Origin of the sequence: Rhizobium sp. YAF28, from assembly GCF_052113285.1 — a bacterium.
Classification (GTDB): Bacteria; Pseudomonadota; Alphaproteobacteria; order Rhizobiales; family Rhizobiaceae; genus Rhizobium.
In genome coordinates this window covers 165,253-278,379 of the sequence record NZ_JBFRCX010000010.1, presented here as the reverse complement: position 1 = coordinate 278,379, position 113,127 = coordinate 165,253, and the positions used below count along the sequence as shown (strand labels likewise).

Annotated in this window: 106 protein-coding genes and 1 pseudogene (2 of these 107 cut by a window edge); 50 read left to right on the top strand and 57 right to left on the bottom strand. The window is 60.9% G+C overall.

Going from position 1 to position 113,127, the window contains the following annotated elements; genetic code table 11:
* A protein-coding gene (locus AB4Z13_RS23615; protein ID WP_113322712.1) for a LysR family transcriptional regulator crosses the window boundary here: on the bottom strand, nt 1–25 show its beginning. Its footprint begins 863 nt before the window's first position; 25 of the gene's 888 nt are visible here — the first part of the coding sequence; its start codon is at nt 23–25; its stop codon lies off the left edge, out of view.
* A gap of 78 nt (nt 26–103) precedes the next feature.
* Here AB4Z13_RS23615 and AB4Z13_RS23610 point away from each other — a divergent pair, with 78 nt between their 5' ends.
* From AB4Z13_RS23610 to AB4Z13_RS23595, 4 genes are all read left to right on the top strand, one after another.
* Complete coding sequence (locus AB4Z13_RS23610) at nt 104–886, top strand: MBL fold metallo-hydrolase (RefSeq protein WP_442206926.1); 783 nt, start codon at nt 104–106, stop codon at nt 884–886.
* A 48-nt stretch (nt 887–934) separates the two neighbouring features.
* Nucleotides 935–1,648 (top strand): SDR family oxidoreductase, encoded by a 714-nt coding sequence (locus AB4Z13_RS23605; RefSeq protein WP_113322708.1) that lies wholly within the window; start codon nt 935–937, stop codon nt 1,646–1,648.
* A 60-nt stretch (nt 1,649–1,708) separates the two neighbouring features.
* Nucleotides 1,709–1,954 carry a tautomerase family protein gene (locus tag AB4Z13_RS23600; RefSeq protein ID WP_113322707.1) on the top strand — a complete coding sequence of 82 codons (246 nt, stop codon included), beginning with the start codon at nt 1,709–1,711 and terminating at the stop codon, nt 1,952–1,954.
* 65 nt (nt 1,955–2,019) lie between these two features.
* A complete protein-coding gene (locus AB4Z13_RS23595; protein ID WP_113322705.1) occupies nt 2,020–3,075 on the top strand; it encodes an NAD(P)H-dependent flavin oxidoreductase in 1,056 nt (351 codons plus the stop codon).
* Nucleotides 3,076–3,102: 27 nt separating this feature from the next.
* Here the strand turns inward: AB4Z13_RS23595 and AB4Z13_RS23590 are convergent, their stop codons facing one another.
* A complete protein-coding gene (locus tag AB4Z13_RS23590) occupies nt 3,103–5,040 on the bottom strand; it encodes a mechanosensitive ion channel family protein (RefSeq protein ID WP_113322703.1) in 1,938 nt (645 codons plus the stop codon).
* Nucleotides 5,041–5,282: 242 nt separating this feature from the next.
* On the opposite strand from AB4Z13_RS23590, the gene AB4Z13_RS23585 reads away from it, so the two are divergent.
* The 3 genes from AB4Z13_RS23585 (at nt 5,283) to AB4Z13_RS23575 (ending at nt 8,483) form a co-directional block, all read left to right on the top strand.
* Entirely contained in the window at nt 5,283–5,582 is a 300-nt protein-coding gene (locus AB4Z13_RS23585) for a hypothetical protein (protein ID WP_113322702.1), read from the top strand.
* A 126-nt stretch (nt 5,583–5,708) separates the two neighbouring features.
* The gene (locus AB4Z13_RS23580) at nt 5,709–7,448 is read left to right on the top strand and encodes a hypothetical protein (RefSeq protein WP_113322700.1); all 1,740 of its coding nucleotides are present in this window, start codon (nt 5,709–5,711) and stop codon (nt 7,446–7,448) included.
* A 252-nt stretch (nt 7,449–7,700) separates the two neighbouring features.
* Nucleotides 7,701–8,483 carry a DUF481 domain-containing protein gene (locus AB4Z13_RS23575; RefSeq protein WP_113322699.1) on the top strand — a complete coding sequence of 261 codons (783 nt, stop codon included), beginning with the start codon at nt 7,701–7,703 and terminating at the stop codon, nt 8,481–8,483.
* Between the two features lie 45 nt (nt 8,484–8,528).
* Here AB4Z13_RS23575 and AB4Z13_RS23570 read toward each other — a convergent pair whose 3' ends face one another.
* Both AB4Z13_RS23570 and AB4Z13_RS23565 read right to left on the bottom strand, forming a co-directional pair.
* A complete protein-coding gene (locus AB4Z13_RS23570; RefSeq protein ID WP_113322697.1) occupies nt 8,529–9,545 on the bottom strand; it encodes an HAD family hydrolase in 1,017 nt (338 codons plus the stop codon).
* Nucleotides 9,520–10,524, bottom strand: coding sequence for a formylglycine-generating enzyme family protein (locus AB4Z13_RS23565; RefSeq protein ID WP_113322695.1), 1,005 nt, complete (start codon nt 10,522–10,524; stop codon nt 9,520–9,522). The genes AB4Z13_RS23570 and AB4Z13_RS23565 overlap by 26 nt, the downstream gene beginning before the upstream one ends.
* 231 nt (nt 10,525–10,755) lie before the next feature.
* On the opposite strand from AB4Z13_RS23565, the gene AB4Z13_RS23560 reads away from it, so the two are divergent.
* Nucleotides 10,756–11,511, top strand: coding sequence for a transporter (locus AB4Z13_RS23560; protein WP_405049746.1), 756 nt, complete (start codon nt 10,756–10,758; stop codon nt 11,509–11,511).
* Between the two features lie 15 nt (nt 11,512–11,526).
* Here the strand turns inward: AB4Z13_RS23560 and AB4Z13_RS23555 are convergent, their stop codons facing one another.
* The 10 genes from AB4Z13_RS23555 to AB4Z13_RS23510 form a co-directional block, all read right to left on the bottom strand.
* Entirely contained in the window at nt 11,527–12,825 is a 1,299-nt protein-coding gene (locus AB4Z13_RS23555) for a BatD family protein (RefSeq protein WP_113322691.1), read from the bottom strand.
* Nucleotides 12,822–14,378 carry a VWA domain-containing protein gene (locus AB4Z13_RS23550; RefSeq protein WP_442206925.1) on the bottom strand — a complete coding sequence of 519 codons (1,557 nt, stop codon included), beginning with the start codon at nt 14,376–14,378 and terminating at the stop codon, nt 12,822–12,824. Before AB4Z13_RS23550 ends, AB4Z13_RS23555 begins: the two co-directional genes overlap by 4 nt.
* Nucleotides 14,375–15,364 (bottom strand): vWA domain-containing protein, encoded by a 990-nt coding sequence (locus tag AB4Z13_RS23545; RefSeq protein ID WP_113322688.1) that lies wholly within the window; start codon nt 15,362–15,364, stop codon nt 14,375–14,377. The genes AB4Z13_RS23550 and AB4Z13_RS23545 overlap by 4 nt, the downstream gene beginning before the upstream one ends.
* Nucleotides 15,351–15,863, bottom strand: coding sequence for a DUF4381 domain-containing protein (locus tag AB4Z13_RS23540; protein WP_113322686.1), 513 nt, complete (start codon nt 15,861–15,863; stop codon nt 15,351–15,353). Before AB4Z13_RS23540 ends, AB4Z13_RS23545 begins: the two co-directional genes overlap by 14 nt.
* Nucleotides 15,863–16,816, bottom strand: coding sequence for a DUF58 domain-containing protein (locus AB4Z13_RS23535; RefSeq protein ID WP_113322685.1), 954 nt, complete (start codon nt 16,814–16,816; stop codon nt 15,863–15,865). The genes AB4Z13_RS23540 and AB4Z13_RS23535 overlap by 1 nt, the downstream gene beginning before the upstream one ends.
* Nucleotides 16,813–17,790: an AAA family ATPase gene (locus AB4Z13_RS23530; RefSeq protein WP_113322683.1), complete on the bottom strand. Its 978-nt coding sequence runs from the start codon at nt 17,788–17,790 to the stop codon at nt 16,813–16,815. Before AB4Z13_RS23530 ends, AB4Z13_RS23535 begins: the two co-directional genes overlap by 4 nt.
* Before the next feature lie 72 nt (nt 17,791–17,862).
* Nucleotides 17,863–19,488 (bottom strand): arylsulfatase, encoded by a 1,626-nt coding sequence (locus AB4Z13_RS23525; RefSeq protein ID WP_113322681.1) that lies wholly within the window; start codon nt 19,486–19,488, stop codon nt 17,863–17,865.
* Nucleotides 19,489–19,674: 186 nt separating this feature from the next.
* The gene (locus AB4Z13_RS23520; RefSeq protein WP_113322679.1) at nt 19,675–20,889 is read right to left on the bottom strand and encodes an alpha/beta hydrolase; all 1,215 of its coding nucleotides are present in this window, start codon (nt 20,887–20,889) and stop codon (nt 19,675–19,677) included.
* A 161-nt stretch (nt 20,890–21,050) separates the two neighbouring features.
* Nucleotides 21,051–22,154 (bottom strand): glycosyltransferase family 2 protein, encoded by a 1,104-nt coding sequence (locus tag AB4Z13_RS23515; RefSeq protein WP_113322678.1) that lies wholly within the window; start codon nt 22,152–22,154, stop codon nt 21,051–21,053.
* 69 nt (nt 22,155–22,223) lie between these two features.
* Nucleotides 22,224–23,135: a glycosyltransferase gene (locus tag AB4Z13_RS23510; RefSeq protein ID WP_037104230.1), complete on the bottom strand. Its 912-nt coding sequence runs from the start codon at nt 23,133–23,135 to the stop codon at nt 22,224–22,226.
* Between the two features lie 283 nt (nt 23,136–23,418).
* On the opposite strand from AB4Z13_RS23510, the gene AB4Z13_RS23505 reads away from it, so the two are divergent.
* Nucleotides 23,419–23,715 (top strand): hypothetical protein, encoded by a 297-nt coding sequence (locus tag AB4Z13_RS23505; protein WP_113181748.1) that lies wholly within the window; start codon nt 23,419–23,421, stop codon nt 23,713–23,715.
* A gap of 29 nt (nt 23,716–23,744) precedes the next feature.
* Here AB4Z13_RS23505 and AB4Z13_RS23500 read toward each other — a convergent pair whose 3' ends face one another.
* From AB4Z13_RS23500 to AB4Z13_RS23485, 4 genes are all read right to left on the bottom strand, one after another.
* Nucleotides 23,745–25,196 carry a hypothetical protein gene (locus AB4Z13_RS23500; RefSeq protein ID WP_113322672.1) on the bottom strand — a complete coding sequence of 484 codons (1,452 nt, stop codon included), beginning with the start codon at nt 25,194–25,196 and terminating at the stop codon, nt 23,745–23,747.
* Between the two features lie 133 nt (nt 25,197–25,329).
* Nucleotides 25,330–26,697 carry a polysaccharide biosynthesis/export family protein gene (locus tag AB4Z13_RS23495; protein WP_113322670.1) on the bottom strand — a complete coding sequence of 456 codons (1,368 nt, stop codon included), beginning with the start codon at nt 26,695–26,697 and terminating at the stop codon, nt 25,330–25,332.
* A gap of 8 nt (nt 26,698–26,705) precedes the next feature.
* A complete protein-coding gene (locus tag AB4Z13_RS23490) occupies nt 26,706–27,656 on the bottom strand; it encodes a glycosyltransferase (protein WP_113322669.1) in 951 nt (316 codons plus the stop codon).
* Nucleotides 27,653–29,317, bottom strand: a complete 1,665-nt coding sequence (locus AB4Z13_RS23485) for a Wzz/FepE/Etk N-terminal domain-containing protein (RefSeq protein WP_442206939.1) — start codon at nt 29,315–29,317, stop codon at nt 27,653–27,655. Before AB4Z13_RS23485 ends, AB4Z13_RS23490 begins: the two co-directional genes overlap by 4 nt.
* On the opposite strand from AB4Z13_RS23485, the gene AB4Z13_RS23480 reads away from it, so the two are divergent.
* A complete protein-coding gene (locus AB4Z13_RS23480; protein WP_310386069.1) occupies nt 29,271–29,393 on the top strand; it encodes a hypothetical protein in 123 nt (40 codons plus the stop codon). The genes AB4Z13_RS23485 and AB4Z13_RS23480 overlap by 47 nt on opposite strands.
* A gap of 100 nt (nt 29,394–29,493) precedes the next feature.
* Here AB4Z13_RS23480 and AB4Z13_RS23475 read toward each other — a convergent pair whose 3' ends face one another.
* A complete protein-coding gene (locus AB4Z13_RS23475) occupies nt 29,494–30,207 on the bottom strand; it encodes a sugar transferase (protein WP_113322667.1) in 714 nt (237 codons plus the stop codon).
* Between the two features lie 472 nt (nt 30,208–30,679).
* Between AB4Z13_RS23475 and AB4Z13_RS23470 the strand changes: the two genes are divergently transcribed.
* From AB4Z13_RS23470 to AB4Z13_RS23450, 5 genes are all read left to right on the top strand, one after another.
* Nucleotides 30,680–31,417, top strand: coding sequence for a Crp/Fnr family transcriptional regulator (locus tag AB4Z13_RS23470; protein WP_007820756.1), 738 nt, complete (start codon nt 30,680–30,682; stop codon nt 31,415–31,417).
* A gap of 119 nt (nt 31,418–31,536) precedes the next feature.
* Entirely contained in the window at nt 31,537–32,928 is a 1,392-nt protein-coding gene (locus AB4Z13_RS23465; RefSeq protein ID WP_442206924.1) for a glycosyltransferase family 4 protein, read from the top strand.
* A gap of 32 nt (nt 32,929–32,960) precedes the next feature.
* Nucleotides 32,961–34,169: a glycosyltransferase gene (locus AB4Z13_RS23460; protein WP_442206938.1), complete on the top strand. Its 1,209-nt coding sequence runs from the start codon at nt 32,961–32,963 to the stop codon at nt 34,167–34,169.
* 77 nt (nt 34,170–34,246) lie between these two features.
* The gene (locus AB4Z13_RS23455; RefSeq protein ID WP_439016398.1) at nt 34,247–35,728 is read left to right on the top strand and encodes a lipopolysaccharide biosynthesis protein; all 1,482 of its coding nucleotides are present in this window, start codon (nt 34,247–34,249) and stop codon (nt 35,726–35,728) included.
* A gap of 50 nt (nt 35,729–35,778) precedes the next feature.
* Nucleotides 35,779–36,609, top strand: coding sequence for a glycoside hydrolase family 16 protein (locus AB4Z13_RS23450; RefSeq protein ID WP_442206923.1), 831 nt, complete (start codon nt 35,779–35,781; stop codon nt 36,607–36,609).
* Here AB4Z13_RS23450 and AB4Z13_RS23445 read toward each other — a convergent pair.
* On the bottom strand, nt 36,606–37,487 hold the full coding sequence (locus AB4Z13_RS23445; protein ID WP_442206922.1) for a LysR family transcriptional regulator: 882 nt from the start codon (nt 37,485–37,487) through the stop codon (nt 36,606–36,608). The genes AB4Z13_RS23450 and AB4Z13_RS23445 overlap by 4 nt on opposite strands.
* 93 nt (nt 37,488–37,580) lie before the next feature.
* Here AB4Z13_RS23445 and AB4Z13_RS23440 point away from each other — a divergent pair, with 93 nt between their 5' ends.
* Genes AB4Z13_RS23440 through AB4Z13_RS23430 form a run of 3 tightly spaced genes read left to right on the top strand, consistent with a single transcriptional unit; the run spans nt 37,581 to nt 40,004 of the window.
* On the top strand, nt 37,581–38,366 hold the full coding sequence (locus AB4Z13_RS23440; RefSeq protein ID WP_162748009.1) for an SDR family oxidoreductase: 786 nt from the start codon (nt 37,581–37,583) through the stop codon (nt 38,364–38,366).
* Nucleotides 38,367–38,376: 10 nt separating this feature from the next.
* The gene (locus AB4Z13_RS23435) at nt 38,377–39,081 is read left to right on the top strand and encodes a ribonuclease activity regulator RraA (RefSeq protein WP_113322662.1); all 705 of its coding nucleotides are present in this window, start codon (nt 38,377–38,379) and stop codon (nt 39,079–39,081) included.
* Entirely contained in the window at nt 39,078–40,004 is a 927-nt protein-coding gene (locus AB4Z13_RS23430; protein WP_113322661.1) for a dihydrodipicolinate synthase family protein, read from the top strand. Before AB4Z13_RS23435 ends, AB4Z13_RS23430 begins: the two co-directional genes overlap by 4 nt.
* Nucleotides 40,005–40,115: 111 nt before the next feature.
* On the opposite strand, the gene AB4Z13_RS23425 is transcribed toward AB4Z13_RS23430, so the two are convergent.
* From AB4Z13_RS23425 to AB4Z13_RS23415, 3 genes are all read right to left on the bottom strand, one after another.
* Nucleotides 40,116–41,087, bottom strand: coding sequence for a D-2-hydroxyacid dehydrogenase family protein (locus tag AB4Z13_RS23425; protein ID WP_113322660.1), 972 nt, complete (start codon nt 41,085–41,087; stop codon nt 40,116–40,118).
* A gap of 107 nt (nt 41,088–41,194) precedes the next feature.
* Nucleotides 41,195–42,391, bottom strand: a complete 1,197-nt coding sequence (locus AB4Z13_RS23420; protein WP_113319496.1) for a LysR family transcriptional regulator — start codon at nt 42,389–42,391, stop codon at nt 41,195–41,197.
* Between the two features lie 31 nt (nt 42,392–42,422).
* A complete protein-coding gene (locus AB4Z13_RS23415; RefSeq protein ID WP_113319497.1) occupies nt 42,423–43,343 on the bottom strand; it encodes a methylenetetrahydrofolate reductase in 921 nt (306 codons plus the stop codon).
* 508 nt (nt 43,344–43,851) lie between these two features.
* Here AB4Z13_RS23415 and AB4Z13_RS23410 point away from each other — a divergent pair.
* From AB4Z13_RS23410 to AB4Z13_RS23390, 5 genes are all read left to right on the top strand, one after another.
* On the top strand, nt 43,852–44,811 hold the full coding sequence (locus AB4Z13_RS23410; protein ID WP_113319498.1) for a VOC family protein: 960 nt from the start codon (nt 43,852–43,854) through the stop codon (nt 44,809–44,811).
* Between the two features lie 3 nt (nt 44,812–44,814).
* A complete protein-coding gene (locus AB4Z13_RS23405) occupies nt 44,815–45,543 on the top strand; it encodes a PIG-L deacetylase family protein (protein WP_113319499.1) in 729 nt (242 codons plus the stop codon).
* On the top strand, nt 45,543–46,214 hold the full coding sequence (locus AB4Z13_RS23400; protein ID WP_310386045.1) for a 4-carboxy-4-hydroxy-2-oxoadipate aldolase/oxaloacetate decarboxylase: 672 nt from the start codon (nt 45,543–45,545) through the stop codon (nt 46,212–46,214). Before AB4Z13_RS23405 ends, AB4Z13_RS23400 begins: the two co-directional genes overlap by 1 nt.
* On the top strand, nt 46,207–47,265 hold the full coding sequence (locus AB4Z13_RS23395) for a 4-oxalomesaconate tautomerase (protein ID WP_310386043.1): 1,059 nt from the start codon (nt 46,207–46,209) through the stop codon (nt 47,263–47,265). The genes AB4Z13_RS23400 and AB4Z13_RS23395 overlap by 8 nt, the downstream gene beginning before the upstream one ends.
* A gap of 66 nt (nt 47,266–47,331) precedes the next feature.
* Nucleotides 47,332–48,198: an NAD(P)-dependent oxidoreductase gene (locus AB4Z13_RS23390; protein WP_113319577.1), complete on the top strand. Its 867-nt coding sequence runs from the start codon at nt 47,332–47,334 to the stop codon at nt 48,196–48,198.
* Nucleotides 48,199–48,351: 153 nt separating this feature from the next.
* Here the strand turns inward: AB4Z13_RS23390 and AB4Z13_RS23385 are convergent, their stop codons facing one another.
* From AB4Z13_RS23385 to AB4Z13_RS23375, 3 genes are read right to left on the bottom strand one after another with little or no spacing between them, the layout of a single operon-like run.
* Nucleotides 48,352–48,678 (bottom strand): YciI family protein, encoded by a 327-nt coding sequence (locus tag AB4Z13_RS23385; protein ID WP_113319501.1) that lies wholly within the window; start codon nt 48,676–48,678, stop codon nt 48,352–48,354.
* Nucleotides 48,678–49,520 (bottom strand): class III extradiol dioxygenase family protein, encoded by an 843-nt coding sequence (locus AB4Z13_RS23380; RefSeq protein ID WP_310386039.1) that lies wholly within the window; start codon nt 49,518–49,520, stop codon nt 48,678–48,680. Before AB4Z13_RS23380 ends, AB4Z13_RS23385 begins: the two co-directional genes overlap by 1 nt.
* Complete coding sequence (locus tag AB4Z13_RS23375) at nt 49,513–50,568, bottom strand: alpha/beta fold hydrolase (RefSeq protein ID WP_113319502.1); 1,056 nt, start codon at nt 50,566–50,568, stop codon at nt 49,513–49,515. Before AB4Z13_RS23375 ends, AB4Z13_RS23380 begins: the two co-directional genes overlap by 8 nt.
* A gap of 198 nt (nt 50,569–50,766) precedes the next feature.
* On the opposite strand from AB4Z13_RS23375, the gene AB4Z13_RS23370 reads away from it, so the two are divergent.
* From AB4Z13_RS23370 to murA, 3 genes are all read left to right on the top strand, one after another.
* Nucleotides 50,767–51,501 carry a GntR family transcriptional regulator gene (locus AB4Z13_RS23370; protein WP_113319503.1) on the top strand — a complete coding sequence of 245 codons (735 nt, stop codon included), beginning with the start codon at nt 50,767–50,769 and terminating at the stop codon, nt 51,499–51,501.
* A gap of 156 nt (nt 51,502–51,657) precedes the next feature.
* The gene (ligM, locus tag AB4Z13_RS23365; protein ID WP_113319504.1) at nt 51,658–53,070 is read left to right on the top strand and encodes a vanillate/3-O-methylgallate O-demethylase; all 1,413 of its coding nucleotides are present in this window, start codon (nt 51,658–51,660) and stop codon (nt 53,068–53,070) included.
* A gap of 203 nt (nt 53,071–53,273) precedes the next feature.
* The gene (murA, locus tag AB4Z13_RS23360) at nt 53,274–54,587 is read left to right on the top strand and encodes a UDP-N-acetylglucosamine 1-carboxyvinyltransferase (RefSeq protein ID WP_442206921.1); all 1,314 of its coding nucleotides are present in this window, start codon (nt 53,274–53,276) and stop codon (nt 54,585–54,587) included.
* A 2-nt stretch (nt 54,588–54,589) separates the two neighbouring features.
* Here the strand turns inward: murA and AB4Z13_RS23355 are convergent, their stop codons facing one another.
* From AB4Z13_RS23355 to AB4Z13_RS23335, 5 genes are read right to left on the bottom strand one after another with little or no spacing between them, the layout of a single operon-like run.
* Nucleotides 54,590–55,288, bottom strand: coding sequence for an ABC transporter ATP-binding protein (locus AB4Z13_RS23355; RefSeq protein ID WP_113319506.1), 699 nt, complete (start codon nt 55,286–55,288; stop codon nt 54,590–54,592).
* Nucleotides 55,288–56,034: an ABC transporter ATP-binding protein gene (locus AB4Z13_RS23350; protein ID WP_442206920.1), complete on the bottom strand. Its 747-nt coding sequence runs from the start codon at nt 56,032–56,034 to the stop codon at nt 55,288–55,290. The genes AB4Z13_RS23355 and AB4Z13_RS23350 overlap by 1 nt, the downstream gene beginning before the upstream one ends.
* Nucleotides 56,031–57,065, bottom strand: coding sequence for a branched-chain amino acid ABC transporter permease (locus AB4Z13_RS23345; protein ID WP_113319508.1), 1,035 nt, complete (start codon nt 57,063–57,065; stop codon nt 56,031–56,033). The genes AB4Z13_RS23350 and AB4Z13_RS23345 overlap by 4 nt, the downstream gene beginning before the upstream one ends.
* Entirely contained in the window at nt 57,062–57,922 is an 861-nt protein-coding gene (locus tag AB4Z13_RS23340; protein WP_113319509.1) for a branched-chain amino acid ABC transporter permease, read from the bottom strand. The genes AB4Z13_RS23345 and AB4Z13_RS23340 overlap by 4 nt, the downstream gene beginning before the upstream one ends.
* A 54-nt stretch (nt 57,923–57,976) precedes the next feature.
* Entirely contained in the window at nt 57,977–59,152 is a 1,176-nt protein-coding gene (locus AB4Z13_RS23335; protein ID WP_113319510.1) for an ABC transporter substrate-binding protein, read from the bottom strand.
* 333 nt (nt 59,153–59,485) lie between these two features.
* Here AB4Z13_RS23335 and ppk2 point away from each other — a divergent pair, with 333 nt between their 5' ends.
* Entirely contained in the window at nt 59,486–60,394 is a 909-nt protein-coding gene (gene ppk2 / locus AB4Z13_RS23330; protein WP_113319511.1) for a polyphosphate kinase 2, read from the top strand.
* A 39-nt stretch (nt 60,395–60,433) separates the two neighbouring features.
* Here ppk2 and AB4Z13_RS23325 read toward each other — a convergent pair whose 3' ends face one another.
* The 4 genes from AB4Z13_RS23325 to AB4Z13_RS23310 form a co-directional block, all read right to left on the bottom strand.
* A complete protein-coding gene (locus AB4Z13_RS23325; RefSeq protein WP_018114719.1) occupies nt 60,434–61,276 on the bottom strand; it encodes an ABC transporter permease in 843 nt (280 codons plus the stop codon).
* A 3-nt stretch (nt 61,277–61,279) separates the two neighbouring features.
* Nucleotides 61,280–62,164 (bottom strand): ABC transporter permease, encoded by an 885-nt coding sequence (locus AB4Z13_RS23320; protein WP_442206919.1) that lies wholly within the window; start codon nt 62,162–62,164, stop codon nt 61,280–61,282.
* On the bottom strand, nt 62,161–63,264 hold the full coding sequence (locus AB4Z13_RS23315) for an ABC transporter ATP-binding protein (protein WP_442206918.1): 1,104 nt from the start codon (nt 63,262–63,264) through the stop codon (nt 62,161–62,163). Before AB4Z13_RS23315 ends, AB4Z13_RS23320 begins: the two co-directional genes overlap by 4 nt.
* A gap of 121 nt (nt 63,265–63,385) precedes the next feature.
* Nucleotides 63,386–64,561 (bottom strand): extracellular solute-binding protein, encoded by a 1,176-nt coding sequence (locus tag AB4Z13_RS23310; protein ID WP_442206917.1) that lies wholly within the window; start codon nt 64,559–64,561, stop codon nt 63,386–63,388.
* Between the two features lie 237 nt (nt 64,562–64,798).
* Here AB4Z13_RS23310 and AB4Z13_RS23305 point away from each other — a divergent pair, with 237 nt between their 5' ends.
* Both AB4Z13_RS23305 and uxuA read left to right on the top strand, forming a co-directional pair.
* On the top strand, nt 64,799–65,521 hold the full coding sequence (locus tag AB4Z13_RS23305; protein ID WP_442206916.1) for a GntR family transcriptional regulator: 723 nt from the start codon (nt 64,799–64,801) through the stop codon (nt 65,519–65,521).
* A gap of 44 nt (nt 65,522–65,565) precedes the next feature.
* The gene (gene uxuA / locus AB4Z13_RS23300) at nt 65,566–66,753 is read left to right on the top strand and encodes a mannonate dehydratase (RefSeq protein ID WP_442206915.1); all 1,188 of its coding nucleotides are present in this window, start codon (nt 65,566–65,568) and stop codon (nt 66,751–66,753) included.
* A 60-nt stretch (nt 66,754–66,813) separates the two neighbouring features.
* On the opposite strand, the pseudogene AB4Z13_RS23295 reads toward uxuA, so the two are convergent.
* The 7 genes and pseudogenes from AB4Z13_RS23295 to AB4Z13_RS23265 all read right to left on the bottom strand — a co-directional run bounded on the left by AB4Z13_RS23295 (nt 66,814) and on the right by AB4Z13_RS23265 (nt 72,083).
* Nucleotides 66,814–67,224 (bottom strand): annotated as a pseudogene (locus tag AB4Z13_RS23295) (ACT domain-containing protein).
* Nucleotides 67,225–67,248: 24 nt separating this feature from the next.
* Nucleotides 67,249–67,998, bottom strand: coding sequence for a GntR family transcriptional regulator (locus AB4Z13_RS23290; protein WP_442206914.1), 750 nt, complete (start codon nt 67,996–67,998; stop codon nt 67,249–67,251).
* 241 nt (nt 67,999–68,239) lie between these two features.
* Complete coding sequence (locus tag AB4Z13_RS23285) at nt 68,240–68,974, bottom strand: helix-turn-helix transcriptional regulator (RefSeq protein ID WP_439016375.1); 735 nt, start codon at nt 68,972–68,974, stop codon at nt 68,240–68,242.
* Between the two features lie 66 nt (nt 68,975–69,040).
* On the bottom strand, nt 69,041–69,247 hold the full coding sequence (locus AB4Z13_RS23280) for a hypothetical protein (RefSeq protein WP_007820832.1): 207 nt from the start codon (nt 69,245–69,247) through the stop codon (nt 69,041–69,043).
* A 150-nt stretch (nt 69,248–69,397) separates the two neighbouring features.
* Nucleotides 69,398–69,766, bottom strand: a complete 369-nt coding sequence (locus AB4Z13_RS23275) for a response regulator transcription factor (RefSeq protein WP_113319520.1) — start codon at nt 69,764–69,766, stop codon at nt 69,398–69,400.
* Between the two features lie 93 nt (nt 69,767–69,859).
* Nucleotides 69,860–70,507: a response regulator transcription factor gene (locus tag AB4Z13_RS23270; protein WP_113319521.1), complete on the bottom strand. Its 648-nt coding sequence runs from the start codon at nt 70,505–70,507 to the stop codon at nt 69,860–69,862.
* The gene (locus tag AB4Z13_RS23265) at nt 70,494–72,083 is read right to left on the bottom strand and encodes an ATP-binding protein (protein ID WP_439016374.1); all 1,590 of its coding nucleotides are present in this window, start codon (nt 72,081–72,083) and stop codon (nt 70,494–70,496) included. The genes AB4Z13_RS23270 and AB4Z13_RS23265 overlap by 14 nt, the downstream gene beginning before the upstream one ends.
* 564 nt (nt 72,084–72,647) lie before the next feature.
* On the opposite strand from AB4Z13_RS23265, the gene AB4Z13_RS23260 reads away from it, so the two are divergent.
* The 14 genes from AB4Z13_RS23260 (at nt 72,648) to AB4Z13_RS23195 (ending at nt 89,597) form a co-directional block, all read left to right on the top strand.
* Nucleotides 72,648–73,634 (top strand): efflux RND transporter periplasmic adaptor subunit, encoded by a 987-nt coding sequence (locus AB4Z13_RS23260; RefSeq protein WP_113319523.1) that lies wholly within the window; start codon nt 72,648–72,650, stop codon nt 73,632–73,634.
* Nucleotide 73,635: 1 nt separating this feature from the next.
* Nucleotides 73,636–74,847, top strand: coding sequence for an ABC transporter permease (locus tag AB4Z13_RS23255; RefSeq protein WP_439016372.1), 1,212 nt, complete (start codon nt 73,636–73,638; stop codon nt 74,845–74,847).
* Complete coding sequence (locus tag AB4Z13_RS23250; RefSeq protein WP_113319525.1) at nt 74,844–76,016, top strand: ABC transporter permease; 1,173 nt, start codon at nt 74,844–74,846, stop codon at nt 76,014–76,016. Before AB4Z13_RS23255 ends, AB4Z13_RS23250 begins: the two co-directional genes overlap by 4 nt.
* Before the next feature lie 105 nt (nt 76,017–76,121).
* Nucleotides 76,122–77,117 carry an aldo/keto reductase gene (locus tag AB4Z13_RS23245; RefSeq protein ID WP_113319526.1) on the top strand — a complete coding sequence of 332 codons (996 nt, stop codon included), beginning with the start codon at nt 76,122–76,124 and terminating at the stop codon, nt 77,115–77,117.
* Nucleotides 77,118–77,150: 33 nt separating this feature from the next.
* Nucleotides 77,151–77,660, top strand: coding sequence for a formaldehyde-activating enzyme (gene fae, locus AB4Z13_RS23240; RefSeq protein WP_113319527.1), 510 nt, complete (start codon nt 77,151–77,153; stop codon nt 77,658–77,660).
* 1 nt (nt 77,661) lies between these two features.
* Nucleotides 77,662–79,107, top strand: coding sequence for an NAD-dependent succinate-semialdehyde dehydrogenase (locus AB4Z13_RS23235; protein ID WP_113319528.1), 1,446 nt, complete (start codon nt 77,662–77,664; stop codon nt 79,105–79,107).
* Complete coding sequence (locus tag AB4Z13_RS23230) at nt 79,107–80,117, top strand: LysR family transcriptional regulator (protein ID WP_113319529.1); 1,011 nt, start codon at nt 79,107–79,109, stop codon at nt 80,115–80,117. The genes AB4Z13_RS23235 and AB4Z13_RS23230 overlap by 1 nt, the downstream gene beginning before the upstream one ends.
* A gap of 36 nt (nt 80,118–80,153) precedes the next feature.
* Nucleotides 80,154–81,779: an ABC transporter substrate-binding protein gene (locus AB4Z13_RS23225; RefSeq protein WP_439016370.1), complete on the top strand. Its 1,626-nt coding sequence runs from the start codon at nt 80,154–80,156 to the stop codon at nt 81,777–81,779.
* Nucleotides 81,780–81,832: 53 nt separating this feature from the next.
* Nucleotides 81,833–82,792, top strand: a complete 960-nt coding sequence (locus tag AB4Z13_RS23220; protein WP_439016369.1) for an ABC transporter permease — start codon at nt 81,833–81,835, stop codon at nt 82,790–82,792.
* A 7-nt stretch (nt 82,793–82,799) separates the two neighbouring features.
* Nucleotides 82,800–83,645, top strand: coding sequence for an ABC transporter permease (locus AB4Z13_RS23215; protein ID WP_439016368.1), 846 nt, complete (start codon nt 82,800–82,802; stop codon nt 83,643–83,645).
* Nucleotides 83,642–85,231 (top strand): dipeptide ABC transporter ATP-binding protein, encoded by a 1,590-nt coding sequence (locus tag AB4Z13_RS23210; protein WP_442206913.1) that lies wholly within the window; start codon nt 83,642–83,644, stop codon nt 85,229–85,231. Before AB4Z13_RS23215 ends, AB4Z13_RS23210 begins: the two co-directional genes overlap by 4 nt.
* Nucleotides 85,232–85,327: 96 nt before the next feature.
* Entirely contained in the window at nt 85,328–86,746 is a 1,419-nt protein-coding gene (locus tag AB4Z13_RS23205) for an aldehyde dehydrogenase family protein (protein ID WP_442206912.1), read from the top strand.
* A gap of 11 nt (nt 86,747–86,757) precedes the next feature.
* Nucleotides 86,758–87,975 carry a mandelate racemase/muconate lactonizing enzyme family protein gene (locus tag AB4Z13_RS23200; RefSeq protein ID WP_442206911.1) on the top strand — a complete coding sequence of 406 codons (1,218 nt, stop codon included), beginning with the start codon at nt 86,758–86,760 and terminating at the stop codon, nt 87,973–87,975.
* Nucleotides 87,976–87,983: 8 nt separating this feature from the next.
* On the top strand, nt 87,984–89,597 hold the full coding sequence (locus AB4Z13_RS23195) for a GMC family oxidoreductase (protein WP_442206910.1): 1,614 nt from the start codon (nt 87,984–87,986) through the stop codon (nt 89,595–89,597).
* Nucleotides 89,598–89,600: 3 nt separating this feature from the next.
* Here the strand turns inward: AB4Z13_RS23195 and AB4Z13_RS23190 are convergent, their stop codons facing one another.
* Complete coding sequence (locus tag AB4Z13_RS23190; protein WP_025668423.1) at nt 89,601–90,071, bottom strand: cupin domain-containing protein; 471 nt, start codon at nt 90,069–90,071, stop codon at nt 89,601–89,603.
* A gap of 74 nt (nt 90,072–90,145) precedes the next feature.
* On the bottom strand, nt 90,146–91,504 hold the full coding sequence (locus AB4Z13_RS23185; RefSeq protein WP_113319535.1) for a M24 family metallopeptidase: 1,359 nt from the start codon (nt 91,502–91,504) through the stop codon (nt 90,146–90,148).
* 148 nt (nt 91,505–91,652) lie between these two features.
* Between AB4Z13_RS23185 and AB4Z13_RS23180 the strand changes: the two genes are divergently transcribed.
* Nucleotides 91,653–92,654, top strand: coding sequence for a LacI family DNA-binding transcriptional regulator (locus tag AB4Z13_RS23180; RefSeq protein ID WP_113319536.1), 1,002 nt, complete (start codon nt 91,653–91,655; stop codon nt 92,652–92,654).
* 40 nt (nt 92,655–92,694) lie between these two features.
* Here the strand turns inward: AB4Z13_RS23180 and AB4Z13_RS23175 are convergent, their stop codons facing one another.
* The 5 genes from AB4Z13_RS23175 to AB4Z13_RS23155 are packed head-to-tail and all read right to left on the bottom strand — an operon-like array spanning nt 92,695 to nt 96,513.
* Nucleotides 92,695–93,486, bottom strand: a complete 792-nt coding sequence (locus tag AB4Z13_RS23175) for a transporter substrate-binding domain-containing protein (protein WP_442206909.1) — start codon at nt 93,484–93,486, stop codon at nt 92,695–92,697.
* A gap of 22 nt (nt 93,487–93,508) precedes the next feature.
* Nucleotides 93,509–94,426 carry an isoaspartyl peptidase/L-asparaginase gene (locus AB4Z13_RS23170; RefSeq protein ID WP_113319538.1) on the bottom strand — a complete coding sequence of 306 codons (918 nt, stop codon included), beginning with the start codon at nt 94,424–94,426 and terminating at the stop codon, nt 93,509–93,511.
* 8 nt (nt 94,427–94,434) lie between these two features.
* Entirely contained in the window at nt 94,435–95,169 is a 735-nt protein-coding gene (locus tag AB4Z13_RS23165) for an amino acid ABC transporter ATP-binding protein (RefSeq protein ID WP_442206908.1), read from the bottom strand.
* A 1-nt stretch (nt 95,170) separates the two neighbouring features.
* On the bottom strand, nt 95,171–95,842 hold the full coding sequence (locus tag AB4Z13_RS23160; RefSeq protein ID WP_113319540.1) for an amino acid ABC transporter permease: 672 nt from the start codon (nt 95,840–95,842) through the stop codon (nt 95,171–95,173).
* A complete protein-coding gene (locus AB4Z13_RS23155; protein ID WP_113319579.1) occupies nt 95,842–96,513 on the bottom strand; it encodes an amino acid ABC transporter permease in 672 nt (223 codons plus the stop codon). Before AB4Z13_RS23155 ends, AB4Z13_RS23160 begins: the two co-directional genes overlap by 1 nt.
* 230 nt (nt 96,514–96,743) lie before the next feature.
* Here AB4Z13_RS23155 and AB4Z13_RS23150 point away from each other — a divergent pair, with 230 nt between their 5' ends.
* The 6 genes from AB4Z13_RS23150 to AB4Z13_RS23125 are packed head-to-tail and all read left to right on the top strand — an operon-like array spanning nt 96,744 to nt 102,368.
* Nucleotides 96,744–97,274 (top strand): hypothetical protein, encoded by a 531-nt coding sequence (locus AB4Z13_RS23150; RefSeq protein ID WP_037104406.1) that lies wholly within the window; start codon nt 96,744–96,746, stop codon nt 97,272–97,274.
* Between the two features lie 28 nt (nt 97,275–97,302).
* Nucleotides 97,303–98,889: an ABC transporter substrate-binding protein gene (locus AB4Z13_RS23145; protein WP_113319541.1), complete on the top strand. Its 1,587-nt coding sequence runs from the start codon at nt 97,303–97,305 to the stop codon at nt 98,887–98,889.
* The gene (locus AB4Z13_RS23140) at nt 98,890–99,972 is read left to right on the top strand and encodes an ABC transporter permease (protein WP_113319542.1); all 1,083 of its coding nucleotides are present in this window, start codon (nt 98,890–98,892) and stop codon (nt 99,970–99,972) included.
* Nucleotides 99,969–100,826, top strand: a complete 858-nt coding sequence (locus AB4Z13_RS23135; RefSeq protein ID WP_113319543.1) for an ABC transporter permease — start codon at nt 99,969–99,971, stop codon at nt 100,824–100,826. The genes AB4Z13_RS23140 and AB4Z13_RS23135 overlap by 4 nt, the downstream gene beginning before the upstream one ends.
* On the top strand, nt 100,819–101,643 hold the full coding sequence (locus AB4Z13_RS23130; protein WP_113319544.1) for an ABC transporter ATP-binding protein: 825 nt from the start codon (nt 100,819–100,821) through the stop codon (nt 101,641–101,643). The genes AB4Z13_RS23135 and AB4Z13_RS23130 overlap by 8 nt, the downstream gene beginning before the upstream one ends.
* The gene (locus AB4Z13_RS23125) at nt 101,640–102,368 is read left to right on the top strand and encodes an ABC transporter ATP-binding protein (RefSeq protein WP_113319545.1); all 729 of its coding nucleotides are present in this window, start codon (nt 101,640–101,642) and stop codon (nt 102,366–102,368) included. Before AB4Z13_RS23130 ends, AB4Z13_RS23125 begins: the two co-directional genes overlap by 4 nt.
* Here the strand turns inward: AB4Z13_RS23125 and AB4Z13_RS23120 are convergent, their stop codons facing one another.
* From AB4Z13_RS23120 to AB4Z13_RS23085, 8 genes are all read right to left on the bottom strand, one after another.
* On the bottom strand, nt 102,369–104,471 hold the full coding sequence (locus AB4Z13_RS23120) for an alpha-amylase family protein (protein WP_113319546.1): 2,103 nt from the start codon (nt 104,469–104,471) through the stop codon (nt 102,369–102,371).
* Nucleotides 104,472–104,579: 108 nt separating this feature from the next.
* Nucleotides 104,580–105,455, bottom strand: a complete 876-nt coding sequence (locus tag AB4Z13_RS23115; RefSeq protein WP_113319547.1) for a 2-hydroxy-3-oxopropionate reductase — start codon at nt 105,453–105,455, stop codon at nt 104,580–104,582.
* Between the two features lie 7 nt (nt 105,456–105,462).
* Nucleotides 105,463–106,242, bottom strand: a complete 780-nt coding sequence (otnI, locus tag AB4Z13_RS23110) for a 2-oxo-tetronate isomerase (RefSeq protein ID WP_113319548.1) — start codon at nt 106,240–106,242, stop codon at nt 105,463–105,465.
* A gap of 10 nt (nt 106,243–106,252) precedes the next feature.
* On the bottom strand, nt 106,253–107,962 hold the full coding sequence (locus AB4Z13_RS23105) for an ABC transporter ATP-binding protein (RefSeq protein ID WP_113319549.1): 1,710 nt from the start codon (nt 107,960–107,962) through the stop codon (nt 106,253–106,255).
* Nucleotides 107,963–107,972: 10 nt separating this feature from the next.
* Complete coding sequence (locus AB4Z13_RS23100) at nt 107,973–109,160, bottom strand: ABC transporter permease (protein WP_113319550.1); 1,188 nt, start codon at nt 109,158–109,160, stop codon at nt 107,973–107,975.
* Nucleotides 109,161–109,170: 10 nt separating this feature from the next.
* Nucleotides 109,171–110,157, bottom strand: coding sequence for an ABC transporter permease (locus AB4Z13_RS23095; protein ID WP_007815090.1), 987 nt, complete (start codon nt 110,155–110,157; stop codon nt 109,171–109,173).
* A 107-nt stretch (nt 110,158–110,264) separates the two neighbouring features.
* Nucleotides 110,265–112,373: an alpha-amylase family protein gene (locus AB4Z13_RS23090; protein ID WP_113319551.1), complete on the bottom strand. Its 2,109-nt coding sequence runs from the start codon at nt 112,371–112,373 to the stop codon at nt 110,265–110,267.
* A gap of 86 nt (nt 112,374–112,459) precedes the next feature.
* Nucleotides 112,460–113,127, bottom strand: partial view of an ABC transporter substrate-binding protein gene (locus tag AB4Z13_RS23085; RefSeq protein ID WP_113319552.1) — the end only. The gene runs 1,258 nt beyond the window's last position; 668 of the gene's 1,926 nt are visible here — the last part of the coding sequence; the start codon falls outside the window, past its right edge; its stop codon occupies nt 112,460–112,462.

Here is a 113,127-nt window from a genome sequence, read left to right as displayed (position 1 = left end):
GCTCTGTGCGTTTTTTATCAGCCATTGGCAAAGAATAGCGAATTTTTCTCAGAAGGGAACGGGACTAAATAGGAGGCGACCTCGAAACAGAAAGGTTGCCGACATGACCTCTTCCAATCTCAATCTCACGCTTATCGGCGGACCGACCGTGCTGATCGAATACGGCACGCTCCGGCTTCTCACCGATCCGACCTTCGACCCGCCGGGCCTCTACAAGGAAACGCCCGTCCGCTTCGAAAAGACCTCCGGCCCTGCCTTCTCGGTCGACGAGATCGGTCGGCTGGACGCGGTTCTTTTGAGCCACGACCAGCACTTCGACAATCTCGATAGTGCTGGCCGGGCAATGCTTCCTGACGTCGGCACCACCTTCACGACGAAGGCTGGAGCAGAGCGGCTGGGCGGCAATGCACTGGGTCTTGCTCCGTTCGAAACCGTCACGCTGGAAGGTGCTAACGGCGAGAGGCTGTTGGTTACGGCAACGCCCGCCCGCCACGGCCCCGTCGGCATCGAGCCGATTTCCGGCGATGTCGTCGGCTTCGCCCTCGGCCGCGAAAAGCCGGGCGACCTTCTGTACGTGACTGGTGACACGGTCTGGTACGAGGGCACGGCCGAGGTTGCGCGGCTGTTTTCTCCCAAAGTCGTGCTGTTGTTTACGGGCGCTGCCGAGCCCCGTGGCCGCTTCCACGTGACGATGGGCAGCGAAGACGCTCTGGAGGCGGCGCACGCCTTCCCGAACGCGCTCCTCTTGTCCGCGCATAACGAAGGCTGGGTGCACTTCCGCGAAACTCAGGATCAGCTCGCACACACCTTTTCGGTCTTCAACCTGAGAGATCGCCTGAAACTCTTCGAAAAAGGCAAACCACTCGCCGTTGACCTAACGGCCTGATCACCTCTCAAACATGGCGCAAAGCGCCATCTTCCAAGGAGACATACCATGAGCAATGAACAGAAAGTCGCAATCGTCACCGGTGCCTCGCAGGGTATCGGCGCAGGCATCGTCGAAGCCTATCGCAAGGAAGGCTATGTCGTCGTTGCCAACTCCCGCAACATCCAGCCGTCGTCCGATGCAGGCATTGTTGCAGTACCCGGCAGCATCGGCGAGCGTGGCGTGGCCGAGCAGGTCGTCAAGACGGCCATCGAGCGTTTCGGTCGTGTCGATACGCTGATCAACAATGCCGGTATCTTCATCGGCAAGCCGTTTACCGATTACACGGTTGAAGACTTCAACAACGTCATCAACGTCAACGTTGCCGGCTTCTTCCACATCACGCAGTTTGCCATTGCCCAGATGCTGAAGCAGGGCCATGGTCACATCGTTCAGATCACGACGGCCCTTGTGGACCAGCCGATCGCCGATGTTCCCTCGGGTCTGGCGACGCTGACCAAGGGCGGTCTCGATGCCGTCACCCGTGGGCTTGCCATCGAATATGCCAAGCGCGGCATTCGCGTGAATGCGGTGGCACCCGGTATCATCAGGACGCCGATGCATGCGCCGGAAACGCACGCTTTCCTCAGCGCCCTGCATCCGGTCGGCCGCTTGGGTGAGGTGAGCGAAGTCGTCGATGCCGTGCTCTATCTGGAGCGTGCTGGCTTCGTCACCGGCGAGACGCTGAATGTCGACGGCGGCCAGCACGCCGGTCGCTGGTAAGCCGAGAGATAGGCAACGGACGGAGCGCTCCATAGCGCCCGTCCTTCAAGGAGAACGACAATGCCTTATGTGAATATCAAAGTGACGCGTGAAGGCACGGCTCCGGGCGCAACCAGCACGACGCCGGAGCAGAAAGCCGCCCTGATTAAAGGCGTCAGCGATCTGCTCTTCGATATCCTCGGCAAGCCGCACGACAGCACCTTTGTCGTCATTGATGAAGTCGAGATGGAAAACTGGGGTGTCGGTGGTGTGCCTGTGCCTGAATATCGCAAGCAGCTTGCGGAAAAAGCAGCAAAGCAGAAATAGTGTCGTGGCGGCCTGCAAAGCCGCCACTCGCTTATGATCAAACGCAATGCATGGAGTATCGTGTCATGGGCAATTGGCAGGACAATCGTATCATCGGCCTCTTCGGGATCGAGCTCCCCATCATTCAGGCCCCAATGGCAGGCGCGACCACGCCCGAGATGGTGATTGCGGCGAGCGAAGCCGGCGGTCTTGGATCGCTTCCTGCCGCCCTTCTGACGATCGAGCAGACGAGAGCAGCGCTTGACCAGATCCGTGCCGCCACCAACAAGCCGATCAATGTGAACTTCTTCGCGCATACCAATCCTGCCGCCGATCCCGTTGCGCAGATGGCGTGGCGTACCGCTCTCGCACCCTATTATGTTGAGCTGGGGCTGGATCCCGCCGTGCCGGTTCCGGCGGCAGGAAGAGCGCCCTTCGATGACAATTATTGCGCCCTTGTCGAAAGCTACCGGCCTGAGGTCGTGAGCTTCCATTTCGGATTGCCGGGTCCGGATCTCCTCGAGCGTGTGCGTCGCACCGGCGCGAGGATCATCGCCTCGGCAACGACGGTTGCGGAAGCGCGCTGGCTCGCCAAGCATCGCGTCGATGCTGTCATTGCGATGGGTTTCGAAGCCGGAGGGCATCGCGGCAATTTCCTGAGCGATGACATGGCAACTCAGGTCGGCACGATGGCGCTGGTGCCGCAGGTTGCCGAGGCGGTTTCGGTGCCCGTCATTGCAGCAGGCGGCATCAGCGATCGGCGGGGTGTTCGCGCCGCCTTCGCGCTCGGCGCATCGGCCGTTCAGGTCGGCACGGCTTATCTTTTAACGCCGGAGGCAAAGATTACCGCGTTTCATCGCGAGGCGCTCAAATTGGCGCGGGACGACAATACGGCCGTCACCAATGTCTTCACCGGCCGTCCGGCACGGGGGATCGTCAATCGTTTCATGCGGGAGATCGGACCGCTTGCGAAGGCTGCACCGGCCTTCCCGACCGCCGGCGGTGCGCTTGCGCCGCTGAGAGCGGTGACCGAGAAGGATGGCAGGCCGGATTTCAGCAATATGTGGGCCGGTCAGGCCGCGAGCCTAGCGCGCGAAATGTCGGCGGCGGCGCTGACACGTTACCTCGTCGAGGCCGATTAAGACGGTCGCTGCCGTTACAATAATATGTCAGCCCTCCGCGCCGGCTGCCTTCGCCTGCTGGGCAGCGCGGAGCGTGGCTGTTGCGGCCGCCGCAGCGCCGTTCTTGTCGTCGCCGCCGACCTGAACCATGGGCTGGGCGAATTCGATGCCGTTGCTCTGGAAGGCTTCCCGGATCATGGCGTAGGCCTTGCGGCGGATATAGGTCTGCATGCCGGGCACGGTCGTCATGGCGAAACTCAGGACGATGCCGTAGTCGCCGAATTCCTCGACGCCCTTCATCTTGAGCGGCTCGATGAAGAGGGGACCGACCTCGGCATCTTCTTTCAGCTCTGCGCCGATCGCCTTGGTAATTTTCCGGGCCTTGTTGATGTCGGTGTTATAGGCGACCGAGATGCGGAATTTGTCGATCACCCAGTCGCGGCTCATGTTCTCCACAGCGCCGAGCTCTCCGAAGGGGACAGTGAAGACTGGGCCGCGATGGTGGCGCAGCCGCACCGAGCGCAGGCTGAAGCCTTCCACCGTTCCCTTGTAGTTTTTCGCCTGAATATATTCGCCGACGCGGAAGGCATCGTCGAGCATGTAGAAAACGCCGCTGATGACGTCCTTGACGAGGGTTTGCGAGCCGAATCCGATCGCTACGCCGAAGATGCCCGCGCCGGCGATCAGCGGTCCGATCTCGACGCCAAGCTGGGAGAGAACGATCAGGCCGGCCATGACCGCCACCATGACGGCAAGTCCATTGCGGAAGATCGGCAAAAGTGTGCGGAATCTCGCGCGTTTTGCCACTTCGGCAGGGGCGAGGCCGGTCGCGTCTGCAGAGGTTGTAATGGTGCGATCGATCCAGCCCTTGGCAAGCTGCCAGAGAAGATCGGCAATCAAAAGCACGATGACGCCTTTCAGCAATCCATTGAGGACGGCGGCTATCGTCGCGTTCTGATTTGCGAGGGAATCCGGGCTGAAGCGCCAGACGAGAGCAAGCCACCCAGCAGCGAGCGCGATGACGATTGCCCGACTGCCGCGCACGAGCAATATGCTCTTCGGACTCTCAGGCGGTGCAGAAGTGAGTGTTGCCGCAGCCCGGCCCGTGGCGCGCAACAGATCCGGCAGGACAAGGACATAGACGCCGATCCAGAAAAGACCTTGCAGATCCAGGCACCAGAGTGCCCATAGGAGGGCAAGAAAGGCGGTCAGCCCTGCCTTTATGACAAGGGGATGGATGAGAGCCGACCAGACCGTTTCAATCGCCAGCGCCAGTAGAAGAATCGAGAAGCCGTAGGAGATCGCTTCGGTGACGGCGGGATCAACGCCAAGTGGTGCTCCGAGTGTTGAGGTTGCTACAGCAAACAGTGTGATGCCGAGAAAGATTCGGGCGCGGATAACAAGCCCGGGGCGATTGCTTTCCACGAGGCCAATCAGGACAGCGCCGATGCGGTAGACGATGAAGGCGACCAGATAGGCAAGGAGGACCAGCCGGGCGAGCGGCGGCCATTCGACGGCGAAGAATATGATCGCCACAACCACGCTAAAGACTGCGACCGGAAGAAGACGGGCGACCGGGCCGATCGATGCGGGGCGCGCGCGCCTGAAGAGCCATTCGGCGGCCGCGCCTATTGCGACTAAGCCGGCAAAAATCAGGAAGATCGGCGCATAGCCGTGTGAGACGGCGTCCTGGCGAGCACGAGCGGCGCCTTCGGACATTTCGGAGGGGATGCGCGGAACGGCCGCAAGAATACCATCGATGCGCGCGCGCACTCGCGCTTCCCAGGTCGCAAAGCCTGATGGCTGGGCGGCTGCGGCTGTTGCGTCCTGCTCCTTCTTCCGACTTTCCAGCCAGGTTTGGATCTCGGGATCCTGCAACAGGCCTATCAGTTGGTCGATCTTCTGCTGAGGCGGTGGTGGCGCGGTTTGAGCCGCCGCCGCGGTCACAACGAGGAAAGCCAGAAGAAATACCGCCAGCCTGATCATCCTAGATGTCTCCCGGCGAAGCTGCCGGTTGCAGCAGAGGCCGTCACCGATCTGTCCATGCGCTCATCCTTACACAAATAGAAGGATGTGCACAGCCGATGCGTTTAGGGGAGTACGTTACGGTAAACTCCGGCGTAAAGGCGAGGGAGGAAGCGTAAACGGTGGCGAATTTACGGTAACGTACTTCCATCTTCCGCCCGCCACTCCATAGTTGGCGGGATGAGCAGGAGGCCGAAATTCCAATGCGTGGGAAAGGAGGCATTAATCGCAACAGTACCGAAACCGCACAGCGCGGGCTGTGGCGGCTCATGCTGAAATTGCCTGCCATGCGCGGCAGACTGCAGCTTCTCGCATCGAAATCCCATTCGCTCGACGATCTCTTCGAGGCTTATGAAGAAGCAAGCCTCGCTCTGGGGCGGCTGATGCGGCAGCCTGGAGACGAGCATTATCCGATGGTGACAGAATACGAAACCATCTGTGCCGAAATCGAATCCGACATCATCCAATATGTCCTGGAACACCGCCCGAGCGTGCCGGATTGAGGCGCTGACTCGCGTTAAAATCTATCGTCTACTGGTTTTGTTAGCATTTTCGGTTGCAACCTTCTGCTGTCTCGGCGATAAACATCTCTGTTATACTTTAGCCTAATCAGCGCGTACGGGGCGATCATGGGTGCTGAAGTACACGATACCAGGGCATGCGAAGTATCGTTGCCGGAGGCCAGGGCGGAACTCGAACGAATTCTGTCCGATCCCAGATTCCACGCCACGGAACGGCAACGGGCCATTCTCAGGTATCTTGCGGAAAGGCGTTTCGCCGGCTGCGAGGAGGGGGTTAAGGCCTATTCCATCGCACTAGACGTTCTCGGCCGAGCGAGCAATTTCGATGCATCCAACGATCCAATCGTGCGCATCGAGGTGAGCCGGCTGCGTTCGTCGGTCGAGAACTATTACGAAGCCTTCGGTGCCGAGCGTGATGTGACAATCCACATCCCCAAGGGAACGTATGTGACGCTTTTCCCCCGTTCGCATGTGCCTTACGAACAAGACGAGGAAAAGCTGGCGTTGGAAAGCGATCTGCCCGAGACGCCGGATGATGTTCCGGTTTCTCAAGTTGCGGAGAGCTCTGTTGCCGCTTCACCCTCAGGTCGGCCTCTGGCGATATATGCCAGCGGGGCGCTGCTGCTGTGCGTCGCGATTGTCGCCGGCGCTGTCGCATATGCATCGAAGCCGTCCCTGACGGTCCGTCCGTCCGTTGCTCTTTCCATGGATGCAGTCGACAGCAGGCTGCAGGGCGAGGCCAGCCAGACGCGCGATATGCTGCTGACGGCGCTGACACAATTCCAGACGCTGACAGTGGCGAAGGCGGGTCATGCCGGTAAGCAAGCCCAGAAGGTCGCGGGGCGGGCCTATGAAATCGACATGAAATATTACGGCGACGGCGATATCAGAAGCGTCTGGTGGCAGATCGTCGATAGCCAGTCCGGCGACCTCCTGAAATCGGGGCTCGAAAAGATCGCCATCGATGGCAGGAGCCCGGCAGCGACCCGGCAGGAGATCGTCGATGTTCTTGCTCGCCGCTTTGCAGCGACGCGGGGCGCGATCAACAATATCGAAACCCATGCCAGCAGTACGGAGTCAATCGGTAATGCCTGTGTCCTGCGTGCAGAATATCAGCTCGATGACGGCAGCTCGGACAATATGGCCGCGGTGCGCTCCTGTCTCGAACGGACGCTTGCCGCCGATCCGAGCAATTCCGATGCCAAGGCGCTGCTCGCACGTGTCCTCATCGCGCCGGAGGCCGCGGCCGGGGATGCCGCGGTGCGCGCCCGTGCTCTCGATTTGGCAAACCGCGCGGTTTCGCTCGCCCCAATGTCGGACCGCGCCTATGTGGCGCTGATGATGACGCAGTTCGCCGACGGGCGCATCGATGCGGCGCTGCAGGCCGGGAACCGGGCGATCTCGCTCAATCCGAGCAATCCGGATGCGGTGGCGAAACTTGCTTCCGTACTGTTTTCGGCCGGTTACTTCGACGCCGGTGTCGCCATGGCGCAGGATGCGGGGCGGGCCGTCGATATCGTGCCGCGTGATGCCATGCTCGTGCTTGCCCTGGATGCTTATCGCCGCGGTGATTGGTCGGAGGCCTCATTGCTTGCCGAACAGGTGAACTGCACCGATTTCGTCGTGCGGGCTTTACGGGTGGCCGCACTCGGTCAGCTCGGTTCCGACCAGGCGAAGGAGCGGCTTGCCGATGTGCGGGGCAGGGATCCGGATTTCGAGCGCACCTTGCGTTGGAAGCTCGAGGCAAGGCGCTTCCAGCCATTGCTTTCGGCAGAGATCGTAGCAGGACTGACAAAGGCGGGGGCCGTATTCGCGCTCAACGACGTCACCGGAGCCGTGAACCCGTAAATGGGATTAGCTGCTCGCTCCCGTTCTCTGCAAAGCTCTCCTGCAACCTGGTCGGCCGATGCGACGAGAACATTCGAAGCGTTTTTCCTTTCGGCTTCCGAGGCAGAAGCGTCGCAATATCCCGAAAACGACAGGCCCGTTTACAGCGGCATTTACGGCGCGGTTTACCGTAACGTACTTCCGCGTAGAGCCGGAGATGTATCCTATCGCTACAGGGGCGATTAAATTCGTGGGTCAGCAGAGGGATATTGGATGCGAACCACCATGCTATTGCTTTCCGCGGCCATTCTGGCCGCTCCCGTAGTCGTGAAGGCTGCGGATATTGCTCCCGTTCTCGCTCCGCAGCCGCTGCCGGATGATCCCGACAAATGGACCTTTTCGATCTCGCCCTATTTCTGGGCCGCCGGGATCACGGGCGACACCGGCGTTTTCGGCCTTCCGGAGGTTCATGTCGACGAGAGTTTCGGCGACATTCTCTCGGATATCGATTTCGGCTTCATGGCAGCGGGCGATGCCCGTTATGACCGTTTCAGCATCGTGACCGATATTATCTATGCCCGCATAACGACGGACTCGGCCACGCCGCGCGGCATATTCGCCGACGAGGTCGACCTGAAAACGGAAACCTTCACGGCGATGATCGGTGCGGGTTACTCGGTGATTGACGAGCCCCAGGGCCGCCTCGATGTGATCGGCGGCGTGAAGATCTGGTATACCGAAACGACGATTTCCTTTTCCGGCGGCCCGCTGGGCGGCGTGTCAGGCACTGACGATGCCACTTGGGTCGATGCCATGGCCGGCGTCAGGGGGATGTATTCGATCACGCCTTCGGTCTATTTTACCGGGTGGGGTCTGATCGGCGCCGGCGGTGCCGATCTCGACTGGGATGTCATGGCGGCTATCGGCTACAAATGGAATGACACCATTTCCGCCATTGCCGGCTATCGTGCTCTCGGCGTGAACTATAGTGACGATACCCTGACCAACGATATCGTCGAGCATGGCCCGATCCTGGGCGTCGTCTTTCATTTCTGAGATTGCGCGAGGGCGCTCGCGGCAATCACCCGACCGAGTGCTTTTTCACTGATCGAAAGCGAAGATCTTTTTCCAGTCGTTCTTCATGTCGACCACCAGCCAGTTGCGACGCTCGGCCTCGTTGAGTGCCTTATCCAGCTTCCCGAAGGCTGAATCCCTATCATAGGCGTATTCCCGCGCGGCGTCGGTATGGTGGACCAGCATGGCGAAGCCCGGACCCTTGCCCGCCGTCGTCCAGCGCATCATCTCGTAGTCGCCATCCGAATTGCCGGCGACGAAGATCGGCCTGAGGCCAATGAACTTGTTGATGCCCACCGGCTTGCCTGGACCATCGTCGACAAAGTCGATCTTCGGCAGGCGTCTGAGGACCGGAACGTCGCCGACCAGATCATATTCGGTGGCAATCGTACTGCCGACGACCTGTTCGGGCGGGATGCCGTAGATCTTTTCCGTCACCGGACGCATGAATTCCACGCCGCCGCCCGAGACGATATAGGTGCGAAAGCTGTTGGCGCGCAGATAGTCCAGCAGTTCGCGCATCGGCAGGTAGGTCATCTCGGTATAGAGCTTGCCGGTCTTCGGATGTTTCGATGCCGCAAACCAGTCGGTGACGATCGTGTTGAATTCGTCCGTGGTCGTGTTGGCATGCGTCACCATCACGAGGTCCACCATGCCCTTTTCACCACCTCTTGCGACGCCTTTCAGGTCGCCGCCGAGAACGCTCTTGAAGGGCTCTCTGGTCTTCCATTCGGGATGCTGTGGCGCGAGCGTCTTGACCCGGTCGAGCACAAAGCCGAGCTGCGCGTAGTAGGGCTGCTCGGACCAAAGCGTGCCGTCATTGTCGAAGACGGCGATGCGGTTCAAAGGCGCGACATAACGCTCACCACCCTCCGTGACGGTTGCCTTGACGAAATCCATGATGCGGCTCTTGGCGGACGTGTCATTCCACGAAGGCAGCGGCTCCTGCGCGAGGACCGGGTTCCACGCTGCCGCGATCAGAAGGATGAGAGCGACGACGAGGGAGGCAAGGCTTGCGTCAATGGTTTGAGTGGATCGTCTCATGGACGTCCTCCGGTGGCGCTGAAACGCGTTTGATGCAGCGGAAGCCGAGATGGCTCGTCGATGTATCCTCCGGCTCGGCATGGCGGGCGGCCGGGCGATAGCGACGGCAGTAATTCGGTGCACAAAGATGCGAGCCGCCCTTCAGCACACGGCGCGGAATGCGGATGCTGGGTTGGCGGGGATCGTAACTCGCCTCCACGCCGCCGCCGCGCGGATTGCTTGGAATGCAGCAGGCTTTTGCAGCGGGTTCCGTGTGGCGGTCGGACCAGTAGTCGGTGGTCCATTCCCAGACATTGCCGATCATGTCGTAGAGGCCGTAGCCGTTCGGCGGAAAGCTGCGAACGGGCGAAGTCCGCTCATGGCCTTTCGGTTTCGTGGATGTCACGGGGAAGGTTCCCTGCCAGGTGTTGGCCATGGGGGTGCCGCCGGGCATCAGCTCGTTGCCCCAGGCGAATTCGGTATCGTCCAGGCCGCCGCGAGCTGCAAGCTCCCATTCCGCTTCACTCGGCAGGTCAAGGCCTGCCCAGTCCGCATAGGCCTTGGCATCGCACCAGGCGACATGAACGACGGGGTGGTCGAGCTTGCCGCGCAGGTCGCTCAGGCCACCGAGCGGCCTGCGCCAGTTCGCACCGAACTTGAAGGTCCACCACTGGGTGATATCAGACCCACTGACCGTCTTCGGCTGGAAAAAGACAAGCGATCCGGCGCGCAGCATCTCTGGCCTGGCGCCGGGGTAGTCCCTTGCCTCGGGCGTCTTTTCGGCGAAGGTGATATAGCCGGTCGCCTTGACGAACTCCGTGAACCTGCGGTTCGTGACCGGGATTTCGTCGATCCAGAAGCCATTGACCTTCACGGGATGTGCGGGCGCTTCCTCCGGGTAGTGGTCGTTCGAACCCATCGTGAAGGTCCGGCCGGGAATCCAGACCATGCCTTCGGGTGTCGCTCCCGAAGCCTGCCCATCGTCGAATGCCAACGCCATCGTCACCTCCGGAGTCTGAGCTTGAAGTTTCGCGCTTAAGCGGGGGAGACGGAAGTACGTTACCGTAAACGCGCTCGCGCGCGAGGTAATGGCTGGCGTAAATTTACGGTAACGTACTTGTTTGCGAGGGTGAGCCTGTGTCTTCTCGTGCCGCATGGGTATCGGAGGGATATTATGAGCCGGATCAGGTTGGCGTCTTGCCTGCTGGCGCTTTTGCACGGGCTGTTCGGCATGATCGGCTCGGCTGCGGCGCAGGAGTCCGACAGCGATCTTGCCAAGAAGCTCACCAATCCGGTCGCTTCGCTGATCAGCGTCCCCTTCCAGTTCAACTATGACCGCGGTTTCGGCCCGGAAGACGGCAATCGCGAGACGCTGAATATTCAGCCGGTCATTCCGTTTTCCATCAATGAGGACTGGAACATCATTTCGCGCACCATTCTGCCTGTCATATGGCAGGACGATATTGCTGGCTCCTCCGGGCATCAGTTCGGTATCGGCGATATCACGCAGAGCTTCTTCTTCTCTCCCAAGCAGCCCGGACCGGGTGGACTCATCTGGGGTGTTGGCCCGGTCTTTCTCATTCCGACAGCGACGGACGAATTGCTGGGGGCCGGGAAATGGGGCGCGGGTCCGACCGCGGTGCTGTTGAAACAGGACGGTCCCTGGACTTATGGCATTCTCGCCAACCATATCTGGTCCTTCGCGGGACAGAGCGACAGGGCGGATGTGAGCTCGACCTTCCTGCAGCCCTTCCTCTCATACACGACAAAGGATGCCTGGACCTTCACGCTCAACACCGAGAGCACCTATGACTGGGAAGCCAACCAGTGGTCCGTACCGATCAATCTGCAGGCTTCGAAGCTTCTGAAATTCGGCCAGCAGCCAGTCAGCCTGTCCGCCGGCGTTCGCTACTGGGCGGATGCGCCCGACAATGGGGCCGAAGGCTGGGCCTTTCGCGTCGGCATGACATTCCTGTTTCCGAAATAGAAACCGGGTGGGCCGTCAGGCTGGCGATCTTTCATCGGCCGTGATCGGGTTGAGCGGCGGCAGCGCCGATCGTTTTTTCTCGTCGCTCACAGCACCGTGCAGGACAAGGGCATTGGCGATTGCGGTCCTGTCGATATCCGTACCCACTTGTGCCGCAAAAAGCCTGCGTTCCAGAAGTTCGATCTGCTGCTTGAGGTCGGCAGAGCCCTCTCTTGCCAGCCAATCGGCGATAGTTCGGTACCCGACTTCCGAGGCCCAGGCCTGCAGGGCCGCATAGATTGCGGTTTCGCTGCCGGTCCTGATGGTCTGCGTTATTTGGCGAAGGTGATGGGAGCGGGAACCGTCTCTGAGATCCCGATGTTTCGAGCGCCATGCGGCGAAACTGGGTGCGAGCCAGCGGACAATGAGGACGGCAGCCGCCAATGCGACGGCGATTGCGGCAATGAGCCAGATGCTGCGCGGGCGCGACCAGGGGTTCTCTTCCTGTGAAAGCTGTGGAGCGATCGCCTCTTTGACCGCTGCAGCGCCGACCGTGACTTTCACATCGGGAAGTGTCGCGGTTTTCTGCGTTTTGCTGTCGACATCGAACCACGGGTAGGAAACCGCGGGTATGTCGAATGTTCCGGCGGTGGCGGTGGTATAGACAATGGTTTCGGTGTGTCTGCTGGCCGTTTCCCTGTTCATATCTATGCCGTCTTCTATCTTAGGCGGCTTCACATATTGCTGCAGCCCGGATGCGTTGCCGATGTCCACCGGCGGCATCATCATGGCCTGTGTGTCCAGAGCCGTGACGGTGATGGTCCGCGAAAGCGCATCGCCTGCCTTCAGCCTGGACGGATCACGATCGAAGGATTGTTCGATCGTCAAACCATGCGCCGCAAATACCGGCTGGTCCGGGAGGGAGTCGCCACCGACCGTGAAAGAAATACCCGGGATGGTGACGGTTGCCTTTGTCGGCTTTCCTTCCACGGCATAGCCAAGCTCGATCGGGATATCCGGCACGGTAAAGAGGCCGGATACTTCCGGCACGATCGCATAACTGCGGCGGATGCCGGAATATTGCACGCCGTCGATGGTCTGCGTCAGGTTGAAGCTGCGCTCCTCCGGCAGGGTGACCATTGCGTTCGGAACATCGAATAGGGGAAACTGCGGCGGCGAGGTGAAGAAGTCGGGTACGAAGACATCGACCGTCAGGCGCATCTGCTGCCCCGGCACGATCTCGCCGCTGCCTTCGATCGCCGCCCGCGCAAACGGTTCGGCGGCGAGCGCACTCCCCGATATCACCAGCCAAAACAACAGGCCAAAGCGCATCATTGCTTTTGCTCCTGCGCTTCCATTGCGAACTTGCGCGCCATCAGGTCGGCCGGGCTCGTCTGAATGTTCTTCATCCACATCTCCGAGGTCTGTTCGGCGATGCTGATCTGCCCTTCCTTGCCTTTTTTTCCCTTGTCGTCGAACTGGACGCTGTCGGGCTTCTCGTTCGGCTCCTGCGGCTGCTCTTCTTCCTTCTCCTGTTGGGCCTTTAGTAGCCTTTCTGCGATGACGAGATCGGCCTCAGCGTCCGGCCAGTCCTTCTGTTTTTCGATCGCCTTCTGGTAAGCCGCGACGGCCTCTTCGAATTTGCCGAGATGCAGGAGTGTATTTCCCTGATTGTACCAGCTCTCGGCCGTATCGATGGCTGCGAAGGCGTCGAGCGCATCCTGAAAATGGCCAGCCCGGTAAAGCGCGACGCCTTTCCACATGGGATCCCTGAGATGGCCGGCAGCCCTCTCGAAATCGTCCTGTTCGAAAGCCAGTCGCCCCTGCTGGTTCGGCGTCAGCCACAGATCCATGAAGTCAGCCGCCTCCGCCGGAGACGGCGTCAGTAATCGGATAGCGAGGAACAGAGCGCCGACCCTGACCACCCAGCCGCGCCGGAAGGAGAAGGCGAGCAACAAGGCGACCGGACCAACCAACCACCAGCCGGCATCCCGCCAGCGATTGCCTTCGGAAGCCTGCGCATCGGAAAAATTCGTGCTGATGCGCTGGCTGATCCAGCGCACGTCCGTATCGTCATCCGTGATAGTAGCGACATCTGCCCCCGTCGCCGACTGTACCTGCTTCAGGGCCTCGATATCGAGTTTGGGCAGGAGGCGCCCGCCGCCCGCACCTGTCAGAAAGCTGCCGTCGGCCGTCTTGACCGGACCGCCCTCGGCAGTTCCTATGCCGAGAATGACGACGCTATTGGCATTTGCGGCCTTCAGTGCATCCAGTGCCGCCGGTTCGATACCATCGGTCAGAAACAGGATCGTGCCAGCCGTGCCCTCGGTCTTGAAAAGGTTGTTCGACAGCGAAAGCGCAGCTGACGTGTCCTTGCCGGGCTTGGGCATGATCCGCGTCGCCAAGGCATCCGAGTAGCTCTCGATCAAGGAGGCATCTTCTGTCAGCGGTACTACGAGGTGGGCGCTGCCGGCATAGGCGACGACTGCGGTTTTCGCCCCGGGTCGCGCGGCAAGGATATCGTGGATCTTGAGCTTTGCACGTTCGATGCGGCTGGGGCTGATATCGATCGCGTCCATGGTCGGCGAAAGATCGACGGCGATGACAAGAGGCGCTGTATCCTCGACAAAGGGCGGGGCCTCGCGCTGCCACGTCGGACCTGCTGCGGCGATCGTGCCCAAGGCCATCAGACCGGCGAGCAGCCAAGACGGATTGATCCGGCCACGACCGATGGGCTCGACGATCAGCTTGTCGAGCAGATGCGGCGCGATCATGCTCTTCCAACGGTCGCGAATATCGTCTGAGCGCGCTGCCAGCCAGAGGATGAGGGGTGGAACGAACAGGGCCAGCAACCACCACGGCCGCAGGAAATGCAGATCCGTAATCACGCCGCGGCCCTCCTGCGGATCAGGCCGTAAGAGCCTGCAAAGAGGTGATAGAGGGCGAGAATGACGATCGCGGCGCCAAGCGGCCAATGAAACAGTTCGATACGCGGGCGCCAGGACAGTACCTTCTGTTCATCCGGCGTGATCTGGTCGAGAACGTCATATATTGCCTCGAGCTGGTTCTGGTCGCCGCCGAAGAAATAACGCCCGCCGGTATCTGCGGCGATCTTCTGCAATGTGCCCGTATCCAGCTTGTCCTCGCCTGTCGCGGCGGGATCACCGATGCCGATCGCATGGATGATGATGTTATTCCTGCCGGCGATCTCTGCCGCCTTCAGCGGCGGCATCTTGCTTGCCGTATCATTGCCGTCGGTCAGCAGAATCAGGACTTTTTCCGGGACTGTGGTCTTTTCGAACATTCTGAGCGCGAGGCCGATCGAATCCCCAAGCGATGTGCGCGGGCCGGCAATGCCGGGCAGCAATCCGTTGATCATCATCCGTACGAGATCATGGTCCATGGTGAAGGGCGCAAGCGGGTAGGGCGCATCGCCGAAAGCGATCAGGCCTAGCCGGTCGTTCGGTCGTTTCGTGACGAAATCGGCGACCACGGTTCGTACGGCGTCGACGCGCGCTCCCAGACTGCCGTCGGGTACCGGGAAATCACGTGTCTCCATCGATTGCGAGAGGTCGAGCGCCAAGAGGATATCGCGCTGCGGCTCTACCTTTTCGAGCGGTGGCTCGACGAATTGTGGCCGGGCGAGCGCCAGCACGACAAGGCACCAGGCGAGGCCCTCGACGATCGTCTGGTGCCATGTTCGCTTCGGCACGACGGAACCCTCTGTCGGCTGTACGCCGGCGGCGCGTGTTACCTGATCGAAAAACGGCAGACGGATCGATGCCGATGTCTCCCGGTGCGGTGGCAGCAACCACCAGATCAGCAGGGGAAGCGGAAGCAGCAGAAGCAGCCATGGATGCTCAAGCTGATACATGGTGCCTCCTGATCCACCGTCTCGAATTGAGTATGAGCTCATTGGCGCTATCAGGGGGAAGAGCGGCGATGGCTGCACTGTCGCGATACTCGAGATCATCGAGCAGGCGGGTCAGCGCCTTGTACGCTCCGCGGCTGTCCATGCACTGCAGCCACGCCTGACCGGTGAGGGCTGCGACATCACTCCTTGGCCATGCCGCGAGTGCCGTGCGCTTCAAGAGTTCCGACAGTTCGTGGACACCCTTTTCCCGGCTCGCCGGACTGCGAATGTCGGCTTCGATGCCATCAAGCAATCGCAGAGCTTCCCGCCGGTAGGCATTGCGGCGATATCGCCTGAGCCAGACAAGGAGGGCCGCCAGCACTGCAATGCCGAGCAAGACAGCAAGTGCAGCCCAGCCCCAGGTCTGAGGCAGCCAGGAGACAGGCGGCGGAACCGCAATGTCGTGTAAAGAGCGGAGTGCCGTTTCGGTCATCGGATCGAGCTGGATTTTCGGCTCCATCAGCGCCTCCGCTGCCGCCAGGCGGATTGCTCGAGCAGGCGGCGAAGCTGCGGCGCCGTCTCCTCGGCAGTGGAGACGGGCAGCATGGGCAGGCCAAGTTCGCGTTGCCATGCCCGCAATTCGCGGCCGCGATTGCGGGCGAAGGTGTCGATGGATTTGCGCACGCCGGCCTGGCTGAGCGACAGTTCCGCCTGCAACCCTCCGCCGCTGACGACGATATCGGCGGATTTGGGAAGCTCCAGGAGAAAGGGATCGTAGATCAGCAGACAGATCACGTCGTTGCGAGCCGAGAGTGCCAGCAGCAGATCGCGCGTCGTCACGCCGTGCCCGCCGAAATCGCTGATGATGACGATGAGATGATCGTGATGGGCGATACCCGCTACGCGCTGCAGCACTTCATCCAGCGAGGCCGGAGAGGGCACGCCCGCAAAGCCGGCGTTCAGCGCCTTGTTCTTGGCGGCAATCTTGTCGGCAAGCGCGATGACGGCATTGCGGCTGCGATGTGGCTTCACCTCCTCTATATCGCCATCGCCAAAGATGAAGCCGCCCACCCGGTCGCTCGATCCAAGAATGCGCCAGGCGCAGAGCATGGCGGCCTCGGCGGCGGTGACGGATTTCATGACGCGGCGGCTGCCGAAGAACATGTTGATCCGCTGATCGACCACCAGGATGGCCGGCCGCTCCTTCTCCTCACCATAGATGCGGACGACCGGCCTGCTCGTACGCGCCGTCACCCGCCAATCGATGGAACGGATATCGTCGCCCGGCAGGTAATCGCGCAATTCCTCGAAGATCAGGCCGCGGCCGCGCAGCGCCGATTGCATGCGCCCCGCGAGCTGCTGGTGGCTTCTCGCTTTCTGGACGAAGGTCAGGTTGCGGGCGCGGCCCTCGAGAGCGACGAGCTGTTCCGTCGTGACGTAGACGCCATCGCTGCTCAGGGCCGCGCCACTCATGAGACCGCAACCAGCTCAGTGATGCGGTCGATCACCTGATCGGCGGTGGTATTGGCGGCGTGTGCCTCGTAGGACAGGATAAGGCGATGGCGAAAGACATCGTTGACGATGGCCTTCACATCGTCGGGGGTCACGTAATCGCGGCCTTTCAGCCATGCGTAGGCGCGTGAAACCTTGTCGAGGCCGATGACGCCGCGCGGGCTGACGCCGACCTGCAGGAGTTTTGCCAGGTCCTTGTCGTATCGGTCGGGATAGCGCGTGGCTAGGACGAGGGCGACCATGTATTTCTCGACCGGTTCGGAGACCGTCACCGCGCCGATTTCCTTGCGGGCATCGAAGACCGCCTGCGGGTTCAGGCGCTCCGTGGCCGGCGCGGAACCTTTAGTGTGGGCAGCGTTCTCCTCGTCTCGGTTGAGCCGCATGATCGCGGCTTCGGATGCCCCGTCAGGATAGGTGACCTCGACATGCATGAGGAAGCGATCGAGCTGCGCCTCGGGCAGGGGATAGGTGCCTTCCTGCTCGATCGGGTTCTGTGTCGCCATGACCATGAAGAGATCAGGCAACGGATAGCTCTTACCGCCGACGGTAACCTGCCGCTCTTCCATCGCCTCCAGCAGGGCCGATTGTACCTTGGCCGGTGCGCGGTTGATCTCGTCGGCAAGGATGAGATTGGCGAAGATCGGCCCCTCTTGAAACTTGAACTCACCCTTGCCGCCTTCGGAGAAATAGATCTCCGATCCGGTGATATCGGCAGGCAGCAGGTCCGGCGTGAACTGGACACGGGAAAGCTCTGAATCGAGGTTCTTCGCCAGGCTCTTGATCGCTCTCGTCTTGGCAAGGCCTGGCAGGCCCTCGACCAGCAGATGGCCATTGGCGAGCAGGCCGAGCAGCAGCCGTTCGACCATCGTCTCCTGTCCGATGATCGATTGGCTGATACGCTTGCCGAGATCCAGGATGTCGTCACGTGCTGTCATATGCGCTCCGCGTGAGTTCGAATTGCAGGCGCGATAGAATTTGCCACGCCTGCGGTCTTTCGCCAGGCGATGCTATTGGGCGCCAGCTGGGCTCTGCTCGAGCGATCGCATCAGCGCCTCAACCATCTGGTCGACGCTGAAGCTCGCCGAACGTTGGCTTGGCGGGAATTCGCGGAAGGTCTGGAGGAATGGCGCAACACGCCAGACGCCGTACTGGATGAGATAAGCATTCTTCGCCAGCCAGTCGTAATACTGGTCGGAGACGACATCGGCTCGCTCGTACGGGTCCATCCGCAGATTGAAGACCTTCGGTGCGCGCAGGCATACGAAGGGATTGGCCCATACCACGAAGCCACCCGGCTCCCTCTGTTCGCAGAAGACGATCTTCCAGTTGTTGTAGCGATAGGCGACGAGCTGTCCGTCGTCGTTGAAGTAGTAGAAGTCCTGACGGTTCGATTTCTCTTGCTGGTCCGTGAGATAGGGAAGCTGGTTATAGCCGTCGAGATGGACCTTGAATTGGTTGCCGCCGATCGTCGTGCCTTTTACCAGCTTGTCCTTGATGTCCGGGTCGCCGGCCGCGGCAAGCAGCGTCGGGAACCAGTCGAGGCCGGATATCATCTGGTTGGAGACCTCGCCGGCCTTGATATGGCCCGGCCAGCGCACCAGGGCGGGAACGCGGAACGCGCCTTCCCAGTTGGTATCCTTCTCGCTGCGGAACGCCGTGGTAGCGGCATCCGGCCAGGACCATTGGTTCGGCCCGTTATCGGTCGTGTAGACGACGATCGTATTGTCGGCGATGCCGAGATCATCGAGGGCTTTCAAGAGTTTGCCGACGTCGCCGTCATGCTCGATCATGCCATCGGCATATTCGTTGCCGGGCATGCCGCTCTGGCCCTGCATCGACGCGCGCACGTGCGTGAAGGCATGCATGCGGGTCGTGTTCATCCAGGTGAAGAAGGGTTTGCCCGCCTTGACCTGCCTGTCCATGAAATCGATCGCCGCGGCGGTCGTCTCATCGTCGATGGTTTCCATGCGCTTGGTGTTAAGCGCACCGGTATCCTCGATCTTTCCGTCTGCCGTTGCCTTCAGCACGCCGCGCGGTGAGTTCGCGCGCACGAAGGCCTCATCGTCCTTCGGATAATAGGGACGTTCCGGCTCCTCTTCGGCATTCAGGTGATAGAGGTTGCCGTAGAACTCATCGAAACCATGCTTGGTCGGCAGGAATTCGTCGCGGTCGCCAAGGTGGTTCTTGCCAAACTGCCCCGTTGAATAACCGAGCGGTTTGAGGGCCTGGGCAATGGTGATGTCACGCGGCTGCAGGCCGACGGTTGCGCCGGGAATGCCGACCTTGCAGAGACCGGTGCGCAGGCAGACCTGGCCGGTTATGAACGTGGAGCGGCCCGCCGTGCAGCTGTTCTCGGCATAATAATCCGTGAACATCAGGCCTTCCTTGGCGATGCGATCGATGTTGGGCGTGCGGTAGCCCATGACGCCGAAGGAATAGGCGCTGATATTCGTCTGGCCGACATCATCACCGAAGATGACGAGGATATTAGGCTTGTCGGGCGTCGCCGGCGCTGCCGTTGCGGCAGGAGCCGCCTCCTGAGCGTAGGCGATCGAAACGAAGGGTGCAGCGGCGAGGCTCATAGCGACCGCTGCCGTTGCCGAAAGAAGTCTCCCGGAGAGTGTCGTGGCCATCACGTCCTCCCCTTCGCAAGGTCGTTCAACATTCCGCTCTCCTTGGTGTCGGGCAGGGATGACCCCGCCGGAACTGGATCGTCGCCATTCGACCGGGAGAGACTTCTACTTTGAGGTCGTTTGCGGAAGTACGTTACCGTAAATGCCGGTGTTGCGAGACGTAACCGCCCACGTAAATCGCGCTCGTTACTGCGTCAGCGGCTTCGATTGCGGGTCGGCGCGAAGTGTATCTTCGACTTCGACTGGTTTTGCAGCGGCCGGCAGAGGCTGTCCGATGATCGTCAGCGGTGCTGCGACTGCCGTGCCTGCGACCTTACCCACTGTTTGCACCGTGCCTCCTACGACGGCGGCAACGCCCTCGCCGAGGGTGATGTTGGAGTCCGTCAGGGGCTGGCCAGTCATCAGCCGCTGGCCGATCAACTGGACGATTTCAGGGCTTTCGGCAAATTTGCCGTGATTGAGCTTGTCACCGGTATCGACCTTTGTCAGATCGATGGCCGTAATGCCGGCCTCCTCCAGCCTGCTGCGATAGGGTTCCTTGGACGGGTCGATGGCGCCCAGCCGCGAGACTTTTCCGGTGATTAAGCTCGAAACTGCCAAAGCCCGATCGTCCTGCGAAACGAAGATCGTGAATTTCGGATGGGGCGTACCCATTTCCACGAACTGCTTGGCGAAAACCTGTATATCGATATCGGGCGAGGCAAGAATGACATCGCGGATCTTGGTGTTCACATGCCCGTCACGGATGCCCATCTGGCGCAGCGATTCCATGGCGAGCCAGGTTCCCATGGAATGGGCAAGGATAGTGATATCCTTGACGCTCGGATCCTGCGCGAGGATTCGCAGCGCCTGTTCGAGTGCCGTGCGCGAATAGTTCGTGCTCTCCTTGTCATATTCATAGGCCGTCAGCTTTGCACGCGAAGGCCAGGTGAAAAGGACCGGCGTCGCCTTCATGCCGCTGTCGTGGACGATCTGGGCGAGGCGGAAGACGGAATCCTCATAGGTATTGTTGAACCCGTGTATGAAAACGAGTGCGTGGCCATCAACGAGATGCTGTTGGAACCACGCACGCCCTTCCGCCCGCGTCTCGAGCTGCTCGACCCGCGTGACGGCGAAATCGGTCGCCGGGTTTGGCGGCAGCTTTTCGGGCCACTGTACGGTGCCAGCCGCGCGCTTCGGCGGAATGGAAATTGCGATATCCGTCAGGTAGGGCTTCGGACTGCGTTCCCCATTGAAAAGCGTCGCAGGATTTGCGGAAGGCTGACGAGTGGTCGCCACCAGCATCTCGACCTGCGAGGTTTTCGGAGTATTGGCCGTGAGGGCGACAGGGGTCATCACCCCGGTCGGATGGCCGCAGCCTGCCAGCACGGAAAGTGCGGCGAGGAGAATGCGTCGCAGCATGATCACTTCCTGGTTCAACAGTCCGGCACTCTAGGCCGCGCTGCAGCGCGGATGGAAGTAAGTTACCGTAAATGCGGGTGTTAATACGGATGTCTAAGGTAGCCTCGGCAGCAGCGACCCGAAGTGAAGGGCCGGCCGATACGCCATCTGAATGTACGAATTCAACGGGAAGCTTGCGCTTCGCCCACGATGACTGTGTCTCCCTGTGCCGGGGTACCTGCTTTTTCCTGTGAAAGCAGACTCTGCTGCCGCAGGTCGCTGTCGGACGCGCTGCGCCAGAGTTCCCAACCTTCGCCCTGTATAAGACCGCTGCCGGAGAGATCCTTCCAGTGGTGATAGGTGCTGGTGCCCGTGTAGACGAAGTTGCGAGCATCTTCGGGGGAAGAGTACATCGTGTACTCGGCAGTATGCTCCGAGCGGTTGGCGGGATCGGCGACCTTGTTGAGGAAGCTCGACAGGAACTTGAAGTGCAGGAGGGCGCTTGTGATGCCGACGGCGCCGCGCATTTCGCCAAGGTTCAGGGCGAGCGGCCAGACCTGGTGCGAGGATTTGAGATAGAGGCGTTCACCGGATACGTAGATCAGTGGGATCTTGTTGAGCGCTGGGCCATCCCAGATGCGGCCGCGAAAATAGACACGACCGCGTACACCGCCCTTGATCCAGATGGTGCGGCTGTTCCTGTCGAAATGCGATTCATAGCCTGATCGGTCGAAGAGGCTGCAGACCTCGAGCGGATTGCGGCCGGGCTCGCAGATGTTTTCGCTGACCGGATTGCGGCTGTACATGTCGATCATGACCGAGCGCAGCGAGCGGGCACCGACGGATTCCATATAGGCGGTCAACTGGCTGATCGAACGCGTATCGCAATGCGGATAGACGAGAAACTCATCCGCATCGACATAGAGAACCCATTTTTCCTGGCAATGGCGGTTCATGACCGCGTTGATCCAGTCATTGCCGAAGCGCGCTGCCTTGTAGGAACCGGTGGCTGACAACAGCGAGACATCCTGCATGCCGGACAGGAGCTCGGCCGTGCCGTCGCTCGAACCGTTGTCGATGCAAATGAAGTGCTCGACACCGAGATCGCGATAATATTGCAGGAAGAACTCCATCCGGTGTCCTTCGTCGCGGATCACGCAGATCAGCACGTGACGTGCCTGCTTCAGGCTGTCGCGCAGCCCGGCATAGCCGACCTGGTCGGCCTTCAGCGAACGGCGCAGCCGGGCCTTGGCGTAGTGCGAGATGCTGGTCGTCAAAGCACTCATTTCTGCTCCTGAACACTGGTGCCGGCTTTAAAGACCGGCTCTGCCTGCAGGGATCGGGCCGACTTTTCGTCAGACGACATAGTCGCCGGCGAGCAGGGTCTGGACGCGCGGATTGGGCATCTCATTCTGGAGGGCATGTCTCACGCGCTCGCGCATCGAACGATATTTGTAGACCACCTTGCGGTCGAAGCTGATGCCCCGGTAGAGCGCGTTATAGGCTGGGTGTGTCTTGCGCAGATCGATATAGACTTGGCTTTCGGTATCGCTCCACGGGAAGAACGTGCCGTGCCAGGGCTTGGGGTGCGCCATGTAGTGGACGATGGCGAGCGAGGACATGTCCACCAGATGCAGGAACTGCTTGGGGAAGTTCCAGCGGTTCGACACCAGGATGAGCGAGGAGCCACAAACATAGTTCAACGCGCCCTGATCATGCTTGCCGTCGCATGCTTCCGGGTTCGTGGCAAAGAGTTGCAGCGCTTCCGGCCCGATCCAGCCGTCGCGGTGGAATTTCAGAACGCCGGCATTGAAGTAACTGCTGTCCTTGCCGTTTTGCAGCAAGCCATTGATAGAGGTGTAATCGCGGGCCGCGAAGAACTTTCCAGGCGGCGCGAACGCATTTTCGAGATCGGCAAGGCTGCTGACGATCTGCGTGTCGCCATCCAGATAGATGATCTGGGTATAATTCTCAGGCAGGATCTGGGCGAGTACGAGTTTGGCCATGGTGCTGACGCTGATACGGCCCATGAAATGCGAACCATCGAGCTTGCCGAGGGATTGGTGCAGTGCTTCCGTCGCATCCATCAGCTTGACGCCGCTCAACGCCAGCAGGCTCTTCAGCTCCTCAAAATTGTCCAGATGTTCCGACATAAGAACACAGACATCCGTCTCAGGATTTGCAAATTTTCGGGCCTGGAGCGCCGAGAGAATAGTCGGAAAGGAATATTCGACATCCGTAACGTAGGCCACGCACTGATTACTCATGGTACAATCCTTCTCGTAGTTTTTCGTCGGCAAGTGTCTTTATTGAGTCTGTAAAAAATTTCTCTTTGTCGAGTTGCTGCCCTGTACTTGTCACAAGCGAGTAATTTCTCATCCGGTCGGGAGCCAATCGTGCCTCGTCGGCGTTTTGATCACGGCGGATTGTGAGAAAATTAACCATTGCTATCGCTCCACTACCAAAAGCCGGGTGTTGTGGATTAAGCCCTGTAATGTGAAGATCGGCACGGGGCGCGTGTGGGACGATAGAAAGGAATAAGGCATCGCAATGCTGAACGGCACGATCATTGTGATACTGATTTCGCTCGCAGCCGGAGCGGCCATTCGCGCCTGGGCCTTCGCGATATTCGCGATCGTTGTCGCCCTCGGTTTCGGCATCGTGGCTCATCAAAACGCGTCGCTGCTTGAAGCCGCGCTTTACGGTCTCGCTATCCTCGTGCTGATGCAGGTCTGCTATGTGACAGGTGTCTTCGTGGCCGGGCTTTGGCGCCGCAGCCGCAAGCCGTCCAAGGAGAGTGCGATCGTCGACCCGGCGCCCGTGCCAAGCAAGCAGCAGCAGGGCTGACATCACCGACATGTTTTCTGCCCCGCACATCATCGTGATGGAAATACCGGCGTACTCATCAGAGATGCCGGCGTCCTCTGCAGACGGGTCATGCGGTTCTGCTGCCCGTAGGGGGCGGTCAGGCAACCGCTTGCGAGCCCGGCCGTAATGCTGAAAAGCAGGCCGAGGTCGGTGCTGCTTCCGGAAATCGTCGCCGAGGCAATCTGCGCGACGGAGGCGAAAACGGCAGCCATCCCAATCGCCCGGTTTTCACGGCTCGCCAGCTTGCTGCGAGCAGCAGCCGTCAGGAGGCTGTAAAGGAAGAGCAAGAACAGGGCCGTCCCGGTGAGGCCGACGTTCGACAGAAGTGCGGCGGCGAAGCTCGATGCGCGCACGGTGCCGAGGCCTGCCCCGAAAGTGGCTGTTTCCACGAAAGAGACCAGCGCCAATGTGTTCCAGGCGGTGCGCTCCTCGCCGGATTGCGATTCGAGCTTATTGGCCAGGGTGACGTTCGCCAAATCGCCGACGGCGTTCCACGCGCTCGGGATCAGGGCCACAGCCATGATCACGCAGGGCACCATGAGCAGAGTGATCAAAAGGAAGGTCGCATAGGGACGTGTGGCCTGGCCGCTCAAAAGCCGCTTGAGGCTAAACAGGATCGCAACACCGATCATGAAGAGGCCGGCGACATAGGCCGTCGTCGAGGTGCAGAGGATCACGGTCAGGCCGACCGATACCGTTGCAAAGCCGGTGAAGCGGCTCGGGAAGCGCTCAAGCCAGAGGATGAGGGTGAAGCTGAAAAACACCAGAGCCGCCGCACCATAGGCACTTGCCTCCGGGAAGGAACCGACGATGCGCTTGAAGCCGCCGATGACCTCGGCTGTGTGCATCGTATAGTTGGCGTTGCGCATGAAATCGAGCAGGTCAGGCTGACCTATCGTGAACGTTGCGATATCGAGCAGGGCGAAACCCAGGCAGACAAGCGCCGTGACGATGAGCTGGCGGGCGATGAAGCGCCCGTGCCCGAGCCGGGCAAAACCGCAGACGACAGCGAAGCAGATGAGGTCGCCGAGCAGGTAGACGGACTGCGTGAGATTGGAGGAACCCGGCGCCAGCGGCGATGCCATGATCGACATCAAGCCGGAACTGCTGCGTGCGGATGAATAAACCAGTGTCGCGCCGGCGAAAATGCGGGGCAGGAAGAAGGCCGATACGGCGGAAAACAGAACATAGGCCGCAAACCAGAAGCCGGGTCCGGGATAGGCCAGGCTAGTCAGGGCCGCCTGTTTCTGGCGCGGACGCAGCAGCACACCGATCGTGACGAAGAGCAGCAGCAGATGGCTAGGCTGAATGCTGCTGCCGCCGAGTGCGGGAAGCTGGAAGGCTGCGGCTGCACCGAGCAGCGTGGAGATGCAGAGCGCCGTGATTGCAAAGCGGGATCCATAGTAGACGAGCGCCAGGCCGAGCAGGAAGACGAGGAAGCCGATCGGTTCAATTGTCATGCCGCTACCTCCGAACCGGGTCGAGGATTCTCTGCCGTCACGCCACGCAGACCCTGCGTGCGGCGCAAAAAGACGGCAAATGCAGACATGAACTGAACTCCGACGCTAACAGGCATAATCCTACAGTGGTCTCCTAGTTCGATCCCGTCTGCGATACCCAGTTCGGACGGGGCGCATCGCTTCGGGCTACATTAGGGATGAGGGCGGCGGCCGGCTGCTGGGGCTGCGATGCAGCAGATGAGGCATCGGCAGCTGCCTCGACGCCGATCTCGATGATGTCATGCGGCAACAGGGCGGTGTTTTCATCTGCCACGATATTGGTGTAGCTGCCGTCCTCGTTGCGGCGAATGATCTTGAAGTTCTTCTTCGTCGTGCCGAGGAGCGTCGATTCTGCACCCATGCGGGCGAGTTCGGCGCTGTATCCGGCCTGATCGCCGAGGAGTTGCGCGACCTGCATGTCAATGCCCGCTTTGTTGATGGCGAGGCTGAGCGTGTTCAGCTCCTGCTGGTTTTCGGCGTTCCGCTTGTTGATGATGGTTGCCTTTTCGCGCTGGCTCTCGTTCAGCCCCTGGCGGGACTTGGTCAGCGCGATCTCGAGGTCCAGCAGTTCGCTCTGGGTTTCAGCCAGGCCGCGGTCCACCGAATATTGGCGGGTATTGCTGGTCAGGCCCTTGCTGACGAGGCTGTTGACGTTGTTCAGCTCCTGCTGCGCAAGATCGATCTGTCGTTTCTGGGAGACGATCTTGGCCTCCAGCGACTGGATTTCCTGCGTATAGAGGCGGCTCAGATCGTCTGCCGCCTCAATCTGGCTGTTGGACTCGACAGCCCGTAGGCGCATCAGGTTCAGTTCCTCCGCCTTGAGCTTGTCGATATCCGGCACGCCGGCGATCTCGGCAGGAATGTCGAAATCCGACTGACCGGCGATCTCGGCGCGCAGGCGGGCTGCACGCATCAAGAGATCTCGGCGATTCAGGAGGGCTGAGCGATAGTCGCCGGCCGACTGGATTCGGTCTCGCTGATAGTAGCTGCTGTCGTCACGCGACCGCATGTAGCCGCCTGCAATGCTGACGGCCTTGATGACGGTCATATTGGCCTCGAAGGGATAGCGTCCCGGCCGCTCGATGCTGCCGTTGACGAAGATCGGCGCGTGCTGGTCGATTTCGACAGCGATGAAAGGCCTTCCGGGAAGGTCGGCCTTGTCGGCCAGTGCATCTGAAATGGCATCCGACAGCTGCTCGGTCGTCTGGCCGGAGGCTCTGATTTGACCGGCGATCGGGATCGAAAGATTGCCCGCATCATCGACGCTGTAGGTTCCATCGAGAGCTTCCCAGCTCGCATATTTGGAATCGGTGGAACGCCATTCCACGACCCGCAGCTTTATCTTATCCTCGGGGACGAGCGTGTAGCTGTCGGCGTGGGCAGCACTCCATCCCATCGCGCAGGTAAAGACGGCGGCAAGGCCAACGAATGGAAGACGATCAAGGAAAGACATGGGCCACATGGCGTCTGTTACCTCCGTTTTGCCGCGATGGATGGTGAAGGCATCTCGCGATTTGAGGACTGGCTGAGTTCGAGGATGCGCATGGGAGATGCACGTCCCATCAGCAGATCGGATAAAGCCAGGAAATTGCCGTTCAGCCGGCCACGACGGTCGACCGCGCGATCATTGAGCAGGGTGCCCCGGGCGTTCGCCAGGATATTCCGGCCGATCTGCGCCAGCGCGCGGGTCAAGGACATGGTGCCCTTGCGCATCAGATGCACGGGATTTGCGACTTGCGAATAGCCGAGCCTCTTGCCGGGCTGGCGTCCGGACTTGACGCCGAGATGGACGCCGCAGGCGCCCGAAATATGCACCGATCGTCCGTAGCGAGCGATGGACCGGCTGAAATCGACATCTTCGAGCCAGCCGTAGAGTGGCAACTCCTCGTCGAAGGCGAGCCCGTGGCCGACAATTGGCGCCAGCCGAACCGCCATGTTGCATCCATAGGCGTTATAGATTTCGGTCACCTGCTCGCCTCTTTCGCCTGTGGTCTTGATGACATGCATGGCTTCGGACTGGGTCAGCCCCTTGCCGAGAATGCCGTCGGCGAGGACGTCTCCGGTCGCGATGACCACATCCGGATTGTCGGCGAAAACGGCTGCCATGCGCGGAATAAAGCCGGGCGCGGGAATGAAGTCGTCGTCGAGGAAGATCAGCACGTCCATATCCGCGCTTGCGGCTTCAATGATCCGATTGCGCTGGCAGGTCAGGCCGCGGGGGCCGACCTTCAATTCCACGCCCTTTCGGTCGGCGAGCCCGGCAGCGTCATCCAGGTTGGGGACGCATATGATGATACGCTCCGGGTGAGGCTGGAGGCTGTCGATATAGGTTACCGTCTCCAGAAGCGTCGCGGGCCGGCCCGCCGAGGCAATGCCGACGGCGATCTTCAGCTTCGGTGCTTGTGGGGTCGGAGCCATCATGTCTGAACACTCGCTGGTGTGTTGTTGATGATCGCGCCAAGAATTTCTGCGCCGACATTGCGCATGCTGTCGATGACGCGAACGGTCTCGTCAATCGAAGTGCGGCCGTAAGAGGTTACGACAAGAACGCCGTCCAGCTCCGGAGCGATCGCATTGGCGTCAGGCGACGAGGTGAAGGCGGAGATATCGACGAATATGGCGTCGAATTCCTTCTTCAGATCGCTGAAGTTGAGCTGAGTGCGGCGCGAGCTTAGACGGACGGCGGGCGTCACGGCGCGGACCTTGCCAAGAGGCAGGAACTTGAGCGTCGGTGTCAGTGACAGGGTGGCGGTGCGGATTGCCTCGATATTGTCGAGCACGTCGATCAGGCCGGCTGAACTGTTCGGCGCAATGGACTTGCTCAGGGAAGATCTTGTCGCCGCGGCATCGATCAGCAGGGTACGCGAACCTGATATTGCCGAGAGCACGGCAAGCTCGCAGGCGATGGTGGATGCTCCTCCGCCCGGGTTAACGGCCACGATGCCGATCACCACGCGCCGTCTGCGGCGAAAGCCTGTGACAGTCGCACCAAGTTCGGCCATTCCGGGGATCATTGGATAGGCGACGGTGCCGCTATCATTGGCAGTAGGCAACGCCGCCGCGCGGCCAGCCCTTTTTGCGCGTCCAAGGGGTGTGACGAAAGACAGGCCGGCCGCCTGCGAGAGCTGGTTGGTGCGCATGATGCGCCGGTCGCTGACATGGCGGATCATGGCCAGGCCAAGGCCGGAACCGGCGCCTACGATCAGCGCGAAGGCGAGGATCAGCGAATTGTTCGGCTGCGCCTTGGAGAGCGGTGAGGTGGCCCGCGAAACGATGGTGGCGTCGGAGACCGGATAGGAAATGCGCTGCTTGGCCTCGGTGTACTGCGTGAGGGTGTTTTCGAAGAGGGTGCGGCGGGCGTCGGTCGCGCTCTGCAACTCAGCAAGCTTGAACTGGTCGCGCGGGTTCGCCTTGAAGGTGGCAAGCGCACTTGCGGCATCGGCAAGTCCGCGCTGCTGTTCATTGACGAACTGTTCTAGCCATTCGCTGTACTGCTGGGCCGCAGCGGCCTTCATCTGGACATTCTTGCGGATGTATTGCTGGGCAACCGCATCGGCGATCTCAACCGCCGTCTGCGGGTTGGATGCGGATGCGGATATTTCGAGGATCGTCGATTGGCCGATGCGGCGCATCGCGACAATATTGCGCAGCCGTGCGATCGCCCGGTCGGTCCGCTGCGCTTCCTGGCTCGTCGCAGCTGGCTGGGCATTGCCCGAGGTTGCATCACCCTGTGCCGTCTCCGGTGGGGCGGTGGTGGTGGCGTTGCCCGTCAGCCAGTCCTTGACCTTGTCCTGCAGGGACAGGGACTGATTGGAGAAGGCCGGATCGTTGGCGAGGTTCAGCGCGCTGGCGGCGCCGCCAAGCACGTCGCTGGACTTCGCTATTTCAAGCTGTGCATCGATGAAGGCGTCTTCGGCGAACGCGCGTTGAGCGTCCGAGCCGTTCACCTGCGGGAAGACCATAAGCTGGGTACTGGCCACGTAGGTCGGCTTGGCGATGAGGAGATAGGCAGCGGCAAGTGCCAGGAAGACCAGGATGGTAGACACGATCCAAGGCCAACGCATCCTGACGAAAAAGGACATGTCCCGCAGCGTCAGCGACGAACTACCGCTGGCCGTGGCCGGCAAAGATATCGGGGAGACGCTGCTGAAGACGTGATTTGAGTTCATAGTGTCCTGATCCAAAGGGCGAGAGTGTCTTCTTCGTTGATATCCAGCAGGTGCGTATGGCCCGGGTCGGGCTATGCGTCGTTCTTGGATTAGTAGCAGCCGCGCTGCGAGAACAGGGCGGGAACGGTCTTTGCGATGATGATGAAATCGCGCGCGAGCGACCAGTCGCGGACATATTGGACATCAAGCGCAACTCGATATTCGTAGCTGACATCGTTGCGGCCGCTGGTCTGCCACTGTCCGGTCAGGCCTGGTCTTGCGGCCATATAGCTCGTGACATGCTCGCCGTAGCGGGCGAGTTCTTCAGCCGTCACCGGCCGCGGGCCTACAACGCTCATTTCGCCGCGCAGGATATTGATGAGCTGAGGGAGCTCATCGATGCTGGACTTCCTCAGGATCTCACCGACAGTGGTGATGCGCGGATCGTTCTTCAGCTTCCGCGTCGTTTCCCACTCGGCCCGCGCTGAGGGATTGGCGCGCAGCAACTCGGCGAGCTGTGCGGCGGCATCGGTCTTCATGGTGCGGAACTTGAGACAGCCGAAGGCGGCGCCCCCATATCCAATCCGCGTATGCGAATAGAAGACTGGCCCGGGATCGCTCAACTTTACGATGAGTGCTACGATCAGCATCAGAGGTGACAGCAGAACCAGAGCGGTGGTTGCCACGACGATATCAACCGCGCGCTTGGATGCCCTTCCGACCACATGAGGCCGTGATACTATGCGACGATCGTTATTCGGCGCGGACTGGTCAACGTTCGGCCAGGATTCACGAACTTCAATACTCTGTGTTTCCCAAGTCATCGACCGACTCCAAAAGTTTCCGGTTAGAACCTTATGAAGTTTGGTGCAGCGCAATGTGCTTGTCTGTGACCGCGGTCATAATGATTAGCAAATTCTTTATGCTAATACTGTAATGCTACGGAGTTCTCTACGAATTCGGCGGCAGGGGATTTCTACATCCTATTTTTATTCGAAAATTTAACTTACATGTCGTCTAAGGCGCACGGCTTGAATAGATGAAGCCGGGCGTTGTAGCTATTTTTTGAACAATTTTGATAGGGACCGCCCCAAAAATAGGCGGTTTGGCTTAATACCTCTCCTGAATTCGACGGATACTAGAAAAAATATAATCTATATAACTGGTGGTATTGTCACTATTATTTGAGATGCTCTTGTCATCTTCGATTGTTATTTGACTCTCAAGTTAGGACAATATAAATGATGCAGTGCAGCATCAGCTACGACCAATCTGTTTTGTTGGGGAGTTATGCGCATGGACGGAGCTACACAAACGAGAGACTATAGGGTCGCTGTGGGCAATGCGGCTATTAGCGTTGTTCCGGATACATCTTTGAACAATCGCATCTCAAGTGACGACGACTTCCCGTTCTGCCGCGCGACTATACGAAATTTTCGTCGCGGCGAACTTATTGCAGGCGCTGGAGTCTTTGTAGATATGTTTGCTCGCGTGCAGCGCGGGCTAGTCAGCGCCAGTACGATGCTGCCAGACGGCAGGGAGTTCATTGTGGAGATCATTCCGAGGGGCGGTTTGATCGGTGAGCTCGAAGTATTACGTAAGCAAATACTGAATCTGGAGTATAGAGCCAGTTCGGATTGCGAGCTATACTTCTTCGAAGGCCGGCTGCTGCGGGAAAGGTACGCCACCGATCCGCAGTTCCAGGAGAAGGTTTTTTCGAGAACGCTTGCGCGTGTTTCCGAGCTGGAGCGCCGCATCATTTCGAACGCCGGATCCAGCCTTCAGTCGCGGCTGGCGGCAATGCTTCTGCGGCTATCTTCGGTCTACGGAAAGGATACGCCGGCGAACCGGGACGTGCTGATAATTTCCCAGAACGATCTGGCGGCGACGCTTCCGGCTTCTCGTGAAAAAGTCAACCAGTGCTTGCGTCGCCTGCGTGAATGCAAGGTGATCGACGGAGCCCAGGGCAGGATTCGTATCCTCAACCGCAAGGCGCTGGAAGCCTATGCCGACGGTGCGGCGTCGGCAAAATAATGCACTTCGTCACGATCCGGCTGCCGTTCGCAGCCGGTCCGTGACCACTTCACCCTCATGGACGGTTAGGGGCCTGGCCGTCAAAAAGCATCCATTGTGTCTGTCGTCGGAGAGCTTCTATGAACGACATCGGCCAACTGCGTCCTGATGAGAATGGGCCTGCCGTTTCGACGTTGCGGTGGCCGGCTTCCGGACGCTACGCAAAAATATGGAGGGACGGCATCGCGGCGCACCCGGCGCTCGACCGTGTGGTCGTCATTGACGATTATTCGACGGCGAGGGGTGGGGCGACGGCCCTTGCGGTCCTGTCGGCGAAGCTCTTCTGCGGACTCGGCATTGCCGTGACCTATATCTGCGGCGACGATGGAGCGAACGAGGAGCTTGCTTCCCTCGGCGTTTCAATCGTCAAGCTGAATAGCCGCGATCTCTTGAGTTCCAACCGAGCCAAGGCCTTCGCGACCGGCATTCATAATCCGGCAGCCGGCAGCATGATTTCCGCCTGGGTGCGGGCCAATGATACGCCCAGGACAGCCTATCATGTTCATGGCTGGCATCAGATCCTGTCACCGGCGGTCTTCGACGCGCTTGCACCCGTTGCCGACCGATGCGTCGTTCACGCCCATGATTTCTTTACCGGTTGTCCCAATGGGGCCTTTTTCGACTATCAGGCGCAGGAGATCTGCCAGCGGCGTCCGCTCGGGGCAGGCTGCATCACCACCTCCTGCGACAAGCGAAGCTATGCGCAAAAGCTGTGGCGCGCGGCCCGCGGCGCCAATCTCTTGCGCGCGCTGAGAAGCCGTCCCGCCTTTAGCAGGATCATCCTGCTCCACGAAAAGATGGCAGAGTTCCTGGTGGGCTCCGGCTACCAGCCGGAACGGCTCGTCACCATCCGCAATCCGATCGCGCCACTGACGGCCGAGCGAGTCATGGCCGAGGACAATGATGAGTTCGTCTTCATCGGCCGACTGGACGAGGAAAAGGGCATCGAAGACGCGCTTGCTGCGGTGCGCAGGGCTGGTGCAAGGCTTTGCGTGATTGGCGACGGACCGCTGATGCCGAAGGTCGTGGCGGCGGGCGATCATGTCCGGGCCATGGGCTGGCAGTCGCATGCGGAGATCGGCCGGATCATCCGCACCGCAAGCGCGCTTGTCATGCCGTCTCGCTATCCGGAGCCGTTCGGCCTTGTGGCGATCGAGGCGGCGCGCAGCGGCCTTCCCGTTATCATGACCAAGGGTGCTTTCCTTGCCGAGGAAATGGAGAGGGCCGGAATGGCGATCTCCTGCAACACGATGGACGAGGAAGCCTTCGCCACAACGCTGATGGCCTTCCGCAAAATGCCGAAGGAGGATGTTCGCCTCATGAGCGAACGCGCCTTCCGGCTGTCGCCCAATCTGGCAACGACACACGAAGAATGGCGCGATGCCCTTCTCGCGCAATACCGCAGTCTGATTCCGACGAATGTAGTGCCCGAGCCGAGGGGCGGGGCGATCGTACAAGGAGCGTTCAGGTGACTGTTAAAGTAGCAAGCTCTCTCCCCGAAGCAATGGCATTCCGGGGCGACGCGCCCGTCGTGGCAAGAAGCCGGGTCGTCGAAGCCGGCAGTAGGGTCGATGCGAAGCAGCCTCGCGTCGCTATCGTCCACTACTGGCTGGTATCGATGCGCGGTGGCGAAAAGGTGGTGGAAGAACTCTGCCGTATGTTCCCTCAGGCAGACATCTTCACGCTGGTGCATAATCCCGAGCGTACCAGCGATTTCCTGAACAGCCGCAACATCCAAACGTCCTTCCTGCAGAAGATCCCGCGTTCTACGCGCCATTACACAAAGATGCTGCCGCTCATGCCCTTCGCGCTCGAGCACTTTGACCTGCAGGACTATGATCTTGTCATTTCAAGTGAATCCGGCCCCGCCAAGGGTGTCATCACCCGGGCGGATGCACTCCACATCTGCTACTGCCATTCGCCGATGCGCTACATCTGGGATCAGTTCCATGTGTACCGGCGCGGTGTTTCATGGATCGGCAAGGCAATGATGTCACTCACGGCTCCGATGCTGCGGGCCTGGGATGTGACGACCGCCTCGCGCGTCGATACGTTCGTAGCGAATTCCAGCTATGTCGCGGGCCGTATCCGCCGCTTCTATGACCGTGACGCCGTCGTTATCTATCCGCCGGTCGCGACCGACGATTTCGCCATCGGGCAGGGCAAGGGCGAATTCTATCTCTATGCGGGCCAGCTCACCGCCTATAAGCGGCCGGATATTGCCGTGAAGGCCTGCACGGAAATGGGCCGCAATCTGGTCGTGATCGGTGAGGGCGAGCAGGAGGCCTATCTTAGGTCAATCGCCGGACCGACGGTACAGTTTCTCGGGCATCAGCCGTTCCCGGTTCTGCGCGATCACCTGTCGCGCTGCCGCGCGCTGCTGTTCCCCGGCATCGAAGACTTCGGCATTCTGCCGGTGGAAGCGATGGCGTCCGGCCGGCCGGTTCTGGCCTTCGATGCTGGCGGCGCACGCGAGACTGTCTGCGCACCGCATGTCGGCTTCCGCTTTGCCGAGCAGAGTACGGAAGCGTTGATGGAAACGATGGCAGCCTTCGAAGCGGTCGAGGACACGCTCGATCCGGTGGCGATCCATAATCACGCCCTGATATTCTCCGCAGCGGTGTTTCGCGACCGCCTCGGCTCGCTCATCGATGAGCAACTCGCCAAGCATGGTCATCAGGCCGCAAGCCCCGTCAGGAGGAAAGTAAGCTGACACGCACAAAAACCCCGGAGCGTCGGCACCCGGCGCTCCCCAGAAGAGGTTCGTTGCTCATGGCCAAGGAATAGATCGTGTCAAGCGTATCGCATAGAACGGCGACAGCAAGCATCTGGACAATCAGCGGAAAATTCCTGGCACGACTGCTCGATTTCGTGAGCCTGCTCATTCTTGCAAGACTTTTGAGCCCGGCCGATTTCGGAATCGTCGCCATTGCCACGTCGGTTCTTGTCATCGTCGAGGCGATCCTCGATCTGCCGCTCACCCAGGCGTTGGTGCGTGTTCCCTTGCCAACTGAGCGGATGTTTGCAACGGCCTTTACGTTGAGCCTCCTAAGAGGAACGGCGATCAGCCTGTTGATGGTCGTCATCGCCTGGCCGATGGCTCTCATCTACAACGATCCGCGGCTTTTCCAACTGGTTGCTGTGGTTTCTATCGCGCCTGCGATGCGTAGTGTGATCAGCCCGCGCATGGTGCTCTTCATGCAGCGCTTCGACTTCCGGCGCGAATTTGCCCTCGACATCATCGCCAAGGGATCGACTCTGATCTTCGGCGTCGGTGTCGCGCTTGCGACCGACAGTTACTGGGGGCTGGCGATTGGCGCCGTTGCCGGACCGACGGCGTCGACCATCGTCTCCTATATCTTCGCGCCGATGCGGCCGAGGCTCAGCCTTTCGGAATGGAAGCACTTCCAGGACATGATCGGCTGGAACACGATTTCGCAGGTTCTCAATTCACTCAACTGGCAGATGGACCGGCTGCTGCTGCCGCGCTTTACGAGCCTTTCCACCTACGGTGCCTTCAGCGTCGCGGATAATCTTGCCGGTATTCCCTATCAGACATTCGTCGGTCCGCTGATGCGCCCGCTGATGGCCGCCTTTTCCAATGTCAGCGACCGAGGCAAGCAGATTACCGCCTATTTGAAGGCCACCAATGCAATCATGGTCGTGGCGGCTCCCATCCTGTTCGTCATCATTTTCCTGGCCGAACCGATCCTGCGCATCGTCGTCGGCGAGAAGTGGGCCTTTGCGGCGCCGATCCTGCAGTGGCTCTGCGCCGTCAGCCTGATCGGTCTGCCGACGACCATCATGCCGCCGCTCGTTATGGTTCTCGACAAGACCCGCTATGTGGCGCTCAGGATGTTTGCTGAATTCGCAGTGAGGGCACCGGTTACGGTGCTCGGCGTCGTGATGTTCGGGCTTGACGGTGCGCTGGCAGCGCGCGTCATCGCCGCTGTCGTTGCCTATGTCGTCTGCCTTGTTATCACGCAGCGGCTGATCGGTGCCTCGATTGGCGCGCAGCTCTATGCGTTTGTCCGGCCGCTTGCGGCCTGCCTGCCGATGATCGGTTTCCTGCTCTGGGTTCAGCCTGTTCTCATCGCCATGCCGCTCGGCATCGAACTCGTCATCGGCGTCGGTCTCTGCAGCGTTGCGGCGCTTGCAATCTTCTGGGTTTCCTCCCTGCTCTTGTGGCAGGCCGTAGGGCGGCCCGACGGGCTGGAAGCCATCGTCGTCAGAAAGATCATGCCCTGGCGAAACGGAGTCGTCGTTTCATGATCGGCTCCCAAAACCCCACAACGGGGTCGAAATCTCCTGGAGGGAGAAACATGCACCACACGAAATTTGCCGGAAGATTTGCGCTTCTTATCGTCATCGGCCTTTTCGGCCCACCAAGTCCGCGGCCGAGCGAGGCAGAAGAGCCGCTCAATCTCGACGATTTTCAGCTGACCTTTGCCGAAGACTTCAACACGCTCGATGCTTCGGCCTGGGGCGAGAACGGATCGCGCTGGATCGCGCATACACCGTGGAATGGCGATTTCGGCGATGCTCAGTTTACCGACCCGATGGACGGTTTCCCTTTTACGGTCAATGACGGCATCTTGCGGATCGAGGCTCGGAAGGATGCGGATGGTAAGTGGCGCTCCGGCCTGCTTGCCTCTACCAATCCGAAGGGCGAAGGCTTCTCTCAGACGTTCGGTTATTTTGAAGCGCGTATGAAGCTGCCGCCCGGCAAGGGCGTCTGGCCGGCTTTCTGGCTGATCGGCCTCGATCGGTCCAAATTTACCTCGGAAATCGACGTGATCGAATATTACGGCCGTGCGCCCGGCGAGTTCAGCATGGGCTATCATGTCTGGCGCCCGAGCAACCAGCACACGACGGACGGCCATCTGACGAATGTGCCCGAAGGCTCGCTCAGCAGCGACTATCACACTTTTGGCGTCGATATCGGCCCGCAGAAATCAACATTCTATCTGGATCGCAATCCCCTTTGGAGCTTCGATACGCCGCCGGAATTCCACATGCCCTTCTATCCGCTGGTCAATCTTGCGCTCGGCTCAGGCTGGCCGATCGATGAAACGCCGAACCCGTCCTATCTGCTGGTCGATTACATCCATGTCTATCAGCGCAAGAACCTGATTTCGGCCAAAAACAATTAGGGCCGGATGGCGGTCTGCGAGCGTTTGAGCGCGTCGAGTACGATGCCGGTCAACCGGCGCGATGGGGAGCTGCGCGGCCACAGCATCCCGACCTCACGCGGTGGAAAGGGCACAGGCAGTTCGAGGATAGCGAGGTTGAGGCCTTCCGGCCAGGGTCTTGCCCAGTCCGGCACCAGAGAGACGCCGAGCCCATTGGTGACCATGACCGAGATCGCTTCGAGGGAATCGAGTTCCAGACGTTCAGCCGGCTTCAAACCCTGTCTTTGAAGATATTCGTCGGCAAGGCGGCCGCCCCAGTTGTTCCGGTCGTAGCGGATGAAGGGGCGGGTCTTCAGGAGCGCGTGCGGGTTCTCGCCCCGGCAATCGGCAGGCGCTACGAGAACCAGACGTTCGGCCCGCAGCAGTTCCCATTCCAATGTTTTCGGTATCGAAAAAGGTGGCTTTACGATGATTGCCGCGTCGATATCCCGGTCTATCAGCCGCTGGTAGAGATCGGTCGACGGGCCTGGCAGCAGGAAAACCTCGACCAGCGGCATACTGGCGAAGACTTCATGCAGGGCTGAGGGCAGCAGTCCGGTCAGCGCTGTCGTGATGGCGCCGAGACGAAGCTCGCCGGAAGGCAGATCGGCATTGGCAAGGCTGCGCAGATCGCGGACCTCTGCGAGGATCCTGCGGCTCTTTTCGATGATGGCGTGGCCGGTATCGGTCGGGCGGACACGGCGGCCAACCCGGGTCAGCAGCGGCACGCCGACATCGTCTTCCAGCGCCTGCATGCGCTGGGCGACCGCGGCCGGCGTGATGCCGAGGCGACGGGAGGCTTCGGCCAGCGATCCGAGTTCGGCAACCAGCAGGAAGGTATCGAGAAAGCGCGTTTCCATAAGAAAAGTTTTTCTATCTTCTGAAACTGGAAAAAGCGAGATTTTTCTTCTTTTCGTGATCGCCATAATGCTGACGAAACCGGAGTATCTGCCTTGGATATGCAATTGAATGGAAAGACCGCGCTGGTGTTCGGCGCTGGTGGTGGTTTGGGTGGCGCGATTGCCCGGTCGCTGGCCTCGGAAGGCGTTCGCGTCGCCGTTGCCGATATCGATGAAGCCGCGGCCAGGAAGACGGCGGAAGGCATCGTTTCCGCTGGAGGGAAGGCGCTGGCGATCGGCTGGGATATCGCCGATCTCTCTGTTATCGAGGCGAGGCTGGCTGTGATCGCCGATACTTTTGGGGCCGTCGATATCCTCGTCAACAATACGGGCGGACCGCCACCAACACCGGCCTCCGGTCAATCGGCGGAAACCTGGTCGAAATATTTCGACATGATGGTGCGTTCGGTGATTGCCGTGACGGATGCCGTATTGCCCGGCATGAAGGCGCGCGGTTGGGGCCGTGTCATTACGTCCACGTCATCTGGCGTCGTGGCGCCGATCCCCAATCTGGGTATTTCCAACAGCCTGCGTCTGGCGTTGGTCGGCTGGTCGAAGACGCTCGCCCGTGAGATCGGCCGCGATGGGATTACCGCCAATATCGTGCTGCCGGGGCGCATCGCGACCGGCCGCATTACTTTCCTCGACGAGCAGAAGGCGAAGCGCGAAAACCGGCCGGTGGAAGAAGTGACGGCGGAGAGCACAGCCGCCATTCCTGTCGGGCGTTACGGCCGGCCGGAGGAATATGGCGACACGGTTGCTTTTCTCGCCAGCCCGCGCGCATCCTATATTACCGGCTCCGTCATCCGCATCGACGGCGGCCTCATCCAGAGCATATGAGGTGCAATCCATGTCTCTAGATCCAGCCGTTATCGAAACTCTGAAGGGCGTCTCCACGGCGACTCTGACAACCGTGCTTCTGAAAAAGGGGCTCAGGAATGTCTGGATGCGCGGTACAAAGCCGCTAAGGCCGGGCCAGGAGCGGGTGGTCGGCCCAGCCTTCACGCTGCGTTTCGTACCGGCGCGTGAGGATCTGGCAACGCCCGAAAGCTGGGCTTCGCCGATCTCCACGCGGGCGGCGATCGAGGATATGCCCGAGGGATGCATCGCCGTGGTCGATGCGATGGGGGTGCAGGATGCCGGTATCTTCGGCGATATTCTGTGCGCCCGGATGATGAAGCGTAAGGTCGCGGCCTTGGTCAGCGATGGTGTGGTGCGCGATCTGGAAGGGGTGCTTGCGAGCGAGTTGCCCGTCTGGTGCGATGGCATGGCTGCGCCGCCCTCGGTCGCCGGGCTGACCTTCGTCGGCTGGCAACAGCCGATCGCCTGCGGTGGTGTTGCTGTTTTCCCCGGCGATATCGTCGTTGCGGACAAGGACGGCGCCGTGCTTATCCCAGCCGCCTTGCTCGATGCGGTGCTTGCCGAAGCGCCGGAACAGGAGCGCATGGAAGGCTGGATCATGACCGAAATCGACCGGGGCGTGCCTCTGCCTGGTCTCTATCCCATGAACGCGGAAACGAAGGCACGCTATCAGGCGTGGAAGGATGCACAATGAGCTTCGGAACTGACGCAAAGGGCGTCTATGCAATTGCGACCACGCCATTCCTGCCTGATGGTACTCTCGACGCGCCTTCAATCGACAAGTTGACCGACTTCTATCAGGACAGCGGCGTTACCGGCATGACCATCCTCGGGATCATGGGCGAGGCTCCGAAGCTTGAGCCGGCGGAATCGCGAGCAATCATTCGCCAGGTGGTCGGCCGTTCAAGAGTGCCGGTCGTTGTCGGCGTCTCTGCACCTGGCTTTGCGGCGATGCGTTCGCTCGCCCGCGATGCGATGGACATGGGGGCTGCCGGCGTGATGATCGCGCCGACGCCGGCGCTTCGCACCGATGAGCAGATCGTCCAGTATTTTGCGCAGGCTGTTGAGGCCGTCGGCACTGACGTTCCGTGGGTGCTACAGGATTATCCACTGACGCTGACGGTCGTCATGTCGGCCAGCGTGGTTGCCAAGATCATTTCCGATCATCCCTCCTGCGTCATGCTCAAGCACGAGGACTGGCCGGGGCTGGAGAAGATCTCAAAGTTGCGCGCCATGCAGAAAGCCGGCGAGCTTCGGCCCTTCTCGATACTCTGCGGCAATGGCGGCATGTTCCTCGATTTCGAGCCGGAGCGTGGTGCTGACGGCGCCATGACCGGCTACGGTTTCCCGGACATGCTTGTCGAACTGGTCAATCTGTTTGCTGCGGGAAAACGCGATGAGGCGCATGATCTCTTTGATGCCCATCTGCCGCTGATCCGCTACGAGCAGCAGCTCGGCGTCGGCCTTGCCGTCCGCAAGCATGTTCTCATGCGCCGGGGCGTCATCACCTCGGATGCGCAGCGCAAGCCTGGAAGCGCGCTCAGTGCAACGGCACGGGCTGAGGTCGACTACCTGCTGCGCCGCCTTGCGCGGCACGATCCTCGCGCACCGGTCTGACGAACAAGGCTCCCCGCGGCAAAGCGGGGAGCCTTGTTGTTCAAAATGCACCGCCGCTCGCTCGATGGCGGCGCTCGCCTGCGAGGCAATGTGTAAGCAGTCGTTCTCGCCCTACTTCGGAGAATTCAGAACCCGGACCGGTTTTCCGTCGATCCACGCGGCGATATCCTCCACGGCATCCCGATAGAAGATGCGATAGGTTTCCTCCGTCACATAGCCGAGATGCGGGGTCGCCACGACATTGGCGAGCCGCCGGAACGCGTGGTTTGCGGGTAGGGGCTCCTCGTCGAAGACATCAAGGCCGGCGCCGCCGAGATGGCCGCTTTCCAGTGTTGTGACCAGTGCCTGCTCGTCGACAAGTGGTCCCCGGGATGTGTTGAGAATTATGGCACCCGGTTTCATGCGGTCGAGTTCGCGCTTGCCGATGATGCCTTTTGTTTCAGCATTGAGGGTGAGATGCAGCGTGACGATATCGGCGGCGGATAGCAGTTCATCGAGGGAGGCGGCGTAGCCGATGCCGAGATCGGCACTTTTCTGCGGCGTGTTGGAGCGCGACCAGCCGATGACGTTCATGCCGAAGGTGCGGCCGTAAGTGGCGACCTGCTGGCCGAGCTTGCCGAGGCCGACGACGCCGAGTGTCAGCCCCCTGAGGTCGCGCCCGACGGAGAGTTGCCACGGATTTTGCGCTGCGCGGAAGTTGGCGACTTCCGAGGGGATATGGCGAACCAGCGCCATCAGCAGCGCCCAGGTGAGTTCAGCGGCTGAGCCGACAAAACCGCGCGTGCCGGCAACCGTGATGCCGAGGCGGGTGGCAGCGGCCATGTCGATCGAGGCATTGGCCATGCCGGTCGTGATCAGCAGTTTCAGCTTCGGCAGCCGACCGAGGCGTTCGGCGTCGAAAGGGGTGCGTTCCCGCATGGCGATGATGATGTCATAGTCCGCCAGCCGGCCGATCAGCGTGTCGGTATCGGCTATATGGTCGTCGAAACGATTGATCTCGACCTTCCCCTCGATGCCGCTCCAGTCGGCCATGGAGAGGGCGACGCGCTGGTAATCATCGAGAATGGCACAGCGTAAAGGCATTCGAAGAACTCCATGAAATATCGGTGTTTGGCGCCCTGGTCAGAGAACCATTATCGCATATTCCGAGGATATGGTGGCCGCTCGCGCAATCGTGAGAGAGGCATAGGCTAGTCGAGTTCTGCCGAATGCTCCCTGAGCAAAGCCAGAAACTCCGCCTGAAGGGCCGTCGGCAGCCAATGGCGGCGCAGCGTGACACCGACGGGGCGGCGCGAATCCGGCAGCGGATAATCCATCGCGGCGAGAAAGCCTGCCTCTAGCTCATAGCGGATCTGATGGCGGGAGAGCAGGGCGAGGTGATCGGACTTCAGGAGCACGCCCCTGATGGCATTGAGCGAGCCGGTCTCGACGCTCTGGCGGGCAGGCTTGTCCTTCGGAAAGGTTGCTGCCACGGTGTTGAAGGTTTCGCGCGAGGGCGTGTCGCGGCGGGCGACGACCCAGGGGTAGTTTGCGAGATCGTCAGGGGTGATCTCCCGGCGCTGCGTCAGGGGATGGTTGGCCCGTCCGACGACGCTGAGATCGAAATCGAAGAGCGGTTCCTGATGCAGCGTTTTCGAGATGAGGCTTCTGCGCAGCGCGCCGACGAGGATATCGATACGGCCGCGCTCGAGATCGTCGATCAGCACCCCGTAGCTGCCCTCCACGATTTCGAAGCGCGCGAGCGGATAGCGGCTGGCGAGAAGTGCGACTACGTCGGGCACCAGGAAGGTTCGGGTCAGTGGCAGGGTGCCGATCGAGATACGGCCGGCATAGTGATTGCGTGCCTCCAGCAGCTCGTGGCGAAGGTTTTCGAATTCAGAAATCGCCAGGTTGAACCAGCGGGCGGCGGAAAGGCCTGCAGCCGTCAGGCGGACATTGCGACCGGAATTTTCGAAAAGGGAAATGCCGATGATGGCTTCGGCTTCGCGAGCGGCGCGTTGTACGGCCGGTTCCGATTGCTCCAGCGTGCGGGCAGCGGCGCTGAAGCTGCCATGTTCGGCAAATGTCGCAATGGCGCGCAGGTGCGGCCATGTGAGGCGCATCTCGATAACGCCGATTGCCGCTTTTGGCGCTGGTCCACAGGCCTGACGGATAAGACCAAGAAGGCGACGGAACCGCTGTTGGGCGATCTTGCCTTCTGCCGTCAGCGTCATGGCGTCGCGTTCGACCAGGGTTGCGTCCAGAAGCTCTTCCAGCCGCCGCAAGGCCTGGGATGCTGCAGGCTGGGTGATACCGAGAATGGCTGCGGCTGATGTCAGCGAGCCGGTCTCGGCGCAGGCGACGAACAGCCTGATATGTCTGATATTTGGATGGTTGGGCGTCGGCATGGCTCTTCCTGAGGACCCGGGGAGGGGCTTCTCAGGGTAGCGCGACCGATGTTTCGACGGAACGGTGTTTGTTCATCCAGTCTGCCGCCACCTGGATGCCGCCGAGCGGGAAGATATGCAGTTGGCCGATGAGGCTTTCAGGCTTTTCTGCTTTGTAATCGGCAAAGGCAGCGACCAGATCGGTCGGCTCGTAGGGCAAGAGCAGCTTGCTCATGTCCATGGCGCGCTTCTGCAGCACCTTGATCGAGGGGCCAATGCCGCAGGAGATTGCGTACTTGATCAATGTCTGCAGCTTGGCTGGACCGGCAATGCCGACATGAATGGGCATGGTGACGCCGGCTGCCTGGATGCGTTCCGCCCAGTCGATGACAGGCTGAGGATCGAAGGTGAATTGAGTGGTGATGGCAAGCTGCGCATCGGTACGCGAGGCGAAATCCTGTTTCCAGAGCAGTGCCCGATCGGCCAGGGCAGTTGATCCGTCCGGATCGACATCACGGCTGCCTTCCGGATGACCGGCAAAATGCAGATGCGTGAAGCCGTGATGGTCGAAAAGCCCGGTCTCGATCAATTGTGTGGAACTGTGAAAATCGCCTACAGGCGTGTTCCTGCCGCCACCGAGCAGGAGAGCCTGGCGGACATCGGCTTCGCCCCGATATCGTTCCAGCCAGTCCGCCAATGTGCTGACATCAGGAATACTGCGGGCCGGGAGATGCGGCATGACTGCAAACCCTTGTGCGCTTAGCCGCCTTGCCGTCGCCACCATATCATCGATCGGGGTGCCGTCGAGATGAGCGATATAGACTCGGGTCCCCGTCGGCAGGAATGCACGAAAGTCATCGATCTTAGCGGCCGTACGTGGCATGACCTCGATCGACCAACCCTCGATCATGTCTGCGAATTCCGGCTCAGGAGTGCGTTCCCTGGATTTGCCGGCAAAATTCAACAACGCCATTTCATCACTCCCTTCGGCACCCCTCTGCGCCTCTCAAAATGTATACATAAAGAAATCTATTTCAATCCAGATGAGTCAATTTCGGGTGAAATTGCGATAAATCTGCAGATATCTCGATCTATAGGTATTCATTTAACTCGAAAAGAACAGGAACGTGCCTGTCGTGTAGGCGGCGCATTCGCTCCGGCAGCGTCAAGAAATCCGGGCAGGGCCGCTAAAGGCGGCATCGAGGGCCCCGACAATTATATCGAGCTGAAAACCATCCATTTTGTCTAGGTGCGGGCGGGGTGGACGGTCGCTAGAGCAGGGCTTGGCAGCCGTCCTTTCAGCCCACTTCTGCCCCTATCTGTAACCTCAGCTTATGACCCGTCAGCAGAACGAAGTTGCCTGCTGCTGCCAACCTTCCTAGTATTTTCAATGGCAGGCGGACGTGGAGGCGTTCGCCTGCGAGGAGGATCATCATGAGATTTTTGAAAGCTGGTGAGGCCATCGCCTGGGAGCCTGCCGGATGACCGAGCCCTGTTTTGACGTCGCCCATCTCGGTCATGTGGAGCTCTACAGCGACCGTTTCGATGAGAGCCTGGATTTCTTCACAAGGGTCTATGGGCTCACACCCAGCCTGATCGAAGATGGCGTCGCCTATCTGCGCGCCTTCGATGATTATGAATTTCATACGTTGAAGCTGGTGCGCCATCACACGACGGGCGTCGGCCATGTCGGCTACCGCACGTCGTCTCCGGAAGCTCTGGAGCGGCGTGTGAAGGTGATCGAGGAAATGGGCTGTGGCCTCGGCTGGGTGGATGGCGATGCGGGACATGGCCGCGCCTATCGCTTTACCGATCCGGACGGTCATATTTTCGAGCTCTATTACGACACGCATGTCTATGAGGCGCCCGAAGGGGAGCGTCCAGCGCTGAAGAATATCGCCCAGCGCTATCATGGGCGCGGCGCCAGTCCGCGCCGGCTCGACCACCTGAACCTGCTCGCAAGCGATATCAGGGCAATCCGCGACTTCATGACGAAAGCGCTTGGCAGCCGGGTGACGGAGCAGATCCAGCTTGACAATGGCCGGCTTGGAGGCTGCTGGTTCACGGTCAACAACAAGACCTATGACATCGCCTATTCCGAGGACCATACCGGTGCGAAGGGTCGCTTCCATCACGTGACCTACGCGGTCGACCAGCGCGAGGACATTCTGCGCGCGGCCGATATCTTTCTGGAGAACGGCGTCCATATCGAAACCGGGCCGCACAAGCATGCGATCCAGGGCACCTTTTTCCTCTACGTCTGGGAGCCGGCGGGCAACCGTGTCGAGCTCGCCAATGCCGGCGCTCGGCTGATCCTCAGCCCCGATTGGCCGACCGTGACCTGGACAGAGACGGAGCGCAAGAAAGGCCAGGCCTGGGGCCTGAAAACGATCGAGACATTTCACACGCATGGCACGCCCCCCGTGGCGACGAAGGACTAGTTCATGGCAAAGACGGCCTTGGTCATCAGCGCGCATTCGGCGGATTTCGTCTGGCGCTGCGGCGGTGCGATCGCACTGCATCAGGAAAAAGGCTACGAGGTGACGGTCGTGTGCCTCTCCTACGGCGAGCGTGGCGAGAGCGCCAAGCTCTGGAAGAATGCCGGGATGACCCTGGAAAAGGTAAAGGCAGGGCGGCGTATCGAAGCGGAAAATGCGGCGAAGGCGCTTGGCGTGCACGATATCCAGTTCTTCGATCTCGGCGACTATCCGCTGGTCGTGGATCAGGAGGCAAAGTATCGGCTGGTCGATGTGATCCGTGCCGTGCAGCCGGAATTCATGCTCAGCCACTCCAAGTGGGATCCCTATAATACCGACCATATGTACGCGACACAGGTGGCGCTCGAAGCGCGGATGATCGCGCAGGCCTGGGGGCATAAGCCCGGCGAGAAGGTCCTTGGCGCGCCGCAGCTCTATCTCTTCGAGCCGCATCAGACAGAGCAGATGGAATGGAAGCCCGACGTCTTCCTCGATATTTCACCGGTCTGGGAGAAGAAATGGGCGGCGATCCAGTGCATGGAGGGACAGGAGCATCTCTGGCACTATTACAGGAATGTCGCCGAGAACCGCGGCAATCATTTCATGCGCAATTCCGGCGGCCAGTCGGGCGGCCGCAAGGCAACACATGCCGAGGGCTTCCAGTCGGTGTTCCCGCGAACGGTGGATGAACTCTGATGGGCGTCGTCGTTCAGAACATCGAGAGGGCGGAACAATCCGTTATCGATCGTCTCGCTGCCTGCGGGGTGGCGACCGTGCATGAGGCGCAGGGCCGCAAGGGCCTGCTCGCAAGCTACATGCGACCGATCTATCCGGGTGCGAGGATTGCGGCGAGCGCGGTGACTATTTCCGCCCCTCCGGGCGACAACTGGATGCTCCATGTGGCTATCGAGCAGATCAGAGCGGGTGATATCCTGCTGCTTGCGCCAACCAGCCCCTGCGAGGACGGTTATTTCGGCGATCTTCTGGCGACGTCTGCCATGGCGCGTGGCTGCTGCGGGCTGGTGATCGATGCCGGCGTACGCGATGTTGCCGATCTCAAGACGATGAACTTTCCCGTTTGGTCGAAGGCGATCTCTGCGCAGGGGACGGTCAAGGAGACGCTAGGCTCGGTCAATATTCCCGTCGTCTGCGCCGCTGCACTGGTCAATCCAGGTGACGTGATCGTTGCCGACGATGATGGCGTCTGTGTCGTGCGGCGGGAGGAGGCTGCTGACGTTGCCGGCAAGGCCGAGCAGCGGGTCGCGGCGGAAGAGGAGAAGCGCCGGCGGCTTGCCGCAGGCGAACTCGGGCTTGATATCTACAAGATGCGCGAACGGCTGACGGAGAAGGGGCTGAAATATGTCTAGGGCCGCCGCGCAAGACGGCGTTCGCTGCATGTGGATGCGCGGCGGCACCTCCAAGGGCGGTTATTTCCTGGCTGAGGATCTGCCCGAGGATCGCGATGGATTTCTGCTGCGCGTGATGGGCTCGCCCGATCCGCGACAGATCGACGGCATGGGAGGTGCCGACCCGCTGACCTCTAAGATCGCTGTCGTCCAGCGGTCCGAGAGGCCCGGCGTCGATATCGACTATCTTTTCCTGCAGGTTTATGTCGACGAGCCCATCGTCACCGATGCGCAGAATTGCGGTAATATCCTTGCCGGCGTCGGGCCTTTTGCCATTGAGCGCGGCCTGATCGAGGCCGAGGATGAGCAGACCGAAGTCCGCATCTTCATGGAAAATACCGGGCAGGTCGCCACCGCCAAGATCGCCACGCCGGATCGCCGTGTGACCTATGCGGGTGACGCTCGTATCGACGGCGTGCCGGGCACGGCGGCGGCGGTGCCGATCACCTTTGCAGATACGGCAGGTTCAAGCTGTGGAGCCCTGCTGCCGACCGGCCATGCCGTCGATATCATCGAGGGTGTCGCATGCACGTTGATCGATAATGGAATGCCCTGTGTCGTCATGCTCGCCAGCGATCTCGGCATCGATGGGACGGAAACGCCTGATACGCTCGAAGCCGATGGAAACCTCAAAGCAAAACTTGAGGCGATCCGGTTGAAGGCAGGGCCGATGATGAATCTTGGCGATGTCGCGAAGAAATCCGTGCCGAAGATGACCATGGTTTCGTCGGCAAGAGCTGGTGGCGCGATCTCGACACGCACCTTCATTCCGCATCGCTGCCATGATGCGATCGGCGTGCTCGGCGCCGTCAGTGTGGCGACGGCCTGCCTGCTGCCCGAAGGGCCGGCGGCAAAACTGGCTGTCGTGCCCGATGGCAACGAGAAACTGATCTCGGTCGAGCATCCGACCGGGGAGATGAGTGTGGTCGCGACCGTCAGGGACGGTGTCGTGACCGATGCTGCAGTGCTGCGGACCGCCCGTAAGCTTTTCGACGGATATGTCTTTGCGTGAATGCTGCTGCACTTTGTTGCTGATCAACAAGGACAGGCCGTCATATCCGCAAAACAGGAGGCTGAGATGAGGATCGGGTTTCTAGGTTACGGCGAAGCGGCGCGAGCTTTTCACGAGGGCTTGAGCCGGCCGGGCCTGAGCTTCATCGCCTATGATATCCTGCTTGCCTCGGGCGGCGAGGCCGTGCGCGAAGCGATGCGGAACCGCGGCGCCGATATTTCCGAGACCATTGCGGGGCTCTCGGAAGCGGACTGGGTGTTCAGCGCCGTGACTGCCGACCAGAGCCTGCTTGCGGTCGAACCGCTGCTGCCGCATCTGCGTCAGGGGCAGGTGGTGATCGATATCAATTCCGTGTCTCCCGGCCGAAAACGGGGGACAGCTCTCGCTGTAGAAGCGGCGGGCGGCGATTATCTCGACATGGCGGTCATGGCGCCGGTTCACCCGCGCAAGCACCAGACGCCCGTACTGCTCGCCGGTGCTCCGGCTGAGCGGCTGTTGCCGGAGCTTCTGGGTTTCGGCTTTTCGGCAGAGATTGCGGGGCCGGCAGCCGGTGCTGCAACAGCGATCAAGATGGTACGTTCGCTATTTGTGAAAGGGCTGGAGGCGATCACTGTCGAGGCCTTGCTCGCAGCAAAGGCATCCGGCTGTTACGAGGAAATCCTCTCTTCGCTTTCAGGGTCTTTTCCTGGTCTCAACTGGCCGCAATTTGCCGAATACCAGATGGAGCGTACGACGCGGCACGGGCGTCGGCGAGCGGCGGAGATGCGCGAAAGCGCTGCGACGCTCGATGCGCTTGGGCTTCGAGGCGGCTTGGCGATGGAGATTGCCGAGGTGCAGGAGCGCATGGGTGCTTGCGGCCTCGGCCAGACTGGCGAGCTGGAAGAAACTGTCCGACGTGCGCTGGAATTGCGGTTGAGGCCTCACAGGGGATGAGCATCCGAGGTCGGGATCGTAAGGCCCGGATGAGGGGGCCGTAGCTCACAAGCGACCGTCCCTCTCGGTCCGATCGTTCCCTCTCTTGCTTTGCCAGCCCCCTCATCTGCCCCTCTCCGGGGCACCCCTCCCGCTCGTGGCGGAACTAAAACTCTATGTCCTCGGTGTCATCGGATCACGGATGCGTCCGGCCTGGAATGTCGCAGGCAATGGCGTGAGTTCGATCTTTGCCACAATGCCTGCCCTGTTGAAAGGGTCGCCCTCTGCAAAGGCTGTCGCTTCGGCGATACCAGCCGTTTCCAATATGCCGAAATTGCCGATCGAGGTCCCGCCGTCATCGAGCAGGGCAGAGCCGATCAGCACCGTAGCGAGGCCTTCACCGCCGGATTGCACCCAGGCGCGATGGGCCGGGCGGTGCAGGTCGCGGGCGCTATCCTGCCCGGAATGGTGCAAGCAGCGCATGAGGAAGAAGGCGGGCATCAAGCGGCGTTTTCCAGAACGATCATGCCGGCACCGGTCATGGAGGCAGGGGCATGATAGTGCTTGTGGACGAGGTTTACCTGCTCGTTCATGGCGGCACGCATGACCAGCCACATGATGAGCTCTGCGCCTTCAGAACCGAACTGCTCGACATAATCCTCGCGGCTCATGGCGCGATAAGGTTCAGGATTGGCAGCAATGCCGTCCAGCCAGGCGCGATCCGCCGTCTGGTTGATGAAGCCGGCGCGGGCGCCTTGAAGCTGATGCGACAGGCCGCCGGTGCCGAGGATGACGACGCGTTCGTCACCCGGCCAGCTTTCGATCGCCTCGCGCAATACCTTGCCCATTTCCCAGCAGCGCTGCGGGGTGGGGATCGGATACTGGATCGTGTTGACCCAGATCGGCAAAACCTTGACCGGCCAACGCTCCGGCCGGCCGAAGAAGAGTTCCATCGGCACCTGCAGGCCGTGATCGACCTCGATCTCGCGGCAGACCAGCGGATCGAAGTGGCGCTCGACCAGCTTGTCGACGAAGTGCCAGGAAAAATCGACCGCACCTTCGAAGGCGGGAATGGACCGTGGTCCCCAGCCTTCATCGACCGGCCGATAGGTTTCCGCCACGCCGACGGCAAAGGTCGGCACGCGGTCGAGGAAGAAGCTGTTGCCGTGATCGTTGAAGACGACGACGGCGATATCGGGCTTCGCCTCGCGCATCCATTGCTTGCCTGCCTCGTAGCCATCGAAGAAAGGCTTCCAGTCCGGCGTGTCGCGCAGGCCCTTGTCGAGTGCTGCGCCGATCGAGGGAACGTGGCTCGTTCCGAGGCCGCCGATGATCTTAGCCATTTCTTTTCTTTCCCAGTCTTTCGTAGAGGAAATCCTCATGCGACATGCCGGCCTGTGCAGCGCCGATCTGAGTGATCGGTGTCGGGTCGACGGCGGCGATCTTCAGGATGAAGAACAGGTTGCCGCCGAGGCGCACCATCTCGTGCCAGTCACGGTTTTTGACGGCGGCTTTTTCCTCATCGTCCAGGCCGAAGCGGGCAAGATAGGCATCCTCATCCGCCTTGAAGGCGTCGCGGTTAGCAGGCTGACCAAGCGCCATCGCCATCTTGTTGAGCTGGTAGCCACGGATCGAGCCGGCCCGGTCGAAGAGCGGCGTATCGGGAATGGTCGCGGTATTCTCAAGCATAATTCCTCCAAATCTGCGCGTCAGCCAGCTGGCGATTGCGGCCGTAACTTCGACTGGCCGCTCTACGGGTGCGAAGTGCCCGGCATCTTCGATGATGACGAGTTCTGTATCGGATGCCGCGTCCGCGATTTCCTGATGCTGGACGATCGGGCTCCAACCATCGTGGCGCGCTGCGACAAGCAGAATGGGACAGCCGAGTTCGGCTATATAGGCGCTAGCGTTCGGCCGGTTGATCAATGCGCGGATCTGCCGCTCATGCATATCGGGGTCGGCTCGCAGCACCATGGCGCGCAGGCTCGCGATGAGTTCCGCATCCGTCAGCCGAGCTGGGCTCAGCATGGGCGGCAGCCACTCGTCGGCCAGTTCTTCCATGCTGCGGTGGCCAAGGTCGATCATCTGCTGGCGTCTGATTTCCTCGCCGTCGCGTTTCGGGTGATGGCCGGTATTGGCGAGCACCAGGCCGCGCATGCGGTCCGGTGCGATACGTGCCATTTCCATGGCGACGCGCCCGCCCATGGAGTGGCCGACCGCAATGAGATCGCCGTCGGTGGCAGCGAGAATGCTTTCCGCCATGGTCGGTATCGAGGAGGTGCGAGAGACGTCGGCTGCATGCACCGCCATGTGCTGCGCGACAGCCTCGGCAAGTGGCGCCCATACAATGCTGTCGGACACGAGCCCCGGAATGAGCACGAGCGTTGCCATCGATTTTCCTCCCGCAAGACAGACATCATAAATGTATACATTGTGTCAAGGGATTGGCGGATATGGCTATGATAATTGCCGTACTTTGCGGACATTACCTCTGATATGCATACAAATCTGTGCTAGAGTGATGGCTTGAAGCGGGGTTTTGTATGCGTTCGCGCTGTTATATACATTTAGCCGGGATTGGAGGCGCCGATGAAGCAGAGTGAAGCCGCAACGCATGGCCGTCGCGCCGTTATCGAGTTGCGGGAAAAGATTTTGAGCGGCGAACTGCAGGGCGGCACGCGCCTCTTCGAAGTGCCTTTAGCGGAGGCGCTTGATATTTCACGCACACCGGTGCGCGAGGCGATGTCGCGGCTGACGGAGGAGGGGCTGCTCGATCGTCTGCCCAATGGCGGCTTTGTGGTCCGTCGCTTCGGCTTTGCCGATGTGGTCGATTCCATCGAGGTGCGTGGCGTCATGGAAGGCATGGCGGCAAGGCTCGCTGCCGAACGAGGTGCCACACCTGATGCGCTCGAGGATATCCGGCAGACGGTGCTCAAGCTCGACGCTTGTTTCGGCGAGCAGCTCGACGATGTCGATTTCGACGCCTATTCCGACCTGAACGAAAAATTCCACCATCAGCTTGCAGCGCTTGCCGGTAGCGAGATCATTCGGCGTGAGGTGGAGCGGGCAAGTTCGCTGCCCTTTGCCTCGCCGTCGGCCTTCCTGCCCGACAAGGCTGATATCACCGCCTTCCGTCGTTCGCTGCGCTCCGCGCAGGACCAGCACAAGGCGCTCGTCAGTGCAATCGAAGCGCGCGAAGGCAGCCGCGCGGAAGCGATCGCCAGGGAGCATGCCCGCACGGCGCGGCGCAATCTTGAATACATTCTGGCGGAGGACCCAACCCTGATCGAGCAGATCAGGGGGCTTGCGCTGATTCACCGGTAATTTCAGGTAATTCGCGCTTCAACAGGGCGGCTCGTGGCCGCCCTTTTTCATTTTCGGCGCATTGAACTGGGCGCTGCGGGGAGAAAATAGGCTTGCAATCTGATCGCATTGGGCATTTCATGTATACATTATCGCATGCCAATGGGAGGATATCAGGTGGCGAGATCGAACCTATCCGAAGTTTTGAAGTCGGCCGGCAATACGGTGGAGTTGCTGCGCAATTCCAAGGTCGGCATGTATGTATACCCGGTCGTGGCGGCCGAGTTTTCCAACTGGCGTTCGGAGCAGGCCGCGTGGCGCAACTCCGCCGTCCTCTTCGATCAGTCGCACCATATGGACGAGCTGACCGTCGAGGGCCCGGACGCGGAGAAGTTCCTCGCCTATCACGGCGTCAACTCCTTCTCGAATTTCGATACGAACCGCGCCAAGCATTTCGTGCCGGTCACGCCTGCAGGTCATGTCATCGGCGATCAGATCATCTTCCGTGAGCGCGAAGACAAGTTCATCCTCGTCGGCCGTTCGCCGACCTCCAACTGGCTGATGTTCTGCGCCGCTTACGGCAAGTGGAATGTGCGCCTGAAATATGATCCGCGCTCACCCTCGCGCCCGGAAGGCGAACGCGTGCTGCGCACGCATTACCGCTACCAGATCCAGGGACCGGATGCCCCGAAGATCTTCGAGAAGATGAATGGCGGGCCGATCCCTGACATCAAGTTCTTCCATGTCGACAAGATCAAGGTCGGCTCGAAGACGGTGAATGCGCTGCGCCACGGCATGTCCGGTGCGCCGGGCCTGGAAATCTGGGGCCCTTACGAAGACAAGGCCTATATCCACTCGGTCATCATGGAATCCGCAAAGGCGGCCGGCGTCGATCTCGTTCGCTGCGGCAGCCGCGCCTATTCCACCAACACGCTGGAATCCGGCTGGATCCCGTCGCCGCTGCCGGGCATCTATACGGGTGACGGCATGCTGGCGGCCTATCGCGACTGGCTCGGCGCCGACAGCTATGAGGCAACCGGTGCCATCGGCGGCAGCTTCGTTTCCAGCAATATCGAGGATTATTACGTCACTCCGTTCGAGCTCGGCTACGACTTCTACATCGGCTGGAAGAAGGACGATTTCATCGGCAAGTCCGCGCTCGAGAAGATGAAGGGCCAGACGAGCCGCAAGAAGGTGACCTTCGAGTGGAATGCCGAAGACGTCGTCAACGTCATCGCCTCGGCCTTCCGTCCGGGCGAGGATCACTTCAAGTGGATCGATTTCCCGCAGCCGAACTATGCCTCGACCAGCGCCGACAAGATCATGCGCGACGGCAAGATGGTCGGCATGTCGATGTTCAACGGCTACAGCTACAACGAACGCTGCATGCTTTCGCTCGGCATCGTCGATGCAGATGTCGAGATCGGCGATGTCTTGACCCTCGTCTGGGGCGAGCCCGATGGCGGCTCCGGCAAGACGTCCGTCGAGCCGCACAAGCAGGCGGAAATCCGTGTGCGCGTTTCGCCCACGCCCTATGCCAGCGAAGCCCGCGAGAATTACGCCGACAGCTGGCGTAGCAAGAAGGGCTGAAATCCGACACCTCCATCCACGGTGTTAACGACGGCGCCCGGGAGGGCGCCGTTTTTTGTGGATTCGTCCCGTCGTCTTGCCTCTAGCCGTCCGTGCGCAGCAGCGCTAAAAACAGTCACACTTCCCGATCAGCGATCACTCCGATGTCACAATGACAACGCAGATATGCCCCCTGAAAATCGAATCGAACAAGGATGACAGCAGTGGCACAGGCCCAGCCGCATGAGCGAATTCAGTACATCGTCGAGGGCGGCCATCGCCTTGCCGGCGAGATCCAACCAAGCGGCAACAAGAATGCCGCCCTGCCGATCATTGCCGCCTCGCTGCTGACCGACAAGCTCGTGCATCTGACCAACGTGCCGCGCATCCGCGATGTCGAAGCACTGGTCGAGCTGATCCAATCCGTCGGCGCCAAGGCGCGCTGGCTCGGCCGCAACGAAGTCGAGATCGAGGCGAGTGATCTCAAGCCGGCTGATCTCGATCCCGGCCTCTGCGCCCGTATCCGCGCGTCGATCCTGCTTGCCGGTCCGATGCTGGCGCGCTGCGGTGAGATCACACTGCCGCCGCCGGGTGGTGATGTCATCGGCCGCCGCCGCGTCGATACACACTTTCTTGCGTTGGAGCAGCTCGGTGCCGAGATCAGCGTCAACGGTTCCTATAGTTTCCGCGCCAGACACCTGTGCGGTGCGGACGTTTTCCTGGACGAACCCTCCGTCACGGCGACGGAAAATGCGCTCTGCGCGGCAGTCGCTGCAGAAGGCAAGACGATCCTGCGCAATTGCGCCTCCGAGCCGCATGTCCAGGATCTCGCACATTTCCTCATTGCCATGGGTGCGAAGATCGAGGGCATTGGAACCAATACGATGATCATTCACGGCGGCGAGCCGCTTGGCGGCGCGTCGCATCGTATCGGCCCTGACCATAACGAAATCGGCTCGCTGATCGGCCTTGCTGCCGTCACCGGTTCTGAAATCACCATCCGCCGGGCGGGCGTGGAACATCTGCGCTCAACGCTGATGACCTTCGAGCGTCTTGGCATCCGCTGCCGCATCGAGGGCGACGATCTCGTGGTGCCGGCGGGGCAGGAGATGAAAATCCAGCCGGATTTCGGCGGGCACATTCCAAAGATCGAGGATCAGCCCTGGCCAGCATTTCCGGCAGACACCATGTCGATTGCCATTGTTACCGCCTCGCAGTGCGATGGCGTGGTGCTGATGTTCGAGAAGATGTTCGAAAGCCGGATGTTCTTCGTCGACAAGCTGATTACCATGGGCGCCCGCATAGTTCTTTGCGATCCGCATCGCGCGATCGTTGCGGGTCCGTCCAAGCTGCGCGCCGCGCAGGTGGAGAGCCCCGATATCCGCGCTGGCATGGCAATGCTGATCGCCGCCATGTGCGCCGAGGGCACCAGCGTCATCAACAATGCCCAGCAGATCGAGCGCGGCTATGAGCGGATCGAGGAGCGGCTGAACGCGCTCGGTGCGCGCATCACCCGTGTACCGCCGCGCGAGGCATAATCTCAGACGCTGAGATGTGCGTCGAGGGTCTCCGGTGAGGCGAGAAGTGCCTCGGACGTGTTGCGGTAGGTGACTGCGCCGCGTTCAAGCACGATGACCTCATCCGTCAGCGGCAGCACCTTGCGAGCCTTCTGCTCGACAATGATCGCCGACATGCCCTCACCGGTGACGATGCGGCGCAGTGCGGCCAGAAGTTCGTCGACGATGATCGGCGCGAGGCCTTCCAGCGGCTCATCGAGCAGCAGGATCTTCGGATTGAGCATCAGGGCGCGGGCGATCGCGAGCATCTGCTGCTCGCCGCCGGAGAGCTGGTTGCCGAGGTTGCGACGGCGTTCCTGCAGACGTGGGAACATCTGGTAGACGCGGCCGACATTCCATGCGCCGGGGCGGGCGCTCGCCGTCAGGTTTTCCTCCACCGTCAGCGAACGGAAGATATTGCGTTCCTGCGGCACCCAGCCGATGCCGAGCGGCGCGCGCTTTTCGGCCCTGAGCCGAGTGATGTCGCGCTGCTGCAGGTGGATGGAGCCGGCGTGGTGGGTGGTGACGCCGATAATGGTGTTGAGCAGCGTCGTCTTGCCGGCGCCGTTGCGGCCGAGCAATGCCAGCGAACGGCCTTCCTCCAGCGAGACATCCACCTTGGCAAGCACATGCGCTTCGCCGTAACCGGCGACGAGGCGTTCGATCCGCAGCAGTTCGGGCATCAGGCATCCTCCCCGAGATAGATGGCCTTCACCTGCGGGTCTTTCGAGATCTCGGCGACGGTTCCCTCGGCAAAGAGCGCTCCGGCGGCGAGTACCGAGATACGGTCTGCGAAGGAGAAGACGAGATCCATATCATGTTCGATCAGCACGACGGTGACATTGGCCGGCAGCTCGCGGACGATGCCGAGAACCTCGTGCCGCTCCTCTTCGGGAACGCCGGCGGCGGGCTCATCGAGCAGCAGCACCTTCGGCTGCATGGCAATCGCAAGGGCGATCTCCAGCAGGCGCTGCTTGCCATAGGGCAGGAGTGTCGTCGGCGTGCCCATGACATCGACCAGACGAAAGCGTTCCAGCAGTGCGGCGGCTTCATCGGCGACTTCGCGGTCGGCCGAGAGCGGCCGCCAGGCGAAGCGGCCATGGCCCTTGCGTTCGCTGATCGCCAGCATGACGGAATCGAGCGGCGTGAAATCGCCGAAGAGCTGATTGATCTGAAAGGTACGGGCAAGACCCTTGCCGACGCGGCGATAGGAAGAGACACCGGTAATGTCCTCACCAGCGAGCAGGATCTCGCCACTGTTCGGTGTCAGTACGCCGGTCAGCAGGTTGATGATCGTGGTCTTGCCGGCTCCGTTCGGGCCGATCAGGGCATGGCGGGCACCTTGGCGGATCTGCAGCGAGACATCGTTGGTGGCGATGAAGCCGCCAAAGCGCTTGACGAGATGACGGGTTTCGAGGACGAGCGTCATTTGCTTTCCTCCGCGACGGTTTGCTGCATGCCGGCTTCGCGCTTGCGGGCCGAGCCTGGTAGCAGGGTCTGCCAGCGTGTCAGGCGCTCGCGGCCGACCAGAACGATGATGATAAGCACGAGGCCGATCCAGAACATCCAGTATTGCGGCGTGATGACCGACAGCCAGTTGCGCAGGATGGAGAAGATCACCGCGCCGAAGACGCCGCCATAGAGATAGCCGGCGCCGCCGATGACCAGCACCAGCAGCACTTCGGCTGAACGGTGGAAAGCGAGCACGTCTGGCGAGACGAAGCTTGTCGTCTGGGTCAGCAGCGCGCCTGCGATACCGGCATAGGCCGCCGAGATCGTGTAGATCGCGACGATGCGGCGGGTAGGCGAGATGCCGAGCATGGAGGCGCGGCGCTGGTTGCGCTTGATCGCCTTCAGCGACAGGCCGAAGGGCGAATTGACGAGGCGACGGGCAATGTAGGTCAGAGCGACAAGCACGATAAGGCAATAGACATAGCCGGTGCGGCCCCAGAGATCGAATTCGAAATAGCCGAGGATCGGGTTGATGATGATACCGCTCAGCCCGTCAGCGCCGCCGGTAAGCCAGGCCGCCTGATTAACCACTTCGGCAAGCAGCATGGCGACGCCAAAGGTGGTCATAAGACGCGTGAGATCGGAGCCCCGCAACACGAGGAAGCTCGTCAGGAAGCCGAAGAGGGCGCTGACGAGGCCAGCCGCCAACAGGCTGATCACAGGCTCGCCGGAAACATGGATGGCAAAGAGGCCTGCTGCATAAGCGCCGAGGCCGAAGAAGGCGGTGTGGCCGAGCGAGACGATGCCGGCATAACCAAGGATTAGATCCAGAGAAACGGCAAAGAGCGCCAGGATGGCGATCTCCGTCAGGATCAGCATCTGCGATGGCAGGACGAAGATCGCGGCGATGGCCACCAGCCACAGCGCGAACTCCCAGATCTGCCAGCGTCCGGCGTGCCTCAGGAGCCCCATGGCCTCCGTGGAGGCGTTGTTGCGTTCGCCGCTCATCGGCCGCCCTCCCGGGAGAAGAGGCCATGGGGCCGGAGGATCAGCACAAGGATCATGACGGCATAGATGATGAAGGCGCCGAGTTGCGGCACGTAATATTTGCCGGCGACATCGGCGACGCCGAGCAGAAGTGCTGCGATGAACGGGCCGGTAATGGACGAGGTGCCGCCGACGGTCACGACGATCATGAAATAGATGAGGTATTTCAGCGGAAAGTTCGGATCGAGGCCGAGCAGTTCGGTGCCGAGTGCGCCACCAAGGCCGGCGAGACCGGAGCCGAGCGCGAAGGTCAGCGCGAAGATGACCGAGACATTGATGCCCATGCCGCGGGCGACGCGTCCGTCATCGACGGCCGCACGTAGCTGGCTGCCGAAGCGGGTTCGGGTGAGCGCCAGTTGCAGCGCGACCGTCAGCACCGCGCAGATGACGATGATGAAAAGCCGGTAGCGGCCGATATCGATACCGAGGAAGTCGAAGCGGCCGCTGAGTTCAGGTGGCAGGTTGATGAGTTGCTGCTGCCCGCCCATGAAATAATCGATTGCCGCGATCGCCATGAAGACGAGGCCGATCGAAAACAGCACCTGATCGAGATGTGAGGCCGAATAGAGGCGGCGGTAGAGCAGCCGTTCCAACACAATGCCGGCAAGCGCCGTGACGATGAAGGCGGCGGGCAGGCACCAGTAGAAAGAGGTGCCGTAGCTATTCATCATAATGACGGTGACGTAACCGCCTGCCATCGCAAAGGCTCCATGCGCCAGATTGACGAAATTCATCAGACCCAGCGTGACCGACAATCCGCAGGCGAGAACAAAGAGAAGCATGCCATAGGCGATGCCGTCGAACAGGATTGTCAGCATGAGACCTCACTGCATCCAGGCGGCGGAATTGCTTCCGCCGCCTGTTTCCTGGGCTTACTTGGCAGCCGTATTCGGATCGTGGATCTTTGGATAAGTCGCGAACTCGACATTGTAGAGCTCGCCGTTCTTCTCCTTGACCTCGCGCATGTAGATGTCCTGCACGATGTCGCGGGTATCAGGATCGATGGCGATAGGCCCGCGCGGGCTGACGAATTCCATGCCCTTCATGGCGTCGACAAGCTTCGTGCCATCAGTATCGCCGCCAGTCTTTTCGAGCGCTGCATAGGCGACATGCATCGCGTCATAACCGCCGACCGACATGAAGTTCGGGCGCATGTTCTTGTTGGCCTTGCGAACTTCTGCAACGAAGGCCTTGTTTTCCGGGCTGTCGTGGTCGGTCGAATAGAAGTGGCCGGTGATGACGCCCTTGGCGGCCGGTCCCATGCCGTTCAGGAGATCGTCATCGGTGACGTCGCCAGTGGCGATCAGCTTGATGCCGGCATCTGCAAGGCCTCGATCGATGAACTGCTTCATGAAGATCGCGCCGACACCCGAAGGCACGAAGACGAAGAGGGCATCCGGCTTGGCATCACGTACACGCTGAAGGAAGGGTGCAAAATCGGGGTTCTGCAGGGGAACGCGGAGTGCTTCGACAACCGTGCCCCCTTCCTTCTTGAACTGGTCGGTAAAGCCCTTTTCGATGTCGATGCCCGGACCGTAATCGGTCACCAGCGTGACGACCCGCTTCAGATTGTTCTGGACGGCCCACGTGGCGACCGGAACGGCGGATTGCGGACCGCCCATCGAGGTGCGCACGAAATAGGGCGACTGCTTCATGATGGCCGAGGTCGTGGCCGAGGTGATGATCGCCGGAACCTTCGCTTGGTTGAGAACCGGGGCGACACCCATGGCAAGCGGCGTCAGGCCGAAACCGACCAGCATCTTGACGCCATCATTGACGACGAGTTCCTGGGCGATGCGGCGGGTCTGGTCGGCAGTGCCGGCATCATCACGCAGGACGAGCTCGACCTTCTTGCCTGCAACCGTATCGCCGTTGATTGCCATGTATGCGCGAGCGCCGGCCTCGACCTGGCGTCCGGTTGAGGCGAAAGGGCCGGTCATCGGCAGGATCACGCCGATCTTCACCGTTTCCTGTGCAAATGCAGGCGCTCCGGCGAGTGTGGCGAGCGCAGCGCCAGCTACGAATAGTCTTCTTGAAAACGAAACCATGTATACTCCTCCCAATGTTGTGCACCATATCTCTCTCCCGGAGACATGCCCGCGACCTGAGCGTTTTCCCTCGCTCCTCCGAAGAAAACGCCGCCATCGCGAAAATTGCTCAGCAAGTCCAATGTATACATAAAACTTGACATGGCACAAGCCGCGGCCATCTGTAGAACCAGTCGATTGCGACCGCCGGGACGACCATGAAAGGCGGGGCAAGCCGGTGTTTCGGCCTTATAATTTTGCGTTTTGCCAAAGCAAATTTTCGATCGTCGCAACTCTGTCATATAGCTATGGCGAGAACGTGCTTTATCGAGCGAATTGAACAGGGAGCGTGCCATGATCGAAAACACTGAGCTCGACCGTATCAAGAACGAGATTGCAGACAGCTTCGATGAAGAGCTGGAAATGCAGATGGAGGAGGACCGGCTCGACGAGCTGGTCGCCGAGGGCATGTCCGGCCCGGCCGAACAGACGCTCGAACGCAAGCTCTATTTCCGAGAGCTTTTCCGCCTGCAGCATGAACTTGTCCGCCTTCAGGACTGGGTCCACTACAAGAAGCTCAAGGTCGTCGTGCTCTTCGAAGGCCGCGATTCCGCCGGCAAAGGCGGCGCGATCAAGCGCGTGACCCAGCGCCTCAACCCGCGCGTATGCCGCGTCGTGGCACTTCCGGCGCCGACCGAGCGCGAGCGGAACCAGTGGTATTTTCAGCGCTATACTCCGCATCTGCCGTCGGCAGGCGAAATGGTGCTCTTCGACCGCAGCTGGTACAACCGCGCCGGCGTCGAGCGTGTCATGGGCTTCTGCAGCAAGGACGAGCTGGAAGAGTTCTTCCGCTCGGTGCCTGAGTTCGAGCGCATGCTGGTGCGCTCCGGCATCATCCTCATCAAGTACTGGTTCTCGATCACCGACGAGGAGCAGGAATTCCGCTTCAACATGCGTATCCACGATCCGCTGAAGCAGTGGAAGCTTTCGCCGATGGATCTGCAGAGCCGTGTCCACTGGGAAGAATACACCAAGGCCAAGGAAGAGATGCTGGATCGCACGCATATCGACGAAGCACCGTGGTGGGTCGTCCAGGCCGTGGACAAGAAGCGGGCGCGCCTAAACTGCATCGCGCATCTGCTGAGCCAGATTCCTTACGAGGATGTGCCGAAGGAAGAGATCGTACTTCCCGAGCGCGTGCGTCACGAAGACTATCAGCGTATCCCGGTTCCGCCGGAACTCTACGTTCCCGAAGTTTACTGATTTCTTGGAGCCGCTGCCGGTTCTGCCGGCAGCGGTTTCTCAATGCGCCGATTGCTGCTTGGCGCGGGCGACGATCTGCGTCGGATTGACGAATTGCAGCGCGATGATGAGCCAGAAAAGCGTCGTCACCATATAGATCACCGCCATCGCATCGATTGATTGGCTGGCTCGTACGCCGGATGCAAAGACCGCGTAATAAAGAGAGACGACGAGCGTCTGGGTCTGCGGTCCGGCGATGAGGAAGGTCAGCTCGAACATGGCAAGCGTGCGCACTAGAACGAGCAGCAACGCGGCCAGCATGCCGGGCAGCAGGAGCGGCAGCAGAATACGGATGAAGAGGCTGGTCGTACCGGCGCCGAAGACGCGGGCGGCTGCCTCGATGCGCGGATCGATCTGCTCGATGAAAGGGATCATGACGAGCACGACGAAGGGGAAGGATGGCACGAGGTTGATCAGCACCACGCCCCAGAAGGTGCCGCCGAGCCCGAGCTGGTAGAGCACGGTTGCCAGCGGAATGCCATAGGTCAGCGGTGGGATCAGCAGCGGCAGCAGGAACAAGAGGATGATGGCGCGCTTGCCCGGAAAGTCGCGCCGTGCCAGCGCATAGGCTGTCAATACACCCAGAATGCCCGAGATGATGACGACGACAAACGCCATCTCGAAGGTGACGATGACGACGCTGGAAAGCTGGAACTCGCTCCAGGCGCTGAAATACCAGCGGTCCGTCCAGCCGCGTGGCAGCCATGTGCCGAGCCAGCGTGTGGCGAAAGAGTTGACGATCACGGCCGCGATGACCGCAAGCAGGTTGAGGACAAAGAGGGTCGCGAGCGCCCAGACGGCGATGCGCCAGATCTTAGAGGTAAGGCCTTGGTCACGGATCATGGCTCAGCCTTTCGTGCCGCCGGCCGGGCCGCGGTAGAAGAACGAACGCGCGCCGAGGATGGCGACAACAACAATGAGCTCGACGCCACCCATGATCAGGGCGATCGCCGTGCCGTAGGAATGGTCATATTGCTCGAAGGCGGCCTGATAGGCTGCAATCGAGATAACGCGTGTCGGGCCGGCCGGCGCGCCGAGCAGGACGGCCGATGGGAAAACGGCGAAAGCCTGCACGAAGGAAAGGCAGAAGGTCACGGCAAGGCCAGGCACCAGCAGCGGCAGGAAGACGCGCGCAAAGCGCTGGCGCGCATTGGCGCCGAGCGTAGCAGCAGCCTGCTCGATCGCCGGGTCGATACCGGTGATATAGGACAGCGTCAGCAGGAAGGCGAAAGGGAAGCCGGTAATCAGCAGCGAGGTGAAGACGCCCCAGTAGTTGTTGGTGAGCTTGACCGGCGAATCCAGGATGCCGAACAGGATGAGCGTCTCGTTGAACCAGCCGCGCGGGCCGAGAAATGTCAGCAGACCATCGGCGACGAAGACGGTGCCGAGCGTGATCGGCAGCACGAGGATCGTCGTCAGCAGGCGCTGCCGGCGCATCAGCCGGACGCGAAAGGCAACGGGGACTGCGAAGGCCAGGTTCACGATGGTGACAGGCAAGGCCAGCCACATGGTGTTGGCGATCGTGCCGTACTGGAACTGGTCCGAGAAGAACTTCGCGTAATTTTCGTACCAGATACCGCCATCCTTCGGCATCAGCGAATCCGCGACACCGTAGACGAAGGGATAGATGAAGAGCGCGATCATGAAGAAGAGGCCCGGCAGAACGAGCAGCGTCGTGCCGTCGAGGCCCTGTGCGGCGAGCCGGGTTTTCAGTGAGGGGCCGCCGTTCATGCAGGTGAGCCTTTGAAGACCAGAGAGCGGCCTGCAACCGGCTGCAGGGTGGTGGCAGAGCCACGCGGCAAGGCATCGTCGGAGCGGAAATAGAGCTCCGATCCGTCGGCCGAGCGGGCCATGCCGAAGAAGGCGCGGCCGCGATATTCGGTGCTCGCGACGATGACGGGAATGCCGTCGGTGGTGGCAACGAGATCTTCCGGGCGCACTGAGAGTACAGCGGCATCGCCGACTTTCAACGTGTCGCGCATGGTGCCGGTCAGCCGTGCGCCGGCGGCTTCGATTTCCGCCTCAGTGCCGGACACAGAGACGACGCGACCGGGAATGCGGGTACGGAAGCCCATGAAATCGGCAACATTGAGATTGACCGGTCGCTGGTAGAGATCCTGCGGCGTGCCGATCTGCTGAATATGGCCCTGGCTCATGACGACGATACGGTCGGCAAGCGAAAGTGCCTCATCCTGGTCGTGGGTGACATAGATGGTGGTCGAGCCGATCTGATCGTGGATGCCGCGAATTTCGGCGCGCATTTCCAAACGCAGCTTGGCGTCGAGGTTGGAGAGTGGCTCATCCATCAGGACGATCGGCGGGCGAATGACGATAGCGCGGGCGATCGCGACGCGCTGCTGCTGGCCGCCGGAGAGCTGGCCGGGTAGCTTGTCGGCCTGGCTTTCGAGGCGCACCAGCGCCAGTGCATCGATGACGCGCTTGTCGGCCTCGGCGCCGCGAATACCTTGCATGGCAAGGCCGAAGCCGACATTCTTGCGCACGCTCATATGCGGGAAGAGGGCATAGCTCTGGAAGACCATGCCGAAGCCGCGCTTTTCCGGCTCCAACTGGTCGATGCGGTTGCCGCCGAGGCGAATTTCGCCGCCGGTAAGGCCAAGCAGGCCGGCAATGCAGTTCAGCGCCGTGGATTTGCCGCAGCCGGAGGGGCCGAGAAGTGCGATGAATTCGCCGGGTTCAATCGTGAGATCGATGCCATCGAGGGCGTTATAGGCGCCGAAGGATCGCTTGATGCCATCAAGCTCAAGGCGCGCATTCTTCCGCGAAGACAGCGTTGCTGCGTTTTGAACCGGCAAAGTCAATGCAATCTCCATTCATCGGCAATCATGGCCGATAGAGCATCACCGCTCTTGAAACACGGCGACGCTCTATCCTTTGTTTTCAAGCAATTCTGGCGCCGTGAAGCCAGCGCCGGATTATTATAACCAGCAGGGATCAGCCCTTCTTGGCGCCGATCTTTTCGTCCCAGATGCGGAAGGCCTGGACAAGCTGCTTGGGCTCCAGCGGCACTTCCAGAGGGCTGCTGGCGATCCAGTCGGCATATTCCGGCCGGCCGAATTCCTTGATAGTTTCCTGGCTTTCTGCCGGCGCCATCTCGAGGGTGACATCCTTCACCGCAGGGCCGGGATAGAAGTAGCCGGCGTCATAGGCGATCGCCTGCTGCTGCGGCTGATAGATGAAGTTCAGGACGTCGAGCAGAACGCCGATCTTTTCGTCGGAAACGCCCTTCGGGATCGCCGCATAGTGGGCGTCGGTGACCCAGTGGAAGCCTTCGAGCTTGCCGACCTTGGCTTCCTCGGGAACGATGCCGAGCGCGCGCGGGTTGATGTCCCAACCGGTGGTCGTGGCTACGATGTCGCGCGTGCCTTCCCCGAGTTCCTTGAAGACCACTGCGGTGCCGGTCGGGTAATATTCGATGTTTTCGCCGAGAGCGGCCAGATATTCCCAGGTCTTGGCCCAGCCGTTGACCGGGTCGCGCGGATTGCTGTCACCGAGCAGGTAAGGCAGGCCCATCAGCAGCGTGCGGCCGGGGCCCGAGTTTGCCGGGCGGGCATAGAGGAATTTGTTCTTGTTCTGCTTCGTCCAGTCGAGCAGCTCCTGCGCAGTCTTCGGTGGGGTTGCCACCTTGTCCGGCATGTATTCGATCAGCGGGCCGGACGGATAATATGTGATGACGACGCCCTGGTCCTTGGCGAGTGCCTGCATCTTGAAGGCCTGCGGCTGCAGGATGCTTTCAAGATTGGGCAGTGCCGACTTGTGGCTGGACAGGTCGACCCAGAGACCCTGGTCGACGCCGGCCGAAAGCGCGTCCGTGCCGGTCAGTACGAGATCGATATCGACCTTGCCGGCAGCCTGCTGGGCCTGGATCTTGGCCGGTAGTTCCGGAGCGGGGGCCTTGGTGAAGGAAAAGCTGGAAACGAATTCCGGCTTGGCCTTGGCGTAGTTTTGGAACATACCCTGTGTCAACGCCAGGTTGCCGGCGACATCGACGATGGTGATGGTAACAGGGCTTGCCGGTGCCTTTGCCTGCGCGAAAGCGCGCAGCGGCAACATTCCGGCCACGGCGACGCCGGCAGCTCCGCCGACGAAGGTTCTGCGTGTGATCTTCATTCTGTCCTCCTCCTTTGCGGCGGTGCCGGCCTTTGCCCCGAGCGCCGCTCGTTTGCATCGCAATGCACGTCTCATGCCTCGATGGGCCGGTTTTCCGGCGGCATCAAATGCTCGCAGCTTGAAGCTTTTCCTCCAGGTGCAATGCCATGCCGCTGTTCTCCTCCGCGGCATGTCTTGGCAACAGAATTCAATTGATATACTAGTATGCACGAAAGTGTCAACGTCCCGAGATCATGCATGCGGCAGGCTTCCGACCCTGAAATCCTCGCCTTTCCGACGCCACGCGACGCCGGCGGAAAGATTCGTCGCGTGACGACGGCTGCCGCGATCCATGAGCGGCTGCATGCCGATATCGTCTCTCTCAGGATCCCACCGGGCACGGCGCTGCAGGAAAAGCGCATTGCCGAGGATTTTGGTGTGAGTAGAACGCCGGTGCGCGAGGCGCTTCTGAGGCTCTCGGAGGGCGGTCTCGTCGATATCTACCCGCAATCGGGCACGGTGGTTTCGCGAGTGCCGGTGTCGGCCATTCCGGAGGCGGTCATTGTGCGCAAGGCGCTTGAGGGGACGACGGTCGAGATGGCCGCTGGCATTGCGACGGAGGCCGATATCGCGCGGCTGGATGCGATCATCGCCCGGCAGAAGACACATGCCGCACTCGGCAATGCTTCGAGCTTTCACGAAGAAGACGAGGCCTTCCACGAGGCGATCGCACAGATTGCCGGCTATCCCGGCATCTGGACCATTCTGAAGACAGTGAAGGTGCAGATCGACCGGGCACGGCGTCTGACGCTGCCGGTACTCGGGCGCATGGACAATGTCGTGCGCGAGCATGTGGTGATCCGCGACGCCATTGCTGCGCATGATATCGCGGCGGCGCGCGAGGCGATGATTCATCACTTAAGCGCCGTTATACCCGACGTGGCGGAGCTGCGCTCGCAGTTCCCCGACTATTTCTGCTGACGGCGGAACGACAAAACACAAGATACCAAGGAGAGAAAGAAGAGATGCGGCAAGGTTGGAGATGGTTCGGGCCGGAGGCACCGGTCACGCTGGACGAGGTGCGCCAAACGGGTGCAACGAACATTGTTTCGTCGCTACATCAGGTGCCGATCGGCCGTGCCTGGACCGAGGCGGAAGTGCGCGAGCGCCAGTCGCTGATCGAAACGACGCCGGCCGACCGCTCGCAGCTGACCTGGAGCGTCGTCGAAAGCATCCCGATCCCCGATGCCGTCAAGCGCAAGGGCGGGCAGGCCAAAGCCGAGATCGAAGCCTGGATCGCCAGTCTCGAGGCGGTCGCGGCCTGCGGTATTCCGATCGTCTGCTACAACTTCATGCCCGTTGTCGACTGGACGCGCACCGATCTCGATTACGTGACGCCGACCGGCGCTACCGCCATGCGCTTCGATCATGAGCGCTTTGCCGCCTTCGAGTTGTTCGTGCTGGAGCGTCCGGGCGCTGCCGACCAATATTCTGAAGAGGACAGGGCCCGGGCCACGGCCGTCTACGAAAGCATGACGGAAGCGGAGATTGCCGAAATCACCCACATCATCACGTCGGCTCTGCCCGGTTCGACGACCGAGCCGCTGACCATTCCGGCCTTCCGCGAAAAGCTTGTTGCCTATCAGGGCATCGATGCGAAGAAGCTTCGCCAGCATCTCGTCGAATTCCTCGAGGCCGTCGTGCCGGTTGCGGAAGCGCGCGGGGTGAAGCTGACGCTGCATCCCGACGATCCGCCGCGCTCGCTCTTCGGCCTGCCGCGCATCGCTTCGACGGCAGAGGATTATGCAGCGCTTTTCGATGCCGTGCCGGCAGCCGCCAACGGCATGTGTTATTGCACCGGCAGCCTCGGCGTGCGCGCTGACAACGACCTGCCGGCGATTGCGCGGCGTTTCGCCTCGCGCATCTATTTCGCACATCTTCGTGCCACGACCCGTGAGGGGGATGGCCGCACTTTCCATGAAAGCGCGCATCTCGAAGGTGACGTGAACATGGTTGCCGTGCTGAAGGAGTTGGTTGCCGAGGATCGCCGCCGCAGCGCCGACCAGTCGATCGTCTTCCGCTCGGATCATGGCCATCGGATGCTCGATGACCTGCAGAAGAATGTCACGCCCGGCTATCCCGCAATCGGCCGTCTTCGCGGCCTTGCCGAACTGCGCGGCATTCTGCACGCGCTCGACGCGCCGCCGGCCTGATTTTTTTGTTTTCACGCAATTCTGAACGCAAAACTGCTGCACACTTTTGCTGGAATTGCTTTAGCTCCGGCTAGCCGCTGAAAGCTGCCGCAGCGCTTCGACGGCCCGTTCGGTATCGACGGCAGGCACGAAAATGTGGTCGTGGTAATAGGCCGCGACCACATTGGCGCTGATGCCGGCTTCCGTTAACGCGTGGGAGAAGGCGGCGGTCAGGCCTACGGCTTCAAGCGATGAATGTACTTTCAGCGTGATCTGCCGCAGGGGTGCGCTTGCCTGCAGGCCGGCTTTGTTTGCCGTATCCCGGGGCAGAATGAGCGTCAGGCCTTCCGTTTCGTGAAAGACGGCGAGCGGGCGAAGATGGAGTTAGTCTTCCAGTTGCGAGGCCGGAACGGTGCAATAGACGAATTCGCCCGCCACCAATTCCGGCTCCATCGTCGCGAGAAGAATTGAGAGGTCGGTGATGCCTGTCATGTCATCTTTCCCTGACGTCCCGTCCTATGAATAGATGTTTTCCAGCACCGAAAGACCGGTGATATGGTTGGAGCGGATGAGCGCTGCTGCGAGCGTCGGATCGCGATCCGCATAGGCGCGGCATAACCGTTCGTGATCCTCGTAGGATTTCTGCAGGCGGCCAGGCTGGGACAGGCCGATACGGCGCAATCGAAGCGTTCTCAGAAGCAGGGAATCGATGATCTTCTTGACCGTGCGATTGCCGGCGAGTTCGGTATTGCGTTCGTGAAAGTCGACATTTGCCCAGAAATAGACGTTCACGTCACCGGCCTTGCTCGCGTTTTCCATGACCTGCATGATTGGCTGGAGGGTGCGGATATCGTCAAGCGACACGTCCCGCGCAATGTCGCCGGCGATCAATTCCAGCAGATTGGCGCGGACGCGGTAGATATCGCGGATCTCCTTGATCGAGAGGCTAGCGACACGTGGGCGACGGCGCGGCGGGATTTCGACGAGCCCTTCCCTTTCCAGAAGCATCAGGGCTTCGCGGATCGGCGTCCGGCTGGTCTTGTAGCGCCGTGCAAGTTCGACGGAGTTCAGGTCATCGCCCGGTTTGCGAATTTCTTCGATGATCTCGGCTGCCACTTCGCGGGCGATGGTGGAAACCAGCGACGGCCGGTCGTGTTGTTCAGTGACGAGACGGGCGGCAACCGCCTCGGCGCGCTGGCGCGAGTCGATATGCGGCAGATTGCCGGAGGCGTGGGCCATATCGGCTGACGTGTATTCGGCGGACAAGAGAACTCCTGAGAAATGTCCCTCCCGCTAGTAACTTAGCATGTTCTGTCGACAACGGGAACAATAGTGCTGATATTTGTCCTGCATGCGTAGGTTGAGGCGCTTCGCGCGTGAATTGACGGGAGTTGTCGCATTTATTTGACGATGATCTCAGCCGAAATTTCGCAGATATCTCGTCAGCGGCCACGCGGGATAGGTTTGGACGGCCTGAAACCAGAAGAGTTTTAGAGCCTGCAGACCTTCAGATGAGACGGAAACGATAGGCCCTCGCCACGGCCTGCATGCGGTTGACGGCATCGAGCTTGCGCATCGCCGCCTTCAGGTAACCGTTCACCGTATGGGAGGAGATATGCAGGATGATGGCGATCTCCTCGCTGCTCTTGCCGGAGGCTGACCAGCGCAGGCATTCGATCTCGCGAACGGTCAGGCGCTCGTAATCGGCAAGCGGCGGCTCGGTCGCAAGGCTGTAGCTGTCCAGCGCCTTCAATACGGCAAAGACCATGCGCGCGCATTCCTGCTCGTCGAGCGGGCTGCGCAGGCCGGAGAACATGATGACATAGTGCCTGAGAATGGCGTCATGCAGCGTGAAGCTGACGGTGTTGTGAAGGCCGAGATCCTCGAAACGACGGGAGAGTTCTTCCGAGCTGCTTACGCTGGCAGGCTGGGCGAAGATGCCGATGCCGGAATAGATCGGCATGATGGTCTTCTTCAAACCATCGATCAGCCGGCTGCGCCAAAAGAGATCTGAAGCATCGTAGCGATCGATCAGTTCCTGTGGCCAGTTGCTGGCGATGATGTTGGCGCGAAAGCCGAGCTTATCAGCTTGCGGAAAGCTGGAGGCGAGGAAGAAACGAAAGCCATGCACCTGCATGACTTCCTGGAGGGCAGTAGAGAAACTTGTCTTGGGATCGGCCTGTACAGAGGCGCTGGCTGCATCCCCCTGCCAGGGGGATTTTACCGTATTCTTGAGGGTCATGGATCGTCTGCCGGCAAATGCACTGACCGGCCGGGAGGAAATCGGCCAGCGCCAGAAGGGGGAGGATCAGAAATGCGTCCGGCTGATTTCGTCCGGGCGGCGATGCGTGGCAATGCGGACCGGCTGATATTCGTAGATCGGATTTTCCGGTTCCAGGCGCAGCAGCGCACAGTGAAACTTGTAATTCGCACCGGTTACGATGTTAGAGAAGATCACATCCATCAGAATGTTCTTCCCGACGCTGACAAATATCGGCCGCTTGAGCTTTATCATGGCGTTCACCTCGTTTTTTCTATCCATTTTACTGGAAGATACGAGGTTAACTATAGTCTTTATTGTTTCCATCTTAAATTATACATAGGTGTATAATTCGAACTGATCTGATGGCGGAAGCAACACCCGGGAACCCGACGCAGTGGGGCCTTACGGCTTCAAAGCTATTTCCAGATAGTTGATGAGGGAATCGAATTCGACCGGCTTGCCCAGAAAGGCCAGCGCACCGCCTTCCATGGCGGCCGTACGGGTTCTCTCGTCGCGATAGGATGTCATGAAGATCATCGGCGGCTTTTCAGGTTCGCCGTTGAGGATTTGCTGCAGTTCGATGCCGCTCAGTCCGGGCATCTTGACGTCGACCAGCATGCAGTCAATCGTCGCCCTGTCGTCAAAGGCCAGGAACTCTTCCGCCGAAGCGAAAAGCTTGCTCTGGTAGCCGCAGGACTGGATCAGATCGTCAAGCGCCTCCCGGATAGCCTGGTCGTCATCGACGACAGCGATTGTGGATGTATGTGACACGAGATTGGTAGCCTTGCTTATTCTTACATTACGTTAGGCTATATTATGAGGATCGGGGCCGTGTCGCGGTACCATACAAGGGTCTAGGTTTCACTATCTCCCTTCCAGCATTTCGGCCTTGCGCACCAGATCGGCCACCGAGCGGACCTGCATTTTGCGCATGACATTGCCACGATGCAGCTTCACGGTGATTTCGCTGATGCCGAGGTCATAGGCGATCTGCTTGTTCATCAGCCCCTTGACGACGGCCGCCATCACCTCCCGCTCGCGGGGCGTCAGTGTATCGACCAGCGAGGCGACGGCATCGCTTGCCGCCATTTCCCGCCGGCGGGCCATATCCTTTTCGATCGCGATGCCGACGGCATCGAGAATATCCTGGTCTCGGAAGGGCTTGGTGAGGAAGTCGACAGCGCCGGCCTTCATGGCGCGCACGCTCATCGGAATATCGCCGAAGCCGGTCATGAAGACGATCGGCATCCTGCTGCCGATCCGTTCGAGATGAAGTTGGAAATCCAGCCCGCTTAGACCTGGCAGGCGCACATCGAGGAGAATGCAGCCCGGCCGTCGCAGGTCGGCGGTATCGAGAAAGGCAGTCGTGGTCGCGAAGGAGACCGCATCCATCTGGATCGACCGGAAAAGATCGACAAGCGACTCGCGGATGGATTCGTCATCATCGACGACATAGACTATCGGTGATGCGGATTGCGAGGCTGCCTTCGATGCGGCGCTAGTGTCGGTCATGGTCGTCCTCAATCGGTATGATCATTTCGAAGATGGCGCCCCCTTCAGGATGATTGCCGGCGATCAGCTGGCCGCCTCTGGCCTCCAGCGTGCTGCGGCAGATGGAGAGCCCCATGCCCATTCCGGAGGGCTTGGTCGTGAAGAAGGGGGTGAAGAGCTTCGCCATGGCCTCCTCGCTGATACCGGGGCCGAAATCCCTGACGGAGAGGCTGACGAATATATCATCCTTCCTGGCGAGCGAGATCAGAATCTTGCGCCGATCGATTGCCGTTTCGCGCATGGCCTGCACGGCATTGGTGACGAGGTTGATGAGCACCTGCTGCAGCTCGATACGGATCGCCTTGACTGTGATCGGCTGTTCGGGTGGGGTCACATCGAAATCGACCATGTCGCGCTGGAAGTCGTGCTCCATCAGGGCGCGTGTTTCCTCGATCAGCGTTTCGAGATCGACCTGCTCGGGCGTGCGATCGCCCTGCGTCAGCATGGAGCGGGTATTGTGGATGATTTCGCTCGCCCGCTGGCTGTCGCGAATGATGCGCTCGGCCGAACGGCGCACGGCCGCGAGATCCGGCGGCTCGCGGTTCAGCCATCTGAGGAGCGTCTGGGCGTTGACGACGATAGCGCCGAGCGGCTGGTTGAGCTCGTGGGCGAGCGAGGCGGAAAGTGTGCCGACGGTCGCGGCGCGCGAGGCGCGGGCAAGCTCATCCTGAGCCTCGCGAATGGCTTTCTGCATCATTTCCCGCTGGGTGATATCCACCATGCCGACGACCACGCGATTGAAGGCGGCGGGATCTTCCGGAAAGCTCATGCTCATGATGACAAGCCTGGTCTCGCCATTCTCCGCAATCAGGTTGCCCTTGCCCTCGAAATGCCGTTCGCCGCAAAAGATGGCATTCATCAGGTCCAGGAAGGTATCGTCATCAGGGGCGATGTAGTGGCGCATCGTGTGCGAGGGCAGGCCGCCGGCCACATGGCCGAGCAGTTCCATTGCTGCGTCGTTGGAGGCGATGGTGCGGATGAGGCCTGTGCAGGTGGCGATGACGCTGGGGTTTGTTCGGTAGTAGTCTTTGAGGTCACTCACACCTTCCGCCTTCAAAGACATCAGGAAGGCTCGCACTGCGGAATAATCGCGTTCCCAGAGTGCGATACGGCTGTGCTCGAAGATGTAGCGATAGCGGGTTTCGCTGTCGCGAAGATGCAAGTTGGCTTCGATGAGGCCGGCACGCGCGGTTTCGTTCCTGAGGATAAGGGCGCAGGTGATGGTGATGGCGGCGAGAGAAACCGCTAACCGCAACTGGGCCGGGACATTTTCTCCGAGGCCGTGAGAATAGAAATAGGCGAAAAGAGTAAGGGCGGCGCAGACAACTGTGAGGAGGGTGGTGCCTATCCTCGTCAGCATTTCTGCCGATAGCAGCAGCACGATAACATAGAGGACGGCGATGGCGCTTTCGATCTCGGTAAAGGCATCGACGTAGAACACGGTGGCGCTGAGCACCAGTGCGATCAGGCCGAGCGTGATCTCATGCGAGAGCGTTCCTCGCCGGTTGATGAGTTTCGATACAATGAATGATCCCATACCCCCTCGCTGTTGGTTCCGGTCTTCTACCCATACCGGCTAGTGCGCGTTTACCTTAATGGCGTGTTTATCGGCGCAAAACTATACCAAAGTGTTGGAAGCATGGGCCGAATTGTCTCTACGCTTGAAAAGGAAAGACCGCCCCGGGCGGCGGGACGGTCTCTGGCGGATGGGAGGATCCGCAGGGCTTCGGCGGAGGGGGACGCCTGCCCTAGAGGTGGCAAGGGGCGGTGCCACCAGCTTGGAACCGTGAATGGTCAGGTCGGTTCCGAGCTACGAGTACAAGTTAAATCCAAGCGTCCTGAGACATAACTATACTTAGGTTTTGGTCCGGCCATACGAAGCGGCAGGTCGGTTTCTCTGGTGAATGGCATTGAAATTTGTTCCGACGACTTCCGCTATCGCAATAATGACGCTGCAGATGGCAAGCAGAACCGTAAAAATTCCTCGGACACGATCACGACTTTACGGCGTGCAAGGAGTCGCAGCACGCTTGTCATATTGCCAGAGGGATAATCCTGAGACACAGTTCAGCCGGAACACTCCATCTGAACGGGGGCACCGATGAAGGTAGCAGGAATGGTTCGGGCAGTTGTGGGAATTGTAGCCCTCGTCGTTCTTGGTGTTCTCCTGTGGTTTGCGACGCGACCACCGCCGCTGGTGGTGCAGGGCGAGGTTTCCGCCAATCGCGTCGATATCAGCCCGCGCGTCGCTGGCCGTATTCTCAAACTCAACGCCGATGTCGGTGACAATGTCGAGAAGGGCACCGTTATTGCCGAACTGGAAAGCCCGCAATTGACGGCGGCGCTGCATTTGGCTGAAGCGGCAGTCGGCGTTTCAGAGGCCGACCTCACTCGTGTCAACAGCACGCGTCCCGAAACTATCGATGCGGCCAATGCCGAGCTTGCCGCAGCAAGCGCCGATGTCACGCTTTATCAGGAAGAGTCCGCCCGTCAGGCGCGGTTGATCACGACAGGCGCTTCGACGCAGGCGCAGGTCGATCAGACTGCCCGTAACCTGGAGGCCGCGATCCGCAAGCAGGAATCCGCAGCCGCCAATGCACGGCTTGCGACGGCCGGTTCCAGTAAGGAAGAAAAGGCGCTTGCCGCCGCTCAGGTGGAGCAGGCACGTGCGTCCCTCAACCAGCGGCAAGTGGACGTTTCAGAACTGGTCATCCATGCGCCGATCTCCGGTCAGGTGACGACGCGCGTCGCCGAGCTCGGCGAAAATTTCAGCGCCGGTTCGCCGCTGTTTTCGATTATCGACCTGCAGAATCCCTGGTTCACGTTCAATCTTCGCGAGGACCTGCTGAAGGGACTCAAGGTCGGCGACGGTTTTGACGTCACCGTTCCGGCGCTTGCCGGCAGTCCAATCCCGGTCAAGGTGACGATGATCAACGCGCAGGGCCAATATGCGACCTGGCGCGCGACACGCGCGACCGGCGATTTCGACCTGCGCACCTTCGAGGTACGCGCCGTTCCGGTCAATCCCGTCGAGGGGCTTCGGCCAGGCATGAGCGTCATCGCCTCCTGGCCGCCGGCGGGGCGTTGAGATGAAGCCGCCCGGCGGGCTTCGTCCCGGCTTCCTCCTGGTGTTCCGGCGGGAGTTCGACTGGTTCTATCGCCGGCCGTTTCTGCTTTTCCTGACGACGCTCTTGCCGCTGCTCTTGATGGGCGTACTTGCCATCGTCTTCAGCGCGGGACTGGCGACACGGCTGCCGATCGCCGTGCTCGATCTCGACGGCAGCGATCTTTCGCGAACGATTATTCGCGCAGTCGATGCGACGCCGGATACCGCTGTCGCAGTCAATGTCAGCGACCTCACGGAAGGCCGTGCGCTGATCCTGTCCGGCAAGGTTCACGGACTACTGATGCTGCCACGCAATCTGGAGCGCGATGTTTTCGCCGGCCGGCGTCCCGAGGTGGTGTTCTTTTACAATACGCAGACGCTGACAACAGGTAATCTTACGCTCAGGGGCGTCAGTGCTGCCGTGCCGACTGTGGCCGCCGGCATCCGCCTGTCGCTGCGCACGGCGCAGGGGCAGCCGGTCGATATTGCGCAGGCCGATCTTTCGCCGATCCCCGTGCAGGTCAATCCGCTTTTCAATCCGACGCTCAACTATGCGCATTTTCTGCTCGCAGCGCTGATGCCCGCCTTGCTGCAAGTGGTGATCGTTACCACCATGGCTTACACGGTTGGTATGGATGCCGAAACAACGCACCGTCTCGTCATTCTGCGGCGGCTTGGCGGCGGTCTGTGGCCGGCAATGGCTGGCAAGATGCTACCCTACACACTGATCTTCCTTGTGGTTCTCGGTCTTTCAGACGCCATTCTTTTCGGCGTGCTCGACATGCCGCTCAGGGGCGAGCGTTGGATCCTCGTCGTGGCCGGATTGCTCTTCATTCTCGCGAACCAGTTCATCGGTGTGCTGTTGGCGCTTTTCCTGCGGCCGGTCGCAAGCGCCATCAGCATCGGCACGCTGATGTTCGCACCATCCTTCGGTTATATGGGCATCGGCTTTCCGCGGTTGGCGATGAACGACTTCTCCTACTGGTGGGGCGAGCTCATTCCTGGCACCTGGTATCTGACGGCTAGGATCGATCAGACGATCCGAGGCACGCCGGTCGATCTGTCGCTGAAGCCCTTGATGGTGCTCGGCATATTCGTTCTGGTGCTGGCGATCGTGACGGCGCTGCGGCTGGAACTGTTCCGCATTCGCCGGCAGCGACAGGTGGCGCAGCGGCTGAGGGAGGTCACGCCATGAGGGCCTTGCTGGCGATCTTCCGCATCGAGCTGATCCGCATCCTCACTCTGCGCCCGGCACTCGCGGTACTGGTCTTCGGGCCACTAATCTATGCCCTCTATTACCCACAGCCCTATGCAAACGAGGCGCTGCGCGACGTGCCGATCGCCGTCGTCGATCTCGACGATACGACGAGCAGCCGTGAGCTGGTGCGCCGTATCGATGCGTCGAGCGATGTCGCAGTGGCCGCGATGCTGCCGGATCAGGTCAGTGCCGAGCGGGCGGTGCAAGGACGCCAGCTTTACGGCATTCTGGTCATCCCGCAATATTTCGAACGTGATCTGCTGCATGGGCGGCAATCGCCGGTCGCGCTTTATGGGGACGCCAGCTATTTCCTGATCTATCAGCGCATTTCCGGCGCCGTCGTGGCCGTTGCGAGGACCATGGGCGCGGAAATCGAGACGGCGCGGCTGATTGCGGCCAATATCGACCCGGTATTGGCGGCAGCTGCCCCCGATCCCATGCCTTTGACGACGGTCGCACTGTTCAATCCGCAGGGCGGCTATGCGACCTATATCCTGCCTGCAGCCTTTGTTCTGATCCTGCAGCAAACGCTGCTGATCGGCGTTGGCCTGCTTGGAACGATCGGCAATGATGCGGCGGCGCGGGATCCTGCCGCCTCGGCGGCCGGCCCCTTTGCCCGCGTCGGCGGCAGGCTGCTTGCCTATCTCGTTATCGAGGCGATTGTATTGCCATTCTATCTGATCGTGCTGCCTTACCTTTACGGCATTCCGCGGTTGGGTGGTTTGCTGACGATCTTTGCTTTCTGCCTGCCGTTCGTTCTGGCAGTTGCCACGCTCGGGATGGTGATTGCCTCCCTGTTCCGCAAGCCGCTCGTCGTTCAGCTCGTCTGCGCCACGCTCGGGTTGCCTTTCATGTTCCTTGCCGGTTTTTCATGGCCGAGCGAAGCCATACCCGAGCCGTTGCGGGCGCTGACCGTTCTGCTGCCAAGCACAAGTGCCATCAACGGCATCGTCGAGGTGTCGCAGCTCGGCGCTCCGCTTCAGGCGGTCAGGGAACCGTTCCTTACGCTGTGGATACTTGCTGCGGTTTACGGGCTCGTCGCGGTGCTGCTGGACATCAGGTCCGCAAGGGAAAAGCCTGCGGCACAGGCCCCTGCGGGCGGTTGATGGCGCCATCTCATTTTGAGATAGCCGCATCGAATAAACCTATTTGTCACAATAGTGTCGCCACGGCATAGTCTTAGGAGGGAGAAACACTTTTAGGACATTGCTGTGGAATATGTGCGCTTTGGCCAGACCGGCCTGAAGGTTTCGTCGCTTTGCCTTGGTACCATGGGTATCGGGACATCCAAGTGGAAGGGTTGGGTGTTGGACGAAGAAAAATCGGTGCCAATCCTGAAGAAGGCGCTCGATGTCGGTATCAATTTCTTCGACATGGCGGACTGGTATTCGACCGGCGTCAACGAGCAGGTCGTGGCCCGCACACTGCTGTCGCTGACGGAACGCGAAAAGCTGGTGCTCGCCACCAAGGCCTTCTATCCGATGAGCGACGATCCGAACGACAAGGGCCTGTCGCGCAAGCATCTGATGGCCTCCATCGACAAATCGCTGAAGCAGATGGGCACCGACTATGTCGACCTTTACGTCATCCACGCCTTCGATCCGGAAACACCCATCGAAGAAACGATGAACGCTCTGCATGACATCGTGAAGTCGGGCAAGGTACGCTACATCGGCGCTTCCACCATGTATTCCTGGCAGTTCGCCAAGATGAACCATGTCGCCGACAAGAATGGCTGGACGCGGTTCGTCAACATGCAGTGCCAGTATTCGCTGCTCTACCGGGAGGAAGAGCGCGAGATGATGCCTTACTGTCAGGATGAGGGCATTGCGGTCACGACCTTTTCGCCGCTCGCCCGCGGTTATCTCGCCGGCGGCGGCTCGGCGCCGCGCATCGCCCATGACCTCTATCTCGACTGGTTCGGCGATGAGATCGACCAGGAGATCGCCAAGCGCGTCAACGAGATCGCTGCCAAGCGCGACAAGACGGCCAGCCAGATCGCCCAAGCCTGGGTCATCGGTTCCGGCAACAGCACGGTTCCAATCGTCGGCACGGAGAGCCCCGAGCATGTCACTGCTGCCATCGAAGCGGCTGCGATCGAGCTGACGGGCGAAGAGCGTGCCTTCCTGGAAGAGCCCTACCGCCCGCGCGACATGATCAATGACTATAACCCGGTCCGTCGCCCGCGCGCCCTTTCGAAGGCATAATGGGTTCGACTCGCATCGCTACTGGAGATTTCAATGCTTTATATTGGTGAAGGCTTCGAGGGTTCCGGCCCGAACGCTGCCCATATCAATCTCTACATCGGCCCGAAGAACGGCCCGATTTCCGGCGCGCTCGCCGGGGCGGCAGCGAGTCCCGGTCCTGGCCACCTGCCGTTCCAGGCAGTGCTGAAGCCAAACCTGCCGGCAAAGCCGGTGACGCTCTTCATCGCCAAGGCGGTGATGGAATCGGGTTCGTCGCATGAGCTGATGACCTGGGGTCCGGCGCAGGCCGGTGTCGCCGCCGGTATTACTGCAGCGCTGCTCGATGGTTCGCTGCCGGCGGAAGCTGAAGATGACTGGGTCGCGATTGCCGCCGTCTGGGTCAATCCTTCGGCCAACGACGCCGAAGAGGTATATCATAATAACAAGGCTGCAACGCATCTTGCCGCCAAGCGCGCTTTGCTGAAGGGCTGGCCGTCGCGTGCCGAGCTTGCCGAAGGCGTGGCAACGGTCGGCAATCCTTTCTTCACGCCGAAGGTCGCCTGATATGAAGCTTGTCGAAGACAATGCGCTGATCGGTGGAGGCTGGGGAAGTGCTGCTGACAGCAAGCGCTTTGCCGTGCTCAATCCCGCCGATGGCAGCGAGCTTGCGACCGTGCCGGATTGCGGTGCGGCGGAAGCGCAGCAGGCGATCGACGCCGCAGCGAAGGCCTTCAAGACCTGGCGCAAGACGCTCGCTTCGGAGCGTTCTGCCGTGCTGCGACGCTGGGCGGATCTGATGCTTGCCAATCAGGAAGACCTCGCCCGATTGTTGACGGCTGAGCAGGGCAAGCCGCTCGCTGAAGCGCGTGGCGAGGTCGCCTATGCGGCCGGTTTCCTCACCTGGTTTGCCGAGGAAGGCCGCCGCTCGCATGGTGGCGTCGTGCCGTCGCACAAGGTCGATGCGCGCATCGTCGTGATGAAGGAGCCTGTCGGTGTCGTCGCGGCTGTAACGCCATGGAACTTCCCTCTGGCGATGATTACCCGCAAGGTCGGTCCCGCACTTGCTGCCGGCTGCACCATCATCATCAAGCCGGCGGAAGATACGCCGCTTTCGGCTCTGGCGCTTGCCCGTCTCGGCGAACAGGCCGGCGTTCCCGCTGGTGTGGTCAGCGTGGTGACGACGAAGTCGCCGGCCGATGTCGTCGTCGTCTGGATGAAGAGCCCCGTCGTGCGCAAGTTCTCGTTCACGGGATCGACGGCGACCGGCAAGCTGCTCATGCGCCAGAGCGCCGATACGGTGAAGCGCATCAGCCTTGAACTCGGCGGGAATGCGCCGCTGATCGTCTTCGACGATGCCGATATCGATCAGGCGGTGCGCGGCACGATCGCCTCCAAATTCCGCAATACGGGACAGACCTGCGTCTGCGCGAACCGTATCCTCGTCGAGGACGGCATTTATGACCGCTACGCCGAGGCGCTTGCCAAGGCCGTCGCGGCCATGAAGGTCGCGCCCGGCGTCGAGGATGGCGTGGCTCAGGGTCCGCTCATCAATGCGCCGGCGCTGATGAAGGTCGAGCGGCATGTGACCGACGCCGTCGAAAAGGGCGCCAAGGTGCTGACAGGCGGCAAGCAGCACGAGCGCGGCGGCCTGTTCTACGCGCCGACCGTGCTCACCGGCATGACGAAGGATATGGCGCTTGCGACCGAAGAGACCTTCGGCCCGGTCGCTGGTCTCTTCCGCTTCAAGGGTGAGGAAGAGGCGATCGCCCTCGCCAATGATACGGAAACCGGCCTCTCGGCCTATTTCTTCACCCAGAATCTCGGCCGCGCATGGCGTGTCGCCGAAGCGCTGGAAGCGGGCATGGTTGGCATCAACGAGGGTGTGATCTCGACGGAAGTTGCGCCATTCGGCGGCGTCAAGCAGTCTGGCCTTGGCCGTGAAGGTGCCAGCGAAGGGCTCGATGAATATCTCGAGAGCAAATACGTCCTGTTCGGCGGGCTTGCGGGATAATGACGGAGGATCGCTCTCCACAGACGAAGAAGGAGCCGGCGGTCGATCGCCGCCGGTTGCCGCTGAACGCGCTCCGGGCCTTCGAGGCTGTTGCGCATCACGGCAGCTTCACGGCGGCGGCCGCAGCGCTCAATATTTCGCAGAGCGCGCTTTCGCGGCATGTCATCGGTCTGGAAGAGAGCATCGGGCGCAAGCTTTTCGAACGCGGGCACAAGGCCACAACGCTGACGGATGACGGACGCTCGCTCGCGGCCGGTATCGGCAAGGGTTTCGACCGTATAGAGCAGGCGCTGAAGGAAGTCTGCGCGCCGGAGGAACAGCGCCAGCGCAAGCTGCGCATCAACCTGCCGCCGAGCTTTGCGATGAAGCTTACCGTGCCGCTGTTGACGGATTTCCGGCGCAGTTTCCCGGAAGTGCTTCTGGAGGTTTCGACGCCCTACGGGGTGCCGGACAGCGAATTCGACGTGGCGGTCGTCTATACGCGGCCGGCCGTCGATGAATGGGTCACCGACCTGCTCTGGGAGGAGCGGCCGACGATCCTGTGCCATCCTGATCTGGTGCCGGCCGATCTGATGCAGGGAGCGGTTTCGGACCTTGCGGCCTTCATTGGAGCAAACGAGATCATCCACATCAAGATCGTCGACATGGAGCCCTACCTCACCTGGCAGCGCTTCCTTGTGCAGAACGGTCTCGGCGGGGTTTCCGTGGCGCGCGGCGTGACATTCGACAGCGCCAGCCTCGGGGTTCAGTACGCCTTGTCTGGGCAGGGCCTGGTACTGGCGGACCCGGCGCTGTTTCGGGAGGAAATAGAAAGCGGCCGCTTGGTTGCGCCGGTCACCGCACACTATTACGAAGGCTTCGGCTATTACCTGAAGACCGATGCGGAAGGGCTGGTGGATCCTCTGATTGCAGGGTTTCGATCCTGGATCATCAGCCGCTTTAGCAATCGTATGGTGAACGACGGTGAAAAGCCCGCCCTGCGCATCGTGTCTGGCACAGAGGGTGTCTGATAGCGACCATACTGCCATTCAAGGAGGAGGCAGATCATGACTGAATTGAAAACTAACAGCGGCAACCCGCTGCATCCCTCCGTGCCGGAACTGTGCGAACAGGTCCGTGCCGGCAAGATCGATCGCCGCGGTTTCCTGCGTGCCGTCGCCTGGCTCGGTGTGACGGCGGCCTCCGCCAGCGCCTTCCTCGGTGACAGCAAGCCGGCTCTTGCGCAGGAAACGCCTACTGATGGCGGTACGCTGCGTTTCGGCTGCCAGATCCAGGAACTGACCGATCCAATGATGACGAGCTGGATCGAGGCTTCGAACCTCTATCGCAACAGCCTCGAATTCCTGACCTTTGTCGATGCCGACAACGTCACCCATCCCTATCTCGCCAAGAGCTGGACGCCGTCTGCCGATCTCAAGACCTGGGATTTCGAGCTGGACGAGCGCGCCAAGTGGTCGAATGGCGATGCCTTCACGCCCGAAGACGTGATCTTCAATATTCAGCGCTGGATCGCTCCGGACTCGCAGTCTTCCAACAAGACCGCTTTCTCGGCCGTCGAGAAGGTGGAAAAGACCGGCGACCATGCGGTCCGCATCACGCTGTCGCGCGCGGTTTCCTCGCTGCCCGAACAGCTCTACTCCTACACCTGCCCGATGTTGCACCGCGATTTCGTCAAGGGCGGCGCCAACTGGCCGGCCAATCCTGTTGGTACCGGTCCCTTCAAGCTGGAAAGTTATGAAGTCGGCCGTCAGGCCGTGTTCTCCAAGCGCGCGGATTACTGGGGCACGCCTGTTCATCTCGATGGCATCCAGTACATCGACCTCGGCACCGATATCACCACGCATCTCGCAGCGCTTTCGAGCGGTCAGATCGATATCATCTACCGCGCGACGATCGCCGAATACGATCTCATGAAGTCGCTGCCGAACATCCAGATCCTGACCGGCAAGGCGGCACATACGCTCGTCATGCGCATGCAGTCCGATCAGAAGCCGTTCGACGATGTTCGCGTCCGCAAGGCCGTGCAGCTTGCCGCCGACAACAAGCAGATGCTCGACGTCGCCTATCGTGGCGAGGGCGAAGTGGGCGCCAACTTCCACGTCTCGCCGGTTCAGCCCGATTACTTCGCGCTGCCGGCGGTTACCCGCGATGTCGAGAAGGCCAAGGCCCTGCTTGCAGAAGCTGGCCACAAGGACGGCCTGGATATTGAGCTGACGCTTGGTAACACGCAGGGCACCTGGGAGCAGGACACTGCGCAGGTGCTGCAGCAGAACCTTGCCGAAGCCGGCATCCGGCTCAAGCTCAATGTTCTGCCGGCCTCGCAATATTGGCCGATCTGGGACAAGGTTCCCTTCGGTCTGACATACTGGGCGCACCGTCCGCTCGGTGCGATGACGCTCGATCTTGCCTATCGCTCCGGTGGTGCCTGGAACGAGAGCCATTTCGCCAGCAAGGAATTCGACGCCGCGCTCGACAAGGCTCTCGCCGTCGTCGATCCGGCCAAGCGTCCCGAAGCCATGAAGGATGTCGAGCAGATCCTGCAGGATTCCGGGGTCATCATTCAACCCTACTGGCCGAACCGCTTCAGCGCCGCAGCCACCACCGTCCACGGTTTCGTGCTCCATCCGGCGGATTACTTCCGCATGGACGGCGTCTGGCTCGCCAAGGCTTGATCTTCGGCGGGGCCGCTCATCGCGGCGGCCCCGACCCGGCAAAGAGGTGGTTCGTGACCGTTTTCCGTTTCATTCTTCGTAAACTGGCAAGCGCACTCGCGGTGATGTTCACCGTGTCGCTGCTCGTTTACCTGGCACTGGAGGTCAATGTCGGCGATGTCGCCGTCAAGGTCCTCGGCCAGTTCTCGACGCCAGCTCAGCGCGCCCAGTGGCTGACTGCCAACGGTTACGATGCCCCCTTCATCATTCGCTACGGCCGCTGGCTCTGGTCCTTCGTGACCGGCGACTGGGGCATGTCCACCTATTACCGTGCGCCGGTTGCGCAGCTTATCCCGGACCGACTTGCGGCTTCCGGCATTCTTGCCGGCGGTGCGCTGCTGGTGATCGTGCCCGTCGGCCTGTTTGCGGGCATCGTTGCCGGCATGCGTCAGGGTTCGGTTCTCGATCGTATCGTCTCTTTCATTGCGATCGCCACGACCTCGATCCCGGATTTCGCCTCCGCCGTCTTCTTCTCGGCCGTCTTCGTCTTCTGGCTGCACTGGCTGCCAGGTGCCAGCACCATGCTATCAGGTTTCTCGCTGCAGCAGATCATTCTGCCCGTGCTGGTGCTCGCCTTCTATTCCACCGGTTACCTGGCGCGCGTCACCCGCGCCTCGATGATCGAAGTCATGGGCACGCATTACGTCCGCACGGCGCGACTGAAGGGCGCCAGCACGGCGCGTATCGTCTGGCGCCATGCGCTGCGTAATGCGCTGATCACGCCGGTTACCGTCATCATGCTGCAGTTTCCCTGGCTGCTCTCGGGCGTCATCGTCGTGGAGGTTTTCTATGCCTATAAGGGCTTCGGCACGCTTCTCTATGACGCCGCGCTCAATAGCGATATCCGCCTGGTCGAAGCCTGCGCGATGGTGAGCGTCGTCGTCGTCGTCGCGACGCAGATCCTCTCCGACCTCGCCTATGGCTGGCTCAATCCGCGTGTCTCGCTGCTCGATGCAGCCAAGGGACGGAAGTGAGGGCGGCATGCGGAAAGCTGTAACACCCTATCTCACCAATCCGGTCGTGCTGATCGGCGGATTCCTGACGATTGGCTGGCTGCTGGTGGCGATCTTTGCGCCAATCCTTGCGCCCTTCGATCCGATCCGCACGCTGTTGCCACTGGCAAAGCCCGGTACTGCCGCTCCGACAGGCGGCGTATTCTGGCTCGGCACCGACAAGCTCGGCCGCGATATCCTCTCACGCCTGATCTATGGCGCACGCACTGTCGTGGTGTTCTCGACGCTTGCGACCGTGACTGCCTATGTGGTCGGCGTGGCGCTCGGTCTTATCGCCGGCTACTGGCGCGGCTGGATCGATGCGGTCCTGTCCTACATCGCCAATGTGGTGCTCTCCTTCCCGGTTCTGGTGCTTTATATCGTCATCATCGTCGTTGTCGGCTCCTCGCCATTCAACATCGTGCTTGCGGTCACCTTCGGTAGTGCGCCGGCGATCTTCCGCATCGTGCGCGGCATTACCATCGATGTGTCGAGCCGCGACTTCGTGGCGTCTGCGGTGACACAGGGCGAAAGCACCTGGCGCATCATGCTCTTCGATATTCTGCCCAATGCCAGCGGCCCGCTCGCAGTCGATTTCTGCTTGCGCCTCGGCTACACGGCGATCACCATCGGCACGCTCGGCTTCCTCGGCCTCGGCCTGCCGCCACCAACGCCGGACTGGGGTACGATGGTCAATGAAGGCCGCGCCATGGCGATCGCCTTCCCGCATCTCGTCATCTTTCCATGCCTTGCGATCTCGTCGCTGATGCTGGGCTTGAGCCTGCTGGCAGACGGATTGCGAGAAGTCTCGGAAGCGCAGGGGAGGCGTGCATGAGCAGCAACGAAAGCCAACCGATCCTTCGGGTCGAAAATCTGAGTGTCGCGCTGCCGAAGGGCGCCGACAGGCCCTATGCCGTCAAGGCGGCGTGCTTCGATCTCAGGCCGCGTGAAATTCTCTGCGTTGTCGGGGAATCCGGGTCCGGCAAGTCGGTTCTGTCGGCCGCATTGATGGGGGCCGTACCGGAGGGGCTGAAGATTGCGGGCGGCAAAGTGATGCTCGGCGATACCGATCTCGTCGGCCTCTCCGAGAGGGCTTTCCGCGCCGTCAGGGGCAGTGATATCGCCATGATCTTCCAGGAGCCGATCGCCTCGCTCAATCCGGCGATGACGGTTTCGGCGCAGATTGAGGAAGTCTTCGAGCTGCATTCGGATTTCGATGCCGCCGAGCGCAAAAAGCGTGCCCGCGCGCTGATCGAATCCATGCATCTGCCGAACCCTGATCGTATCCTTAAGGCCTATCCGCATGAGCTCTCCGGCGGCCAGTGCCAGCGTGTCGTCATCGCCATGGCGCTTGCCATGAACCCGCGTGTGCTGATTGCGGACGAGCCAACGACTGCGCTCGACGTCACGACGCAGGCGCAGGTGCTGAAGCTCGTGCGCGAGCTTCGCAATATGCACGACCATGGCATTCTCTTCATTACGCATGACTTCGGTGTCGTTGCCGATATTGCCGACCGCGTGGCCGTCATGCGCTACGGCGAGATCGTCGAGATCGGCGAGGCAAGACAGGTGCTGACAGCGCCGAACCATCCCTACACCAAAGAGCTCATCGCCGCCGTGCCGAGCCTGAAGCCGCACGATCGTCCGGCTCCTCCGCAGGGTGAAGCGCCGGTGCTTGCCGTGCACGACTTGCAGCATTCCTACGGCAGCGTCCAGGTTTTGAAACATGTGGAGCTCAGCCTGTCGCCGGGCCGCGTGGTCTCCATCGTCGGTGAATCCGGCTGCGGCAAGTCTACCCTTGCCAAGGCGATGATCCGCCTGATCGAGCCGAAGAGCGGCCGGGTGGAAGTGGCGGGCGCCGATCTTCTCGGCCTTGCGCCGGCGCCGTTGCGCGCCCGGCGGCGGTCGATCCAGATGATTTTCCAGGATCCATTCGGCTCGCTCAATCCGCGCCGTCGCGTCGGGCCGATGATTGCACGCTCCGCCCAGCTCGCCGGCATGGAAGCAGGGGAGGCGCGGCGTCGGGCGGAAGAGCTGCTCGATCTCGTCGGTCTGCAGAAGAGTGCCTATTGGCGCAAGCCATCGGCCTTTTCCGGCGGGCAGCGCCAGCGCATCGGCATTGCCCGGGCGCTTGCCATGCGGCCGGATGTGCTGATCGCGGACGAGAGTGTTTCGGCGCTCGACGTCTCCGTGCAGGCACAGGTCCTGAAATTGCTTCGCGAGCTGCAGGAGAAGCTGCAGCTCGCCATCGTCTTCATCACCCACGACCTGCGCGTTGCTGCCCAGATCAGCGACGAGATCGTGGTGATGCAGAAGGGTGAAATCGTCGAGCGCGGCAGTGCGGCCCAGGTGCTGCAGGCGCCGACGCATCCCTATACGAGAACACTTCTAGAAGCGGCGCCGGGCCGCAGCACGTTCTAGCCGCCGCTTCCGGGCGACGGCACACCGTTTCGTTTCAACGCATGGTCGGCAGAGGCCGGCATGCGCGTGGTTAGCTATTGTCCTGAGGATACCGTCATGACGGAATATCGCAATTTCATCGCCGGAGAATTCCGGTCTTCCGGCACGCTGGTGCCGGTGCTCAATCCGGCAACGGAAGCTCAATTCGCCAAGGTACCTTCGGCGACTGCAGCCGAGGCTATCGAGGCCGTCGAGGCCGCGGCGAAGGCACAGAAGGAATGGCGGGCGCTGCCGGCGATTGCGCGCGGCGACGGGCTGCGGAAGCTCGCTGCCGTCATCGAACAGCGGGCGGGAAAGATCGGCGCGGCATTGGCGCTTGAATCCGGCAAGAGCCTTGCCGATGCGACGGGCGAGGCGATCTATGGCGCCGAGCTGATGCGCTACCACGCCGAATGGGCGCGGCGCATCGAGGGCGAGATCATTCCGAGCGACAATACCAATGAGACGCTGCTTCTGAAGCGCGAGGCGATCGGTGTTGTTGCCTGCCTGATACCCTTTAACTTCCCGATCTATACGCTGGTGCGGAAGATTGCGCCGGCGCTGATTGCCGGCAATGCCGTCGTCGTGCGCCCGAGCAATTCGACGCCAACCTCGGGTTTCGAGATTGCCAAAGCCGTGGCTGAGGCGGGACTGCCCGCGGGGCTTATCAACATTCTCACCATGTCGCACGAGGTTGCGGCCACACTTTGCACCCATCCCAAGGTGGGAATGATCACCCTGACCGGCAGCCTGCAGGCGGGCCGGGTCGTGCTTGACTATTGCAAGGCGAACATCGCCAAGCCGTCGCTGGAACTCGGCGGCAAGACGCCCGTTATCATCGAGCCGGATGCCGATCTCGATGCTGTTGCCGCCCAGCTCGTCGCCGCCAAGACCAATCATTGCGGTCAGCTCTGCACCGCGCCGGAGCGTGTTTATGTTCATCGCTCCATCCATGATGCGCTGCTTGCCAAGCTGAAGGCCGGTTTTGCTGTACGCGCCTTCGGCGACCGCTCAGTCGATGCGTCTCGCGTCGGGCCGCTCGCCACCAAGTCTGCGCAGACGAATGTGCACAAGGCCGTCCTGAAGGCCGTGGAGCAGGGCGCGCGCATCGAGGCGGGTGGTATCCTGCCTGAAAGCGCCGGCTTCTTCTATCCGCCGACGCTGCTGTCCAATTGCCGTCAGGACATGGAGATCATTGTCGAGGAAATATTCGGGCCGGTTCTGCCAGTCGTCGCCTATGACACGACCGAGGAGGCGCTGGCGCTTGCCAATGATCATCAGTTCGGTCTGAGCTCGGTGCTCTTCACCAACAATCACCGCACGATCATGCGCTTTTCCGACGCGATCGAGGCTGGTGAATTCTACGTCAACCGTTTTCCGGCAGATCCCTATCAGGGCTATCACGCCGGCTGGAAGCGCTCCGGTCTCGGCGGCGATGACGGCAAACACGGCATGCTCGAATTCACGCAGACACGCCTCGTCATACTCAAGCACTGAGGATAATGGCCATGCAGATCGCATCGCTTTCCACCCATGTCGTCGCCGTCCCGCCGCCACATATCGGCGGCATGTACTGGATCTTCGTGCGGCTGACGACGGCCGACGGTATCGAGGGTGTCGGGGAAATCTACTCGACTGCCTTCCATCCGAGGGCATTGGTGCCTCTGATCGAGGATGTCTTCCAGCGATACCTGCTCGGTCACGATCCGCATGATATCGAGCGCTTCTGGCGGCTTGCCTATTCGAGCGGTTTTACCCAGCGGCCGGATCCGACGATGATGGGCATCGTCTCCGGCCTGGAGATCGCCTGCTGGGACATTATCGGCAAGGCCGCCGGCAAGCCGGTGCACAAGCTGATCGGCGGGCGCGTGCACGAGAAGCTGCGCGCCTATACCTATCTCTATCCGAAGAATGCCGCCGGCGAATATGACTATAACGATCCGGATCTTGCCGCCGAATGCGCGGTGAAGATGGTCGAGATGGGCTTTACCGCCGTCAAGTTCGATCCGGCCGGTCCCTATACCGCCTATTCCGGCCATCAGGTTTCGCTCGGCGTCATGGACCGCTGCGAGGAGTTCTGCGCCAAGATTCGCGAGGCCGTCGGCAGCAGTGCCGATCTGCTCTTCGGCACGCATGGGCAGATGGTGCCGTCCTCGGCGATCCGGTTGGCGCAGCGGCTGGAGAAATATGATCCGCTCTGGTTCGAGGAGCCGGTGCCTCCCGGCCAGGAAGAGGCGATGGCGGAGGTTGCTCGCAAGACCTCGATCCCCATTTCGACGGGTGAGCGGCTGACAACGAAATACGAGTTCCAGCGCGTGCTGGAAACGGGTGCGGCCTCCATCCTGCAGATGAACGTGGCGCGCGCCGGCGGCATTCTGGAATCCAAGAAGATCGCGGGCATGGCTGAAGCCTATTACGCGCAGATCGCGCCGCATCTCTACAATGGTCCTATCGGTGCTGCCGCCAGTATTCAGCTTGCCGCTTCCTCGCCGAATTTCCTGATCCATGAGGCGATCGTCGATTTCTCGGGCTTCTACGCGGAGATCCTGAAGACACCGCTGCGCTTCGAGGACGGCTACCTGATCCCCTCAGACGAGCCGGGGCTGGGCGTGGAGCTCAATCTCGATGTCGTCGCGAAACACTCGCCCTACGAAGGGCAGCGACTCCATCTGCAAATGGATGACAAGCCCGCCGACGTGAAGGCATTTGCGCCGGCCCGCGGCTGAGAACGAAGATGACGACATACGATTACATCATCGTCGGCGCCGGCTCGGCCGGCTGCATTCTAGCCGCACGTCTCAGTGAGAGCGGCAGGCACAATGTGCTGCTGATCGAAGCCGGCGGCAATGACAGTTCGCCGTGGTTTCGTGTCCCGGTTGGCTATGCGCGCTCCTACTACGATCCGAAGGTCAACTGGATGTACTGGAGCGAGCCGGAGGCCGCGCTCAACGGCCGTCGCATTTATGCGCCACGCGGCAAGGTGCAGGGCGGTTCCGGCTCCATCAATGCGATGATCTTCGTGCGCGGCGCGGCTGATGATTTCGACGACTGGAAGGCTGCCGGCAACCTCGGGTGGGGTTATGAAGACGTGCTGCCTTTCTTCCGCAAGTTGGAGACGCATGCGGGCGGCGAGAGCAAATATCATGGCGGCGGCGGGCCGATCCATGTGACGCCGATGCGCGGCCAATCGCATGCGATTACCGACCGTTTCCTTGAGGCGTGCGCCGAACTGCAGATGCCGCTGAACGCGGATTTCAATGGCGAAAGCATCGAAGGCGCCGGCATCTACGACATCAATACGCGGAACGGCGTTCGCTCCTCATCATCGCTCGCCTATCTCAAACCGGCGCTCGGACGGCCCAATCTTGCTATCCTGCGCAACAGCCGGGTAAGGCGCATCATCGTCGATGCGGAAGCCCGCGCGACCGGCGTCGAAGTGATCGGCCCCGGCGGCATAACAAACTACTCGGCCCGACAGGAAGTCATCCTCTCGGCAGGTGCGGTCGATACACCGAAGCTGTTGCAGCTCTCCGGCATCGGCGACGGCGCGCATCTGCAATCCCTGGGCATTCCGCTGTTGCGGCACCTGCCGGCCGTCGGCAAGAACCTGCAGGATCATCTCTGTGCCAGCTTCTACTATCGCTCCACCGTGCCGACGCTGAACGACGAGCTCGGAACGTTGTTCGGTCAGGCGCGGCAGGCACTGCGCTATATCCTGACGCGGCGCGGGCCGCTCGCGCTCAGCGTTAACCAGGCCGGCGCCTTCCTGCGTGGCAGCCCGGATGAAGAGCGACCGAATATCCAGCTTTATTTCAATCCGCTCTCCTATCGTATTCCAACGGATCCGAAGGCAGGTCTGAAGCCGGAGCCCTATTCGGGTTTCCTTCTCGCCTTCAATTCCTGCAGGCCGACGAGCCGCGGCACGGTCGGCATCGTCTCGCCCGAGATGACGGAAGCGCCACAGATCAGGCCGAATTATCTCGGCACTGTGCATGACGAAGAAGAGGTCATTCAGGGCAGCCGGCTGGTGCGCCGGATCATGGAAGCGCCGGCCCTGCGGGCGATCACTGAAGTGGAGATGCCGCCTTCGGTGGAGGCCCAGACGGATGAGGAACTGCTTACCTATTTCCGCGGCTATTCCGGTTCGATCTACCACCTCTGCGGATCGGCTTCGATGGGGCCGGATGCCACGACATCCGTGGTTGACGCCTCCCTGAGGGTGCACGGCATCACCGGGCTGCGGATTGTCGATGCCTCGGTCTTCCCGAACATCACGGCCGGCAATATCAACGCACCGACGATGATGGTGGCGGAAAAAGGTGCAGCGATGATCCTCGCCGCTGCCTGAGAGCTAGTGGCGGTGGATCGGGTCGATCCACGGCACGTCCTCGGGCTTTTCGACCGGTTCGATGTCGAGGTTGACGACCACCGGTTCCTGGCCCGAGCGCACGACCACGCATTCCAGCGTCTCGTCACGGTTGGCATTGATTTCCTGATGAGGAACGAAAGGCGGCACGTAGATGAAATCGCCGGGGCCGGCTTCTGCAGTGAATTCGAGGTTTTCGCCCCAGCGCATGCGGGCTTTGCCTTTCACCACATAGATGATGCTTTCGAGATCGCCGTGATGATGGGCGCCGGTCTTGGCATTGGCATGGATCGTCACTGTGCCGGCCCAGATCTTTTCGGCCCCGGCGCGCGCATTGTTGATAGCGGTCGCGCGGTTCATGCCCGGCGTCTGCGCCGTATTCGGATCGAGCGCATTGCCGGGAATAACCTTCACGCCATGTTCGCGCCAGTCGATATGCTTGTGATCGTCGCTCATGCCGCTCCTCCTGCTTTCAAGCTGAATTTAGGTAAGGTCGGATCGACAGCCAAGGGCCGTCGATCCTTTACGCGCTATTCGCGGATCAGCACATGGTTCGCTTTCAGCCAGAAGGGTGGCAGGTAGAGCGGCGTGTCCGACAGGGGCAGGATACTGTCTTTCAGGGCGACGCCGAGCTTATCCGCCGTGAAGGCGCGGCGAGCAGCAATACGGGCGTGCATCTCAGGGTACTTCGTGCGGATCGCCTCTCTCAGCTTTGCATCTGCAAAGGCGATCGTATCCTCGCAGTTCAACGCCCAGCCGGCTGGCATGGGCACGGGGATGACGTCGACCTGGAACGGCATGCCTGAGCGCAGGCGTTCGGTGGAGCCTGGGCGGACCGGCGAATGCAGCCATTCCTCGTGGCTGCCGAGATGGCCGGGATTGAGCGCCGAGTTCAGGCCGGCAGATTTCAGTTTCCCGGTCACTGCTGTGAAGAGATCGCCACCGGTCGTGCCGATATCGGCCGTCTCGTACCAGGTGATCAGAGCTTCGAAATAGGCCTTGGCGGGTTTCAGAAAGGCGTCATCATGGTCGGTCAGCAGGCCGGCGCGGGAGGAGAGGGCGCCCCAGTAACCAAGGGCAGTCGTCACGCCGTCACCCTTCTTTACACGCCGTGCCGTCGGGCTGCGCAGGCCGACGATGGCCTCGCCGGAACTGACAGAGGCGAACATCGTGTGAAGGTTCAGCGGGTCGCCTTCATAGCCCAGTCTTCCGAGTGCCTCGAACTCGCTGTCGCCTTCGCGAACACCTGAGACGACGCGCCAGAGCGCGCGTGAGCAGCGGGCCGAAGCCCATTCGAATGCGGCGAGCTGGTCGACATCGACGACGGCACGCAAGCCGGTCTCCGGATGCATGAGAACGGTGGTCGCATCGGTGATCTTGCCGGCCAAGCGGCGCAGCGCAGAGACAATGAAGTCGGGCACGAAAAAGCAGTTTGCGTGATCCTCATCCTCCTCCGCCGAAAGATACTTCCAGCCGACGAGGCCGATGCTGTTACCCTTGCCGATGCCGGCGTCGCGCAGACGGTCTGCCAGGCGCGGGTTCTGGCTGCGGTCCTGGCCCATGAGGCTGAAGGTCTGGGCTCGCAGCACCTCGATGCCAGGCAGACGGGCGAGCACCGTGTAGCTCTCGGATTCGTTGCCCGTGATGATCACCCGCTTTCCCTTCGGACCGAGCAACAGCAGGGCCTCTTCGAAGCGTGGCTCGAAGCCGGAGAGGAACATGATGTTGCCGAAGTGCTCGCGGTCGGCATAGACCACCAGCCAATCGGTGCCAGCAGCTTTTAGCGCGGCGTCGGCGCGGGTGGCGTAGGTCTCCGCCGGGATCTGTGGCTGCTCGGCGCTGACAGGGCCAAAAGCGGGCAGGGTTATGGGTGAAAGGGTGATTGCCATACAGTTCCTCCATTCAAGCTGGCATTGAAGCGAAAAGGGCTGGTGGCACCGGTTTCAGTGCCGCGAAAGTGGATGATTGCAAGTTTCCGATAGCGAAGATGCGCTTCTGTGCGCTATCACGCCATGACAGGTTGGAAAGCGCTCGAATATGACTCAGAACAATGGCCGCGATGCCGCCCCGACGATTGCCGATGTTGCAAAGCTCGCCGGGGTGTCGCGTGCGGTTGCGAGCCGCGCGCTCTCCAACGAGCCGCGGCCGGTTTCTGCCGACAAGCGCGAGCGGGTGGTCGAGGCTGCCGCCCAGCTCGGCTACAAGCCGAACCTTCTGGCGCAAAGCCTGACGACCAAGACGGTCAACCTCGTCGCCGTCGTCGTCAACCATATCCACGACCTTTCGGATCTCGATCTTTTCGACCGGCTGCTCGATCAGATCCAGTCGATCGGCAAGCAGGTCATCATGATCCGCATCGGTTCTGTCGCCCGCGTCGAGGAATTCCTGCGCAACGGCGTCGCCTATCATGTCGATGCGGCACTGGTCTTTTCGGATTTTGCGGATGCGCCCACGGTCCGGCGCATGTTCCGCTCCGATCTCGTCGTCATGCTGAACGGTCTTCATGACGATCTTTCGCCCGTCGTTATTCCCGATGAAGGCAGCGGCATTGCCGAAGCCGTCGCTGATGCCGCCAAGAAGGGCGTGAAGCGGGCAGGTCTCGTCACCGGCCGTTCGTCGTCGCCGATGGAGCACGCGCGCATCGGCTTCTACAGACAGGCCTTCGCGGAGAATGGCATAGAGCTGGTGCGCACGGTGCAAGGCGACTATTCCTATGAGAGCGGCCACGCGGCGGCTGCGGAGCTGACCGGCGCGGGTTGCCCGGATGCAATTTTCTGCACGTCCGATGCGATGGCCATGGGCATTCTCGATGTCTGCCGTGCCGATTTTCCCGGCAACCGGCCGACACGTTTCCGGCTCTATGGTTTCGACAATCTCTCGCTCACCGATTTCGACGCCTATCCGATTTCCTCGATCGGTTACAACAAAGGCGTCTATGTCGAGCACGTCGTCGATTTCATCGCAAATCCCGGCGATTTTCACCCCGGCCAGCCGCCGGTCATCGTGCCAACGACCTATTTTCCGCGGTTAACCTCCTGATAGCAAACAGGCCGCCCGAAGGCGGCCTGTGAGGATTGTCTTACCACTGCGGGTTCAGAGCCGGCGGGTTGGCTTCGGCACCCCACCACTTCTTGTAATTGGCTTCATAGGCGCCCGACTGGATGTAGTCTGAGACGAACATATCGAGCCAGCGAACGAATTCCGGATCGCCCTTGGCAACAGCCATGCCGATCGGGTCGTTGGAATAGAGGCCGGCAAGGGTGACCAGCGTCGGGTTCTTGGTGGCGAGATAGTCGAGCAGCGAGGAGTCTTCGATTGCCGCATCGACACGCTTCTGCTGAAGCTGCAGGACGCCATCGGGCGCGAACTGGTCGACATAGACGAGCTGCGCATCCGGAACGGCGGACTTGAGGAAGGTTTCACCCGTGGTGCCACGGCCGACGACGACCTTCTTGCCAGCGAGATCCTTCAGCTCCTTGATGCCGGAGTCCTTCTGGACGATGACGCGCAGGCCGGCGCGGTTATAGGGGATCGAGAAATTGACGACCTTGGCGCGCTCGAGCGTAGCCGAGGTGTTGGCGATCGCGACGTCGATCTGGCCGGAGACCAGCATGGAGATGCGGGCGTCGCCCGAGACGTCGGTGAATTCGACCGGTACGCCGAGCTTTTCGGCCAGGCGAGTGGCAACGTCGACGTCATAGCCGACCGGGTTGTTCTGCGCGTCGCGGAAGCCGATCGGCTCACCGCCGAGCGATACGCCGATGCGAACGACGCCGCGCGAGCGGATGTCGTCGATCATGCCGGCAAAGGATGAAAGCGCAGAGCTGGCAACGACGGCCAGCGCGGCAATGGCTGTGAGAATGCGTTTCATGGTTCCATTTCCCTCTTCTTGATTATGCCAGTTTCGCTGCCCGGAGTTCCGGTTCGGGCATCGAGTCCTCCCAGAGCCAGTAGCGGATTTCGCCCTCGCATCTGAAATTCACGACCTCATGGTTCCCCTTGGCATCGACGGCGTGGATGACCACGCCGGCCAGGAAACCAGAGGAAAGTTCGTTGAGCTCCTCGACGGCCAGCTTGACGGCGTCGGAAAGCGAATAGCCGAATTTGAGCGCGAGCACGACGGTGCGCGCAGTCGAGCAGCGCATGGTCATTTCGCCGGTATGGGTGCAGGCGGCCGCGCCGTAACGGCTGTCGGCATAGAAGCCGGCGCCGGGAATGGGGCTATCGCCGAGGCGGCCGGGATATTTCCAGGCCCAGCCGGAGGTGGACGTCGCAGCGTGGATGCCGCGTGCCGGATCGGCCGACAGGAAGACGGTCGTGTCACGCACACGCTCGGGATCGGTGATGGCGCGGCTCAGCGGCGCCAGCGGGATATTGGGGAATTTCGCCAATTCGTCCGGCGAAAGTTCCTTTTCCAGCCGCTCCCACCAGACGCGCTTGCTGTCTTCGAACAGCACATCGTCTTCGGAGAAACCGATTTCACTGGCAAAGCGGCGCGCGCCGTCGCCAGTCAGCATCACATGCGGCAGGCGTTTCATCACCTCATGGGCGAGGCGGGCGACGGGCAATGTGTTCGGCACGGCGCCGACGGTGCCGACGTCACGCGTGTTGCCATCCATGACGGCGGCGTCGAGTTCCATGTTGCCGAGCATGTTCGGCCAGCCGCCGTAACCGACGCTGCGCACCTGGACTTCGCTTTCCACCTTGCTGATGCCGGCGACCATGGCGTCGAGGCTGATGGCGCCTTCGCGCAGCATCTGCACCGTCGTCGGGAAACCGGGCCAGGCTTCTTTATTGGCCAAGAGCAGCATGAATACCTCTAATCTTTGCGCATTTTGGACAGGAATTGGGCGATACGGGAGTTGGCCATACCGCCCTCGGCGGCGAAGAAATCCGCCGTCGGCAGGTCGACGAGCAACTTGCCCTTGTCGAGGAAGACGATGCGGTTGGAAATCTGCCGGGCGAATTCGATTTCGTGGGTGACGAAGAGCATGGTCGTGCCCTCGGTCGCCAGCTTGGCGAGGATCGCAAGGACTTCCGATGTCATTTCCGGGTCGAGCGCGCTGGTGACTTCATCGAGCAGCAGATAGCGCGGCTGCATGGCAAGCGCCCGGCAGATGCCGACGCGCTGGCGCTGGCCGCCGGAGAGCTGGGCCGGATAGGCTTCGGCCCGATCGCCTAGGCCGACGGACTGCAGCAGGGCGCGGGCGGTGGCTTCTGCTTCTGCACGAGGCTTCTTCAGCACTTCGATCGGCGCCAGCGTGATGTTTCCGAGCACCGTCATATGCGGATAGAGGTTGAAGAGCTGGAAGACGGTGCCAGAGCGCTTGCGGGCCTCGGCCAATTCCTTCGGCTTGCTGACGTCGAAATCATCGACGGTGATGCTGCCGCCGTTCAATTTTTCCAGGCCGTTGATGCAGCGGATCAGCGTCGACTTGCCGGAGCCGGAAGAGCCGAGGATGGAGACGACCTCGCCGGGATTGATGGTGAGATTGACGCCATCGAGAACGGTTGTAGGACCGAAGGCCTTCTGGACATTTTCTACTTTGAGCATATCAGAGCCCTCTCCAGGCGGCATGCGCCCTGAGGCGGTTTTCGAAGCGGGCGCCGAGCCATGCGAGCAGCTTGGCGCAGACGTAATAGAGCAGGCCGACCACTGTCCAGACGATGAAGGGCTTCAGCGTGCGCAGGTTGAGGATGTTGCCAATCTTGGTGAGATCGACGACGCCGATGACCGAGATCAGCGAAGTGACCTGCAGCTGGTTGACGAGAAGCGCCGTCAGCGGGCCGATGGCAAAGGCCATGGCTTGCGGCGCAACGACATGGCGCAGCACCTGCCAGCGGGTGAGGCCGAAGACGCGGGCCGCCTCGATCTGGTCGCGACCGATGGATTCGATGGCCGAGACCGCGATGACATAGACGAAGGCAGCCGAATTGGCCGACAGCGTGATCATCGCAGCCGTTGTCGGCGTGATGCGGAAATGGAACAGGCCGGGCAGGCCGAAGAAAACAAGGAAGAGTTGCACCAGAACAGGTGAATTCTTCAGGAGTTCGGCAAAAAAGGTGATCACCGGCGTCAGCACCGGTACACGATAGAAGCGGCAGATCGCCCAGAGTGTGCCGATCGACAGGCCGATCAGTGACGTCGAGAAGAACAGGCCGATGCTGACGCCGAGGCCCTGCAGCAGCAGCCAGATATCGAAGGGTGTAAAATCGGAGAAGCGCATCAGGCTACGGCCTCCATCATGTCGCGGTTCAGGCGGCGGTGGAGGAGGGCAATGCCGAGCGAGACCAGATAGGTCAACATGGCATAGACGACGAGCAGCACAACATAGACTTCGAAGGGCCGATAGGTCTGCGAAACGACGATCTGCGCCGAGCCGGTGAGTTCGTTCAGCGTGATGGTCGAGAGGATCGAGGACGTCAGGATCATGTTGATCAGTACGGAACCGAGCGGGCGAACGGAGGTTCTGAGCGCGATCGGTAACACGATCTTGGTGAAGATCACGCGGCGCGAGAGGCCGCTGACCTCCGCCGCTTCGATGATGCCTTGGTCGATCGCCAGAATGCCGGCGCGGATGACATCGGAGGCATAGGCGCCGCCGGCAATCGACAACGCAACGACGCCCGTGGTGAAGGCATCGATATAGATGCCGATCTCCGGCAGGCCGTAATAGAAGAAGAACAGCTGCACGATGAAGGGGACGTTGCGGAAGATATCGACGTAGACGAAGGAAATTCTGCGCAGAAGAACCGAGGAGGAGGTGCGCGCAATGGCAACGAAAGCGCCCATGATGACGCTGCCGACCAGCGCCAGGGCGCAGGCCTCCGCCGTCAGCAGCGCGCCTTGCGCGAGAAAGCCCAGATGGGGCAAGAGGATCGAAAGGTCGAACCGCACGATCACTCCCTTATGCACGATTGAAACCGGTTTCATCGTGTCGTTTGTGTGCGCTGATGTCAATAACGCCTGGTACGAAATGCTGATATATCTGTGACGAAAAGTTCGTTTTTACCGGTAACGTTCGGCGGAATATTTTTCGTCAAAAGGCGGAAAAGCTGGATGAATATGGACTGCACAATATCTCGCCACCTCGTTAGCCTTTATCGCACAAAGAAAGAGCAATCCGCATGAGCCAGCTTCCCCATATCGATTACGACACCGCTTCCGAAGAGATTCGCGCGGCGCATGACGAAGAAGTGCGGGTTCGCGGCAACATGACCAACATGAAGCGGACGTTGCTGCATTCGCCGCAGGCACACCGCATCTATGCCGAATGGTTCACGCTCAGGGCCGAGCTCAATCCTGCCATCAGCGACCGCGAGATCTGGATCTTCTCGCATTCGATCTCCAAGGCGCTGAAGTCCGACATTGCCATCACCTTCTTTCGCCGGGCTCTGATCAAGAACGGGTTCAATCCCGATGCCCTGGAGTTGAGCGATACCGAACAGCTGCTTAAACGTTTTGGCGCGGCAATCGTCGCCGATTCCAATGCCATTCCTGCCGATGTCTGGGCCGAGTTGAAGGCACGCTACGACACCAAGGTGCTCGTCGATCTCGTGGCCTTTGCCGGCATCATGATTGCTACTGCCGTCTACATCAATGTTGTCGAGGTCGATTTCGACCCCGAGCTTGAGGCTTTCGCCGAAGGCACCAACTGACTTTTTCATCACCCGAGGGGAGTTTTCCATGTCCATCATTACCAGCCGCGCCAAGCTGCTCGGCACTGTTTTCAGCCTGGCACTGGCATTCAGCGCGCCGGTTGTTCACGCCGAAACGCCTGCAAATGTGCTCGTCGTGGCCCAGTCCATCGACGATGCCGTCAGCTTCGACCCGGCCGAAGGCTTCGAGTTGACGACTGTCCAGTCCTTCAACAACATCTACCAGCGCCTCGTCCGGTCCAACCGCGATGACGGCACGAAGATCGAGGCTGCACTTGCCGCTACCTGGGAAGCCGGCAGCGATGGCAAGAGCCTGACATTCGCGCTTTCCGATGCCAAGTTCGCGTCCGGCAATCCGGTTCGCCCTGAGGACGTGATCTTCTCGCTGACGCGCGCCGTGAAACTCAACAAATCTCCCGCCTTCATCCTCAACGAACTCGGCTGGAAGGCCGACAATGTCGATGCCGCGATCACCAAGGTTGACGACAAGCATGTCAAGCTCACCTGGACGGCGGATGTCGGCTCCGGCTTCGCGCTGTCGATCCTCACGGCGCCGATCGCCTCCATCGTCGATGAGCAGACAGTTTCGCCGCAGGCCAAGGACAATGATTTCGGCAATGCTTGGCTGAAGACCAATTCGGCCGGCAGCGGCGCTTACACGATCACCACCTACACGCCGCATGAGGCGCTGGTGCTGCAAGCCAATGCCAATTCTTCCGATAAGCCGACGCTCGAAAGCGTCATCATCCGCAACGTGCCAGACGTCGGCGCACGTCGCCTGCTCGTCGAGCAGGGCGATGCCGATATCGGCCGCGGCCTGTCTGCCGACCAGATCGAAGCGCTGAAGGACAAGAGCGGCATCAAGGTGCTCTCCGTTCCCTCCGCCCGTCAGGACTATATCCTGCTGAACAGCAAGGCGAACCCGACGCTCGGCAACCCGGCTTTCTGGGAAGCGGCACGTTACCTCGTCGATTATGACGGCATCACCAAGAACCTGCTGCGCGGCCAGAGCAGCGTTCACCAGGCCTTCCTGCCGAACGGCTTCCCTGGCGCGCTCAGCGACACGCCTTTCAAGCTCGATGTCGAGAAGGCAAAGAAGATCCTTGCCGATGGCGGCATCAAGACGCCGTTCAAGATCGAATTCATCGTCTTCAACGACCAGCCGTTCCTGTCGATCGCCCAGTCGCTGCAGTCCACCTTCGCTCAGGCCGGCATCACGCTCGATATCCAGCCGGGTGTTGCGAGCGACATCTATGCCCGCGGCCGCGCCGGCAAGTTCGAGATGACGCTGCGTTACTGGATCCCGGATTATTTCGACGCGCACTCCAACGCCAGCGCCTTTGCGATCAACAAGGACAACTCGGCCAATACGGTTGCCAAGCAGGCCGGCTGGGTGATCCCGGAACTGACCGACGAGACGCTCGCCGCCGTAAAGGAACAGGACGCCGCCAAGCGCGCTGCGCTCTATCAGGATCTGCAGAAGAAGATCCAGGCAAGCTCGCCCTTCGTTTTCATGCTTCAAGGCAATGACCAGGTCGTGCTAAGCGACAAGGTGAAGAACTATGCCCAGGGCCTGAACGCAGACCAGGTCTATTACGACAAGGTAGCAAAATAAGTGCCGCAAACGGCAACGACAGATAATGCCGACATGACCAACTCCCGCCAGCGCAACAGCTGGCGGGAGTTGTCGTTCGTCTGGTCGCTTTCGAAATGGCTGTGGTCCTTTGCGCTGACGCTCTTCGGGCTGGCACTGGTGACCTTCGCAATGACGCGGTTATCGCCGATCGATCCGGCGCTGCAGCTCGTCGGCGATCATGCCAGCCAATCGACCTATGAACAGGCGCGGCTTGAGCTTGGGCTCGACCAGCCGCTGCCGGTGCAGTTTTTCCGCTATGTCGAGACGGCGCTGTCTGGCAATTTCGGCCAGTCGATCTCGACCGGCCAGCCGGTGGCGAAGGACATTGCCCGCACCTTTCCGGCGACGATCGAGCTTGCGACGGCGGCGATCATTCTTGGTGCCGTCATCGGTCTTGCGCTCGGTATAACCGCCGCCATGCGGCAGGGGACATGGGTGGACGGGCTTGCCCGTTTCGTGTCTCTCTTCGGCTATTCCGTGCCGATCTTCTGGCTTGGCCTGTTGATGCTGCTGCTGTTTTATGCCCGACTGCACTGGGCGCCGGGGCCGGGCAGGGCGGATGTCATCTTTCAATATACGGTCAAATCCGTCACCGGCTTTGCGCTTGTTGATACCTGGATCTCGGGCAAGGCGGGTGCCTTTCGCGACGCGCTGGCGCACCTGGCACTGCCGGCGATCGTGCTGGCCCTCCATGCGCTCGCCGCTATTTCGCGGCTGACGCGGGCCGCGATCCTTACCGAACTCGGGCAGGAATATGTGACGACGGCGCGCGCCAAGGGCGCGAGCCTCGGCCGCATCGTCTTCATCCATATCCTGCCGAATATTTCCGGGACGCTGCTGACAGTGATTGCTCTTTCCTATGCAAGCTTGCTGGAAGGCGCAGTGCTGACCGAGACCGTCTTTGCCTGGCCTGGCATCGGCCGGTATCTGACCACGGCGATGTTTGCCGGTGACATGCCGGCGATCCTCGGTGCGACGCTGGTCGTCGGGGCCTCCTTCGTGCTTCTCAACGCGCTGACCGATCTCGGCGTGGCGCGGCTGGATGCGGGGAGGAAGCGATGAGCGCGATCGTCCAAGAGCCGCTCGGCGGCCCATCCTTCCTACGGCGCATGCTGCGCTCGCCCTCGGCGGCGGTGGGCGGTGCCGTCGTGCTCTTCATTCTGGCACTTGCGCTGCTGGCACCGCTGATTGCGCCCTATGATCCGAACCTGCAGGAAACCGCCAATCGCCTGATGCCGCCTGATGCTGCGCACTGGTTCGGCACCGATGGTTTCGGCCGGGATATTCTGTCGCGCATCATCTATGGCGCGCGGCCGACGCTGCTGCTGGTGCTCGTGGTCGTGCTGTTGATGGCGCCGCTCGGCATTCTCGTCGGCATCCTCTCGGGTTTCTTCGGCGGGATGGCCGAGCGCGTGCTGATGCGGATCACCGATATCGTCATGTCCTTTCCGCGGTTGCTACTGGCCTTCGCCTTTGTCGCGATCATGGGGCCGGGCTTGATCAATGGTGCGCTGGCGCTGGCGCTGACAAGCTGGCCCGCCTATGCGCGGCAGGCCCGCGTCGAGACGGCGGCGCTGCGGCGCAGCGATTATCTGGCAGCGGCCGAAATGGTTGGTATCCACGGCGTAAGGCTACTCTGGGGGCACATCCTGCCGCTGGTGCTGCCTTCGGCGATCATTCGTCTGGCGCTTGATCTCTCGGGCATTATCCTTGCTGCCGCAGGCCTCGGCTTCCTCGGTCTCGGGGTGCGTCCGCCGACAGCGGAATGGGGTTCGATGGTATCGGAGGGAACGCAGGTAATCTTCGATCAATGGTGGGTGGCCGCGGTCCCCGGCTTTGCCATCCTGATCACCTCCTTCGCCTTCAACCTGCTGGCCGATGGCCTGCGCGATATCCTGGATCCGCGCCATGACTGAGCCGCTGCTTTCCATCGAGGATCTGTCGATCGCCTTTCCATCCGAGGCAGGGCCAGTGCGTGTCGTCGATGGCATTTCCTTCTCCGTCGGTCGCGAGGTCGTGGCGCTGGTCGGTGAATCCGGCTCCGGCAAGTCGATGACGGGCCGGGCGATCATGGGTCTATTGCCGCGTCGGGCCGAGGTGAGGGCAAAGCGTCTCGCCTTCGACAGGGAGGAGCTGACGACGCTGTCCGCGTCCGGCTGGAACAGGTTGCGCGGTAGTGGTCTCGGGCTGATTTTGCAGGATCCGAAATATTCGCTGAATCCGGCCCATAAGGTCGGCAGGCAGGTCGAAGAGGCGCTGCTTCTGCACACGAAACTATCGGCTGCCGAGCGGCGCGAGCGGGCGCTCGATATGCTGGGCAAGGTCGGTCTTCCGGATCCGAAGCGGATCTATTCCAGCTATCCCGCTTCCCTCTCGGGCGGCATGGGGCAGCGGGTGATGATCGCGGCCATGTTGATCAACCGGCCGAAACTGCTGATTGCCGACGAGCCGACCTCGGCTCTGGATCGCGGTCTGCAGGACCAGATCCTGACGCTGCTGCGGTCGCTGACGGAGGAACTCGGCATGGGACTTCTGCTCATCAGCCATGATCTGCAGCAGGTCTCGCGTTATGCCGACCGCGTCATGGTCATGCGGCATGGCAAGATCGAGGAGCAGATGGCGTCCGCCGATCTTGCCAATGCGAAATCGGATTATACGCGGGCGCTCTGGGCGGCGCGGCCTTCGGCTGCGACTTACGGGACGCGGCTGCCGGTTTATGGAGACGAGGCATGAGCGCGCTCTCCGTTTCCGATCTTTTCGTGACCTTCCAGAGCAGCGGCAAGGGTTTTACCGCCGTGCGTGGTGTCAGCTTCGACGTTGCGCCGGGCGAGACGTTCGGGCTGATCGGTCCCTCCGGCTGCGGCAAAACGACGGCGCTGCGTGCTGTTGCCGGGCTGAACACCAATTGGCAGGGCTCCATCACTGTCTTCGATGAGGCGCTGCAGCCGGGGCATAAGATTACCGGCGCGTTGCGATCCAATATCCAGATGGTGTTTCAGGATCCTTATTCGTCACTGCATCCGCGCCATCGCGTTTCCCGCATTCTCGGCGAGCCGCTAGTCTTGCGGGGCGTCCGCAATGTCGAGGATGAGGTTCGCATCGCGCTCGATCAGGTCGGCCTGCCGGCCGCCGCAGCTGGACGATATCCGCACCAGCTTTCCGGCGGACAGCGGCAGCGCGTGGCGATTGCGCGTGCGCTGCTCTTGAAGCCGAAGCTGCTGCTGCTCGACGAGCCGACCTCGGCGCTGGATGTCTCGGTCCAGGCCGAAATCCTCAACCTGCTGAACGACCTGAAGTCTTCGCATGGTATGACCTTCGTGCTCGTCAGCCACGATCCCGGTGTCGTTGCGCATATGTGCGACCGGGCCGTGCTGATGCAGTCCGGTCGCATCGAAAGCGAACTCGACCGCGCCGCGCTTTCGCAAGGCGGCTGGGTCGAACAGCTTGCCCTCCACTAGTCAGGCGATTGGCAGGATCAATACGTCGCGAGCCGGCACCTCTATGCGGCCAGCATCATAGGCATGGTTCACCGGCCAGGCGGGCTTGCTGCCCGACAGTTTTCCATCTGCGAGAGTGACTGTTGTCGTCTGTACCTTACGCGTCGGATTGACCAGCCAGAGGAAGCTTCCCTTCTCGCCCTTGTGGATTCGGGCGAAGACCGCATCATTGGAAAGCGTCGCATGACGCGCCCTGCCGCTCCATTTCACCAGTTCGGCGAAGAAGGTGGCGTTGGCCTTGCCATCGGTGCGATAGAAGGCGACCGACGGGTTGGTGCCGATCAGCAGGGTACGGCCCTCGCCAAAGCGGTTTTCGACGATGGCAAGACGTCCGCCGTCGAAGGTGCCGCGGCCGGTGCCGCCGGTCAGGCGGTAGGATTGCAGGAGACCGCCGCCATCGACGGCGGTTTCGTCGAACTTGAAGTGGATGCGGTTGCCGATATCAGGCATGAACTCCACTTCTTCTTCACGGGCGCCGAAGACTTCATCGAGGCCCATATTCGGCTGTACTTGACCGACATGGCCGCGGTCACCGAAATAGCCGGGGCAGGCTTCGGCAATCAGCGTGCCGCCCTTTTCCACCCAGGCCTTGAGGCGCGATGCCTGCTCGGCGGTGAACATGATCGGGTAGGGGAAATAGAGGAAGTCGTAGGCGTCGATATCATCGATATGCACCCAGTCCGGCTGCAAGCCCTGACCGAGGAAGGCGCGATAGGCGCCCCACATGGCTTCCGGATAAGGCTTTTCCTTTCGGTCGTAATTCAGCAGGTAATCCCATTCCTGTGTTTCTGGGACCACGAGAATGCCGATCTCACCACGAACAGGCTTTGCGTCCCAGAGTGCCTTCTGCGCCGGATCATTCGCCCATTTCGCCATCGCGCTTTGCATATCGGAACGCGGCGTGCGGCTGCCGTCCATGCCATAGGCACCGAAGGCGCCAAAGAGTGGGCCATCGAGCAGCGGGCGCCAGCGCAGGTTCAGGACGCCGCGAGCGCCGCCGGCAAAGGAGGTCATGCTCCAGATGCGGATATCCTCGGGCTCAGCGACACGACCGTCTTCCTTGTCGCGGCCGATCACCTGCGGCTGCAGCCAGAGCGGGCCGCCCTGACGCTCGGCATGCCAGAAAGGCTTGCCGCGGGCAGCGGCGCGGTTGATATCGACGCCGTACCAGGTCTTCCACGGCTCCGTGCCCTTGCGGGCCTGGATCCAGGTGAAGCCGTAGATTTCCACCTTGGAGGCGGCGAGCCAGTCGTCGCAGCCATTGGCAGCCATGTTTGGTATCGCGCCGGAAATGCCGTGGGCGGCAATGACGTTCTTCTGGTCGACGGCGCGGATCGTATCGATGCGCCACTGCATCTGGCCATAGAAGTTGTCGCGCTTGAACTGCAGCCAGTCGATGCATTCAGGGTAGGGCGCCATATGGACCGGCGGCTCGATATCGTCCCATTCGGCATAGCTATAGCGATGCCATGCCTTGGCGAGCACGTTCAGGCTGCCGTATTTCTTCTCCAGCCATTTGCGGAACGCGGCCTTGGCATAGCTGCTGTAATCGACATCGGCGGAATAGTTGACCTCGTTCCAGACGTCGTAACCGTAAATCGCCGGATGGTCCTTGTAGCGGGTGGCGAGTGCCGTCAGGAACTTGCCGGCGGCTTCCTTCACTTCCGGGCAGTTCAGTGTCAGCGCACCGGCGCCACCGCCATTGTTGGAAAAGCCTCCGGTTGCGGCCGAAACGCCCATATAGGAGCCGAGCCTGGTGCCGTCGGCATTGACCTGCAGCGCATCGGCATATTTGCGCACCGCCCAGTCAGGCACGGCATGAATGAGCTCGGCGATAACCGTCTTGATGCCGTTCTTGGCGGCGAGGTCGAGCTGGCGGTCATATTCCTCCCAGTCGTAGACGCCGGGGGCCACTTCGATCGCGCTCCACATGAACCAGTGGCGGAAGATGTTGAGGCCATCTTCGCCGGCGGTCGTGTAGTCGCGTTCCCAATCGTCGCGCGGCGGATTGGACTTGCGGAAATAGACGGCGCCGTAGGGGAATTGAATATCGTTTCTAAGCATTGTCCTGTCCTTCTCTATCAATGTCCGGACATGGCTTCGCCGTCCGGAGAAACGGCTCCGGCAGGAGGCAATCGAAGATATCGTCCGGGTGTTCTAGGTGGTCCTGATCTAGCGCGGCCCTCCGGCGAGGAGGTCGAGCGTGCGGATAAGGGCGGAATGGTCGCGTTCACCATCGCCATTGGCGATCGCGGCATTCATGAGCTGCTGGGTGGCGGCCGTGTTCGGCAGCGAAAGGTCGAGCGCGCGAGCCGCATCGACGGCGAGCGTCATGTCCTTGCGGTGCAGGCGGATGCGGAAGCCCGGTTCGAAAGTCTCCTTGACCATGCGTTCGCCGTGTACTTCGAGAATGCGCGAGGCGGCAAAGCCACCCATTAGGGCCGCGCGCACCTTGGCCGGATCGGCGCCGGCGCGTTTGGCAAAAAGCAGCGCTTCGGAGACGGCCTCGATGGTGAGGCCTACGATGATCTGGTTGGCGACCTTGGCCGTCTGGCCGTCACCGACGCCGCCGACCAGCGTGATGTTCTTCCCCATCTTTTCAAACAGCGGCCTGGCGCGCTCAAAGGCTGCTTCCTTGCCGCCGATCATGATCGTCAGCGAGGCGGCTTTGGCGCCGACTTCACCGCCGGAAACGGGAGCGTCGACATAATCGCAGTCGAGCGCTTCGATGCGCCTCGCGAACTCCTTGGTGGCGACGGGCGAGATCGAGCTCATATCGATGACCAGCTTGCCGGCCGAAAGGCCCGCGGCCACCCCGTTCTCGCCGAAGAGGACCGCTTCGACATCAGGCGTATCCGGCAACATCAGGATGATGATGTCGGAGGCTTCCGCGACGGCCTTGGCGCTGGCAGTTGCCTTGCCGCCCTTGGTGACGAGATGCTGCGAGGCTTCCTTCACGCGGCTCAGATGCAGCGTATGGCCGGCATCGATCAGGTGTTCCGCCATCGGGCGGCCCATGACGCCCAGTCCGATAAAACCGATATTCATGTCACGCTCACTTCCGATAGGGTTTCATCCAGGTCAGGCCCTCGCTGGTGCCGGCCTTCGGCTTGTATTCGCAGCCGACCCAGCCGTCATAGCCGAGGCGGTCGAGTTCGGAGAGGATGAAGCCGTAATTGATCTCGCCGGTGCCGGGTTCGTTGCGGCCGGGATTGTCGGCGATCTGCACATGGGCAATCCTGTCCTTCAGCCGGGTGAAGGTTGGGATGAGATCGCCCTGCGTGATCTGCATGTGGTAGAAATCGTACTGGATGTAGAGATTGTCGGAGCCGACCTTGTCGAGGATGCGCTCGGCATGATCGGTCGTCGACAGGAAGAAGCCGGGAATATCGCGCAGGTTGATCGGCTCGATCAACAGCTTCACACCCGCATCGGCCGTGCGCCGCGCTGCATATTTCAGGTTCTCCACCAGCACTTTTTCGAGCGTTTCGAGATCGGCCCCCTTTGGCACGAGGCCGGAGATGACGTTGACCTGCGGGCATTCGAGCGCCTTGGCGTAGTCGAGGGCGAGTGAGATGCCGCTGCGGAATTCCTCGACACGATCCGGCAGGCAGGCAATGCCGCGTTCGCCACCGGCCCAGTCACCCGAGGGAACGTTGAAGAGGGCCTGCTTCAGGCCGTTTGCCTTGAGCGCATCGGCGACCTTTTCCTTCGGCTCGGCATAGGGGCCGAGATATTCGAGCGCGCCGAAACCATCCTTTGCGGCGGCGGCGAAACGATCCAGAAAGGCAAGATCCTGATAGAGGAAGGAAAGATTGGCGGAAAATTTCGGCACTGGAACATCCTCAGGCATTGGCGGGAGCGACGAACCGATGCCGATGCAGCATGCGCTTGTCGCGTGGGTCGGGATTGGGAACGGCTGAAATGAGGCTCTTCGTATAGGCTTCCTGCGGCGCGGTGCAGATCTGCTCGGCCTCGCCGAGTTCGACGATCTTGCCGCGATGCATGACCGCCACGCGGTCGCAGAAATAGCGTACCACGGAAATATCGTGCGAAATGAAGATGAAGCTGAGGTTCAGCCGCTGGCGGATATCGAGCAGCAGATCGAGGATCTGGCTGCGGATGGAAACGTCGAGTGCCGAGGTCGCTTCATCGGCGATGATGATGCGGGGATCGAGTGCAAGCGCGCGGGCAATGCCGATGCGCTGGCGCTGGCCGCCGGAGAAGGCGTGGGGATAACGCTCCATGCCCATCGGATCGAGGCCGACGAGGCGCATCAGTTCGGCGACGCGGTCCTCCAGCGCCTTGCCCTTGGCAAGGCCGTTGACGATGAGTGGATCGGCGATGACTTCCTTGACGGTCATGCGCGGGTTCAGTGAGGCGAAAGGATCCTGGAAGACGAGGCGGACTTCGCGATGGAAGTTGCGCAGCTCCTTCTTGCCGAGCTTGGTGACATCGGTTTCGCTGCCATCCTTGCCGCGATAGAGGACGGTGCCGGTCGTCGGCTCGACGGTGCGCAGGATCAGGCGGCCGAGCGTCGTCTTGCCGGAACCACTTTCGCCGACGATGCCGAGGTTTTCACCGCGATAGAGGTCGAAATTGGCGTCATCGACGGCACGCAGCGTATTGGCATTGCCATGCCAACCGAAAGTCTTGCCGAGATTGCGTACCGACATGATCGGCTGCGGCGCTTCCGCTGAGAGGGCGATGGCCGGCAATCGACCTTCGACGTGATGCGTCAGCTTCACCGTCGAGGCCAGCAGTTGGCGCGTATAGGGATGGGTAGCGGCGTGATAGATGGCGTCGACCGGGCCGCGCTCGACAATATGGCCGAAGCGCATGACGGCGACTTCATCCGCCACTTCGGCCACAATGCCCATATCGTGGGTGATGAGCAGCATCGCCATGCCGCGATCGACCTGTAGGCGCTTGATCAGGTCGAGGATTTCGGCCTGTGTCGTCACGTCGAGAGCGGTGGTCGGCTCGTCGGCGATCAGGATATCGGGATTGCCGGCAAGCGCCATGGCGATCATGGCGCGCTGGCGCATGCCGCCTGAGAATTCGAACGTATAGCGGTCGGCCATCTTGTCGGGATTGGGGATTTCCACCTGCCGCAACAGCTCGACCATGCGCGCACGCGCCGCCTTCTTGTCGAGATTGCTGTGCAGACGGATCGCCTCGATGATCTGCGAGCCGATCGTGTGGACCGGTGATAGCGAGCTCATCGGCTCCTGGAAGATGAGGCCGATGCGTCGGCCACGAATCTCCCGCATGGCGCGGCTGCTAGGGGCAAGGGTGGCGATGTCGGTGATCTCGCTGCCGTTGCGCAGCAGAATGCGGCCGCCGACGATCGTGCCGGGCTTGTCGACAATCTGCAGCAGAGAGCGGGCGGTGACGCTCTTGCCCGAGCCGCTTTCGCCGACGAGGCAAAGCGTCTGGCCGCGCTTGAGCTGGAAGCTGACATCTTCGACAGCATGCAGGATATGCGTGCGCAGGCGGAAATCGATCGAGAGATTTTCTACCGAGAGGACGACATCTTTTGGAAGATCGGTCATGGCTTCCTCCTCAATTGTCATAGGGATCGGCTGCATCGCGCAGGCCGTCGCCGAAGAAGTTGAAGGACAGGACGGCAATGACGACCGCGAGAGACGGCCACATCAGCAGCCATGGCGCGGTTGCGACCGTGCGAATGTTCTGGGCATCCTGCAGCAGCACCCCCCAGCTGACGACCGGCGGCTTGAGACCGATGCCGAGGAAGGAAAGCGAGGTCTCGGCAACGATCATTGTCGGCACGGCAAGGGTGACGACGGCGAGGATGTGGCTTGTCAGCGAGGGCAGGATATGGCGGAAGATCAACCGCGCCTCGCTCGAACCGTCGAGCTTTGCGGCCGTGACGAAATCTTCGCTGCGCAGCGCCAGGAAGCGCCCCCGCACTTCGCGGGCAAGGCTGGTCCAGCCGAGTAGCGAGACGATGATGGTGATGACGAAATAGACGTTGACCGGTGACCATGTCAGCGGGATTGCCGCCGCAAGGCCGAGCCAGAGCGGAATGGTGGGCATTGCACTGACGACTTCGATGACACGCTGGATCAGCGTATCGACCCAACCGCCGTAGAAGCCAGAGATGGAGCCGAGCACCACGCCTAGTACCAACGACATGGCAACGCCAACGAGGCCGATCGACATGGAAATGCGGGTGCCGTAGATCAGCCGGGTGAGAACGTCGCGGCCGAGGCGGTCGGCGCCGAGCAGGTACATGGGATCATTGGGGTTGATCGGACCGATGAAATGCGTGGTCATCGGGATCAGACCCCAGAGCTTGTAGGCCGGACCTCTGACGAAGAAGCCGATCGGAACGACCTTGGTGTCGTCGACAACGAAAGTGCGTCGCAACGCCACCTTGTCGATCTCAACCCTGTAGCCCTTCACATGGAAATTGAATTCCGAGCTACCATCAGGCCTGGTGACGAAGAAGCTGAGGCCCTGTGGCGGTGCGTAGGTATATTGCGGCTTCGAGGTTGCGGGCAGGGAAGGGGCCAGAAATTCGGCGAGGAGGCCGATGAGATAGAGAAGAAGGATGATCACGCCGGCGACCATCGCCACCTTCTGGCGGATCAGCTTGCCGGCAATCAGCCGCCAAGGGCCGACGGCAGCCGTAGAGACCGCCTTGCCCTGTTTCAGCGGGCTGATCGAAGGGCCGTCGGTGGCGACATGCAAGGGGCCGGTGTGGGTTCCGAATGTTTCGTGTGTCATCGGCGCCTCCTCAATTGAACCGGATGCGCGGATCGAGCAGCGCAAGCAGCAGGTCCGACAGGAGCATGCCGACGAGGGTGAGTGCCGAGAGCAGCAGGATGAAGCTGCCGGCGAGATACATGTCCTGCGAGACCAGCGCGCGGAAGAGCAGCGGACCTGCGGTCGGCAGGTTCAGCACGATCGCGGTGATCGTCACGCCAGAGACGAGATGTGGCAATACCCAGCCGATCGCCGAGACGAAGGGGTTGAGCGCGATACGGACCGGATATTTGAGAATGACCTTGTATTCCGGCAGGCCCTTGGCGCGGGCGGTGATGACATAGGGCTTGTGCAGCTCGTCCGTCAGGTTGGCGCGCAGGACGCGGATGAGGGCGGCCGTGCCCGAGGCGCCGATGATGATGATCGGTATCCAGAGATGGGCGAGGAAATCGCCGACCTTGGCAAGGCTCCAGGGCGCTTCGGCAAATTCGGGCGAATTGAGACCGCCGACGCTCTGGCCGAGATAACGATAGGCGACATACATCAGCGTCAGCGCCAGGATGAAGTTCGGCACTGCCAATCCAATGAAACCGAAGAAGGTGAAGACGTGGTCGCTGATCGAATGGCGGCGTACGGCTGAATAGATGCCGATCGGCAGGGCGACGATCCAGACGAAGAGGAGGCTGAGCAGCGAGATGACCAGTGTCGAGCCCATGCGTGCCCAGATGAGGCCAGAGACGGGCTGGTTCCATTCGAAGGACCAGCCGAAATCGCCACGGCTGACAATGCCCCACATCCATTTGAGATACTGGATGTAGAAGGGGTCGTCGAAGCCGTAGATCTCTTTGAGCCGCTCGATCTGCGCAGGATCGACGGCCTGGCCACTGTCGCTCATCGTCGCGATCATCGAGGTCAGGTAGTCACCCGGCGGCAGCTGGATGATCAGGAACGAGATCAGCGACATGCCGAACAGGGTCGGGATCATGTAGAGCACGCGCTTGAAAATGTAGCCAAGCATCGGAATGTTTCTCCTCCCGTTGAGAGCGCCCGGTCAGGCGCTTCCTTCGGATCTCCATCCGCCTTCGGCCCCTCCAGGCCGAAAGCGCTCCTCCTTGTCTCAACACCTCATTTCCAGGTGAGGTGCAGCACCTCCAGCCGTTCGATGCCTGGCACCTCCACCTGTGCGCGGCCACCCTTAACGCTGAAGTTTGCGGCGCGGTCGGTAACGATGAGCCATGCCTTCGCCACCGATTTGCCAGGGGGAATTTCCACTGAAACCGTCTGCGTCGCCAGAGGGTAATTTTCGCGTATCGGCCCCTTCATCATCATCGGGTTGGTGAGGTTGAAGAGGCTGAGCGCGACGCCTTCGGCATTCTCGCGCAACGCCATGTCGATGACGCCAGGGCCTTCGACGGTGACACGCGAGGTTTTGCCGAGCGCCCAACGCACCGCATTGCCGATCAGCTTTCCGTGGTCGACGGCGAAGACTTCCCAGAAGATCTCGCCGATATTCCAGGGGATATAGACCGTGCGGCCACCCTTGCCGGTTTCGCGGGCGATGACGCCGGCGCCTTCTGGAGCCTTGCGCGGATAGACCTCTTCCATCGGCAGATCCGGGAAGTCGGGAACATAGAGGAAGGGCGTCGTCGCATTGCCGGTGGGGTCGGCATGGATGAGGCGCGTACCGCCCATGATGCGCTCGGCACCGTCATAGCCTTGATTGACCGGATGATCCCCCGAGAGCGCCACATAGGTGTTCTTGACGATGCCGCGCGGGCCGGAAACGAATTTTGCGCCCAGTACATCGGAGAGGCCGAACTCGCTGCGCCGCTTGCCGAACTCGTCGCGCAGCGAGGTTTCGTAGGATGCGATGACGCTGCCGCCGCGCTCCACATAGGCGCGGATCGCTTCGTTCTGCGCATCCGAGAGGCAGGAGGCGTTGGCGAGGATGATCAGCTTGAAGCGGTCAAGGTTCTCCTTCGTCAGAACCTGATCCGAGAGAAGCTCGAAGGGCAGACGGGCTTCGACGAGGGCGTGATAGAAGCCGAGATCGTGTTTCTCGGCGCTGTGGCGCTCTTCCGGCGCCCAATGGCGGAGCGTCGTCGAAGGGTCGATGACGGCGATTTCGGCCGTCGGATACATGCTTTCAAGGACTGGCTCGACAGCTGCCTGCAGGGCGAAAGCATCGGCGACCGGTTCCACCCAGCGCTTGTCGGGCACGACGCCGTTGAACTTGGTGAACCAGGCATAGAGGCCGTGGGCGGTGCCGTCATTGATCCAGAGCTGCATTTCCTCGCCCGAAGTGACAGCATCCTTCCAGCGATATTCCTCCTCCGGGCCGATCGAGGTGATGAGCACAACCGGGCGGTCAGGGAAGGTGGCGCGAATGCGCTTGCCGTTGCGGCCGGCAGACCAGCCGAGTTCGAGACCCTTGCGGCCCTGATGATCGACGACGAGGAAGGGGCAATGTTTGGCGATGACCGAGAGGTCGAATTCCATTAGCGATGCGCCGCCCATGTTGGGGATGAAGCTCGCATGCGGGCGGATCGCTTTGACCGCATCATCCCACTGGGCGATCATGTCGGTCAGCACGCGGCGGCGCCACTGCAACCAGCTCTGCCAGGCAGGATCATCGGCATCTGCCTTCTTCGGCAGGGCGTGGCCGAACATATCCTTGAAGCGGCGGGCGCTGTCTTCGCTGTAATCGACGCCGTGGCCCTGCCAGCGATTGGCGAAGACTGCATCGATATCGTATTTGCGGACGATCTCCTTCACCACCTCGGGCATGAAGACGGTGTTGTAGTCACCATAGGCATTGGTGACCCAGACATCGGGATAGGCCCAATGCCGGCGCGGCGTGCCGTCGGCATTGATCATCACCCATTCGGGATGCGCTTTTGCCGCATCGTCATGGATTGCGTGCGGGTCGACGCGGGCCATGACATGCATGTCGAGCTTGCGGGCGGCATCAACGAGCGCGCCGAAAATATCCTTGTCGCCCAGATACTTGCTGACATAGTGATAGGGTACTTCACTTGGGTAGTAGGCGATGTAGCCGCCGGCGCTAAGGCATACGGCGTTGGATTTCGTGCGCTTGAAGACATCGACCCAGAAGGCCGGATCGTATTTTTCCGGGTCGTCTTCCACGAAGGTTAGCTGCGTCCAGCGCGTTGCGGTTTTGAACCAGTCCGGCGTGCGCAGCGTGTCGGTATTCTGTCTTCTGGCGTCGAGCATCGTCTCATCCAATCATTGGCAAAAGAAGGCCATGGCGCCGACCGGTAGAGCCGGCGCCCGAAATGCATCATTGCTGTCGCAGGCCATCAGACCTTGTAGAACTGCTCCGGCATGGTGGGAGCGGGCGTCGGCCAGCCGAAGGAGTTCGGCATGGTTTTGGTAATGTTCTTCATGCTGTTCTTTACGATGCCGTAGCCATCCGGCGGCTGGGATATGCCGAAGACATAGAAGTTGTCGGCGGCACCCTGCAGGATCTGCTTCATGATCTCCTGCTGTCCGGCGGCATCTGAGGTTGATTTCAGCTTGTCGTAGAGCTCAAGCTGCTTTTTAGTTTCTTCCGGTGGCTCCTCGGCACTGGCGTTGTTGCGGTCGAGATACCAAAGCTGCCAGGCCGGGGCATACATTGCATTCGAATCCGTCGGTACGTAGTAGCGCGGGTCGAGCATGGCGGCGACACCACCATTCGCACCGAACTGGTGAGCCGTCGCGTCGAAATCACGGCCCTGACGGACACGGGTTTCCCAGAGCGAACGGTCCATGGTGCGCATCTGCGCATCGATGCCGACCGCCTGGAACATGGGGATGACGAGCTGGAAGAGATCGAGGAAGACGGCGCGTGCCTGGTCGATCTCGAAGATCACCGTCAGGCGACGGCCTTTCTCGTCCAAACGGAAGTTCTGGTCGTCACGCTTCGGGATGAGCGTGTCGAGCAGGGCATTCGCCTTGTCGACATCGTAGCTCGTGAACTGCGTGG

Excerpts from the sequence above, each read along its gene's own strand:
- AB4Z13_RS23185 (WP_113319535.1), bottom strand. The coding sequence starts at position 91,504 with ATGGCAATCACCCTTTCACCCATAACCCTGCCCGCTTTTGGCCCTGTC.
- AB4Z13_RS23415 (WP_113319497.1), bottom strand. The coding sequence starts at position 43,343 with ATGGCGTTGTTGAATTTTGCCGGCAAATCCAGGGAACGCACTCCTGAG.
- AB4Z13_RS23480 (WP_310386069.1), top strand. The coding sequence starts at position 29,271 with ATGGTAGACACGATCCAAGGCCAACGCATCCTGACGAAAAAGGACATG.
- AB4Z13_RS23145 (WP_113319541.1), top strand. The coding sequence starts at position 97,303 with ATGTCCATCATTACCAGCCGCGCCAAGCTGCTCGGCACTGTTTTCAGC.
- AB4Z13_RS23115 (WP_113319547.1), bottom strand. The coding sequence starts at position 105,455 with ATGAATATCGGTTTTATCGGACTGGGCGTCATGGGCCGCCCGATGGCG.
- AB4Z13_RS23125 (WP_113319545.1), top strand. The coding sequence starts at position 101,640 with ATGAGCGCGCTCTCCGTTTCCGATCTTTTCGTGACCTTCCAGAGCAGC.
- AB4Z13_RS23515 (WP_113322678.1), bottom strand. The coding sequence starts at position 22,154 with ATGAGTGCTTTGACGACCAGCATCTCGCACTACGCCAAGGCCCGGCTG.
- AB4Z13_RS23235 (WP_113319528.1), top strand. The coding sequence starts at position 77,662 with ATGAAGCTTGTCGAAGACAATGCGCTGATCGGTGGAGGCTGGGGAAGT.
- AB4Z13_RS23255 (WP_439016372.1), top strand. The coding sequence starts at position 73,636 with ATGAAGCCGCCCGGCGGGCTTCGTCCCGGCTTCCTCCTGGTGTTCCGG.
- AB4Z13_RS23325 (WP_018114719.1), bottom strand. The coding sequence starts at position 61,276 with ATGATCCGTGACCAAGGCCTTACCTCTAAGATCTGGCGCATCGCCGTC.
- AB4Z13_RS23450 (WP_442206923.1), top strand. The coding sequence starts at position 35,779 with ATGCACCACACGAAATTTGCCGGAAGATTTGCGCTTCTTATCGTCATC.
- ppk2 (WP_113319511.1), top strand. The coding sequence starts at position 59,486 with ATGATCGAAAACACTGAGCTCGACCGTATCAAGAACGAGATTGCAGAC.
- AB4Z13_RS23190 (WP_025668423.1), bottom strand. The coding sequence starts at position 90,071 with ATGAGCGACGATCACAAGCATATCGACTGGCGCGAACATGGCGTGAAG.
- AB4Z13_RS23135 (WP_113319543.1), top strand. The coding sequence starts at position 99,969 with ATGAGCGCGATCGTCCAAGAGCCGCTCGGCGGCCCATCCTTCCTACGG.
- AB4Z13_RS23165 (WP_442206908.1), bottom strand. The coding sequence starts at position 95,169 with ATGCTCAAAGTAGAAAATGTCCAGAAGGCCTTCGGTCCTACAACCGTT.
- AB4Z13_RS23470 (WP_007820756.1), top strand. The coding sequence starts at position 30,680 with ATGGACGGAGCTACACAAACGAGAGACTATAGGGTCGCTGTGGGCAAT.
- AB4Z13_RS23195 (WP_442206910.1), top strand. The coding sequence starts at position 87,984 with ATGACGACATACGATTACATCATCGTCGGCGCCGGCTCGGCCGGCTGC.
- AB4Z13_RS23475 (WP_113322667.1), bottom strand. The coding sequence starts at position 30,207 with ATGACTTGGGAAACACAGAGTATTGAAGTTCGTGAATCCTGGCCGAAC.
- AB4Z13_RS23250 (WP_113319525.1), top strand. The coding sequence starts at position 74,844 with ATGAGGGCCTTGCTGGCGATCTTCCGCATCGAGCTGATCCGCATCCTC.
- AB4Z13_RS23585 (WP_113322702.1), top strand. The coding sequence starts at position 5,283 with ATGCGTGGGAAAGGAGGCATTAATCGCAACAGTACCGAAACCGCACAG.
- AB4Z13_RS23435 (WP_113322662.1), top strand. The coding sequence starts at position 38,377 with ATGTCTCTAGATCCAGCCGTTATCGAAACTCTGAAGGGCGTCTCCACG.
- AB4Z13_RS23605 (WP_113322708.1), top strand. The coding sequence starts at position 935 with ATGAGCAATGAACAGAAAGTCGCAATCGTCACCGGTGCCTCGCAGGGT.
- AB4Z13_RS23460 (WP_442206938.1), top strand. The coding sequence starts at position 32,961 with ATGGCATTCCGGGGCGACGCGCCCGTCGTGGCAAGAAGCCGGGTCGTC.
- AB4Z13_RS23465 (WP_442206924.1), top strand. The coding sequence starts at position 31,537 with ATGAACGACATCGGCCAACTGCGTCCTGATGAGAATGGGCCTGCCGTT.
- AB4Z13_RS23530 (WP_113322683.1), bottom strand. The coding sequence starts at position 17,790 with ATGACAGCACGTGACGACATCCTGGATCTCGGCAAGCGTATCAGCCAA.
- AB4Z13_RS23540 (WP_113322686.1), bottom strand. The coding sequence starts at position 15,863 with ATGGAGCCGAAAATCCAGCTCGATCCGATGACCGAAACGGCACTCCGC.
- AB4Z13_RS23580 (WP_113322700.1), top strand. The coding sequence starts at position 5,709 with ATGGGTGCTGAAGTACACGATACCAGGGCATGCGAAGTATCGTTGCCG.
- AB4Z13_RS23230 (WP_113319529.1), top strand. The coding sequence starts at position 79,107 with ATGACGGAGGATCGCTCTCCACAGACGAAGAAGGAGCCGGCGGTCGAT.
- AB4Z13_RS23425 (WP_113322660.1), bottom strand. The coding sequence starts at position 41,087 with ATGCCTTTACGCTGTGCCATTCTCGATGATTACCAGCGCGTCGCCCTC.
- AB4Z13_RS23090 (WP_113319551.1), bottom strand. The coding sequence starts at position 112,373 with ATGCTCGACGCCAGAAGACAGAATACCGACACGCTGCGCACGCCGGAC.
- AB4Z13_RS23390 (WP_113319577.1), top strand. The coding sequence starts at position 47,332 with ATGAGGATCGGGTTTCTAGGTTACGGCGAAGCGGCGCGAGCTTTTCAC.
- AB4Z13_RS23315 (WP_442206918.1), bottom strand. The coding sequence starts at position 63,264 with ATGGAGATTGCATTGACTTTGCCGGTTCAAAACGCAGCAACGCTGTCT.
- AB4Z13_RS23370 (WP_113319503.1), top strand. The coding sequence starts at position 50,767 with ATGAAGCAGAGTGAAGCCGCAACGCATGGCCGTCGCGCCGTTATCGAG.
- AB4Z13_RS23160 (WP_113319540.1), bottom strand. The coding sequence starts at position 95,842 with ATGCGCTTCTCCGATTTTACACCCTTCGATATCTGGCTGCTGCTGCAG.
- AB4Z13_RS23200 (WP_442206911.1), top strand. The coding sequence starts at position 86,758 with ATGCAGATCGCATCGCTTTCCACCCATGTCGTCGCCGTCCCGCCGCCA.
- AB4Z13_RS23180 (WP_113319536.1), top strand. The coding sequence starts at position 91,653 with ATGACTCAGAACAATGGCCGCGATGCCGCCCCGACGATTGCCGATGTT.
- AB4Z13_RS23100 (WP_113319550.1), bottom strand. The coding sequence starts at position 109,160 with ATGACACACGAAACATTCGGAACCCACACCGGCCCCTTGCATGTCGCC.
- AB4Z13_RS23170 (WP_113319538.1), bottom strand. The coding sequence starts at position 94,426 with ATGCTGCTCTTGGCCAATAAAGAAGCCTGGCCCGGTTTCCCGACGACG.
- AB4Z13_RS23385 (WP_113319501.1), bottom strand. The coding sequence starts at position 48,678 with ATGCCCGCCTTCTTCCTCATGCGCTGCTTGCACCATTCCGGGCAGGAT.
- AB4Z13_RS23205 (WP_442206912.1), top strand. The coding sequence starts at position 85,328 with ATGACGGAATATCGCAATTTCATCGCCGGAGAATTCCGGTCTTCCGGC.
- AB4Z13_RS23150 (WP_037104406.1), top strand. The coding sequence starts at position 96,744 with ATGAGCCAGCTTCCCCATATCGATTACGACACCGCTTCCGAAGAGATT.
- AB4Z13_RS23335 (WP_113319510.1), bottom strand. The coding sequence starts at position 59,152 with ATGGTTTCGTTTTCAAGAAGACTATTCGTAGCTGGCGCTGCGCTCGCC.
- AB4Z13_RS23345 (WP_113319508.1), bottom strand. The coding sequence starts at position 57,065 with ATGAGCGGCGAACGCAACAACGCCTCCACGGAGGCCATGGGGCTCCTG.
- AB4Z13_RS23500 (WP_113322672.1), bottom strand. The coding sequence starts at position 25,196 with ATGACAATTGAACCGATCGGCTTCCTCGTCTTCCTGCTCGGCCTGGCG.
- AB4Z13_RS23120 (WP_113319546.1), bottom strand. The coding sequence starts at position 104,471 with ATGCTTAGAAACGATATTCAATTCCCCTACGGCGCCGTCTATTTCCGC.
- AB4Z13_RS23410 (WP_113319498.1), top strand. The coding sequence starts at position 43,852 with ATGACCGAGCCCTGTTTTGACGTCGCCCATCTCGGTCATGTGGAGCTC.
- AB4Z13_RS23565 (WP_113322695.1), bottom strand. The coding sequence starts at position 10,524 with ATGGCGTTGGCATTCGACGATGGGCAGGCTTCGGGAGCGACACCCGAA.
- AB4Z13_RS23490 (WP_113322669.1), bottom strand. The coding sequence starts at position 27,656 with ATGATGGCTCCGACCCCACAAGCACCGAAGCTGAAGATCGCCGTCGGC.
- AB4Z13_RS23575 (WP_113322699.1), top strand. The coding sequence starts at position 7,701 with ATGCGAACCACCATGCTATTGCTTTCCGCGGCCATTCTGGCCGCTCCC.
- AB4Z13_RS23600 (WP_113322707.1), top strand. The coding sequence starts at position 1,709 with ATGCCTTATGTGAATATCAAAGTGACGCGTGAAGGCACGGCTCCGGGC.
- AB4Z13_RS23555 (WP_113322691.1), bottom strand. The coding sequence starts at position 12,825 with ATGATGCGCTTTGGCCTGTTGTTTTGGCTGGTGATATCGGGGAGTGCG.
- AB4Z13_RS23520 (WP_113322679.1), bottom strand. The coding sequence starts at position 20,889 with ATGCTGCGACGCATTCTCCTCGCCGCACTTTCCGTGCTGGCAGGCTGC.
- AB4Z13_RS23570 (WP_113322697.1), bottom strand. The coding sequence starts at position 9,545 with ATGAGACGATCCACTCAAACCATTGACGCAAGCCTTGCCTCCCTCGTC.
- AB4Z13_RS23535 (WP_113322685.1), bottom strand. The coding sequence starts at position 16,816 with ATGAGTGGCGCGGCCCTGAGCAGCGATGGCGTCTACGTCACGACGGAA.
- AB4Z13_RS23225 (WP_439016370.1), top strand. The coding sequence starts at position 80,154 with ATGACTGAATTGAAAACTAACAGCGGCAACCCGCTGCATCCCTCCGTG.
- AB4Z13_RS23355 (WP_113319506.1), bottom strand. The coding sequence starts at position 55,288 with ATGCCCGAACTGCTGCGGATCGAACGCCTCGTCGCCGGTTACGGCGAA.
- AB4Z13_RS23485 (WP_442206939.1), bottom strand. The coding sequence starts at position 29,317 with ATGTCCTTTTTCGTCAGGATGCGTTGGCCTTGGATCGTGTCTACCATC.
- AB4Z13_RS23595 (WP_113322705.1), top strand. The coding sequence starts at position 2,020 with ATGGGCAATTGGCAGGACAATCGTATCATCGGCCTCTTCGGGATCGAG.
- AB4Z13_RS23095 (WP_007815090.1), bottom strand. The coding sequence starts at position 110,157 with ATGCTTGGCTACATTTTCAAGCGCGTGCTCTACATGATCCCGACCCTG.
- AB4Z13_RS23260 (WP_113319523.1), top strand. The coding sequence starts at position 72,648 with ATGAAGGTAGCAGGAATGGTTCGGGCAGTTGTGGGAATTGTAGCCCTC.
- AB4Z13_RS23445 (WP_442206922.1), bottom strand. The coding sequence starts at position 37,487 with ATGGAAACGCGCTTTCTCGATACCTTCCTGCTGGTTGCCGAACTCGGA.
- AB4Z13_RS23525 (WP_113322681.1), bottom strand. The coding sequence starts at position 19,488 with ATGGCCACGACACTCTCCGGGAGACTTCTTTCGGCAACGGCAGCGGTC.
- AB4Z13_RS23505 (WP_113181748.1), top strand. The coding sequence starts at position 23,419 with ATGCTGAACGGCACGATCATTGTGATACTGATTTCGCTCGCAGCCGGA.
- AB4Z13_RS23395 (WP_310386043.1), top strand. The coding sequence starts at position 46,207 with ATGTCTAGGGCCGCCGCGCAAGACGGCGTTCGCTGCATGTGGATGCGC.
- AB4Z13_RS23305 (WP_442206916.1), top strand. The coding sequence starts at position 64,799 with ATGCGGCAGGCTTCCGACCCTGAAATCCTCGCCTTTCCGACGCCACGC.
- AB4Z13_RS23215 (WP_439016368.1), top strand. The coding sequence starts at position 82,800 with ATGCGGAAAGCTGTAACACCCTATCTCACCAATCCGGTCGTGCTGATC.
- AB4Z13_RS23545 (WP_113322688.1), bottom strand. The coding sequence starts at position 15,364 with ATGTATCAGCTTGAGCATCCATGGCTGCTTCTGCTGCTTCCGCTTCCC.
- uxuA (WP_442206915.1), top strand. The coding sequence starts at position 65,566 with ATGCGGCAAGGTTGGAGATGGTTCGGGCCGGAGGCACCGGTCACGCTG.
- AB4Z13_RS23280 (WP_007820832.1), bottom strand. The coding sequence starts at position 69,247 with ATGATAAAGCTCAAGCGGCCGATATTTGTCAGCGTCGGGAAGAACATT.
- AB4Z13_RS23285 (WP_439016375.1), bottom strand. The coding sequence starts at position 68,974 with ATGACCCTCAAGAATACGGTAAAATCCCCCTGGCAGGGGGATGCAGCC.
- AB4Z13_RS23340 (WP_113319509.1), bottom strand. The coding sequence starts at position 57,922 with ATGCTGACAATCCTGTTCGACGGCATCGCCTATGGCATGCTTCTCTTT.
- fae (WP_113319527.1), top strand. The coding sequence starts at position 77,151 with ATGCTTTATATTGGTGAAGGCTTCGAGGGTTCCGGCCCGAACGCTGCC.
- AB4Z13_RS23430 (WP_113322661.1), top strand. The coding sequence starts at position 39,078 with ATGAGCTTCGGAACTGACGCAAAGGGCGTCTATGCAATTGCGACCACG.
- AB4Z13_RS23210 (WP_442206913.1), top strand. The coding sequence starts at position 83,642 with ATGAGCAGCAACGAAAGCCAACCGATCCTTCGGGTCGAAAATCTGAGT.
- AB4Z13_RS23310 (WP_442206917.1), bottom strand. The coding sequence starts at position 64,561 with ATGAAGATCACACGCAGAACCTTCGTCGGCGGAGCTGCCGGCGTCGCC.
- AB4Z13_RS23510 (WP_037104230.1), bottom strand. The coding sequence starts at position 23,135 with ATGAGTAATCAGTGCGTGGCCTACGTTACGGATGTCGAATATTCCTTT.
- AB4Z13_RS23105 (WP_113319549.1), bottom strand. The coding sequence starts at position 107,962 with ATGACCGATCTTCCAAAAGATGTCGTCCTCTCGGTAGAAAATCTCTCG.
- AB4Z13_RS23590 (WP_113322703.1), bottom strand. The coding sequence starts at position 5,040 with ATGATCAGGCTGGCGGTATTTCTTCTGGCTTTCCTCGTTGTGACCGCG.
- AB4Z13_RS23405 (WP_113319499.1), top strand. The coding sequence starts at position 44,815 with ATGGCAAAGACGGCCTTGGTCATCAGCGCGCATTCGGCGGATTTCGTC.
- AB4Z13_RS23375 (WP_113319502.1), bottom strand. The coding sequence starts at position 50,568 with ATGGCAACGCTCGTGCTCATTCCGGGGCTCGTGTCCGACAGCATTGTA.
- AB4Z13_RS23265 (WP_439016374.1), bottom strand. The coding sequence starts at position 72,083 with ATGGGATCATTCATTGTATCGAAACTCATCAACCGGCGAGGAACGCTC.
- AB4Z13_RS23400 (WP_310386045.1), top strand. The coding sequence starts at position 45,543 with ATGGGCGTCGTCGTTCAGAACATCGAGAGGGCGGAACAATCCGTTATC.
- AB4Z13_RS23130 (WP_113319544.1), top strand. The coding sequence starts at position 100,819 with ATGACTGAGCCGCTGCTTTCCATCGAGGATCTGTCGATCGCCTTTCCA.
- AB4Z13_RS23270 (WP_113319521.1), bottom strand. The coding sequence starts at position 70,507 with ATGACCGACACTAGCGCCGCATCGAAGGCAGCCTCGCAATCCGCATCA.
- AB4Z13_RS23610 (WP_442206926.1), top strand. The coding sequence starts at position 104 with ATGACCTCTTCCAATCTCAATCTCACGCTTATCGGCGGACCGACCGTG.
- AB4Z13_RS23320 (WP_442206919.1), bottom strand. The coding sequence starts at position 62,164 with ATGAACGGCGGCCCCTCACTGAAAACCCGGCTCGCCGCACAGGGCCTC.
- AB4Z13_RS23380 (WP_310386039.1), bottom strand. The coding sequence starts at position 49,520 with ATGGCTAAGATCATCGGCGGCCTCGGAACGAGCCACGTTCCCTCGATC.
- AB4Z13_RS23420 (WP_113319496.1), bottom strand. The coding sequence starts at position 42,391 with ATGCCGACGCCCAACCATCCAAATATCAGACATATCAGGCTGTTCGTC.
- AB4Z13_RS23560 (WP_405049746.1), top strand. The coding sequence starts at position 10,756 with ATGATCGGCTCGGCTGCGGCGCAGGAGTCCGACAGCGATCTTGCCAAG.
- AB4Z13_RS23495 (WP_113322670.1), bottom strand. The coding sequence starts at position 26,697 with ATGTGGCCCATGTCTTTCCTTGATCGTCTTCCATTCGTTGGCCTTGCC.
- AB4Z13_RS23175 (WP_442206909.1), bottom strand. The coding sequence starts at position 93,486 with ATGAAACGCATTCTCACAGCCATTGCCGCGCTGGCCGTCGTTGCCAGC.
- AB4Z13_RS23350 (WP_442206920.1), bottom strand. The coding sequence starts at position 56,034 with ATGACGCTCGTCCTCGAAACCCGTCATCTCGTCAAGCGCTTTGGCGGC.